We start from the raw sequence: 115,343 nt of genomic DNA on the forward strand, positions 1-115,343 counted from the left end.
TCAGGTTGCCGTCGCCATCAACAGGCACCTCACGACGCTCACCAGTGGTGGAGTCAACCAACTCAACCTTGTCAACAATCTCCGGATCAACCGAGCCAGACACCGAACCCGTATCACGCGTCGGATTGAGATTCTCCAGCTTGGTGTCGCGGTCCTTCTCCACCGTCACCTGCTGCTCAGCAGGCGCGGTGTAACCATCCTTCGGAGTGACGACAACCGTGTAGTCGCCCGTGGGAACCTCATCCAAATTCAGGTTGCCGTCGCCATCAACAGGCACCTCACGACGCTCACCAGTGGTGGAGTCAACCAACTCAACCTTGTCAACAATCTCCGGATCAACCGAGCCAGACACCGAACCCGTATCACGCGTGACCGTCACGTTGGCGATAGCTTCACCATCTTCAGGCACGTTAACCGAGGTGTTGCCTTCAACCGTGTAGCCGTCTGGGGCATTGACTTTCACCGTGTATTCGCCGATCGGGGCAGCGTCCAACGTAAACGAATTATTCCGCGAGCCAAAGGCGTATGTCACCCCGTCGTGAACCGCATTAATCTCAACCGGGGTATCCGTGCTGAGGTTCACCGTCAATTTGCCGCGCTTAGAAGAAATCTCGAAGTTCTTCGTCTCCGTGCCGTTATGTGTGACGGTTGCCGACTGACCACCGCTTACTGAGTACCCTTCAGGAACGGTTGTTGCGACTACTTCCACGACATAATTGCCGGTCGGCAGGTCCGAAATCGAGTAGGTGCCATCGACGACATCGACCACCTCGGAAACGCCTCGGGTCGCGTCATCGTTGCCGGTCGCTCGAACTTGGAGATTCGCCCCACTAGGAACATTTGACACCGAACCGTTAATGGCGCCGGTCTCGCGCTGCGGCGTGAGATCACCAAGCCGGGTGTCCTCACCAGCCTTCACCGTCACCGTACGATCCGCAGGCTTCACATACCCATCAGCCGGATCAATCACCAAGGTGTAATCCCCCTCCGGCAACTCACCAAATTTCACCACACCAGTGGTGGCATCGATCGACGCTGTGTAGCGCTTACCCTGCGCATCAACCAGTTCAACCTTGCCAACAGCCTCCGGATCAACCGAGCCAGACACCGAGCCCTTGGAGTAGGAGATAACTCCCGCATGACCAGCCGCATTATCAAGATCAGTCCAGTCAGGGTTCCCGTCACCATCGACTTTGACGGTTCCGTCTGCATTGAGCCTCACCGCGGAAATCAGGTTCGGATCCGCAGCAAACCGCACCGAGCCTTTAGACTTCATGTCTTCGATTGGCTCATCCAGCTTAAAAACGAAGCCGCGACCGTCGGCATCAGGCACACCGATTCCGGAAATGGATTGTTCGTATGTGCGGGATTTGCCTTCCCGGTCCGTATACCCGTAGCGATAAACGGCCTCAACAGGGAATGACTCGGTTACGGTGAACTTCTTGTTTTTGTACTGCTGAGGATCCAACCTCACATGGAAGGTATCGATTTTACCCGGCACTTCCCCAAGGTCTGAGAATACAGAGTAAAATTCGTCACCCTTGTCGTAATTTACTGAAGCTGTCACTGCCATTCCTGTGGCAGCATTAGCCGTTTGCACCCCGGCAAGCCCGGATCCTGCACCCCCAACAACACTCGGCACAGTCAAACCACTCAGCGCCAACGACACCGCGGTCATGCCGGCCATTGCGGTGCGCTTGCCGGAGAAGCCGCGGCGTGCGGTAGAGGATGCGTTGTAGCGCGCAGGGTTCGAAGGTCCCTGGGCAGCAGCGTCCGAGTTGAACTCGAACGGGGAGGAAGCGTTCTTCAAGATGGCTCCAATGGTTGGTTTTGTAAATGGGAGAAATTCGAGGAAGAAGTACATAGAACACACTTCTCCCGCGGAACTGCCGTAAAACCTACCAATTTGGACAGCTGCTTTCAAGCAAGTGGCAACCCTGAAAGGGCAGTTAATCAGGCCTTTTTCAGATTCAAACGGTTTTCTAAAGTTCCTAATAATGAACGCTTAGGCGCTACCGAAACCTGAGAGAAATGAAAACGCCCCGAGCGGGATGCTCGGGGCGTTCAAACAGACGGTGCGCCCGGAGGGATTCGAACCCCCAACCTTCTGATCCGTAGTCAGATGCTCTATCCGTTGAGCTACGGGCGCGTATTCAGTTCGTTGCCGTGTGGACAACGAAGAAGAACATTACACCCAGGTGAACTCACCACCAAAACAGCAGGTCAATCCGGCAAACAACATCCCACCTACAAGCCGAGTACCGCCTTGGCAATGGCGAAGTAGATCACCAGACCGGTCGCGTCGCAGAAGGTGGAGATGAACGGGTTGGAAAACACCGCCGGGTCCGCGCCGACGGTCTTCGCCACGATCGGCATGAGCCCGCCAACGGTCGCGGACATGGCGCAGACACAAAATAATGTGCTTCCTATCACTATTCCGATGTCTTGGCCGAAAACGGCCCACGCGATGGCCAATCCGAGCACGCCCAGCACTGCTCCGAGGGTGGCGCCGACGCGCAGTTCGCGCCACATGACTTTCAGAATGTCGCCTTTGGTGACGTCGTGAAGCGCGAGTGCCCTTGTCACCGTCGTGGCCGCCTGGTTGCCAGTGTTGCCGCCGGTGCCGGTGAGCAGCGGGATAAACAGAGACAGCACGGTCACCTGCGCGAGCGTGCCCTCAAACACGCCGAGGACCTGCACCGTCAGGATCGCGGAGAGTGCCAGCACCAGCAGCCACACAATGCGCGAGCGCACCAGCTTGAGAACCGGGGTGGAAAGGTACGGCTGCTTCAGCGACTCGGAACCGCCCTGGCGCGCAGTGTCCTCGCTGTCGGCGTGCTCCACAATGTCTTGGGCCTCGTCGAAGGTGAAGATGCCCATGAGACGGTTGCCGTCGTCGACCACCGGAAACGCGAGCTGGCCGGATGAAAGCAGGCGGCGGGCGGCGTCCTCGGCGTCGTCGCTGACCTGCACCGCCGGGCGCTCCCGCATCACATCGCCGACTCGGGCGTCCGGCGCCGCCTTGAACAGGTCGCGAAGCCACACCACGCCGCACAGCGTGCGCTCCGGATCCACCACGGCGATGGTGTAGACGGTCTCAAAGTCATCCGCCTGAGCCCTGAGCTTGTCGACGACGTCCCGCACCCCCTCACCCGGACCAACCGCCGCCACATTGGGGCTCATCGCACGGCCGACCGAGCCCTTCTCGTAGCCGAGAATGAGGTTGGTGTCCGCCCGCGCGTCCTCGTCCAGATCCCCCAGGAACCGCTCCGCGATCTCCGCGGGCATGTTGTCCAGCATGCGCACGCGGTCCTCGGCGCCCAGCGCGCTGAACAGGCCGGCGACATCTTCGCGCCCGAGCGCCTCCACGATCTCCGCCTGGTGGGCGGGATCAAGCGCGTCGAAGGCCGCCGCGGCACGCTCTGGCGGCAGCAGGCGGATGAGCACAGCGCCGCGTTTCGACGGCTGCCGCTCCACCACGTGCACCACATCGTGCAACGGGATTTCTGCCAGCTCCTCGTGGAGGCCGTCCAGGTCGCCGGAGTCCAGCCGGTGCCGGTTGAGCTGCTTTTCCAGGTGCGCGATCGCCGCCGCGTTGGCCGTAGTCACACGGTGAGGGTACCCACACGGACAGTTTTTGTCTCAGACGCGTTGCTTCTTGCCAGATGTATGCAAAAATCTACGCGTGATCTGCGAAACGCGTCACATGACGCTGATAATCCGCTGAACCCCTAAAGGAGCCACCATGGCAAAGTCCGTTCGTTCCCGCCGTACCGTCATCGCGGCGGGCGCCCTGTCCCTTGCCCTCGTGGCACCGCTTGTCTCCCCTGTCCAAGCCCAGGAGACAACCACGCCGACGAGTGATGCTGAACCGGCGCCGGCGGAGCAGCCGTCGACAAGCGAAGGCACCTCTGCCGCCACCTTCGAGCAGCGCTTTGACACCGCAAACTTCTGGAACGCCGATGAAGCTGTAGTCGAAGGGCTGCAGCTACAGCCCGGCGACACCGTCGCACCGCGCGCGAACACCATCTTCAACTGGGGCTTCAACAACAACGACGGCACGCTGACCCTAATCCGTCCGAAGTCCACCGCCGCCTTCAGCGCAGGTAAGAAGGACATCCCGGTGCGCGTGACCACCGCCGCTGGCGAGACCTTTGACACGACGCTGCGCGTCAACATCATCGACGAGCGCCCGGGCGCCGAATGGGAAAGCCAGCTGACCTCCCGCTACCCGATGGACTTTGAGAAGTCCACGTCAGCGCAGTCCGTCGAGGGAATCACACTGCCGGAGGGCGTCAGCGTGTCCAAGAACGGAGCCGCGCTGCCGACTGGCTGGTCCGTCTCCAACGACGGCACCACCGTCCGCGTCACCCCACCAACCACGTTCAAGGAGGGCGACTTCGACCTTCCAATTGAGGTGAACGACGGAACTGACAAGTTCGAGGCCACTCTAAAGATTGCGGCCAAGAACCCGTCAAAGACACCCGCAGAAACGGCTGGCACCGTCGCTAGCATCCTCGGGCCAATCCTGGGCAGCCTGATCGGTGCCGGCACCGGTGGCGCTCTGCTCGGCGGCCTGGGCGACATCATCGGTGGCCTCACTGGCGGTAACGAGGGCGGAACCGGCGGTAACGGGGGTGGAACCACCGGTGGCGAGGGTGGAACCAGCGGCGGCGGTGCTGGACGCTTGATCAACGTTGTGATCACCAACAACGCGAACCCGTCCAACATCGGCAACAACAACGGCAGCCCGAACGTGGTCATCACCGACAACGTCAACCCGCGGGACAACCTGTCCAACAACGGCAACCCGTCCGTGGTGATCACAAACAACGCCAACCCGACGGTTGAGATCAAGGACAACCTGTCCAACAACGCCAACCCGGTGATCACTGGCAATGCCAACCCGTCCGTAGTCATCACGGGCAACGTGAACGACAACCTGCGCGAGAACGGTTCCAACAACTCCGTTGTGGTGACTGACAACGCGAACCCTGTTGTCACGGGTAACGCCAATCCGGTCATCACGGGCAACGCGAACCCGGTCATTACCGGCAACGCGAACCCTGTCGTCACCGGTAACGCGAACGACAACGGGTCCAACAACTCCGCCGTCGTCACCAACAACGCCAACCCTGTCGTCACCGGTAACGCGAACGACAACGGGTCCAACAACTCCGCCGTGGTCACCAACAATGCGAACCCTGTCGTCACCGGTAACGCGAACGACAACGGCTCGAACAACAGCGCCGTCGTCACCGGCAATGCGAACGACAACGGTTCCAACAACTCCGCCGTGGTCACCAACAATGCGAACCCGACGGTTGTCGTCACGGGCAACGCGAACGACAACGGCTCGAACAACTCTGCTGTGGTGACCAACAACGCCAACCCGACGGTTGTCGTCACGGGCAACGCCAACGACAACGGCTCCAACAACAGCGCCGTGGTCACCAACAATGCCAACCCGACGGTAGTCATCACCGACAACGCCAACGACAACCTTCGCGACGCCGGCTCGAACAACTCCGCCGTAGTGACCAACAACGCCAACCCGGAAGTGCTCGTCACTGGCAACGCCAACGGCGGCTTGGTGGGCTTCGGCTCCTCCCGCAAGCGCCAGGACGAAAACGGCGATCACCTCATCGACGCGAACGTCGGCGTTGACGGCGGTTCCTCCGACCCGCGCTGCATCGCGTCCCTGGTGGGCCTGGGTCTCCCGCTGGTCGCGCTGATCCCGCTCGCGCTGGCTGGCCAGGTTAACGTCCCAGGCCTCAACGACGCTGCCAAGCGGGCTGAGCGCGCATTCAACGACGCTGCCCGTCAGTTCAACGTCGAGCCCGCTCAGCTCACCGCCGCTGGTGGCGCGGCCGTTGGCGTCGTCGCTGCCCTACTTGTCACCGCAGCCGTCCGCACGTGCATCCCGCGCGTCAACGGCGTCGATGTCACTGTCGGCGGCAGCAGCAGCGGCAACAACAAGCCGGCCGAGACCGTCGCCGCCCCGGTGGTGGAGACCCGCCAGAGCTAACGCGACCGAACCCTAGCCCCGCCCACCGGCGGGGCTTTTCGCTACGTACCCCGACACTTCGCGGCCGAATCTGTCAGAACGCCCCCATCGCCCCAGGTCACTACAAATGCCCGCCGTGATCTGTCAGGAACCACCGCGAACTAGCAGACCCACCAACCCCACCCAAACCCCACAAACGCCGAAAACCCCCGCCAAGCAGGGGTTTCCGCACGAAAAACAAGAGTGCGCCCGGAGGGATTCGAACCCCCAACCTTCTGATCCGTAGTCAGATGCTCTATCCGTTGAGCTACGGGCGCGGTGGCGGAGATGACAGGATTTGAACCTGCGGCCCCCGTCAAGGGGGCAACTCCTTAGCAGGGAGCCCCATTCGGCCACTCTGGCACATCTCCAGACCTTGCTCCACATTACTCTGTCGGCCCCGCGCGTCCAAATACACCCCGAAACGCCCTGGGCGAAATCCGTATACTCGGTCGCATGAAAATCCACACTTGGCTCACCTCCGGCCTCGCCGCCCGCGATACTTCAAATGACCCGTCTGATTACTTAGTTTGGTTCCCGGCCAACCTGGATTCGCTCACTGCTGGCCCGTTGGTGGGTGAGAGCGCGTCCGTGCCGTTCTATTTCACCCCGAAGACCTCCGCGCTAGCTAAGTCGGCGGACGGCATCGTCCTCCTCGGCGTCCCCCTCGGCGATCTCGAGGGTTCGTGGCGCGCGGACAATCTGGGCAGCTCCGTCGAGTCCGTCTCGGAGGTCGCCGGCCTGCTCGGCGACAACTTCGCGTACCGCAACGACGGTTCCGCGGTGGTGCAGCTGCGCGGCGAGTTCCCGATTGAGAAGGTGCAGGTCGTCGCCGGCCAGAATCGCCCGGATACGAAGCGAGCAAAGGATTTGCTTATCGACGTCCCTTCGGACTTCCCGGGCACCCGCCAATTCCACACCATGCCAGAGCTTTTCCCGGACGAGATCGTCTAACCGACGTCAGCAACAGAAAAACCGGCCAGGCGGGTAGCCTGGCCGGTTTTCGCTGTTACTTAGCGGTTATGCCGCGTCCTTGCTGGAGGACTGGCGGCCTTCCGCACCGGACTCCTTGGCGGAGGAGCCACCGATGGAGGTGAAAGCCTCACCCTTCTCGTTGGAGCACCAGTCGTAGAGCACGCCGCCCGCGGCGATCAGTCCGATGATGCCAGCGGCGACGGTGCCGAAGCGCTGGACGTTCGGGTCCTGGCCGAGCTCCGCGATACGACGGTTCGCCGCATCGATCTGGCCGCGCAGCTCAGCGAACTGGTCGTTGTCGCGACCACCACGGCCGCCCTGGCCCCAGTCCGGGGTGTTGCGGCGCATGGCCTCCTGGAACTGCGCGTTGATCTGGTTGACCTGCTCGTTGATCGCGCCCATGTACGGACGGGCAATCTCACCGCCGAAGGCACCCAGCAGCGCCACCGGCACCAAGTACAGCAGCGGCGAGCGCACCGCGTTGGCCACGCAGCGGTCGAGGGTCTCAGTCGACGAGCCCTTCTCCGGCTGTGGTGTCGGCTCATCAATCGGCGGGGTCGGCTCGCCCGGCTTCGGCTTCTGCACGCCAAGGTCGAGGTCCAGGTATTCCTTGCCCTCTTCCACAGTGACCTTCTGGGTCACGCGCTTCGGGTCGGTCGGCTTCCAGTCGCGCGGGCGGTACTCAATCTCGTAGTCGCCCGGCTCGACGTTGACCTTCCAGTTGCCCTCCTCGTCGGTGACAGTGCGGGTGACCTCGTTGCCGTCGGCATCGCGGACGATCACGGTCACGTCAGGCACGCCCTCAGTCTCGTTCGGGTCTTGCTTGCCGTTGCCGTTGAGGTCGATCCACACGCGGTCACCGATGGTGCCCGGCTTGATTGGCTCACAGTCACAATCCGGATCGACCTTCTTCAAACCGAGATCGTAGGAGTCGTTGTACTCGTTCGGCTTCACCGTCACCTTGGAGACCAGACCAGACTCATCAGAGCCCGGAACCTTACCGGTGACCTCCCAGCCTTCCGGCTTCACAAAGCGAATGTCGTACTCAGCGTCCGGGTTCAGACCCTCAATCTTCCAATCACCGTTCTCATCGGTGACTGCGGAACGGGTCGGCTCACCCTCACGGGACACCAACACCACGACGTTTTCAAGGCCCTTCTCGTTCTCGCCCTGCTTACCGTCACCGTCCTCGTCGTTCCACACACGGTCACCAACAGAACCAGACGGCAGAACACCGAGGTCAACGTCGTCACGCTTCTCACCCGGTTTGATCGTCACAGTGCGCTTGACCTGATCCGGCTGCGACGGGGTGTGACCACCCGGAACGTACTCAACAACGTAGTCACCCGGCTCGACGTCAACCTTCCAGTTGCCGTCCTCATCAGTCACCGTACGAGTGACCTCGTTGCCCTCCGGATCCTTCACAATCACAGTCACGTTCGGAACACCCGTCTTCTCATTCGGGTCTTCCTTGCCGTCACCGTTCTTATCAATCCAGACACGGTCGCCGATCGTGCCCGGCTCCATCGGCTCGCACTCGCGACACGTATCAATCTTCTTCAGACCAAGATCGTAAGTGTCGTTGTACTCACCCGGCTTCACCGTCACCTTCGAAGCCAGACCGGACTCATCCGAACCCGGAACCTTACCGGTGACCTCCCAGCCCTCAGGCTTCACAAACCGGATGTCGTACTCCACATTCGGGTTCAGACCCTCAATCTTCCAATCACCGTTTGCATCGGTGACTGCAGAACGCGTCGGCTCACCCTCACGGGACACCAGCACAACAACGTTTTCAAGGCCCTTCTCGTTCTCGCCCTGCTTACCGTCGCCGTCCTCATCAACCCAAACACGATCACCAACAGAACCAGACGGCAGGATGCCCAGGTCGATGTCATCGCGCTTCTCGCCAGGCTTGATCGTCACCGTGCGCTCGACCTGATCCGGCTGCGACGGAGTGTGACCGCCCGGAACGTACTCAACAACGTAGTCGCCCGGCTCGACGTCAACCTTCCAGTTACCGTCCTCATCAGTCACAGTACGAGTGACCTCGTTGCCCTCCGGATCCTTCACAATCACAGTCACATCCGGGACACCCGTCTTCTCATCCGGGTCCTCCTTACCGTCACCGTTGGTGTCCTCCCAGACCTTGTCTCCGATGGAGCTGCGCTTCGGCGCTTCCGCAGTCGTGGTGGTGTGAATTGTGGTTGGCACCGGCTCCGGGACCTTCTCGGTCTTAGTCGTAGTGGTTGGCACCGGCTCCATGACCGTGATGGTCTCGGTCTTCGTTTCAGTTACCGGTTTCGCAGTTTCCGTCTTGGTAACCGTTTCCGGCTCACAGTCGCACGGAGTCGATACGGTGGTCGTTTCCGTGGTCGTGGTCGGGACCTGCTGCGTGGTCGTGGTCGGGACCTGCTGCGTGGTCGTGGTCGGGACCTGCTGCGTGGTCGTGGTCGGGACCTGCTGCGTAGTTGTGGTGGGGACCTGCTGCGTGGTCGTGGTCGGGACCTGCTGCGTAGTTGTGGTCGGGACCTGCTGCGTGGTCGTGGTCGGGACCTGCTGCGTAGTTGTGGTGGGGACCTGCTGCGTGGTCGTGGTCGGGACCTGCTGCGTAGTTGTGGTGGGGACCTGCTGCGTGGTCGTGGTCGGGACCACCTTCGTCTTAGTCGGAGTCGTTGTCGCAGTTACCGTCTCTGTTTGCGTCGTAACTGCAGTACTAGACGGGGTTGTTGTCACCGTCGTTGTAACCGGATCCGGATACTCAGTCGTTGTCGTGACTTTAGTAACCGTAGTCGTCGGCACTTCAGGACCATTCAGGTCGAGCTCATCTACAGCGTAATCTTCAGCAATTCGGTCGGTGCTCCCGCTAGAAAGGAAAACGCTGTGCTGAAAGTTGTCCCAGCGATCGTATGTCGGTCGAGCCGGATCGCAGGCACGGTCAGTCACTTTCTGTGTGACCGAGACAGTTGTCCCATCAGGGATCCAAGACGTACCGGCGTAGTAAACAGGTTGCTCGCTGACGAAGGATGGGTTCTTGGTAGTTGAATCGAAAGGCCAGTTGAGCGTCATCTGCCAATTCACCGAAGGAAATTGTTCAGCAGGCGGATCTTGCAGAACGTTTCCGACGTGATCCAGAGGCTCTGCGCCCGAAAGAATCTGCTCGGTTATGTCTCTGCCACTCGCATCCCGGAAAGTCAGGTCCAGCTCACCAAGCTGAATGCTTTCTAGGTTCGACCCGAACCGAATTTCCCCAAGCCATTCCCCATAGCCTCCGCCATGAAAGGTGTGGGACTGAGTCGCCATCGCAGAACACGTACCGTCGATATGTTTCAGGTCATAATCGTCGTTGACCTGCCACCCCTTTTCTGGGTAAATACGCCCGTATACCAGTTCCTCAGCTTTTAATTTCTGAGCCCCCTCCTCAGGTGTGACCGGCAGAGTTACTGAAAATTTGCTGCCAGCGCCTGCGGTCGGCTGATCACCGTTTTTGAACTCGACGCGAAAATCGCCGTCTCCGTAGTCCAGAACGTTTACTTCCCGTCGGACACCATCTTCCCACTGAAAGTCATCTGCGGTCGGCTTGCGTGAAAGGGAACCACCCGTTACACCCAAGACCACAGAAGCGTAAACAAAGTCAGATTCGCCATATTGCTGGCCGTCGGAACCAACAGGCTGCGGAGCGGTTAGTACCCCCTCAAATGTAGCCTCATATCCATCGCCTACTTTCGAAATGGAAGCATCGGAAGCCTGCACTGTCGGCTCCGGACCATCCGGATCACCTGCGGCATTCCGAGTGCCTTCCGGAAATTCCAGTGTTGTCGGCGTGTAAGCCCCCGCAACCGGCGGCACCGCAACCCCGCCGATGCCCAGCGCCACTGTGCTGACTACCGCGGCGACGCTGCGCCACCAGCGGTTATTCCTCGTGTTTGGTCGTTTATTCTCGCTCATCCATGCCCTCCACATCAGCGAGTAATGCTTTTTGAAACTAGCTTTCCCGCTTCACGCCAGCGCAGAAAACGGGAGTGACAGAGACTTTACACCCGACCAGAAGTCCTCCCCTAGACTCTTCCCATAAATTCATTTACTTTTGACAAAGCGAGGGAAACCTGAAGGCGTCGTTAAGCAAAGGCCCCCGAAAAGTAGTTGGCGGAGACGGCGGGATTTGAACCCGCGGAGGGATAAACCTCGCCGGTTTTCAAGACCGGTGCATTCGGCCGCTCTGCCACGTCTCCAAGTCGCTGAAAAGCGACGGGTTCACTTTACAGCATGTAAAAACGGGCCCCACCATTCGGCGGAGGCCCGTCTTCGTAGCAGCGATTAGAAGTGGATGCCGTACTTCGCAGCTGCAACGCGAGCCGCATCCGGGATGGAGATACCCGGGCGCTGCTGGGTGACGGTGAACACCTCAAGGATGGACCAGATGAAGGCTGCGGAGGACATGAGGCTGAGGATGGTGTAGATCATGAGGATTCCTTTACATTAGGAAACGAGCGGAACACCCGTAGCTTAACCCGCATGTCAGCTGTGCGCAGTCTGTTTGCGTAATTAATTCATCACTGTAAATGACACCCTCCGACTGGCTACCCTGGGTCGCATGAAAGCAATCAATGAAGAGCTCATGCTTTACGACGCCCAAAGGCCCACCCCGCAAGACGGCGAAGTCCTAGTCAAGGTCGTTGCCGCCGGCGTGAACCGCGGCGACCTGATGCAAGCTGCCGGGAAGTACCCGCCGCCGAAGGGCGAGTCCGAGATTATGGGTCTGGAATGCGCGGGAATCATTACAGACCCGGGCACGACTGGTCGAAAGGAAGGCGAGGAGGTCGGCTGCCTGCTCGCTGGCGGCGGGTACGCCGAATACGTCACTGTCCCGGAAGGTCAGCTCACACCCATCCCAAAGGGCCTGACTGTCGAGGAGACCGCCGGCGTGGTCGAGGTGGCGTGCACGGTGTGGTCGAACCTGGGCATGATCGCCGGCATCAAGGAGGGCGACCGCGTGCTCATCCACGGCGGCGCGGGCGGCATTGGCTCCTTTGCCATCCAGATGTGCAAGGCGCTCGGCTGCGAGGTGGCCGTCACCGCCGGCAGCCGAGAAAAGCTCGAGTATTGCCGCGAGCTCGGCGCCGACATCCTGATCAACTACAAGGAGCAGGACTTCGCCGAGGAGCTGCCCGGCTGGGCCGACGCCATCCTCGACGTGGTTGGCGGGCCGTACCTGGAGCAGAACATCAAGACGCTGAACACGGACGGGCACCTCATCGTCATCGCGGTGCAGGGCGGGCCGAAGGGCACACTGTCGCTGGGGCGGATGATGCCGCGTCGCCTGTCCGTCACCGCCACCACCCTCCGCGCACGGCCGCGCCCGATGAAGGCGGCCATTGTCGCCTCCACGGTGGAAAACGTGTGGCCGCTCATCGAAGCCGGGAAGATCACCCCGAACATCTCCCAACGCTTCCCGCTTGAGGACGCCAAGCTGGCCCACGAGCACCTAGATTCCGGCGACAACACCGGGAAGATCCTGCTGGTGGTTTAAGCCAGAGACGCCACCGTCCGCACCAGCTGCTCAATGTCGTTCTGGGTGTTGAACGGCGACATGGCGATGGTCACTGCGCCGCCCATGTCGGCGACGCCCATGTCGTCGAGAAGCGGGGTGGCGCACGTTTGTGTGGCCACGATGCCGTTGGCAAGCAGCCGCTGCAGCACAGTTTTGCTGGGCACGCCCGTCACGCCGAACGCCAGGCGCGGGATGCGCTCCACGCGCGCGTCCGCGGCCGCCTCGCCGCTCACACCAACGATGTGCACGGCGGGCAGGGTGCCCAGGAACGTGTGCAGGTCATCCCGCAGGCCGTTGAGGTAAGCGCTGGTTGCGTCCAGGGAGTACTTCAGGCGGTTGCGGCGGGTCGCACGGCCAGAGAAACCCTCCACCAGCGAGGCGTAATGGTCCACCACCGCCGGCACTGCGCCCGCCAAGCCCTGAGAAACCTCTAGGTCCAGCGCGTCCATGTCCAGGCGCTTGAACATGGCGGTGTCGCGGAAGATCAGCGCGGCGATATCCGGCCCACCCAGCTGAGCGATGTCCACCGCGGCCACGTCCGCGCCCCAAGCCTCGAGGTCAACGGGCCGGTAAGGGGCGTACGCGGTGGCGTCCACAAGCACCCACGCCCTCGACTTCGCCCGCACCGCCTCCACAATGTCGGCGACGCGCACCACGTTGCCCAGCTCCGCGTGCGCCGCCGGCACGGACACCAGGCGGGTGGAGCCGTCCGCGATCTCGCTGTACTGCCACGCCGGCAGATCACCGGTGGCCAGGTCCGCCTGCGCCCACGCCTCATCCAGCCCGGCGCGCCGCAACCGCTTGGTCAAATGCGGGCGGTCCAGCGGGTTCAGCACGATAGAGGAGTTGCGGCGCAGCATCGGCTTCATCGCGTTGACCAGCGCCGAGTACAGCGCAGGCACGCTCGGGCCCAGCACCACCTGGTCCGCCGCCACACCGGTCAGGTCCGCGATGGCCACCCGCGCCATCTCCGGGTACTGCACGCCCTCCGGCTGGCCCAGGGCCTCCTTCGAGTGCGATCCCAGCACCGGCTCCGGCGGCGGCACCAGCGCCGCGCTGCGGAAGCTTCGCGAGACCGCCGTCGCCACCTTTTCCGGCACCTGCGGCTGCGTGTGGGCGTTCAGGTACGTCCAGCCGCTACCGAGCGATGTGTAGAGTCCACGCACTCCCCACACGTCATACGCCACGGCCGACCTCCCTTCAGGCAAGAATGCCCCAATTATGCACGCCCGTCCGACACGGCGCACACCGCCAGCTCGGGTGCGCAAATGCAGTGCACTAGGGTGATCTGCGTGCACAACGAAGATCAGCTGCGCCAAGACGTCGCCCGCATGACCAGCCCTCCGGGCGAAGACACGCCGCCGTCGAAGTCCAAGACCTTCCGGCGCGCGTTCGACGACCTCATCCGCGGTTGGGGCCAGCACGAACTCTGGCTGCAACTGGGGTGGCAAGACATCAAGCAGCGGTACAAGAGGTCCACCCTCGGCCCGCTCTGGATCACCATCGCCACCGGCGTGATGTCGCTGGCGCTGGGCCTTCTGTACTCCATGCTGTTCCAGATCGACGTCGCGGAGTTCCTCCCCCACGTCACCGTCGGCTTCATCGTCTGGGGCTTCATCTCCGGCTGCATCAAGGACGGCGCGAACGTCTTCATCGAAAACGAAGGCCTGATCAAACAGCTCCCGTCCGCCCTGTCGGTGCACGTCTACCGCCTGGTGTGGCGCCAACTGTTGTTTTTGGCGCACAACATGGTGATCTGGCTGCTACTGGTGCTGATCTTCCGCATCCCACTGACCCTGCACACGCTGCTGTTCATCCCCGGGCTGGCGCTGCTTGTGGTCAACGGCGTGTGGGTGGCCATGTTCTTCGGCATGGTGGCCACCCGCTTCCGCGACGTCGCCCCGCTTCTCGAGGCCCTGGTGCAGCTCCTCTTCTACGTCACCCCGATCGTCTGGACCACCCGCACCCTCAAGGACCAAGGCGGCGAGGTCGCGCAGCGCGCCATGCTCGCCGAGGTCAACCCCCTCTACCACTACCTCGAGATCGTGCGCGCCCCGCTTATCGACGAACCGTTGGCCGCCTACCACTGGGGCATCGTCCTCGCCTGCACCGTTGCCGGCGTCCTAATCACCCTGCTGGCCATGAAGCGCTGGCGCTTCCGCGTACCGTACTGGGTTTAGGAGGTTAGGAGTTTCACATGGTTTCCATTGACACCTACAACGCCTGCGTCGACTTCCCCATCTTCGACGCCAAGTCCCGCTCCCTGAAGAAGGCCATGATGTCCTCCGCGGGCGGCAAGATCGGCCAGAACGCCTCCAACACCGTGGTCGTGGAGGCGCTGCGCGACATCAACCTGCATTTGAGGGAAGGCGACCGCGTCGGCCTGGTCGGCCACAACGGCGCCGGCAAGTCCACCCTTCTGCGCCTGCTGTCCGGTATCTACGAGCCCACCCGCGGCGTCGCCGACGTGCGCGGCCGCGTCGCACCCGTCTTCGACCTGGGCGTGGGCATGGACCCGGAGATCTCCGGCTACGAAAACATCATCATCCGCGGGTTGTTCCTGGGCCAGACGCGCAAGCAGATGAAGGCGAAGATGGACGAAATCGCGGAGTTTTCCGAGCTCGGCGACTACCTCAACATGCCCCTTCGCACCTACTCCACCGGCATGCGCGTCCGCCTGGCGCTGGGCGTGGTCACCTCCATCGAACCTGAGATCTTGCTGTTGGACGAGGGCATCGGCGCCGTCGACGCCGCCTTCATGGCCAAAGCCCGCGTCCGGCTCGCCGAGATGGTGAAAAAGTCCGGCATCCTGGTCTTCGCCTCCCACTCCAACGACTTCTTGGCCCAGCTGTGCAACACCGCCCTGTGGGTGGACAAGGGCGAGATCCGCGAGGCCGGCCTGGTCGCCGACGTCGTGGGCGCGTACGAGGGCCCCGAGACCGGCGAGTACGTCGCGGAGCTGGTGGAGCGCTTCCACGGGGACGGGGATGACACTTCGCGGCCGAATCTGTCAGACGGCCGCTAAACCCCCAGGTCGCCGCAAACCGCCGGCGTAATCTGTCAGGACTGAATCGCGCAGATCAGCGCCTCGAGCTTCTCCAATAACTTGTGCAACGACGCCGAGGTGAAGCGCAGCACCCGCCACCCGCAAATGGTGAGATCGGTGTTGATCTCGGCGTCTTTGTGCCACTGCTTCGCCTCGCCGTGGTGGGCTCCGTCGTACATGATGCCGATCCCGAGTTCTGGGATGGCCAGGTCAAACGTGGTCACGATCTTACCGCCGTCCCGGACAACGACCTGTTCCTCCAGCCGCAATCCAAACTTGTCGCACACCATCTGGGTCAGCAGGCGCATCTCGGTCTCTTTCGGCGAGTCCGCTAGCTTGCTCGACTTCGCCAGCGCTCGAGTGAGCCACCGCTGGCACACGGTCCCTGAGCTCGCTTGCATGATGTCCGCTGGGTCGAGGTCCAGGTGGTGCCGCACGCAGTCGACGAGCGTGATCGCTTCCACCAGGTCCAGGCTGTGGCCTGCGAAGGTGCGGTCATTGCCTTGCGACGACCTCCGGATCTCCCTCAACACCTGCGCCGTCGCCGCCGCCGGGCTGGCCACCTTCAGCGCGTAGCCACAATGGCTAACCTGCCAAACGTGCTCGGGCTTGCACCCCCGGCGCACGATCGACGGCTTGTAGATGTTGCCGTGTGAGTTGCGTTCCGCGGATGGGTCCATGAGCACAGTGTCCTTGCCCTCCACCCGGTACCTGAGCCCATACAGGGCGAGCGCGCCATGGGCGAGGACCACGGTTGAAGGGTTCTCTATGCCGAAGGCGACGGCGCGGTACGCGGCGGGGACTTGGTAGATCACTCCCCGCGGGTGGTTTCGCGAGTCCGCCCTGGCTAACTCGTAGGGTCTCTGCTCCCGCGCGAGCATGTGGAATCGCGCGCTCACCTGCATCGTTTGCATCCCCTGGGGCAGGTTGCCGGCGGGGAGCAGACTGTTCTCTGGACCGACATTCATCCCGTTGTAAAGATTCGCCATGCCTACTTAGACGTGAAGAATGCGCGTTTGGATCCCTCGGGCACAATAAAAGGCATGACTGCGTTGAATCCGAACGGCACGACCGCCGCCGTGATTGTCACCCACCGCCGCGTTGACCTGCTGAAACACTCGTTGGAGCAGGTGGTCAACCAGACGCATCCGGTGGATTGGGTGATTGTGGTGGACAACGGGGCGCAACCAGAGGTGCGGGAGGTTCTCGACGACCTCGCGGCCGACCGCGCCGTCTACCTGCCCTCCCACACCAACCTGGGCGGCGCGGGCGGGTTCGCCTACGGATTCCTGCACGCCCTGGCCCTCGGCGCGGACGCGATCTGGTGCGCGGACGACGACGGGCGGCCGAAAGACGAGCACGTCCTCGAAGAGCTGTACCGGGTCGCCCAAAAGCACCAGCTGGCGGAGGTTTCCCCGGTGGTGGCCAACATCGACGACCCGGAAAAGCTGGCGTTCCCGCTACGCCAAGGCACCACCTGGCACCGCCGCGTGGACCAATTAAAGGGCGACTTCCTGCCCCAGTACGCGAGCCTGTTCAACGGCGCGCTGATCTCGGCAAAGGCGATGGAGCGCATCGGCGTGCCGGATTACCGTCTGTTTATCCGGGGCGATGAGGTGGAGTACCACCGTCGCCTGGCACAATCCGGCCTCCCCTACGGCACGGCGCTGACCACGTTCTATCTGCACCCGGACGGCTCGGGCGAGTTCCACCCGATCATGGGCGGCCGCGCGCACGCGCAGTTCCCCGACAACCCCACCAAGCGGTATTTCACGTACCGCAACCGCGGCTACATCATTAACCAGCGCGGCATGAAGAAGATGCAGCTGCAGGAGGTGGTCCGCTTCGGCTGGTTCTTCCTGCTGGAGAAGAAGGACCCGAAGGGCTTCTACCAGTGGCTGAAGCTGCTGCGCCGCGGCGCCAAAGAGGACTTTAGGCGGCCATAGTTTTCTTGGCTTCGCGGAAGATCAAGTGCCGCTGCAGCTCAAAGTTGACCACGGTGGCCACGCCCTGGGCGATGACAAAGGACACGACGTTCTTCCACGGGTTGACCAGGCCCAGCGACGTCAGCGGCGAGTCCGTCACACGCCACAGCACCATCTGCACCGCAAAGGTCACCGCGTAGAGCACGAACACCGCGCTGGCCTTCTTCGCGTTGATCTTGGATTGGAAGGAGAACTTGGAGTTGAGCACGTACGCGGCGAGGGTGCCGAAGACCCAGCCCACGGCCTTGGCAAAGTCGCGCTGCCACCCCAACGGCACGTCCAGGGTGTAGGTGATGCCGAAGTCGAGGACGGCGCAGCCGACGCCGACCAAGAGGAAGGGCACGAGCTGCTGTTTCAGGGTAGAACTTGAAGCCACGGGCGAATACCCTACCCGCGCATGAGCTGGCGGTAGATATCCAGCATCTCCGCTGGGGTCCTTTCGCCGCCAATTTCATCCAGCGAAGCGAGCGATTCGGCGCACAGCGCCCGGATCTCCCCGATACCCAGATCCTCATGCCCCAGCGAGGCGAAGATGCTCTCGGCGATGTGCGCGGTCTCCCCGCCCGCGCAGCAGGTCAGTGCGAACACCAGGGACCAGAAGGCGTCGCGGGCTAAGGCGTCGCCTTCCACCGGCAGCGCCGCAATCCGCTTCCCCGTCCCCACATCCAGCGCATGCATCAACGGGGCGAAGTCGTGCCCGCGGGCACGCGCCATGAACTCGCGCACCTCGGCGCGCAGCCCCGGCACCTCGACCTCTCCCATCAACCGGGCGTTGACTGTACGGATGTCGAAGGGCGCCGCGCCGAACGCCCCCGAGCCTGCCACGCACACGGACGGCGGCGTGGACTCGTCGCGCGGGTACACGTTGGCCAACTGCATTTCAAAGGACCACAAGCCGTGGGAAAAGTGGGTGGAATCACCGGGGGACTTTAGGACGTCGCAAAGCAAACGCCCCTGTGGCGCATCCGCACCCACACCCTCGACGCCGAAGACCTCCCCCACGATCTCGCAGCAATCCGCGATGGTCGCGTCCTCGTCGATGCCCACCCACCGGTACACAACGTCATCGGAGACCAGCCCAACGCGCACAAGCAGCGTCGCACCAGCCCGGCGCTCGGTGAGGCGGATCACCGGCGCGAGGTGGTCTGAGCGGTAGAGGGTGCTGGACATGGCGCCCAATATAGGCTTTCTTTCCATGAGGAAGCATTACAAAGGCGACGACCCGCACGCGATCCACGAGGCAGCACAGCGTATCGACGCTCCGTTGTCCGACTTCATGGTCCGCCTCATGGCGGAAGAACTGCCCTTCGTGGACTCCAAGGGACGCACCCGCATCTACGAGATCCTGCGCGAGCACAAGGCCGCCGGCAAACCTGTGATTTCCAGCCAAGAAGAGCTCCCCGCGGAGATTCGTAGCATCATGGATCTGTAGTCCGGCGGTAGTGTTGTGGGCATGGAACTGACAACCCAATCCCTCTACGGCTGGGGCCGTACCGCCCCCTCTACCGCACAGGTGTTGTCCACCGCCGACGTTGACACGATCGCCCAGGCGGTCAAGCAGGTGGCCGACGAAAACTCCGAGCTTCCGGAGCATAAGCGCCGCGGTGTCATCGCCCGCGGCATGGGCCGCTCCTACGGCGACCCCGCCCAAAACGGCGGCGGCCTCGTCGTGGACATGACGCCGCTGAACCGCATCCACTCCATCGACCCGGACTCCGGCATCGTCGACGTGGACGGCGGCGTGACCCTGGACCAGCTGATGAAGGCCGCGCTGCCCTACGGCCTGTGGGTCCCGGTGCTGCCCGGCACCCGCCAGGTCACCATCGGCGGCGCCATCGGCCCGGACATCCACGGCAAGAACCACCACTCCGCAGGCTCTTTCGGCAACCACGTGCTCTCCATGGAGCTGTTAGTCGCGGACGGGCGCGTGCTGCACCTCGAGCCGACGGGCGAGACAGCCGAGCTGTTCTGGGCCACCGTCGGCGGCATGGGCCTGACCGGCATCATCCTGCGCGCCCGCATCCAGATGACGTTCACCGAAACCGCCTACTTCATCGCGGACACCGACCGCACCGACACCCTGGATGAAACGATCGCGGCCCACTCCGACGGCTCCGAGGTGAACTACACCTACTCCTCGGCCTGGTTCGACGCCATCTCCGCGCCGCCGAAGACCGGCCGCTCCACCATCTCCCGTGGCTCCTTGGCCACCCTGGACCAGCTCAAGGAGTTCGCCCCGAAGCTGGCGAAGGACCCGCTGAAGTTCAAGGCCCCGCAGCTGATGACGGTGCCGGACATCTTCCCGTCCTGGACCATGAACAAGCTGTCGCTGATGGCCATCGGCGAGGCGTACTACCTGATGGGCAAGCCCGCCCGTAACCAGGTGCTGAACCTCACGCAGTTCTACCAGCCGCTGGATCTGATCGGCGAGTGGAACCGCGGCTACGGATCGAAGGGATTCCTGCAGTACCAGTTCGTCGTGCCCACCGACGCCGTGGAGCCGTTCAAGGACATCATCTACGACATCCAGGCGTCCGGCCACTACACCGCCCTGAACGTGTTCAAGCTGTTCGGCGAGGGCAACCAGGCGCCGCTGTCCTACCCGATGAAGGGCTGGAACGTGTGCGTGGACTTTCCAATCCGCCCGGGTCTCAACGAATTCCTGGACCGCCTGGACGACCAGGTCATGCAGTTCGGCGGCCGCCTCTACCTGGCTAAGGAGTCCCGCACCTCCGCCGAGAAGTTCCACAAGATGTACCCGGAACTGCCCGGCTGGCTGAAGACCCGCCGCGAAATCGACCCGACCGGCGTGTTCGCGTCCGACATGTCCCGCCGACTCGAGCTGAACTAAGGAGAACCGACCATGTTGAATGCAGTAGGCCAAGCCCAGCACATCCTGCTCCTCGGCGGCACCAGCGAGATCGGCCTGGCCATCGTCGCCGAGCTCGCCTCCCGCGGCGGCAACCCCACCGTCACCCTGTGTGCGCGCAAGGACTCCCCGCGTATCGACGGGGCTATCGCCGAAGTCCAGCGCGCCGGCGCGGGCCACGTGCGCCTCGTGGACTTCGACGCGCTCGATTTCGCCTCCCACCCGGCCGTCATCGACGCCGCGTTTGAAGACGGCGACGTCGATGTCGCCGTGGTCGCCTTCGGCACCCTCGGCGACCAGGAGCAACTCTGGCAGGACCAGGCGGCGGCAGTCGCGTCCGCGCAGACCAACTTCACCGCCCCGATGTCCGTCGGCGTCCTGCTGGGCCAGCACATGAAGCGCCAGGGCCACGGCACGATCATCGCCCTGTCCTCCGTGGCGGGCCAGCGCGTGCGCCGCTCCAACTTCGTCTACGGCGCCTCCAAGGCCGGCATCGACGGGTTCTACCTGCAGCTCGGCGAGGCCCTCAAAGACGACGGCGTGACCGTCACCGTGGTCCGCCCCGGCCAGGTGCGCACCAAGATGACCGACGGCTTGGATGAAGCCCCGCTCACCGTGAACAAGGAAGACGTCGCCGAGGCCGCCGTCGAAGCCGCTCTGGCCGGCAAGTCCTCCGTGTTCGTGCACAAGCTCTTCGGCCCCATCTCGCTGGTGCTGAAGGCCATCCCGGCGCCGATCATGAGCAAGCTGAACTTCTAGTACTGCCCGCATAATTCAGCCGCGATCCGTCCTCGCTGACGGATCGCGGCTGAATTTGTCAGACGGACCCTATATCCCCAGGACGCTGACTTTTTCTGCCTGAAAGTGTCAGGACCACTTAGTCGTTCGCCCGGCCCATCCCGAGCAGCACCTTCTCGCGCAACCGGCCGGTCCCCAGCACCGCCAGGACGCAACCGACCAGCGCCACCACAACGAGCGCGCCGAACAGCGCCAGTTTGTCCAGCACATCGACGTGGACCACGACCATGATGGTGCCCATCAGGCTGCCCATGCCGAACCCGAGCAGCGCCACCACCAGCATGGGCACCCCAACCTCGCGCACGGCCACCTTGGTGTGGAAGGCTGCGGGCGCGCCGATGAAGTAGAACGACTTGGTCAGCTGCTTCTGCTCCACCACGCTCAGCGCTTGGGTGAGCAGCGTGGACGACACCATCAGCACCGTCGCGAAGACCACGGTGATAGCCACACCGGAGGGGATATCACCCGCGATCATCTTCAGGGCAGGGGCTTCGTCAATTTCAGGTACCGCTGAGAACCAGCCGCCAATGCCGCCGATAAACGCCACGAAGTAGAGCGCAGTCACGCGTTTCCAAGTGGTTTTAGCGCCGCGGCCCACCCGGCGCGTGGCCACGTAGTTGGCAGCCCCGGGCACCCGGTAACTCAGCCGCGCGAGCAGCTGGATCACACCGACCGCGATCAGTGCGTTGACGGTGAGAATGCCGCCGGCTACGACCAGCACCACCACGAATTCCAACGCGTCTGCCTCCGGTGCGATGGTCAGCGAACTCAGGTAGCGGTACAGCACCACCGCGCCAGCCACTGACAACACCAGCGTGATCACGCTTTGGCCCTTCGGCGGGATTTTCTTGGTCACGCCGAGTGGGGTAACCGCGACTCGTCGCAACGCGAGCCACACGGAGCACGCGGCCAGGATCAACACCACGATCCACGCGGCGGGGATGGCCCACCAGGTGAACATCTCCCAGGCGCCGACCCGCTTTTCCTGGAACGTCAGCAACGACCATGCCGGGCACGCGACCACGTACAGCACCGACCCCAACACCAACCCGACAAACGCCTGGCGTAGCGATTCCAGGATCATCATCCCGCGCACCTCGCCGGCCGTCGCGCCGATGAGACGAAGCACCGCTAGGTGTTCCTCGCGCCCGCCGAGATTCGCCCTGGCGGCCTGGGTGAGCAGACCCAACAGGCTCGGCACGAGCAGCACACTGGCGAACAACGCGAGAAATACATAGGGCAACGAGATTGGTTGGCCAAGGTTCTGCTCCATCGCCACGAGCGCCTCGTGCGGGTGCATGTTGCGCGCCACGAACATCCAGGTGCCGCCCATGAGGGTGCACAGCATCCAGGTCGCCACCGTCACCGCAACCAGCGACAGCGCACGAACCCAGCGCTCGCCGATCTGCCGCTGCGAGCGCCCTTCGCTTGTCTGCGACACCGCCGACCGCATCAACGTCACCGAACTCATAGCGCCACCTCCGAGTGGATCAGGCCGTCGCGGATTTCAACGCGGCGGCTGCACCAGTCGGCGATCTTCGGGTCGTGCGTGACCACCACGAGTGCCACTCCGAATTTCTGGCACACGGCCACGATTTGCTGCATAACTTCGTGGCCGGTGGCCTGGTCCAACGCCGCCGTCGGCTCGTCAGCGAAGACCACAGACGGCGGCCCGGCCAAGGCACGCGCGATGGCTACGCGCTGTCCCTGCCCGCCGGAGAGCTGCCCCGGGTACCGGTCCACATAGGCACCCAAGCCCAGGCGTGTGAGCATGTCAATGGCTTCGTCGTGTGCTTGCGGCCGCGGCACTCCGCGCATGATCTGCGGCAGGGCGACGTTTTCGGTGGCGGTCAGCTCCGGCAGCAACTGGCCGTCTTGGAAGATGAAGCCGAAGTGCTCCAGGCGCAGGCGCGAGCGTTCAGCGTCGCTCATTGCGGCCACATCGCGGCCGTCGAAAAGCACCTCGCCCTGGTCGGGCACAAGCACGCCGGACATGCAGTGCAGCAGCGTCGATTTGCCGGAACCCGAGGGTCCCATGATGGCCACGGATTCGCCGTCGCTCACCGTCAGGCTGATGCCTTCGAGGACCCGCTGCTGGGGGAATGACTTTGTGATGTCTCTGAGTTCAAGCATGGTTTCTATTTCACAGGTGGTCGCGGCTAAGCACTATGGTCCTGACTCCCGAATATGGGTAGTGCTAGCTCTACCCCGCTACGCTTTCGGACATGCGGCGAAGAATAAACCACGAGCAGCGGGCAGCGGCAAAAATTCACCAGCTCACCGCATCGCGGCGCAAGATTGCGGAGGCGTACGAGGTGGAGCGCCTGCGCATCGAGCGCGACCTGCACGACGGCGCGCAGCAGCATTTCGTGGCCGCGGCGATGAAACTGGGCGAGGCCAGGCTCGACGTCGATTCGCCGCTTCTCGACGACGCCGCGCGCGACCTCCACAACGGCCTCGACGCACTCAGGAGAACCGTGCGCGGCATCCACCCTCGCGAGCTATCGGACCACGGACTCATCGCCGCGATCGAGACGGCCGCCGCGCAGTACGGCCCGCACGTCACGGTCCGCGCGCCGCACGCGCTGCCGCGTATCGACGACTCCGTCACCGCCGCCGCCTACTTCTTCACCGCCGAAGCACTCACCAACGCCGCGAAGCATGCACCACAGCAACCGGTCAGCGTGCTGGTGACCTGCGACCACACCCTGAACATCTCGGTCACCGACCAGGGCGGCGGCAACGCTCGCATCACCCCCGGCGGCGGGCTCGACGGGATGCAGGAGCGCATCGCGGCGTTCGGCGGCGAGCTGGAACTGCACTCGCCTGACGGTGGGCCGACCACCGTCGCCGCGCGTATTCCTTTGCTGTTGTTCCGGGGAGAAAGTGGGATTGTGCCATGAGGATTGCCATCGCGGACGACTCCGCACTGCTGCGGGAAGGTGTTGCCGGCCTGCTCACCCGGCGCGGCCACGAGGTTGTGGCGCAGGTGGGCAGCGCGGATCAGGTGCAGGGGGTCGTCGATACGCATGCGCCCGACCTGGTGATCACGGACGTGCGGATGCCGCCGAACATGCGTGACGACGGCCTCCAAGCCGCGCTGGCGCTACGCAAGCAGGGTCCGGTCAACGTGCTGGTGCTCTCGCAGTACGTCGCGCCCGCCTACGCGCGGGAGTTGTTCTCCGGCGGCGACGGCGGCACCGGCTACCTGCTCAAGGACCGCGTCGCCGAAGTGAAAGACTTCATCCAGGCGTGCGAAACCGTGGCGTCCGGCGGTGTGGTTATCGACCCGGACGTCGCCAGCGCACTCATGGCCGCGAGCTCGCGTTGGCTGACCACGCTCACCCCGCGCGAGATGGAGGTACTCGAACACATGGCGGAGGGCCTGTCCAACGCGCAGATCGCCGAGAAGCTCTACCTTTCTGGCGCAGCGGTGGCGAAGCACGTTTCCAGTATCTTCTCCAAGCTGGGTCTCACCCCGGACGAGGACAACCGTCGAGTACGGGCAATCCTGATGTACCTGGCAGAACGTGGAGTTGGGTAGCGTATGCGAAACTGTTACGCATGACTACCGCTTACCACCCTGACGAGCTGTCGGTCGGGCAAACCGCCGCCCGGGCTGTCGCGGCCGGGCTCACTGGCGGCGTGCTCGCGCTTGCTGCCTGGTTCGTGCTGCACCAGATCTCGCTGCCGGCGTTTAATACGTCGATGGTGACCAGGTCGTTGGCCACCGCCGCCTCCTTCGTGTGCATCGGCATTGGCGTCGTTTTGGCCGTGCTGTGGACCAAGGGCAAGAAACCCTGGATCTCCTCCGCCGTGATGTCGCTGGTGCCGGCGGGGCTGGTGGTGTCCTCCATCGGCATCCCGCTGGGCGCGACCCGGCTGTACCTGGACGGCATCCAGGTGGACCAGGGCTTCCGCACCCAGTTCCTGTCGCGCATGACGGAAAACTTGAGTCACGCGGACATGGCCTACAAGGACCTGCCCACCTTCTACCCCATGGGCTGGTTCTGGCTGGGCGGGCGCACCGCCAACGTGCTGGGCATGGAAGGCTGGGAGGTGTACCAGCCGTTCGCGATCGCGACGCTGGCGGCAGCCGCGGCGATGCTCACGCCGGTGTGGCGCAGGCTCACCGGCTCGCTGCCCACCGCCCTCGCCATCGCCACCGTGACCACGGCAGTCGTGCTCACGGAGGTGCCGGAGGAGCCGTACGCGGCGGTGGTGGCCATGTTCGTGCCGGCGGCGGCCGTGTTGTCGTACCGGGCGGTCAATGGCTCGTGGGCGTCCACCATTGCGCTGGCCGTCTACCTGGGCATTTCCGCCAGCTTCTACACGCTGTTCACCGCGATTGCGGCGCTGACCATGGTGGTGCTGGCCATCATCCACGCCTTTACCAAGCACTCGGTCAAGCCGCTGGTGCACCTGCTGGTCACGGGCCTGGGCTCGCTGGCTATCGCCGCGATCTCCTGGGGTCCGTACGTCTGGCGCGTGCTCACCGGCGACGAGCAGCTGGAGTCCACCGCGAACCACTTCCTGCCCATCGAGGGCACGTACTTCCCGCTGCCGTTTTTGTCGTTCTCGCTGGTCGGGCTTTTGTCCATGATCGGGTTGATCTACCTGATCTACAGGTTTAAGGAGCCGGAGTTGGCGGCCCTTGGGGCGTCGATAGGCGTGTGCTACCTGTGGGCGCTGGCCTCGATGGCGGTCACTCTGCTGGGCACCTCCCTGCTGGGCTTCCGCCTGGAGGTGCTGATTGTGGCGCTGTTTGCCACCCTCGGCGTGATTGCCATTTCTGAGTTCGGGCTGAACAAGTACACCACCGCCGTCGCCGCGGTCCTGGCAGTGGGCGCGCTGCAGATGGTGCAGAACATCCCGGTGGAAAACGAGGACTACATCGACCAGGCCTACGCCGACACCGACGGCAACGGCGAGCGCGCGGACCGCTTCCCGCCGGACGCGGGCCGCTACTACCAGGAGATGGCCGACTTCATCGAGGAGCACGGCCACATGAAGAACGACGCGGTGATCTACACCGACGAGATCAACTTCATGGCCTTCCACCCCTTCTACGCGTTTAACGCTTACACCAGCCACTACGCCAACCCGCTGGGTGAGTTCGAGCACCGCAACGACGAGCTGAAGCAGTGGGCGGAGATCTCCTACGACGACCCGGAGAAGTTCACCGAGGCGGTGGACAACTCGCAGTGGGAGCCGCCGGTGGCGTTCGTGTTCCGCGACAACGGCAAAGACGGGCTGAAGACGCACATCGCGCACGACATCTACCCGAGCCAGCCGAACGTGCGCTACGAGGGCCTGTTCTTCAACCCGGACGCATTTGAGCAGGACTGGGACGTCGAGCAGTTCGGCCCGTTTGCTGTGGCGGTGAGGAAGTAAGGTGTCCGCTGTGAAAAGAGTCCAGACCACCGCGACTGTCGCGGGTTTGATCGCATTTGTCCTGCTGTTGCTCGTGCCGTTTCTGCCGGTCAAGCAGACGGAATCTTCCGTGTCGTGGCCGCAGAATGGCTCGGTGGCGTCCGTCAACGCGCCGCTGATTTCGCTGGCGCCGCAGCAGCTCGATGTCACCGTGCCGCTTTCGGCTATCGACGAGCTCCGCGACGGCCAGTCGCTGCTGCTGGGCACCCTGCCCGAGGGCTCCCCGAAGGCCAGCGACCGCGGCTTCTTTGTCACCTCGCCCGACGGCGGCCTGGTGGTCAGCTCCCTCAATGAGGTGCTGCTGCAGCTCACCCCGGCGCAGGTGAACAAGCTGCCCGACGACGCGAAGCTCGAGGCCCACCTCTCGCACGACTCCACCACCGTGGAGGTCCCGGGAACCGAATACTCCGACGATGAGGATTACCGCCCACAGCTCACCGGCATCTACACCGAGCTCGAGGATGAGCAGCAGCTTATCGACGCAGGCCTGTCCGCCCACGTGGACATCAACTCCCGCTTCACCTCCCAGCCGACACTGATCAAGACGCTGGCGATGGTGCTCGGCCTGATCAGCGCCCTGATCTCCCTGGCCGCGCTGCGGAAGATGGACCGCCCCGCCCCGCGTCTGCGCCGCCAGGGGCTCAAGCCTCTCGACGGCCTGGTGGCCGCCGTCCTCGGCTTCTGGCACGTCTTCGGCGCGAACACCTCCGACGACGGCTACCTGCTCACCATGGCCCGCGTGGCCGCCAACACGGACTACATGGCCAACTACTACCGCTGGTACGGCGTGCCGGAGGCCCCGTTCGGCTCCCCGTTCTACGACCTGCTGGCGTTGCTGTCGCAGGTGAGCACGGCGTCGATGTGGATGCGCCTGCCGGCGCTGCTCGCGGGCCTGGGCACGTGGTGGCTGCTCTCCCGCGAGATCCTGCCGAAGCTCGGCCCCGCCATCGCTAACAGGCGGGTCGCCCACTGGACCGCCGCGCTGGTGTTCCTGGCGTTCTGGCTGCCGTACAACAACGGCACCCGCCCGGAGCCGATCATCGCGTTCGGCCTGATGGCCACGTGGGCGCTGTTCGAGCGCGCCATGGAAACCGACCGCCTGGTCCCCGCCGCGTGGGGCACCGTCGTGGCGGCGCTGACCCTGGCGTGCGGCCCGACCGGTTTGGCGGCAGTCGGCGTGTTCCTGATTTCTTTGCCCTGGGTGTTGGGGACCATTGGGCGTCGAGAGGCAAAGCTCGCTTCGATCGCGCCGTTCATGGGCGCCGGCATGGCTGTGATGGTGCCGGTGTTCAAGGACCAGACGCTGGCGACTGTGCTGGAGGCGACCGCGGTGCGCTCCGAGGTGGGCCCCGCGATGCACTGGTTCGAGGAGTGGAGCCGCTACTCCGTGCTGTTCGAGCAGACGGTGGACGGCTCGCTGGCGCGCCGCTTCCCCATGTTCGTGCTGCTGATGTGCATCGGCCTGACCCTGTGGTGGTTCGCCCGCGGCGGTGAAAGGACCAAGACCGCGCAGCGCATGATGCTGATCATCGGCTTGTCCACCTTCTTCCTCATGTTCACGCCGACGAAGTGGACGCACCACTTCGGCATCTACGCGGGCCTCGGCGCGGCGATCGCGGCGTACGGCTCGGTGGTGCTCTCGCGGATCGCGCTGCAGTCCAAGCGCAACCGCTCGTTTGCCACGGCCGCGGTGCTGTTCCTGCTGGCCCTGACGCTGGCGGGCTGGAACGGCTGGTGGTACGTGTCCTCCTACGCGGTGCCGTGGTGGGACCGCACCCCGCAGCTGAAGGCCGTGGAGTTCAACACCGTCGTCCTGGCCATCGCACTCGTGGTGTTTGTGGTGGGCGTGGTGCAGTCCATGCGCCCGCCGAAGCCTGTCGACGCCTCCCGCTGGGCCGGCGTCATGTCCGCCCCGATCGCCGTGGCGGCAGCGCTGATTGTGGCGCTGTCCTGCCTGACGTTTGTGAAGTCCTTCATCTCCCAGGCGCCGGACTACTCCGTGGGCATGGGCAACGTGCGCACCTTCGCGGGCGAGCGCTGCGCCCAGGGCGCGGACGTGCTGCTGGAGGAGGACACCAACGACGCATTCCTTTCGCCTATCGACGGCGTCCCGCTCGGCCGCTCCCTAGATTCGGGCGACAACTACGGCTTCCACCCCGACGGAGTGCCCGCCTTCATCGCCAGCGAAAACGCCGACACGTCGGACTCGAGCAACCAGCAGGTGCAGTCCGACGACACCGCCGACGTGGACCCGGGCTCCGACGAGGCGCAGTCCACCTCCCGCGTGAACACGCAGGGCAACCGCCCGCGCTCCATGCGCGGCGTGAACGGCTCGACGGTGCGCCTGCCGTTCGGCCTGGACTACACCCGTGTGCCGGTGCTGGGCACCTTCGAGGACGAGCCGACGCAGTCCGCCGAGCTGGAAACCTCCTGGTTCGACCTGCCTGAGGTTTCCGAGGAGCGTCCGCTGCTGGTGGCGTCCGTGGCCGGCCGCATCAAGCACCACGACATCAACGGCATCGAGCAGGAGGGCAGCGAGCTGGAGCTGCAGTACGGCCGCAAGACTTCTGGCGGCGTGCAGAAGCTCGGCGCGGTGGAGATGCTGGACCAGGGCCCGACCCCGCAGTGGCGCAACCTGCGCTACCCCATCGCTGACCTGCCCGAAGACGCAGACGTTGTGCGCCTGGTGGCCAAGGACACCTCCCTGGCGGAGAAGGACTGGGTGGCGGTGACCCCGCTGCGCAACCCGAAGCTGGTGGAGCTGAACACCATGTTCGACTCCGAAACCCCGGGGTTGTTGGACTGGACCGTGGCGTTCCAGTACCCCTGCCAGCGCCCCTTCTACCACCACGCGGGCGTGGACGAGATCCCGGAGTACCGCATCATGCCGGACGCCCCGGGCAAGGCGAAGCTGTCCGGCTTCATGGACTTCCTCGGCGGCGGCTCGCTCGCCCCGGTGGAGGCCGTGAACACCTCCTACGAGGTGCCGGGCTACCTCAAGGGCGACTGGCAGCGCGACTGGGGCTCCGTGGCCAAGTACCACCGCCGCACCAACTCCGCCGGCGAGGCGCCGGCGCTGGCGCAGGTGGACCTGGCCGAAACCACCAGGTGGGGCCTGTACACCCCCGGCCCGATGAAGGTGCGCGACCCGGAGGAATAGAAGGTACAATCCCCTCGCTATGAAACTGCCGAAAATCGCCGCCGCCGCTGCCCTGCTGTTGTCCCTGGTAGCCACCCCCGCCCAGGCCCAGGCACAGCAGAGCTGCGCCGCGCATTACCTGGTCGCGGTGCCGGGCGGCGCCAACACGGCAGAGGGCATCCCGGACTACGTGCCGCACGGCGGCAACGTGTTCATGACCGGCGTGCTCACCCGCCTGGGCACCGGCGGGGAGATCCACCCGCTGTGGGTGTCCTACCGGTCCACCCCGTTTGCCACCTCGGAGTACGAGAAGTCCAAGGCGGGCGGGCTCAAGCGAGCACGCGCCACCGTCAATAAGCTTGCGCGCGCCTGCCCGGACGCGAAGTTCAGCTTCACCGGCTACTCCCTCGGCGCGGACATCGCTGCCACCATCACCAGCGACATCGCCAACGGCCGCGGCCCGATCGAGCCGGAGCGCGTCTCCGGCGTGGCGCTGTTTGCCAACCCGCACCAGGGCGGCAACGGCGCGGTGCTCTCCGCCGGCACGTCCCCGCACTCGCGCGGCTCGCTGGGCTCGCTGCCGGGCGGCTACGGCGTGCTCGGCCCGCGCGTGCTGGAGATCTGCCGCGTCGACGACCTGGTGTGCTCCATGCAGGAATCCCACCGCGGCCTGGTCGCCCCCGCCATGCGCACCAACCTGGCGGCCGGCCGCGTGCCGCTCGCCGAGTTCAACGTGCTGTTCCGCGCGATGGGTTTGAAGTCGCTGGGCATTTTCTCCGACATCGGCTCCCACGGCGGCTACACCCTGGCGCAGCAGCGCGAGGCCTCCAACTGGATCATCGAGCAGTCCCAAGCCCCCATCCAAATTCCCGTTCCGGCGGTAGAGTTGGGGCATGAATGACCTCTTTGAGCTTGTAAACGGCACGTGGGCGAAGACCCACGACATCCCCGCTGACCGCGGTATCGACGGCGCGTTCTACATGCTGCGCGACAAATCCGAAGAAGATGTCCGGGCGATCTTGGAAGACGGCGCCGGTTTGGGCGGCGCCCTGTTTAGGTCCTTCATGGACAACCCCGGCGACATCAGCTCCCTCGACCCGGACCTGGCCAAGATCGAGGTCGCGGACGTCGACGAGTTCGTGCGCGGCCTGGGCGAGCTGGAGCGCGTCGGCGTCGGCGGGCCGGTGAGCTACTGGGTGGAGAAGGACTCGCAGGGCGAGAACTCCGTCGCCTACATCTTCCAATCCGGCCTGGGCCTTCCGGACGAGGCCTACTACCGCGACGAGGACCACGCGGAGACCCTCGCCGCCTACAAGACGCACGTGGCGAAGATGCTCGGCTTCCTCGAGCCGAAGTACCTGCAGGGCCTGACACCTGAGATCGCCGCCGAGCGCATCGTCAACCTGGAAACCCAGCTGGCCGCCAGCCACTGGGACGTGGTCAAGGCGCGCGACGCGGTGGCCACCTACAACCCCACCGACCTTGCAGAGATGCCGCCTTTGGTGCGCGCGCTTCTCGACGCCTCCGGTCTTACCGGCAAAGTCGTCAACATGATGCCGTCGTTCACTGAAGACCTGGACGGCATGCTGCGCCGAGAAACACTCGCGGACTGGCAGCTGTGGGCCGCGTGGAACATCCTGCGCTCCCGCGCCGGCGTGCTCTCGGAGGAGATCGGCAAGGCCAACTTCGAGTTTTATGGAAAGCATCTCTCCGGCGCCACCGAGCAGCGCGACCGCTGGAAGCGTGGGGTGGGGCTCGCGGAGAGCCTGGTTGGCGAGGATATTGGGCGGAGCTACGTCGAGAAGCATTTCCCGCCCTCATCCAAGGAGAAGATGCTGGAGCTGGTGGAGTACCTGATTGCCGCTTACCGCTCCCGCATCCAGCAGCTGGAGTGGATGAGCGAGCCGACGAAGGAGCGCGCGCTGGAGAAGCTCGCGCAGTTCAACGCCAAGATCGGCTACCCGGAGAAGTGGCGCAGCTACGACGGCCTAGAGTTCGGCGAGGACCTGGTGGAGAATGTCCGCCGCGGCGCCGCGTTCGAGCACGACTACCAGCTGTCCAAGATTGGCAAGGCCTCCGACCGGCAGGAATGGGTGTCTTCCCCGCAGACGGTGAACGCGTTTTACAACCCGGTGGTCAACGACATCACCTTCCCCGCCGCGATCCTGCAGCCGCCGTTCTTCGACCCGGACGCTGACGCCGCGGAGAACTTCGGCGCGATCGGCGCGGTGATCGGCCACGAGATCGGCCACGGCTTCGACGACCAGGGCTCGCGTTACGACGGGCTGGGCAACCTCAACTCCTGGTGGACCGACGAGGACCGCGCCAACTTTGAGGCCCTGACCGCCAAGCTGGTCGGCCAGTTCAACGGCCTGGTGCCGTCGGTGCTGGAGGGCACGAAGACGAAGGGCGTCAACGGCGAGTTCACCCTGGGCGAGAACATCGGCGACCTCGGCGGCCTGGGCATCGCCGTGGTGGCGTACAAGAAGTACCTGGATGACCACGGCATCGACGACCAAGAACCCCAGAAGTTCGGCGACCTTGAGGGCGAGTACACCGGCTTCCAACGCCTGTTTCTGGCGTGGGCGCGGGTGTGGCGTTCCAAGGCGCGCCCGGAGATGGCGGCACAGCTTTTGGCCATCGACCCGCACGCGCCGAACGAGTTCCGCTGCAACGTCATCGCCGCGAACATCGCCGAGTTCTACCAGGCGTTCGAGGTGGAAAAGGGCTCCACGATGTGGATCGACCCCGAGGACAGGGTGACGATTTGGTAGAGCACATCAACGAACAGGGCGACCCGGACTTCAACGTCGGCGGCATCAAACGCGACATGCCGCCGAAGCTGCAGCTGGAGCAGCTGGCGTCCTACATGCACGCCACCTACGAGGACGGGCCGAACTACCTGGCGCTGCTTCCGGACCGCATCACCCACGCCGCGATGCTCATGCTCGGCACCGCCGTCGACCACGCCCTGCCTGCCACAAAGTGGGCTGAAGGTGTGCAGGTAGAGCCTCACGCCCTCGGTGTGGTGTTCCGCCCGTCTGAGCCGAATGGCAGGTGGGCAGTCTCGCTTTGGGACGGCCCCGCAAACGCCAAGGAGATGCTCTGGCGCCCGGACGTCGCCGCCGCCGCGGAGCTGTCCGGCACCACGATCTTGGACGTGGACTCGGTGGCAGATGCTGCGAAGGCAGTTGAATTGGTCGGCGCCGAAGTGGTGTGGGCGCTTGGAGACGTAGCGTTGCCGCAGGCAGACCGCTACATCGTCACCTTCCCCACCACTCAGCCCTCAGTGGACGGGTTGATCCAGGTCAGGGCCAGCTCAAACCTCGAGGGCACCGAGTACCACGCCGACGGGTTCATCTCCACGCCGGCGGAGATCCGCCGCCGGGTCAAGGACGCCGCCGACGCCCTCTAGCCCAGCACGGAGTCGGCTTCGTCGACCTCGTCGAAGGTGGGGTCGTCAACCTCGGAGAGGAAGAACTGGGCGCCGTTGGCGTCGTGCACGCCGGCAGTCCCATTTTCAGGCCCGAACTCGACCCCGCCGCCGAGGTTTTCCACCTGTGTGCAGGCCGCGTCCACGTCGCGCACGCCGAAGTAGCTGAACCACTGGGCGTGCTCGCCGACGTACATGCCCAAAAACGGCGCGCCGTCCTCCACCGCGATGAAGTAGCCGTCTTCCTCGCGGATCTCCCAGTCGAAGAGTTCTCCGTAGAAGTCGATGGCGTCCATGCTCGGCGCGGAGTACTCGTACCACACCGGCACACCCGGCTCACCTGCGGCGAGGAAGCGCTCCTCCGGATCCTTCAGCCCGAACAGGCCGCCGGCCGGGTCCTGGCACAGGGTCACGGTCTCGTCCGAGCTGAGCACCTTGCCGCCCAGCTTCTCCACGTTCTCCGGGCTGCCGATGAACGACGTCACCCACATGTCCATCTGCGCCGGCACGATGCCGGCCACCGGCAGGCCCTCCTTGCGGGCAGTGCCGTCCACGATCTCCCAGCCCAGAAGCTGGGAGTAGAAGTGGGTGGACTTGAGCTGGTTCTGGGTGACCAGGTCCTGCCAGAACGGCATGCCTTCCCTGCCTTCGAATGCGGGCATTACAGGTTCCTCCACTTCTCGGGGTCGAAGTCGTCGTTGGCGGTGCGTTCGTCGAAGTAGTCGCCGTCGTCGCCGTCGACTACTACCGTGGCTGAATCTGCGCCAAGGCCGACGGTATCGCCGTCGATAAGCGAGTGCCCCCGCGAGGTGACCACCGCGTTGTTGACGGTGACCTCGCCGGAGCTGATGGCCTCCTTGGCGTGGCCGCCGGATTCGGCGAGGTTGGCCAGTTTGAGAAATTGTCCGAGTTTGATCGTGTCGCCGGAAATGGGCACGTCGATATGCATAGCGGTTAGTCTAAGGCATGCGAAGAATCTGGGCGTTTACCCTGCCCCTCCTGCTTGTTGGCTGTGTACAGGAAGTCGAGGTCGTTGAAGAAGAGTCCACCGTGACCATCCGCTCCATCGGCGACATCCTGGTCCACTCCGACGTGTACACCACCGCGCGCACGGACACCGGCTTCGACTTCTCGCGCATGTTCGAGCCGGTCAGCGAATACATGCAGGACGCGGACATCACCACCGCCAACATGGAGGTCCCGGTCGCCGGCGAGGAGTTCGGGCTGTCCGGGTATCCCCAATTCAACGCCCCGCCCGAGATCATCGATGCACTCGCCGGAGCAGGCGTGGACATCGTCAACAACGCCACGAACCACTCGATGGACAGGGGTGACGGGGGCGTGGTGGCGTCGACAGACAACATGCGCGAGCGCGGCATGCTGTATACCGGCAGTTACGCCTCTGAGCAGGACAAATCCGTCCCCCGCATCATCGAGGCCAACGGCATCACCGTCGGCTTCCTCGGCTTCACTTACGGCACCAACGGCCTGCCGGTTGAGCAGGAGCATTTTGCATCGCTTATCGACGACACCCTGGCCGCCCAAGTCGCCGCCCTCGATTCACAGGTCGACGTCGCGGTGGTGATGCTGCACATGGGCGACGAATATGCGCCCCTGCCCAATGAGTTCCAGGAGGAGACTGCCGCGACTGCTTTGGACGCCGGCGCTGACCTGGTGCTCGGCGGTCACCCGCACGTGGTGGAGCCGTTTGCCGGGCCCGTCTGGTACTCCCACGGCAACTTCCTGCACGGCCAGTGGGATGAGCCGACCAAGGTCGGCGGGATTGGCGAGTTCACGTTTAGCGGCGCCCGGTTCATGCCCACCTACACCGTCGGCCCGCCGATCAGGTACGAACACCACGTCATCCCGCTCGTGGAGGCCGCCGACTACCTGGATGTTCATAAATGGATGGCGGACCTGCGCGAACGCCTCAACGTCGAGGTCGTGGACTACCTCTAGCGTTCCGCCTGGTCCACCGGCATGATGCTCATCGTGTCGATGTTCACGTGCGCCGGCAGGCTTGCCACCCACCGCACCGCTTCGGCGATGTCGTCCGCGGTGAGGTTCTGTTTGCCCTCGTAGACCTTGCTCGCGCGCTCCTCGTCGCCTTTGAATCTGTTCAGTGAGAAGTCCGTCTTCACCCGGCCCGGGTCGATCTCGCACACGCGGATGTTGTTCTCTGCCTCCTCGCGCCGAAACGCCCTGGTCACGCCGCGGAGCCCGTGCTTTGCGGCGTTATAGCCGGAGCCGCCCTTGTACGCGTCCGTGCCAGCCACCGAACCAATGTTGACCACCAGGCCTTTCGACGCCTTGAGCTGCGGGTACAGCGCGCGGGTGACGCGCATCGTGCCCATCACGTTGGTCTGGAGCATCCACTCCCAGTCCGCGTCGTCCGCGTCGCGCAGAAAGTCCAGCTCCTTCGCGCCGCCGGCGTTGTTGACCAGCAGGTCCACGCGTTCAAGAGCTGCAAGCTTCTCGACGCTCTCCCGGTCGACCACGTCCAACTCCATCGCCACCCCACCGATTTCGTCCGCGATTTGCTGGCACTTCTCCAGGCGCCGCGCCGCCACCACGACCTTCCAGCCGTCCTTGGCCAGCGCCCTGCAGGTCGCTTCCCCGATGCCTGCCGATCCGCCAGTGACTACTGCTACCTTCTGCTCGCTCATGAGCCGAAGTGTAGGCCCTCCCACAGCATCCAGATGGCTAATGCGATGAAGATGCTGCCCGTGATGACGTCGATAAGCTTGCTGTACTTGGTGATCAGCTGCGACATTGCTTGGACTGCCAGCGCAAAGCCCACGAACCAGATGGTGCCGGTGACGACCATGACCGGTGCTGCGACCCACCCGAGGTGCGCGAACTGGGCGAAGATGGCGCCGAAGAAGAGGATCGCCTTCGGGTTGGACAGGTTGGTGAGCAGGCCCGTGAGCAGCGGCCTTGGCACCTGTTGCGTGGCGGGGATTTCCGGGTCGGAGGCGCGGATGGCGCCGATGCCCATCCACAGCAGGTAGGCGCCGCCCACGATCTGCAGCACTGACAGGACCTGCGGAAACGCCTGGATCAGCGCGCTTAACCCCGCCAGGGACGCCACAATCCAGATGGTGTTGCCGAGCATGATGCCTAGCGCGCACATCACGCCGGCTCTACGGTCCTTTGACCCCACGCGGATGATCTGCACGAGGTCCGGGCCGGGGCTCGCGATCGCCGCCAGCCACACGCCGAGTAGCGCAATCATGTCGCCTCCATTTGCCGCATGGTGATGTTCAGCCGGCCTTCGAGCAGGTCGGACGTGCCTCTTCTTGCGCCGAGCACGCCGTGTTTCGCCCTCCTGGCTGGACCGCCAAAGACTACCACGTCGCCGGACAGCAGCAGCGTATCGCGCCCTGCAATGCGGAAGATCGTGTCCTGGCCGAACGACAGGCTGACCACCGCGTTTTCGGACTCTTCCTCCGCGTCCACGTGCTGCCCCATGCCCTTGCCCGGCGGGTAGAAGTTCACCAGCGCTGTTTCGATTTTTGGGGTCGGGCCGACAAGCGGGTCTATTTCTCGCGCCCTGTCCATGACGTTGTCCGCGATGGTTTGGAAGTTCTCCGGGATCGGTGGCACCGGGTGGCCGTCGACCTCCCTGACCATGCGGTACGGGTTCGTCACCCAGAACCAGCCCAGCGAGAGCAGCCAGGCATCCATTTGGCCGTGGCCGACCTTTGGACGTCGCATAGCAACAGGCGTCCCTGCCGCCTTCCTGGCCAGCTCGCGCGCCTGATTGACCAGTTCCTCCTGCTCGGCCGGCGTGAAAAAGGCAGGCAAATGGACCGCACCAGGGATGATGCGGGCGGGCGGCCTCGGAATGACGAGCACGGGAATAATGTAGCGCATCCGGGCGACGCGTTCGAATGGGTGAGTGTTTTTTGTTTTCTTTTTCCTGGCACACCCCTTGACAGTCGTTCGTGTGTTCTATATTGTGGAGCGTACCACGACGAGAGGGGCGACAGTGAGAACCGCCACCACAGCACCGAAAAAATTCCGTAACCAGCGAGAACACGACCCGGATAGCGAATGCGCCCAGGCCATCCGGGACACGTATTGGACCATGTTTGGGCACTACTCGTACCCCGGTTTCGACGTCGATGATTTCGACGCCACGGTGACCCAACTGCAGCTCGCCACCGGCTGGAACAAGGGGTTTGTCAAGAACGCGATCCTCGGGCACGCCGCGCTGCAGGACCTCCCGCGCCTGCGCGAGCTACAGCAGGAAACGCGCGTAATGGATGTGGGGCACTTGACCGCGGTCTACACCGCGATCGAGGAGCTGGGTCCGGATGTGGACAAGGAAGCACTCTTGCATATCGACGCCATCCTGTTCGACACCTTCACCCCAACCCGCCACGACCAGGCAGTTCCCCAGCGCAAGACTGTCACGGACCGCATCCGTGCCGCGATCAAACGCATGGATAAGAGCCGTGCCTACGACAAGCGGAAGCGCGAAGATCGCGAACAGGACGACGCGGAGACGTTCGGCGTCCACGAGTACCGCGACCGGGCGATCGTGCAGCTGGACACCAACTCGCTGGACGGCCGGAGGATCCAGGCAAACGTCGCCGAAGTCGCGCGCGAGCTCGGCATCAGCACGGCCGACGCAGCAATCAAGCTGCTGTCCGGCGAGGCGATCGGCATCGAGGTGACTCCGGTGCTGAACGTCTACGCCCCGAAGAACCGCGCGATCAGCGGCCCAGTCTACCTCCCCGGCAGCGGTTGGACGACGCCGGAGGCCACCTCCGCGTTCGAAGACTGGTTGGCAAGAACGTTCCCCGTCACGCGCGATCTGGAGAAAGAGGGCGAGAAGGTGCTGCAGGGCTACGGCCCCGGCGAGGGCATGCGCCACGCCGTGTACGCCCGCAACCGCACCTGCATCTACCCGGAGTGCAACCGTCCCGCCGAGCAGTGCCAGCTGGACCACCGCATCCCCTACGAGGAGGGCGGCCGCACCGAGGTGGACAACCTGTTCCCCCTGTGCCAGCACCACCACAACATGAAGACCGACCGCCGGATTTTCTACATCCCCGACCCCTACTCCGGCGACATCATCTGGCTATTCGCCGACGGCACCTATGTCGTCACCGCCGAAGAAGGCCTGTTGCGCGACCAGATCACACCGTTTAACCCGCGGTGGCAGTCCAGCATGTCCGCCGTGCGCAAGAACCGGGCCAGAACCGCGGAGTTCTTCGCCAAAGGCCACAAAATCCTGGACACCTTCGACCAGGACTTGGACCTCGAACAGGCCACCGCCGCGATCGAGGACCTGGAGCAGGAATACGGCATGAAGTTCGGGTTCACCCCAGAGATGCCGTACGTGGAACCCTTGCCCGAAGAACCGGTTGACGCCCCATTCCCCGACCCGGAGGAGGACCACTAACGCAGGTAGAACTTGTCCACCACCTCGTACTTCGGGCCGCCACTTCGGCCCTTGCCCAGGTGCGACTCCAGCAGCAGCACTTCATCGGCCGCGAATTCGGGGCCGGTGTAGATGGCGAGGGCGTGGGCGTGGTCGTCGAGAAGCCATGGGTCCCTTGTGCGAGTGCCTGTCCGCGCGACGGTGAGGTGCGCGCGCTGGCGGCGACGCATGTCCGGGTCGAGCTGACAGTCCGCCATCAGGTCTTTCAGTGGTGCCTTGTCGCCGCCGACGCCGATCCACATGGTGCGCCGATCAAAACACCCGGCTCCTCGGAGGTGCAACCTCAGGGGCCGGGTGAAGGCGGTGGCTTGGGCCAGGTGGTCGGTGACCGCGGCGGCGTCGTTGGGCTGTGACCCGTAGAAGGCGACCGTGATGTGCCAGTTGTCGGGGTCGGCCCAGCGCACTTCTGTGCCCGAGAAGTCGCGGATGGGCCGCAGGGCGGTGATGAGGTGTTCGCGAACATCGGCCGGAGGGACGATCGCTGCGAAGAGGCGTCTCATGGCCCACACGCTACCCTTAATTGCCATGTTTGACCTCGCGAAAATCGGACGGGATTTGCCCGTGTCGCGCGTCATCGACCAGTTGCCGGACAAAGGCCCGCTGGTGGTGGAGGCGCCGCCTGGCACGGGCAAGACCACGCTGGTGCCGCCGGCGATCGCGAACAGGGTGGGAAAAACGCTGGTCACAGCTCCCCGGAGGGTGGCGGTGCGGTCGGCGGCGCAGCGGCTTTCGCAGCTCAGCGACAGCGCCAAGGTCGGCTACAGCATCCGCGGCGAGCACAAGGACGGCGAGCTGGTCGAATTTGTCACGCCGGGTGTGCTGCTGAACCGCTTGCTCAAGGACCCCGGCCTCGAGGGCGTCAACGCGGTGGTGATCGACGAGGTGCACGAGCGCCAGCTGGACACCGACCTGGTGTTGGCGATGTGCATGGAGGTCGCCCTGCTGCGCGATGACCTGTACCTCACCGCCATGTCTGCCACCCTCGACGCCAAGAAGTTCGCGGACCACATGGGCGCGCAGATCCTCTCCACGGAGGCGGTGACGCACCCGCTGGACATCCAGTACGCCCCGCACGCGGAAAGGATTCAGGGGACGAGGGAGTTTTATCGTCACGTCGCGGCGCAGACCACAAGCGAGCACCGGACGCTCGTGTTCGTGCCCGGGGTGCGCGAGGTGGATCTGGTGTGCGGGTTCCTGGATGACGCGAGACCGCTCCACGGCCGCCAGACCAGCAAGGAGCAGGACGAAGCCTTGAGGGGCGACAACCGGGTGGTGGTGGCGACGTCGGTGGCGGAGTCGTCGATAACTGTGCCGGGCGTGCGCAAGGTGGTGGACGCCGGGCTGTCCCGGGTGCCCAAGCGCGACAACCGCGGCATGACGGGCCTGGTCACGGTCTCAGAGGCGAAAACCAGCGCCGACCAGCGGGCGGGCCGCGCGGGCCGCGAGGGCCCCGGCGAGGTCGTGCGCGTCTTCACCCGCGACGAATACGCGAAAATGCAGCCAGACATCACCCCGGAAATCCTCACCGCGGACCTCACGGGCGCGCTGCTGACCATGAAGGCGTGGGGATCGCCGGACTTACCGCTTATAGACGAACCAAAGGACCTCACCGAAGCCGAAACCAACCTCGAACAGCTCGGGGCGACACGAAACGGCACAATCACGGACTTCGGCAAGAAGCTGGCGAGCCTGCCCCTGGACCCAAGACTCGGCGCGGCGCTTTTGGAGTGGGGAGCCCAAGCGGCGCCGACCGTGGCACGACTTGCGGGAGAGACGCACGCAAAAAAGCTGCGCAGGCTGGTGCCGGACAAGGGACCGGTAGACCCGGGCGAGGTGATCGCGAGTGCTTTCCCGCAGTGGATAGCCAAGAAGGTGGGCGAGGAATACCAGCTGGCGTCCGGCACAAGGGCGAAGTTCAACTCGAACGCCGAGTGGATCGCGGCCGCGGAGGTGCAAAGGACGAACAGTGGCGCGACTATTCGGGAGGCGGAGCCGATCGCGTTCCCGGAGCACCGCGTGGTGGAGGAAACAAGAGCCTACCTGGAGGACGGCAAGGTCAGGGGCCGGAAGGTGGCCAGGATCGGCGCGATCGAGCTCAGCTCCACGCCGGTGAAGCTCACGCCGGACGAGGCGGCGGAGGCGCTGACGGACGTGGATTTCGCCAGCTTCCCGCTGACCAAGGAGGAGCAGCACCTAAAAGAGCGGCTGGACTTCCTGCACGAGACTCTGGGTTGGCCGGATGTCAGCCAGGGCGATTATTCGCCGGAGGTGCGTGGGGTGGCCGAAGGTGCGTCGATAGGCAGTTGCGACATGAGGCAGGCGATGCTGCGCCAACTGGATTGGCAGCAGGTGGCGGAGCTGGATGCGGCGGCGCCGAAGGAGTACCAGTACGACAGTGGCAGGCCGGTGAAGCGCGTGAAGCTGCAGCACATGTTCGGCCAAAGGGGGCAGACGGTCTCGGGCGTGAAGGTGTTGTACCACCTGCTCTCCCCCGCCGGGCGCCCGCTCGCGGTGACGGACGACCTGGATAGCTTCTGGGAGGGGCCGTACCAGCAGGTGCGCAAAGAGATGCGGGGGCGCTACCCCAAGCACGCGTGGCCCGAGGACCCTACTGGCACTGGGAAATGATGGCGCCGGCGCCGGCGAGACCCGCGGCGGCGAGAATGGCGGCGATGCCCATGTCCACGTCCCTGGAGTTGAGGTCGCGGAGCTTCACGTCTAACTGGAACGGAATGCCGTCCACCTGCAGCTGCAGGTGGTTCTGGCGCGCCACGAACGGGATACTCATCTGGGACGCGAACCCGAGCGGCAGCAGCACCAGCAGCGGCAGGCCGACGCCGAGGGCGGTGGCGGAGCAGCGGTGGGAGACCTCCGGGGCGTACTGGACAAACGCGTCGATGACGGCACCTTCCTGGGACGCCTCATCCTCGGTCTCAGTTCCTACGGTGACGTGGACGGGGAAGACCTGGGTGGTCTCGTCCGAAAACGTCGCGGTCACCGGCCACTCGTACACACCGGGGGTGATGTTCTCCCCCGGTTCGAGGCGGATGGTGCCGTCTGGCGTGATCGTCGCCCAGCTCGGCATGGAGTTCGCTTCGTACCATGCTGCACCGAGTGGCAGCGGGGGTTCTACGGTGGCTGTAAGGCCCGGAACCACGTTGGTGGGGTCGTACCCATCTTCGGCATGAGCTGGGGAAACGGGCGCGCAGGCGAGCGCGAGCGCGCTCGTGAAGGCGATAAGTTTGTTGCGCATTTCTAAGGTTTCCTCAGTTGTAAATGTTTATACGGCTTTGAATATGGAATGATTGTAGTAGACAAGTCCTGATGTAGTCTTACTCGCCATGTCAAAGCGCACTGTTTCCGTGTGGACCTTGGTCTCACTCATTATCGGATCCACCATCGGGTCCGGCATTTTCGCGCTGCCCCAAAACATCGGTTCAGTAGCCAGCCCGGGCGCCATGCTCACCGGCTGGGCTATTGCGGGCGTGGGAATGCTTTCCATCGCCTTCGTCTTCCAAATCCTCGCGGTGAGGAAGCCGCACCTGGACTCCGGCGTCTACTCCTACGTGCGGGCGGGGTTGGGCGATTTCATCGGGTTTACCTCCGGCATGGGCTACTGGCTCGGCTCCGTGATGGCCCAGGTGGGTTACGCCACACTGTTCTTTAACACACTCGGTTACTACTTCCCGGCCTTCTCCAACCGCTGGGTGCTGGCCCTCTCAGTGAGTGCGTTGAGCTGGCTGATCTTCTACGGCCTCACACGCGGCTTGCGGCAGGCGGCAGTGATGAATGCGGTGACGACCGTGGCAAAGCTGCTGCCCATCCTCGCCTTCATTGTGCTGGTGGCGTTCCTCGGCTTCTCCTGGGACCGCTTCACCATGGATTTCTGGGGTTCGCACATCCCCTTCACGGACCAGCTCAAGGGCATCATGCTCTACACCGTCTGGGTGTTCATCGGCATCGAGGGCGCCTCGGTGTACTCGAAGCAGGCGCGCGTGCGTAGCGACGTGGGCAAGGCCACGATCATCGGCTTCCTCTCCGTTTTGGGCCTGCTGGTGGCGGTGTCCACCCTCTCCTACGGCGTGCTCAGCCAGGAGGAGCTGGCGGCGCTGCCGGACAACTCCATGGGCGCGGTGCTGGAGCAGGTTGTGGGTCCGTGGGGCGGCGTGCTGATCTCCGTCGGCCTGTGCCTGTCTGTTTTGGGCGCGTACGTCTCGTGGCAGATGCTGTGCGCCGAGCCGATCGTGCTGATGGCGCAGGACGGGCTGCTGCCGCACTCCATGGGCAGCCACAACGAAAACGGTTCCCCAGTGCGCGCGCAGCTTCTATCGACGCTGGCGATCCAGTTCTTCGTGGTGGTGTTCTTCCTCTCCTCCGCGTCCTACAACGCCATGGTGCAGCTGGCCACCATCATGTACCTGCTGCCCTACATCTTCTCCTCCATCTACCTGGTGCTGCTGGCAATCAGGGGCAAGGGCCTGACCCACCCGCACGCCGGCACGCGTTTCGACGACTCCGGGCCCAAAGTTTCCCGCCGCGACAACCGAAAGCACCTCTTCGTGAGCCTGATCGCCTCCGTGTACTCGCTGTGGCTGATCTACGCCGCGGACCCGGTGTACGTGCTGCTCGGCGCCCTTGCCGTGGTGCCGGGCCTGGTGCCCTACATCTGGACGCGCCGCAAGCACGGCGACAAGCTCTTCAACGCCTTCGAGTGGGTCGTGGTGACGGTGGTGCTGGTCGCGGCGGTGATTGCCATCTACGGCCTGGTCAACGGGTCGCTAACTTTGGAGTAACTCCCAGCCCAACTTCGCACATAGCGTGACGACGAGCCCAAGGAGTGCCACGCGCACCAGCGTCGACCCACCCTTGAGCACCGTCCGCGCACCCAACTGCGCACCCACGACGTTGGCGACTGCGAGCGCGAGCGCGAGCTTCCAGTTGATGAAGCCGCCGAGCCCGAACACGAACAGTGCGCCTAAATTCGTGGCGGTGTTGACCACCTTCGCCATCGCCGCCGAACGCACGAACCCCTGGGTGAACACGGCGGTGAACGCCATGATGAGGAACATGCCGGTGCCGGGGCCGAACACGCCGTCATAGCCGCCGATGACGGCGACAACAAGCGCGGCGAGGGCGAGGCGCTTGCCGGAAAACACCCCGGCGCCTTCCTGCCCAAACTTCGGGTTCAGCGCCACGAAGATGCCCACCCCGACGAGCAGGATGAGGATGATGGGGGTGGCCACGGAGTCGTCGATAAGCGAGACCGCCCTGGCGCCTAGCGCTGCCGCGACCCCCGCGATGAACGCGTAGACCCACGTGATGCGCGGCACCCCGACGCGGCGCACGAGGGTGGCGGCGGCGGACGCGGTGCCCGAAATCGCCGCGACCTTGTTCGTCGCCAGCACGGACGCCGCTGGCATCGCCGTGGCCGACATCAGCACCGGGATGAGCACGAGCCCGCCGCCGCCGATCACCGCGTCGATCCAGCCGGCGAACGCGGACGCGGCGAGGAGGAAAACGATCACGGGACTACTATGCCCCACATCAACCGTTGGCTTGTCGCTGCACCTCTCTCGGTGGCGCTCGGGCTGCTGTTTTCTTTTCTGGGGGTTCCGGCAGCGTGGATCCTGGCCGGGATTCTGGGGGCCGGGTCGGTGGCGCTGGTGACGGAGGAAGACCTGCCCGTCAATGAGCACCTGTTCACCTTCGCCCGCGGCACTGTCGGCGTGTTTGCGGCGCTGCCGCTGGTGGGGATGAACCCGCTGCCCTACCTGCTGCCGGGCGTGGTGGCGGGCGCGGTGGTGATCGGCATGGGGTTTGTTGGCGGCCTAATTCTGGCCAACCACGGCGTTTCACGGGAAACAGGCGTGCTGTCGCTGTTGCCCGGCGGGGCGTCGCTGATGCCGGCGATCGCGCGCGACGTGGGCGCGGACATCCGCTACGTCAGCCTCAGCCAGTACCTGAGGCTGCTCATCGTGTCCGTGTCGTTGCCGCTGGTGGCGTCGCAGTTTACTTCAGTGACCCGCACTGAGTTGGATCCCTACTGGTGGATGTGGCTGCTGGTCCCGGCGCTGATTGTCGCCGGGGTGTTCGCGGGCAAGCTGTTGAAGTTCCCCAACCCCTCAGTGTTTGGCCCGATGGCGTTGACGGTGCTGGTGGGCGTGCTGGTTGACGTGACCATCGTGCCGCCGCGGCTGCTGTCCATCGTGGGCTTTTTGGCTATCGGATGGATGTGCGGCGGCGGGCTGAACGTGCCCGCGCTGCGCCGGTTCTCCCGCCTGCTGCCCGCCACGCTGGCCTACATCGCCGGGCTGATGCTCGCGTGCGCCGGCATGGGGTGGCTCATGTCCAAGTGGCTGGGCTTGAGCTTCTACGAGGGCTACCTCGCCACCAGCCCCGGCGCGCTGGAGACCGTGCTGGTGCTGGCGACCAGCCCGGCCGTGGTGGCGCTGCAGGTGATCCGGCTGATCATGGTGATCCTGTTCGCCGGGTGGCTGCCCAGAATCCTCAAGCGCCTCTAGTGGTGCAGCACCTCGTTGGTGAGCATGTCCATAGGCATGGAGCCGAGCTTGAGCGCCTTGACGTGGAACTCGTGCTCGCTCATTCCCTGGGCGAGCGCCTGGCGGCGCAGGTCGACCCAGTCCTTGTAGCCCAGTGCGTACGACGGCGCCTGGCCCGGCCAGCCCATGTAGCGGTCCAGCTCGAAGGCGAGGTTCGCCTCCGGCATGGCGGTGTTGTCGCGCAGGAAGGCCTTTGCGTATTGGGCGTCCCAGGTGCCGGTGCCCTCCGGGGTGGTCTTGCCTAGGTGGACGCCAATGTCCACCATCACGCGGGCGAGGCGGAGACGTCGTGAGTCGAGCAGGCCCATGCGGTAGCCGGGGTCTTCGAAGAAGCCGTGGTCCTCCATGAGGTGCTCGGCGTAGAGCGCCCAGCCCTCGCCGTGGGCGGAGTTCCAGCACACAGACCGGCGCCACAGGTTCAGTTCGCTGCGGTTGAGCAGGGCGTAGCCGTGCTGCAGGTGGTGGCCCGGCACGCCTTCGTGGAAGACGGTGGACATCTCCTGCCAGGTGTGGAACGTCTCCTGGCCCTCCGGCACGGACCACCACATGGTGCCGGGGCGGATCATGTCGTCGCTGGGCGGGGTGTAGAAGATGCCGCCGGATCCGGCGCGGTCGATGTCGCACTCCACCGTGTGCAGGCCCTCCGGCACGTGGAAGGCGTCGGCGGCCTTGTCGTTGAGCTCGGACATCCACTCGATCAGCGCGTCCGTGCCGCGGAGGATGTAGCGCTCGTCCTGGTTCAGGTTGCGGTAGGCGCCCGCCACGGACACGTCGCCGTAGAGCTCGTGCGCGATGGCGCGCTGCTCCTCCACAGTCTTGGCCAGTTCCTCCTGTGCCCACTCGTAGCTGGCGTCCAAGTCCACCTCGCGGCCGTGGAAGAACTCGGCGAACAGCTGGTAGCGCTCGCGGCCCACGCCGTCGTTGTGGGAGGCCTGCGGCGACAGTTCGGTGGACAGCCAGTCCGCCATCTCCAAAAAGGCCTCCTTGGCGTGGCCCACCACGTGCGAATCGGGCGACAGGCCCAGGTGGTCCAGCTGGGATTCGGTGTCGCCCAACAGTTCGCACTGGTTGATCACCGCGTCGATCTGGCGGTGGGAGGCGACGTCGCCTGTCGACGCTGCTTCGCTCAGCGACTCGCGGTAGCCCGCCAACGCACTCGGAATGCGCGACATGCGCGATGCGATGTTGTCGAAGTCCTCCTCCGTCACCTTCGGCATCAGGGCGAAGGAATCGCGGATGGTCTGCACCGGCGAATCGATGTTGTTCAGCCGGCACAACAGCTCGCCGCGGTGGTGGAACTCCAGCTCCGCGCTCATGCGGTCGCGCAGGATCGCGGCGGTGAGGTTGTCCACGTCGTCGAAGTCGTCCTCGTCGTCGGAGGCGTCGGTGGAGTCGTTGAGCGCGTCCACGTCCGCGACAAGGTCGCGCATCCTGTCGGCCAGGCGCCCCCAGTAGTCCGGGGAAAAATCCTGCAGCTCCCCGTCGTGGCCGTCGATGCCGATCTGGGTGGCAAGGGTGGGGCTGATCTCGGCGAGGTCGTAGACGAAGTCCTCACAAGTGGCGTCCAATAAGGACGGCTCGCGCCAGCTTTCGTTGGTCATGCCGAGCGATTGTATCGGAGCTGGCCAAATGGACAATTACGTCAGGGTCCAGGTAAATATATTCATATGCCCTTCTCACGCCCGCGAACGCCCGCAGCTAAGTGTCTGCACCTTATCCGGCTGCACGAGACGACGTCGAGAAGCGATCTTGTGAAAGCAACCGGCCTGTCCCAGCCAACCGTCACACGCGCGATCTCCGCGCTGGTAGACGCAGGTTACGTCACCGAGCGCAACGACCTGACCCAGTCCAAGGGGCGCGGCCGCCCCACCATCCCACTGGAGCTGGCCGACACCCCCGGCGTGCACGCGGGCGTGTCGGTGGGCACGGAATCCACCTACGTGGCCCTGTTCGACTTGAAGGGCCGCACGCTGCTGTGCCGCGACATGGACATCACGGTGAAAAACGTCAGCGAGGACGACTTCATCCAGTCCATGATGGCGGAGCTGAACCAGATGACCACCAAGCTCGAGCGCCCCATCCGCACCGTGGGCGTGACCACCTCCGGCACGGTGCGCGAAGGCGGCAAGGTCTTCGCGCCGAACCTGGGCTGGGACGGCGTGGACATCGGCGACCAGCTGCGCGAGCAGTTCTCGGTGCCGGTGGAGGTTTCCTCCATCTCCAGCGCGATTGTCGGCTCGGAGATGCAGTCCACCGCCTCGCTGAACATCCCGTCGGTGATGGCGCTGTTCGCCGACGACTCGATTGCCTGCGCCATCTCCCACCCTGACGGCGTGGAGCCGATCGAGGTGGAGCAGGGCGAGCTGACCACCCGGGGCCTGATCGACGCCATCGGCGTGGAGGATATTCGCACGCTCAAAGACGCAGTGACCGACTCGCGCGAGGACACCCGCTACGCGCTGGACCGCCGCGCGCGGGGCCTGGGTTCGCTGGTGGCGGGGCTGTGCAGTAACTACTCCCCCGCGACGGTGGTGGTGGCGGGCAGCGCGTTCATCGACGATCCGCTGGCCTCCGCCCCGTTCGCCCGCACCGTGCGCTCGGAGGCGAACTGCAGCCCGGAGCTGCGCCTGATCCCCACCCACCGCGAGGTGGTGCGCGACATCGCCCGCGCCGTGGCCCTGGACCACGTGCTGCGCGAGCCTCTCCAGGTGGCGGGGTCGTAGATGAAGCGCGCCGCTTGGGCTTGTGTGCTGCTCCTGGCCGGTTGCGCCGCCCAGGAGGAGGCCGAGCCGTTGCACACCGAGGTGACCACCCAGCCCGCGCCCGACCCCTTCGAGGGTCTGGACGAGGCGGTGGCCGCGATTGAGAAGGAAACAGGCACTGAGGTGGGCGTCGCGCTTTTCGACGGCTCCGAGATGACGCAATCCGGCTCCCTCTACGCGCTGCCGGCCTGGTCCACCATCAAGATCCCCATCGCCCGCGCGGCGGTGGAGCACTGCGACTACGGCGCGGACTACGTCGAGGAGCTGACGCAGGCCTCCATCGAGTGGTCCGACAACGACTCCGCCCGCGCCCTGTGGGACTGCATGGGCAGCGACGAACAGGCCGGCGAAATGGCCCGCGAGGAGATTGCCAAGTCCGGCTCCCAGGTGAAGGTGGAAGGAGCCTTCGGCACCACGAGCTGGTCCTTCCCCGGGCAGGCGCGCTACGCCTACTACTTAAGCCAGCAGGACGAGGACGACCCGGTGATCATGGAGATGCACCACATCGCCGAAGACCAGTCCTACGGGCTGGGCACGCTGGAAACCGTGCCGTTCAAGGGCGGCTGGTCCGACGACGAGACCGACGGCTCCTGGCACACCCGCCAGTTCGGCTGGTTCGACGGCTACGGGGTGGCCATCGGCGCTCGCAGCGAGGACGGCAGCTACGACGACACCATGGACGCCTTAGACAAGGTCGCGGAGCTGCTGAAGCTGCGGCTCGACGAACTTGTACAGGGTCTGCAGCACTGACAGCACCGTCAGCACGGTGGCGATGATGCCGAGGATCTCCTTGGGCGAGGAGGACGAGCCTGCGCCGCCGAAGATGAGCTTCTTCGGGGTGGTGCTGGGCTTTTCCCTGCCGTTGGCCGGGCGGTGCAGGACGGTGTTCTGCGCGCCCGCAATGCCCTCGTTACCGGCGCCGATGCTGCAGGTGGAGGTCACGCTGGCCTCACCCTCAGCGGTGACCACGCTGGCGAACCCGTAGTAGCGCATGCGCGGGTCCAGCAGGTTGTGCAGGTGACCGTTGCTGTTGTTGAAGTGACCGTTCGCCCGGACGAGGTCGTTGACCTCGTCGTAGCCCCAGCCCTGCATCGCCTTGTCCATGCTGGCGGTGGAGTGCAGGTTCTCCCCCGGCGCGGCCTTGCCCTTGTACGTGGCGGTTTTGATGTCGCCGCAGTTGTTCGTGCAGGTGGAGTTGTACGGGCGCTCGTGGCGGAAGAACTTCGCCGCCTCGGCGCCGCGCTGCAGCGCGATGCGGGACAGGCCCGCGTCGTACTTGGCTGCGCCCACATAGGCGTCGCGGGTAGTCAGGCCGTGCTTGGCGGCGGCCTGGCGCAAGGTGGTGCCGTTGAACGGCACGTTGCGGTCCCACATGTCCGCGCGCAGCTTGCGCAGCTCGCGCATGGCGATCTCCTGGTCGGAGGTGAGGTTGAATTTCGCCTCCACGGCGATGACCTGGTCGGCGGGCTGGTTCAGCTCCACCCCGGTGACGGGTGCCGGGTCAGCGGCGGCGAACGGGGCGAGGGTCAGAGCTGTGGCGGCCGCGGTCGTCGCGGCGAGTAAACGGGTACGCATAACCTGAGCGTAGCGTGTACCAGAGCATAAAGCCGACTGGGACCAGGGTGAACAGCAGCTCCGGGACGTGGAACAAACTGAACGAGATGTTCACCGAGGCGAACGGCACCATAAACAGCGCGAGCACGATCGCGCCCCAGCGACTGTAGACGTAGGCCAGCATCGGCAGGACCCACACCCAGTGGTGGTACCAGGAAAACGGGCTGACCAGGCAGGCCGTCATGCCGATGAAGGAGGCGGCAAGCGGGGCGGGAGCTCGTCGAGAAGCTAAAAGCGCAAGGGCGGTGACCAGGGCGCAGAGGATAAGCCAGAGCCACAGCTCGTCGTGGCCGGCGCGGGCGAGGACCTGGCGGATGGACTGCGCGCCCGGGTTGTCGTCGGCGCCGATGCGGGTGGTGGTGAAAATGGCGTCGGTCCAAAAGCTTTTCGCGTCTGCGACCTCGGAAAAACCGGTGGCGACGGTGCACAGGAACGTGAACGCGGCGATAAACACCGCGCCCCAGCGGCGCTGCTGGATGAGCAGGAGGACGAAGAACGCCGGCGTGAGCTTGATGCCCGCGGCGAGCCCGACGCCGATGCCGGGGAGTTTGTGGCGCGGCAGGAAATCCAGGCACACCAGCCCCATGAGCAGCAGGTTGATCTGGCCGAAAAACAGGGTGCCCTGCACCGGCGAGAGGCACAGCACGAACACGGCGGTGAGCAGGAGGGCATCTTTGCTTGTGGACGCCCGCACCACGAGCAGGACAACCAACACGGATAATGCTTTCCACGCGATACCAAGCGCGGTGCTTTCCGTCAGCCACGAAAACACCACGCCCGCGAACGGCGGGTAGGTAAACGGCAGGCCGGGAAGCAGGTCGGTTGCGTAGAGCGGCTGGTGCCCGGTGACCTTCTCGCCGCCCAGGAGGTACACCTTGAGGTCGCTGGGGAACTCGGTGGTGAACGCGTTGGGCAGGCCCGAGTCGATGTAGCGCCAGATTGAAAACGCCAGCAGGACAAGAAGGCCGATCACAGGTCGAGCCCGTCCAGGATGTCGTCGAGCGCGTCGGCGATGTTGGTCCTCCACAGCGTGTCCACTTTCGCGTCGGCGCGGCCCGGCCCGCCATTGATCACGGCGGTGGGTTTGCCCTGCTTTTTCGCGTCGAGGATGAACTTGTAGCCGCTCATCACCGCCAACGAGGTGCCGATCGCGATCACGCCTGCGGATTCCTTTAGCCAAGCATCCGCAGCTAGTCTGCGCTTTTTCGGCACCCCCTCGCCGAAGTACACCACATGCGGCTTGAGCCTGTGGCTGCCACAGTTCGGGCAGGCGATCATGCAGAAGCGCTCGACGTCGGATTGCTTGAGCTCCACATCGCCGTCCGGGTTCAGCATGGAGCCCTCGACTTCCACGGAGTCGAAGTAGGTGGGGTTGGCGGCGGTAAGCAGGGCGTCGATAAGCGAACGCTCGTGCAGCGTTTTGCAGTCGAGGCAAACGACGTGCTCCATGTCCCCGTGCAGCGCGATGACGTTGTCGGAGCCGGCCTGAGTATGCAGCCCGTCGACGTTTTGGGTGATGATGCCGCGGATCAGCCCCGCCTTCTCCAGCTCAACGAGTGCGAAGTGCGCGCGGTTGGGGCGGGCGGCTCGCATGTAGCGCATACCCACGAACGCGCGGGCCCAGTAGCGGTGCACCTGCCTCGGCGAGTGCGCGAACTCCTGGAACGTCATCGGGCGGGACTTGGTCAGGCGCCCGTTTTTGCTGCGATAATCGGGAATTCCCGAATCGGTGGAGATGCCAGCGCCGGTGATGACCAAGGTTTTTGGGTTGCCTAGCTGGTCGAGGATCTTGGCTTTGGCGTTCGGGGTGGGCGCGGTGGTTTCGGTGACGACCCGCTCGATGGAGCGCACGGCGGAGCGGTGCGCCATGGCGATTGCGGGGTCGTCGAAGTGGGGTTCCATCGTCTGGGAAGTGTATCCCCTAGCGCCACAACAGACCGTGTTGTCTATATATACGGTTTGCGTTTTCAGGCCGAAGGAGTAGTTTATCCACGTCTTTACTACACAAGTGAACAATTCTGTCTAGAAGGAGCCGCTCATGCCTAAGTGGGCAACAAGCTTCGGCGCGCAGGTCATCTACGGCCTGATCATCGGCCTCATCCTCGGGTTTATCGCCGTGGACGTTCAACCCCTGGCCGACACCCTGGACTGGGTGGGATCCACCTACGTCAAACTGCTCAAACTGCTGATCCCGCCGCTGGTGTTCACCGCGGTGGTCACCTCCATCGCCAACCTGCGCCAGGTCACCAACGCCGCCCGATTGGCCGTGCAGACCCTGGTGTGGTTCGCCATCACCGCGTTCTTCTCGGTGGTCATTGGCATCCTCGTCGGCCTGGTGATCAAGCCCGGCGCGAACACCTCGGTGGATGCGGCGACGGCGGCGGAGCCTTCGTCGACAGGCTCGTGGATGGGCTTTTTGAACTCCGTGGTGCCCGCAAACATCCTCGGCCTGGGCGCGAAGGTGAGCGAGTCCGGCGCGTCCGTCAACTTCAACGTCCTGCAGATCCTGGTGATCTCGCTGCTGCTCGGCATCGCCGCGGTGCGCGTGGGCAAGGCCGCCGAGCCGTTCATCGAGTTCTCCGGCTCCCTGCTCAAGGTGGTCCAGGAGGTGCTGTGGTGGATCATCCGCCTCGCCCCGATCGGCACCGCCGCGCTGATCGGCAACGCGGTGGCGTCGTACGGCTGGGACGCGCTCGGCTCGCTGGGCAAGTTCGTGCTGGCCATCTACATCGGCCTCGCGCTGGTCATCTTCGCGCTCTACCCCATCATCCTGGCCGCGCACCGCATCCCGGTGCTGGAGTTCTTCCGCCGCGTGTGGCCGGTGACCACGCTGGGCTTCGCCACCCGCTCGTCCATGGGCGTGATGCCGGTGACCCAGCGCACCACCGAGGAGGCCATGGGCGTGCCCAGCGAGTACGCGTCCTTCGCCATCCCGCTCGGCGCCACCACCAAGATGGACGGCTGCGCCTCCATCTACCCCGCCATCGCCGCCCTGTTCGTGGCGCAGTTCTACGGCATCAACCTGTCCATCTCGGACTACGTGCTCATCGTCATCGTGTCCGTGCTGGGCTCCGCCGCCACCGCTGGCACCACCGGCGCGACCGTCATGCTCACCCTGACCCTGTCCACCCTGGGCCTGCCGCTCGCCGGCGTGGGCCTGCTGCTCGCGGTGGACCCGATCGTGGACATGGGCCGCACCGCCGTCAACGTCACCGGCCAGTCCGTGGTGGCCACGGTGGTGGCCAAGCGCGAGAAGATCCTCGACGAGTCCCGCTGGTAGGACTTACCTAAACGGCACCTCGCCGATCGCGCGGCGCAGCTTGCGCGTGCGCAGTCTTTCGGGGTGCCGCGCGAGCTTCTCCACGGCCCTCACGGCGCACATGACGTGGGCCTCCTTCGAATTGGAGTAGAACGCCTGGGCACCCGCGGGCAGTTTCGGCACCGCGTGCAGCGGCAGATCGGACACCGCCAGCAGGGTGCCGTAGGGCACGCGGTAGCGGTACCCGTTCGCGGCGATGGTGCAGGACTCCATGTCCACGGCCGCCGCCGTGGAGCCGCGCAGCCATTCCCACAGGTCGCGCGGGTCCTTCCACTCCCAGTTCCGGTCGCCGGTGGACAGCACGGTGCCGGTGCGCATGAGCGACGCGTCCGAGCCGTAGACCTTCGACACCGCCTTTTCCAGGGTGCGCTGGATCTCGGGCACGGCGGGGATGGGCAGTTCGCGGCGCAGGTAGTCATCCAAAACGTGGTCGTGGCGCTCGTAGGCGTTGCCCAAAATCAGGTCGCCGATGCGCATGCGGGCGTCCAGGCCGGCGCAGTGGCCGATCATGATCCACGCCTCCGGCCTTAATACCGCCAGCGAGTCGGTGATGGTCTTCGCGTTGGACGGCCCGACGCCGATGTTGATCATGGTGATGCCGTCGCCGTCCTCGGTGACCAGGTCGTAGCGCGGCATCTGGAACTTCGACTCCAGCTCCAGATCCTCCAGCGCCACCGTGTCGGACACGGTCTCCCCGCTCGGCAGCACCAGACGCGTGTAGCGCGAGTCAGGATCAGACAGCTCGCGCAGCCCGAACTTCACAAACTCGGTCACGTGCATGGCGTAGTTCGTGAACAGGATGAAGCGCTGCAGCGAGTCGGCCTCGATGCCGGTGTAGTGCTCCAGCCGTGCCAGCGCGAGGTCGAAGCGTTGCGGCCCGAAGTGGAACAGCGGTTTCTCGGCTCCGTTGAAGGCGTCCCAGTGGCCGTCGACAATCGCGTCGTGCACCTCATCCAGGGTGGGGCGGGGCAGGTTCGCGGTTTCGTCGATAGGCGGCATGCCCTTGATGTAGGCGGGCGGGATCGCCACATCGGAGTACCCGACCTCGACCTCGCACGGGTAGTTCGAGGTCAGCGCCTCAAGCTGCGCCGTGAGGTAGCCCTCCATGAGGTCCGGGCGCGAGATGACGGCGGAGTAGGTGCCGGCCTCGTCGACGTAGCCGAAGGGCTCGGAGCGGTCGATCGGCCGCCACTGCTCCACCTCCACCGTGAGTTTGGGGTAGCGCACCTCCCCGTACCGGTCGAACTCCCCCGAGCGCGCGATTTCGCACGACTGCTCGTAGAGGGCTTTTAGCTTTGCGACGACCTCCGGTACCTCACACATGCAGCCAGGCTACTCACGAATGAGCACACGGCGCACGGCTTCGGCGCGACGGCCGATTTCCTCCGCGGTGCAGCCTTCGCGGACGCACTGCTCAATGAGGCGTTGCATGCCAGCGACGTAGACGCGGGACATGTCGTCGATGAGCTCTGCGTCCGCGTCTCCCCACTCCTTCGAGCGCGGCAGCAGCTGCTCACGCATCGTGTCCCGCATGACCCGCTGCACCTCGTGGTCGAATACGGAGTGCACCGGGGAATCGATCAGGCGCACGGCGGCCTCGTTCTTGCCGTCGACGACGCTGGCCAGCTCGACGACGGATGCCTCGAAGTTTTTGTCGATCTTGAAACGGTCCGCGAAGTGCTCGTAGGCGTCCAGCACCCAGTCCATGGCGGCGGCGAGGATGAGCGCGTCGCGGTCGGCGAAGTGCTGGTAGAACACCTGGCGACTCACCCCAGCCTCTTTCACGATTTGCGACACGTTGAGGTCGGCCACTTCGTAGTCGTTGAGGAGGCGGAGCACTGCGTCGACAAGTGCCTTGCGGGTACGAAGGGCGCGCGGGTCCGTGCTGTCAGACCTGCGTCCCGGCAGATCGTGGTTCATCCTGGGTTCTCCAAAAACTTTGGACGTTAGGCTTTTGTGATATGAGCCTAACCGATGACACCCTCGCACTGCTGCAAAGCCTCATCCGGAATGGATGCGTCAACTATTTTTCGGCAGATTCTGGACAGGAGGTAACAAACGCCGACACGTTGGAGGCCTTCTTCGCAGGTACAGACGTATTAGTTGAGCGTTATGAGCCGCACCCTGGACGCGTGTCCATCAGCTTCACCGTGGAGGGCACCGACCCCTCCGCCGAACCCCTGACGCTCCTCGGCCACACCGACGTCGTGCCGGTGGACAAAGACAAGTGGACCACCGACCCATTCGGGGGCGAGCTTATCGACGGCCGCGTGTTCGGCCGCGGCGCCACCGACATGCTCTACATCACCGCGGCCATGGCGGCGTGTGTGCGCGACGTGGCCCGCGGGGAGAGGCCGCGCGGCACCCTGACCTTCGTGGGCTGCGCCGACGAGGAGGCCCGCGGCGGACTCGGCGCGAAGTGGCTGGCCGAACACGGGAAGTTCTCCTGGAAGAACTGCCTGTCCGAGGAGGGCGGCTCGCACATTCCCACTGTCGACGGCTCCGACGCGCTAGCAGTCGTCGTCGGCGAGAAGGGCGCCGGCCAGCGGCGTTTGACCGTCCACGGCGACGCCGGCCACGGCTCCGCGCCCTATGGCCGAGACCTGGCGGTGGCGAAGATCGCCGAGGTGGCCCGGCGCGTCGCCGCCATCGAACCCGAGGTGCGCGCCGACGAGATCTGGGAAGGCTACGTCCGCGCCTGGAAGTTCGACCCCGCAACCGAGGCGGCCCTGATGCGTGGAGAAGGCTACGAGGCGTTCGGCCAGCTGGAGAGCTACTCCCACGCCATGAGCCACCTGACCATCTCCCCGACCGTGCTGCGCGCAGGCAACGGCATCAACGTCCTGCCGTCCGAGGCGTGGCTGGAGCTGGACATCCGCCCCCTGCCCGGCCAGACGCAGGAGGAGATCGACTCGTTGTTGCGTTCTGCCTTGGGCGAGCTCGCCGACGAGGTGGAGATCACCCACCTCATCACGGAAAACGGGACGGTGTCGCCCACGTCCGGGCCACTTTACGACGCCATCTGCCAGACGTTCGACGAATTCTTCCCCGGCGTGCCAGTCGTGCCCACGATCGCGGCCGGTGGGTCGGACCTGCGCTTTGCCCGTCGTAAGGACGGCGTCGGATACGGGTTCGCCCTGCACGCCCGCGAGGAGACGCTGGGGTCCGTGCTGGGCCAGCTGCACAGCCACGACGAATCCGTCTCCGTGGAGGACGTGGACCTGACCGTACGGGCGTACCGCTCCCTGATCCGCCGCTTCGTGGGGGCTTAGGCGCGGCTGGGTTTTGGCTGTGTGATACTTGTGTGCATGAAGAAGACTCTCGTAGCTACCACCGCCGCCGTCGCGGTCGCCGCCGGGGCACTGACTGTGCCCACCGCTCACGCAGCGGAACCCACAACCACGACGACGGCGCCTGCCAAAGCGCAGTCCAAACCACAGGAAGATGATCCGTCTACCCTGAAAATCGTGGGTATAGTCGTCGGCTCCCTCGCCTTCGTTGCCGCAGCGGGCGGCGGAGCATGCTGGGCAATGCAGCAGGGCTTCATCCCGAACCCGGCACCGAATCTCATCCCGTGCCACCCGGTATCGAAGCCTGCACCGGCACCTGCTCCGCGTCCTGCCCCCGCACCGGCACCTGCTCCGCGTCCTGCCCCCGCACCCGCACCCGCACCTGCTCCGCGTCCTGCCCCGGCTCCAGCACCCGCACCGGCACCTGCTCCGCGTCCTGCCCCGGCCCCGGCACCTGCTCCCCGTCCTGCCCCGGCTGCCAAGACGTACCCCAACTGCCGCGCAGTGTGGAACGACTTGGGTGGCCCGATCCGCCGCGGCGACGCTGGCTACGGACCGCACTTAGACCGTGATGGCGACGGCGTCGGCTGCGAGAAGCGCCCGAAGTAGCCTCCAGCACTGGGGGTTCTCGGTCTCCCCCGCACCGAATCGTGAAAACCGCTGAGCAGAGCTCCGGCATATAGCGCCCTGTTTTCCTAAGGAAAGCAGGGCGCTAAGGCATGACACAGGGACGTAACATCTACCACATTTGCCCCATCCGTGACATACTGGCCTGCATGAAGATCCGCACCCTTGCAATGACCGCCACCCTCGCCGGCACCGTCGCGCTTGCGCCGACCGCCGGCGCCGACGCCATCGACGACACGCTGGCCAAGCTGCCGTCCGGCCCGATCTCCTGCGACCAGGCCTCCCGCTACTGGACCAACGACGCCGACTACCAGCAGAAAGTCCGCCAGGCCCGCGCGGTCGCCGCGTTCGACCGTCGCGGCCCGCAGATCCTCGACGCACTTTCGCGTGTCGACGAAGCCGCGAACCGCTGCGGCCTCAAGGGCACGCAGGGCGGCGCGAAGCCGGCCCAGAACACCCAGCCGAAGAACACCCAGCAGCAGGCCCAGCCGAAGCAGAACACCCAGAACACCCAGCCGGCCCCGAAGCAGACCCAGAACCCGCAGAACCTGAACGTCCGCCCGCAGATCCCGGAGCGGATCAACCTCGCGCCGGCTGGTGCGCCCAGCTTCGACGTGCCGGTGGCGAATATCACCACGCTGCAGCTGCCGGACATCATCAAGATGATCCAGCAGGCGCTGGCGCAGATCCTGGCTTACTTCAACATCCAGCTGTAGAGCTCGTCCCCGCCAGCGTGGATGCGCACGCCGGGGGTGGGCGAAAGCCACAAATCTGTCTGGAGGGAGTGCTCGCCGTCGAAACAACGGAACGAGATGGTCTCGTTGGTCTTGTCCAGCACCTCAACCGTCGCGCGGGTGAGCCACGCGTTGCGGCGGCGCACCCCGATCAGCCGCTGGTACTCGGTGAACAGCCAACTACCTAGAGGCGACAGCTCCGCCGGCGATGCGGGCAGAGCGGGGCGCACGGCGTCGTCGGCGGACCAGCTTTCGCCGCGCACGCCGGTAAACCCCTGCTCGTCGCCGTAGTAGATCGACGGCATGCCCGGCACCGTCATCAGCACCGCCGCGGCCAGGACGGCTTTCTCCGGCCCCACCTTGGAGGCGATGCGGTCCACGTCGTGGTTGCCCACAAACGTGTTGGGCAAAACATCAGCAGGATGCCGCTCCAGCGCGTGGGCGAGCTCCCAGAAGTTCACGTCCACCAGCGAGGACCAGGTCGCCTTCCACAGCTCATACTGGGTCACGGCGTCCAGGGAGCCTGCCTTGCCTATCGACGAGTAGTCCCCGTGGATGACCTCCCCCAAAAACATCGCGTCTGGAAACTCCGAACGCACGCGGGCGAGCACGTCGGCCCAGAAGTCGGCGGGCACGGCGTATGCGACATCGAGGCGCCAGCCCGCGATGCCGCGTCGCAGCCAGTGCAGCATAATCTCCACCACCGCGTCGCGGACAGCCGGATCCGCGTGGTGCAGGGTGGCCAGCTCGCCGTGGCCCTCCCAGTCCGTGTCGCCGGCAAGCCCCTGCTCAACCCACGGGTGCGTGCGGGCGACGTGGTTGAAGACCCCGTCCAACATGATGTGGATGCCGCGGGCACGGCATTCGTCGATAAGCCAAGCGAAGTCCTCCTCATCGCCGAGGCGGGGGTCGATGCGGAAGTGGTCGAGGGTGTCGTAGCCGTGGGTGGCGGAGGCGAAGATGGGGCCGAGGAGCAGGCCGTTGCAGCCGAGTTCGACCAGGTAGTCCAGCCACGGCTCGAGGGCGCGGAGGCGGTGGGCCGAATCGTGCTTATCGCGGATCGGCGCGCCGAGGGCGGCCAGGGGGTAGACGTGCCACCAGATTGTGCGGTCCAGCATGCGCCCGAGCCTACCTTCTAGCTGCGAAAACGTTCCCTATCGGTCGAATTTTCCGCGTACTACGCTACGAATTTTCCGCACGGTTGATCAAAGGCTGCAGGCCCTTGGCGATGCGGTCCTTCCAGGTCTTGGCGATCTCGTCGTAACCGCGGTCGTGCGGGCGGATGCCGCGGTGGGTGAAGTTGACCTTGGTTTCGCCGTCGTCGTCCTCGGAGATGTCGAAGATCAGCGAGGTGTCGTCCCATTCGTGGTCGTTGTCGTCGGTGGGTTCGACGTTCCAGACCACGCGCTTGCCGTCGTCGGCTTCGCGCACGGAGAAGTCGCGGTCCTCGACGTGGAACTCGCCGCCCTTCTCGCTGGCGTTGCCTTCCGCTTTCTGGTCCCACCAGCTGTTGGGTTTGGTGATCGCGCGGTAGACCTCCTCGCGGGTGGCGGGCACGGAGAAGGAGGCGGTGAAGTCGCGGATGGCCTGAGCGGTGGTGCCGTCGGCGAAGGTCCAGTCGGACAGGGTGTGGTCCGGGTCGTAGATGGCCACCTCTACGCCGTCGTCCTTGTACTTCATCAGCCCGTCCTTGATCAGGTCGCGGCCGGCTTTGTTGAAGCCGGTCACGCCGGAGACGTCGAAGATCAGCTTGTCGCCGTGCAGCCGGCGCTGCGCCAGCCCGCGCAGGATCTTCTCGGCGGCGGTGAAGTTGATCATGCCCTGCAGCTCCACCACGTCCGCGCCCTCGCGCCGCTGCACGGACTTGATGCCCGGCGCGATGTAGAAGTTGGAGGACAGCAGGTTCAGCCCCAGCGAGCTGGAAAGTTCGCGGAAGATTTTCACGCCGCGCACGGAGTTGCCTTGTTTGTTTAAGCGGGGGCTTAGCGACGCGATCCCGAGTTGCCCGGGCAGCGTTCCGATCAGTCCGCCGGCCACCCCGGACTTCGCGGGGATGCCCACGTTGACCATCCACTGGCCGGAGGCGTCGTACATGCCGGAGGAGACCATCACGGCCTGGGCGAGGCGGGCGGCTTCCGTGGAGAGCACCTTCTCGCCGGTGACGGGTTGGGTGCCGCCGTTGGCCAGGGTGGCGGCCATGGCGGCGAGGTCGCCGACGGTGACCAGCACTGCGCACTGGGCGATGTAGCTGGCCACGGCGTCGTGGGCGTCGTCGGTGATCATGCCGCCGTCGCGAAGCATGTGGGCGAGCGCCTTGTTGCGGTCGGCGCTGTCGAGTTCGGAATCGAGCACGCGCTGGTCCACGGCAAGGTCGCGGCCAGCGAGGCGGGAGAAGTAGTCGCGCAGTTTCTCGCTGCGCTGCTCCACCGGGATGTCGGGGCCGCCGATGAGTTGGTTCACCGTGATGGCGCCGGCGTTGATCAGGGGGTTGGCGGGGCGGCCGTCGTCGTCAAGCGAAAGCTCATTGAATGCCTCGCCGGAAGGCTCCACGCCCACGTGTTTGTGCACCTCGTCGGGGCCGTACATGTCCAGTGCGAGCGCGTAGACGAAGGGCTTGGAGATGGATTGGATGGAAAACTCGTAGTCTGCGTCGCCGACGGTGTAGAGGTGGCCGTCGGTGGTGCACATGGCCAGGGCGAGTTTGTCCGGGTCGGCGTTTTTGAGCACGTCGATGTAGTCGGCGAGTTCGCCGCTGTCTTGGTCGCGGACGTCGTCCACGATGGCTTGGAGGTGTTCGGTCACTGACGAGAGCATGGTGCCAGTGTAGAGGTGTGCGCTGCGAAGCCATTTACACCGGATATAATCGGATTTATGTACAACGACACGCTCCCCGATTCCAAGAACACCCACCTCTCCGACGCCCACGCCGAGACCGTCAAGGCGACGCTCGGGCCGGTGGGCGAGAACATCCAGACCATCGCGAACACCTTTTACTCCAAGATGTTCGCCGCCCACCCCGAGCTCATCTCCGACCTGTTCAACCGCGGCAACCAGAAGCAGCAGGCGCAGCAGAAGGCGCTTGCGGCCTCGGTGGTGAAGTTCGCGTCGCATCTTGTGGACGACTCCGCGCCCGACCCGGTGATCATGCTCAACCGCATCGCGCACAAGCACGTCTCCCTCGGCGTGACCGAGGCGCAGTACAAGATCGTGTACGAGAACTTGATGGCCGCGATCGCAGAGGTGCTCGGCGACGCCGTCACGCCCGAGGTGGCCGAGGCCTGGAGCGCGGTGTACTGGCTCATGGCGGACGTGCTGATCAAGGCCGAGAAGGACCTCTACGCCTCCGACGGCGTGACGGACGGCGACGTGTTCCGCCGCGGCAAGGTCGTGGAGAAGACGGAGCTTTCCAGCGCGGTGACCGCCTTCACCGTGGAGGGCGAATTCACGCAGCCGAGGCCGGGGCAGTACACGTCCATAGGCGTCAAGCTCGACGACGGCGCACGGCAGCTGCGCCAGTACTCCATCATCGAAGGCGACGCGTCGCGCTACCGCATCGCGGTGCAGAAAGACGGCGAGGTCTCCTCCTTCTTGCAGGAGCGTATCGACGTCGGCGACACCGTGGACGTCACCTTGGCCGCGGGTGACCTGGTGCTGCAGCCGGGCGAGCGCCCCGTCGTGCTGATCTCCTCCGGCATCGGCTCTACTCCCCTGACCGGCATTCTCCGCCACCTGGCGCAGAACAATGATCCCCGCCGCGTGACGTACGTCCACGCCGACGCCACCGAGGACTCCTGGGCGCAGGCGCAGGAAACCCGCGAGCTGGTGGAAAAGCTGGGCGACGGGGCGCTGAAGACCTACTTCCGCGGCGATGACCAGCGCGTCAACGTCGGCGAGCTCGACGTCGCCGGCGCGGATGTGTACCTCTGCGGCGGCACCGGCTTTCTCCAGTCCCTGCGCGACGACCTCGCGCAGCTGCCCGCCGACAAGGCCCCGGCCAACGTGTACTACGAGCTGTTCAGCCCGAACGACTGGCTGGTTGCCTAACCCTCCTGCTTGGTCAGGCGCGCCCCGCACTGGCCGGGGCGGTCGTGCGGGATGAGCTGCACCTTCACGTCGCCGGCGCCCTGGTCCAAAAAGCCGCCGTGCAGCGCGCACACCACTGGGGCGGGGCGGGTGCCCACTTCGGCGATGAAGGGGCAGGCGTTGAGCCCCACCTCGCGCACCTTGGCGGTGGCGGCGTCTGGGCGCGGCGCCGGGTCGAAGCCCATCTCGCGCAGGGTCTGGCATGTGTGGCGCTCCGCGGTGTCTAAGTCCACGCGCAGGTTGTCGTGGCGGCGGGTGTTCACCCGCTCCGCCCACTGGCGGCCGAGGCGCTTGGCGCTGTCGGTGTCCTTTTCGGCCAGGGTGCTGGCCAGCACCTCCACCAGGGCGATCATGGAGTGGGAGGCCAGGTTCGTGCGCGCCACGCGGGCGGTGTAAATGTGGGAGGGGCGGCCGCGGCCGGTGCCGGCGGAGACGCTGCGGGAGACCACGCCCGCGGCCAGGAGCTCCTCCAGGTGGCCGCGCACGGTGTTCGGGTGCATGCCCAGCGCTTTGCCGATCTCGGCGACCTGGATGCCGTCCGGGTTTTCCTGGATCACGTGAAACACCTCGAGCTGCTTTAGGCTGAGGTGTCCGACCGCGTTGAGCAATTCACCGGCGGGACGGGGCGCGTGATTCCGTTCCATGCGCGTTCTCCTGGAGGCGTTTTGGTGGTACATCAGGAGTATACTCCAACCTTAAATGTTGGACAACTTGGTTTTTGGAGGTGTTGACCACATGCCACGTGCTATCGACGTTGCAGCGTGGGCGGTTGTCGCCGCGGGTGTGGCGGCCGTCGCCACCACGGCGGCGGTCACGCAGTCGCGCGAGGGCGAGCTGCCCACCGGCGACGACGTGGTCACCGCGGACGTGCGCATCGAGCGCATGCGCTACGTCCCCGACCGGATTGAGGTCCCGCGCGGCACCAAACTGGTGGTCAACCTGGTCAACGACGGCGAGAAAGAGCACGACCTGAAGATCGGGGAAGCCAGCTCCGGCCGGCTCTCCCCCGGCGAGGCGAACACGACCTACTTCGGGGAGTTCAACAAGGACGCGCGCGGCTGGTGCACCATCGCCGGGCACAAGACGATGGGCATGACCTTTAAGGTCGACGTGATTTAATCACCGCCACCTGCGCCTTCACTGCGCGCGCCATCAGCGGCAGAAACGCCACCAGCACGCCGAACGCGATGAAGGACAGCACGATGCGTGCGTAGGAGTTGCCCACCACCAGCCAGGCCAAAAGCGCCGCGTTGAACAGGCCGGCGCGCAGGTAGGCGGCCCGGTTGAGCTCACGCAGTCCCGCCTTGACCGCCGCCGGGCCGCCGCCCATGGTGGTGGGCATGAGGTAGCTCATGGTGCCGATGAGCAGCTGGCCCGCAAACCCGAGCAGCAGCGGCAGGGTGGGGATCTCACCGGCCCCGCCGAACATCCGCACCGCGTACCAGGTCAGCCCTCCGATGAGCCAGGTCACCGCGAACAGCACGGACAGCGCCGGGTAGGTCACGCGCCCGCGGGGATCGTTGAGCACCGTCAGCGCGCTGGCCAAAAATCCCTGGTACAGCCACACCCAGCCCGCCAGGATGACCACAGTGCCCGCGCCCACGACCACGGGCAGGCGCATGAGCGACCCCGCCACCGCCACGACAACACCAGTGCCGGCCAGCGCGAGCGCCACGCCGACGCGGTCCTGCCCGCGGGTGCGCCACATCGCCGGGAACAGCACGCTCAGCGCGCCCATCGCCGCGAATCCGACGAACCCGCCCACGTTGGTGAACATGTGGGCCTGGCGCACCGCGCCATGCCACTGCCCCGGCAGGCCTGCAGACAGCGCCGCGCCGAACAGCGCGCCCACCGGCAGGCAGCACGCGGAGGCGAAAAAGCCGATTACCCCGGCATGACGGCGCGGCGCCGAGCGCACCTGTTTAAAGAGCACCGCCGCGTGCCACGCCAGCGCCACCGCGACCACCAGCGCGCCCGCCCACGTCAGCCAGTACCACCGCGCGACCTGGCCCACCAGCACGGCGACGGTGCCGGCGTTGAGGAGGTAGGTGCGGGAAAGTTGGGCGGGCCGGGAGGCGTCGTCAAGCTTGTGCCCCAAGAAGCGCTCGGTGAGGTTTTGGGACCACAACATGATCGAGTTGGTCAAAATCCCCAGCGTGAAAATGTGGATGAGCAGCCAGGACCCGTCCGGGATGAACGGGTGCGCAAGGCCGGCGAGGATAAACACCGCCATCCAGATGCTCACCGGGCGCGAGGCTTTGCGGTGCCACGCGCGGGGGTTCATGTCAGGCATTGACTCCTCCAGACTTCGGGTTGTCGCGGAAACACCACCAGGTAGCCGCAGCAAAGCACGCCGCACCCGCGGCCAGCACGCCGATGACACCGTTGTAGGCGCCCGTGTAGTCCACCCCGCGGTCCAGCCCCGCCTGCAGCAGCGACCCCGTCAGCGCCACAGTAACCAGCGTGCCCAGCTCATAGGACACCTCCTCCACACCCGCGGCCATCCCGGAGCGGTGCATCGGCGCCGAGCCGATGATCGCGATCGAGGAGACACTCATCACCGAACCCGCGGACAGGCCCAGAAGCACCATGCCTATCGACGTCCATCCGGCCGCCAACGCCACCGCCCCCACTACCGCGCCGAGGAACCCGCCGGCGATCAACGGCAGGAAGCCGACCTTGTGCAGATATGCCCCGCCGAGCGTGGAGGCCGGGATCGCACACAGGGCCATCACGGCGACGGTGGCGCCGGCGTGAAGGGGCGTGAGCTCGTCGACAAGCTGCAGCTTCTGCGTGGTCATGAGTTCGGCGCCGGCGAGGACGAACATGCCGCCGGCCGCCGCGAGGACGCCGCCGGTGAACAGGCGGGAGCGGAAAATGTCGAAGGTGAGCAGCGGGTCGTCCAGGCGGTTCTGGCGGCGCACGAACAGCCAGGAACCGACGGCGGTGGCGACAAGCGCTGCGAGGGTGATGGCGGGGCTGTGGGCCGCTTGCTTGATGGCCATGGTCAGGCCAGACAGCGCGACCAGGGCGTAGAGCGAGGAGACGACGTCCCACTGTTTGTCCAGGTTAGGCAGGTTCTCCGGCGCGAGCGTGATGGTGAGCACGAGGGCGACGATGACGATGGGCACGTTGATGAGGAAGACGGAGCCGACCCAGAAGTGCTGGATCAGCGCGCCGCCGACCACAGGACCCAGCGCGCCGCCCGCAACCGCCACCGAGCCCCAGATGCCGATGGCGGTGTTGCGCTCGCGCTCGTCCGGAAACGTCAAGCGGATCAGCGCGAGCGTGGCCGGCATCATCACCGCAGCACCCATACCGAGCATGCCGCGCGCCAGGATCAGCTCTAAGGGGCCGGGCGCGAACGCCGCGCCCAGCGACGCCAAGCCGAAGATGGCCAGCCCCACGATGAACATCAGGCGGTGGCCCACCCTGTCGCCCAGCGCGCCGGTGCCCAAAAGCAGTCCGGCGAGCACCAGCGGGTAGGCGTTGATGATCCACAGGCCCTGCTCCGGGGAGGCGTCAAGGGAATGCTCCAGCGCCGGCAGCGCGGTGTACAGGATGGAGTTGTCCAGGCCGATCATGAGCAGCCCGAGCGAGACCACCGCGAAAAATCCCCAGCGCTGCGCCTTAGTCATGGGCAGATGGTACCGCGCGCAAAAAAGTGCGCCCAGGTTGCGGGACGCACTGTGTTTAGTTGGCGGGCTTAGCGCATTGCGAGGAATGCTGCGCCGATGCCGAGGACTGCCAGGGCCGCGACGACGCCGCCGATGATGGCTGCGATGTTGATCTGGTTGTTGGCGTGCTTCGGGGCGTCGGCCTTGGCGGGCTTGACCTCTTCCTTGGCGTCTTCGACCTTCGCTTCCTCGACCTTGGCTTCTGCCTTGGGCTGCTCGGCGGGGACTTCACCTGGCTGGGCTTCGGCGTCTGCGGCTTCGATTTCCTCGGCCGGCACCAGTGCGACCATGGGGTGCTCTTCGGCGACCTCGACAGCTTCGGGCTGTTCGATCTCGACGATCTCTTCCGGCTGCTCGATCTCCTCGACCTCAGCCTTTGCGCGGGCGCCGATGGATTCGGCGTAGGCACCGATGCGCGGGTTGTCGAGTACCAGGGAGTCCCAGTCGGCGGGGATGAACACCTTGCCGGCTGGGGTGTCGGCGAAGTAGGGCTTTTCGGAGTAGTTGAAGTAGTTGAACTGGTGGTTGTAGTTCATCACCGAGTGGTAGCCGTCCTGCATCGGGGAGCCTTCAGCGATGTCCTCGACGTATTTGGCGGCGCCCCAGTGGCGCAGACCCAGGGTGTGGCCGAACTCGTGGAGGATGGAGTTTCGCACCTGTTCCTCGTTGGCACGCCCGCCGGGGTTGGCGACGTAGAAGGAGTTATCGCCCACCAGCGACAGGCCCGTGGCGTTGGAACCTGCACGCATCCGGTCGCCCAGCACACCGGGGCGGAAGATGTTTGCGCGGTCACCAAGGTTGTTGATGGTGTCGATGAGCTGGAACGCTTCGTGGCGGTTCGCGTCGAAGTACACGTCGCGGTAGTCGATCGTCTCGCCGCCGAAGTGCTCGGTGTAGTTGGGGATGTTGGTGTAGTGCTCGCCGGCGTCGATGTGCAGGGCAATGCCGTGGTCGGCAAACAGGTCCACTAAATCGTCCAGGCTCTGCGTCGACGGGGCGTAGGAGGTGCGGTTGGCGTTGGCGCACTCGCGGGCGGCAGAAGTGTCGCAGCCGAGGGTGTCGTATTCGGAGGCCATCCAGTTCAGCTGGAGGAAGACATCCGGGCGGTTGGGGTCTGCTCCCCAGTCCGGCAGGGGGATTTCTGTGCCGTCTGCTAAAACGACGCCTTGTTCTTCCCAGATGTCGGGCAGGCCGTCGCCGTCGGAGTCAACGAGGGTGGCGGTGTTGGTCAGCACCGGTGCGAGCTCGATCTCTTGGGCGGCGTGTGCGACGTCGGCGCCGGAGATGGCGATGGCTGCGGCAACCGCTGCGGCGATGGTGTTTCGGAATGCTGCTCGCATCTCGGTGACTCCTTGGGGTGTGTTTGTTTTTCTCTTTGTGACAACCCTGAGTTTATGCACCGAGTATGCGCAGGTAAAACGCTTTGGCCCAGGCTGAAAAATACCCTAAATCGTTGAACATTCCGTCCGGATTGTTCAACGTTTCCACCCGTTTTGGCCTGCGGATTGTTCATCAATCCGGGGGCGCGGTCCGGGGTTTCGTCAGTATTGTTCAACGATCAATCCGGCAACGCTCGCGGATGGTTGAACAATCCACTATCACCGCATTTTATGCACCTTAAGGTGTTTTCCAGCATGGATTTCGGCAATTCCGCATCTACCTGCATGTTCCGGTTAACCATACAATTCATACACTCTCAGATTCGGTGGTTTTCCCTCAGGAACCCCCGAAACCCCCTGGATTGTTCAAAGATCCACAGATTGTTCAGCAATCCGGAAACCCCCACTACCCCCGTTTTTTACCCCCGCTGCGGTGCAAGGGGCCGTCGCAAAGCAAAAAGCCCCCTCTAACCCGAGTTCCTGCGCATCTTCGCGCGACGCATATCAATGGCCAACGCGATGCCGATCACCGCCGCGTGCTGGCGTTCGTCCAGGCCGGGCTCGATGCGCACGCGGTAGCTGGACTTGCCCATCAGCATCCGCCCCATGCCGGAATACTCCGCGTCCACGGTCGCGAGTGGGCGGCCCTGGCTGGTCAGCGTGTAATTCAGCTGGAACGCCTGGCCCTGGATCTGCACGTCCGGAAAGCCCGCGACCTGCACGTCGAACTTCGCGCCGATCCAGGCGAAGCGCTGCGTCAGCCGCGCGAGCTCCAGCGGCGGGTTGACCTGGTGCACGACGTACTTGTCGCGGATGAAGTTCACCGGGTCCTCGATGCTCAGCACATGCGCGCCGGCCGCGTCGAACACCTCCACCCCGCGCGACGCCTTGACCAGGTCGCTCATCTTCAGCGTCTGCCTGGCCGTGCCCAGCAGCTCCCCGTCCGAGCCCTCGATCGCGAACGTGTCGCGGCCCAGGGCCTTCGTTTGCCTTACGACGATCTCACGTTCCCTAAACACACCACCACCCTAACGGGGCGTGGCTGGTTGTGGGGGGTGGTTTTGGGCGGCTGGTGTTGCCTGCCCTGCCCCCCTCTCCACAAACCCCTAGTAAGCCCTCCCTAGTATGGCCATTTTTGGGCCTTAGTAGGGGTTTGTTGCTCGGGGTATGTCCCGATGCCCGCCAGTCGAGTCGCTAAAAGGTGAGACGCTCCCGCACGATGCTTCAGCCCTAGGGCTGGTATTCGCGACGACAGCGTCTCGGCAACGGGGCGAACTTCGGAAGAAGGTTACCCGCTCGTCGATGATTCTACCGTGCGCAGCGGAAAACCCCGGCGGCTGGTGCTATCCAGCCTGCCGGGGTTTTACGCGCCTAGCTCAGAGGGGTGCTAGTTCGAGCTGCCCCACGCGTCGCCTTGACAAGGTCCCCCAGCTTCCGCGTCTGTCGCGCCGAGCCCAGCAGTTCGCCCGTCGCACTCTCGATGGCGAACACATCGCGCCCCATCGCCTTCGTTTGCTTGATGACGACCTCCGGCTCCGAACATGCCCCAGAGTGAACAGCGATGCCCGGGAGTCTGTAACGAAAGTTTGTTACGCGTAACGGAAATTGCATTGCATTTGCGTTACGCGTAACGGAAATGCATTACAGTTCGGTTCATGTCCGAACTTGACCTCGCGGCTTTGATCGACCTGCTGCTCAGCATCGGCACCGATACCTGGAATATCGAGGCCAAGGATGCCTCCGGTGGGCTGCCGACCTCACTTGATGAAACCCTCAGTGCGTTCGCGAACATGCCCGATGGCGGTGCCATCGTCCTCGGCCTCGCCGAAGAAGACGGGCAGATGCGCGTCCGCGGGGTTGCAAATGCGAAGGACCTGGCAGCCGGGCTTGGCACCAAGGCGCGTGAGCGCATTCACCCTCCAGTGCAGCTTGGGGCCGTGCAAATCGCCACCATCGACGGGAAGCAAGTTGTAGGTTGCGTAATTCCTCCGCAGCCACCCGAGCGCCGACCATTTCGGGTCGGGGCCAATGGTCCCGCCTTCACACGATCGAGCGATGGCGATCACGAATTGAGCCGAGAGGAGGAGCTGTACCTCACCTCCCAGCGCAGCCAGCCGGTCCACGACCGGCAACCGGTCGAAGGAGCGGACGTGGACCGCGACCTGGTGCCGGAGCTGCTGGAACAGTACCTGAGCGCAGAGCAGCGAAGTTCTCGCCGCCTCCAGGGGATGGGCCGTGACGAACTGCTCGTGCGGACGAACGTCGTTGACCACGAGACCGGTCTACCGACGGTTGCTGCGGTGTACGCGATGGGGCTCCACCCGCAGCAGTTCCTCCCGCACACGGCCGTGAAGGCGCACGCGAGAAGTGACGGGCAGAACACCGGCCTGCGTCTCACCGACCACGATGAGTTCACCGGCCCTATTCCTGATCTCCTCGAATCAGCCGAGTCTTGGGCCCGCAAGCACCTGATGCGCGGGGTCGCGTTTCGCGATGGCCACGGGTTCGACGCTCCCGAAATCCCGGCCGTCGCGCTGCGAGAAGTTATCGCTAACGCGCTCGTTCACCGCGACCTTTCCGTTGCCAGCTTCGGCAGCTACCCGATGCTGATCAAACTGCCGATGAAGTTCATCGTTGAAAATCCCGGTGGGTTGTGGGGGCTGACAGAACGCGAGCTTGGCAAGACAAGCCCGCGGGCGAAGAACGCGGTGCTGTACCGCATGTGTTCCGCAATCAGGACCGAGGACGGCAAGCGAGTCATTGAAGGACACGCAACCGGAATTCCCGAAGTGCGGCGAAGCCTCCGCGACGCTTTCCTTCCGGCACCCTATTTCAAAGACGAAGTAATCAAGTTCAAGGTGCTGCTGACCTCGTCGAGCATGTTGTCAGAGGACGATAGGAACTGGCTTTCCCAGCAGCCTGGGGCAAACGTGATGTCTGTCGCGCAGAAACACGCGCTCGTAGCAATGCGGCACGGTGCGGAACTGACGAACTCCGCCTACCGCAATGATTTCCCGATGGATTCGGTTCAGGCCCGAGACGAACTCCAGGAGCTGGTCCGCTTTGGGCTAGCCGAGCAGGTTGGAACCGGAAGAGGGACCGCGTACCGCCAGAGTGGGAGCGGCCAAGCGGAACTGCCGGTCCGGACTGTCGGCGAAACCGCGACGAACGAACAGCGAGTCCTTGACTCGTTACAACAGACTGGCCGCCCTATGAGCAGGCGCGAGCTGGCTTTATCTACCGGGCTTAGCGAAAGCCAGGTGTACCGAGCACTGAAAAGCATCGACGTCCTCCAGCAGGGCCCGGCACCCCATGACGGCAGAGTGGTCGTCTATTGGGTGTGATCTGGGGGTTAAACGACAAACCCCGGCGGCTGGTGCTATCCAGCCTGCCGGGGTTTTACGCGCCTAGCTCAGAGGGGTGCTAGTTCGAGCTGCCCTCCGAGGAGCCAGCGGAGGAACCTTCAGAGGAACCGCCCTCGGAGCCAGCCTCGCCAGCGTCCTCGCCGGTTTCGTCGCGGCCGGGGGTGTTGGTGACGGGCGGGACGACCGTCGTCACGCGGTCGCCCCCGAGGGAGGAACCGCCCACGCGCACCTCATCGATGGAGGTCGACTTCTTCGGACCGATGGCGGTGAACGCCTCGCCGGCCTCGTTGGAGCACCAGTCGTAGAGGACGGAGCCCGCGACAACCACGCCGGCGGCGATGGCTGCCCACTGGCCGTACTGCTGCACGTCCGGGCGCATTGCCAGCTCCTGCAGCATGCGGTTGGCGGCCTCGGCCTTCGCGCGCAGCTCGGCGACCTGCTCGTTCTCCTGGCCGCGGCGGCCGTAACCGAAGTTCGGCGTCTTGCGGCGGATCTCGTCCTGGATCTCCGCGGACAGACGGTTGAACTGCTCGTTCACCGCGTTGACGTACGGGCCAGCGACCTCACCCAGCACCTGGCCCGCCAGCAGCAGCGGCACCATGTAAATGATCGGCGAGCGCACCGCGTTGGCGACACAGCGGCCGAGGATGTCGTTGCCTTCATCCACGGTGGCCTTGGTGGTGACCAGGGTGGTCGGCACTTCGGTGACCGTGATCTGCGGCAGCGTCTCCGTGACCACCGGCGGCAGCGTGTACGTTGCCGTCGCGGTCACCGGCGGGGTGTAGCCATCCACCGGGGTCGGTGCGACCTCGGTGACGGTCTTGCCGGAGTCGTCCACAACCACAACCACCTGGCCCGGAACATCCGGCGTGGTGGTCACTTCCGGACCCTCAACGGTGGTGACCACCGTCTGCGGCTCCGGCGTCACCGTCTGCACGGTGGTCACCGGCGTGGTGCGAGTGACCGTGATCGGATCCTGCGTCTGCACCACAGTGGTGACGATCGGGTCCGGAGTCTCGGTGGTGGTCACCTCGGAGGTGACCGGCTCCGGAGTCTCCGTGATGGTGACCTCGGAGGTGACCGGATCCGGCGTGACTGTGGTGACCTCGCCGGACACGGTGGTGGTCACCGGCGCCGGGATGATCGTGGTGGTCTTGACCTCGCAGTCGCACGGCTTCGCACCCGTGGTCGGGGTGGACTGCGCCTTGTTCGTCGGCGTGTTCGGGGTGCGCTCCACCACCGTGGTCTCGGTGGTGACGGTGCCCGGAACCGTCGTTGTCTCGTTGGTCGTGCCCGGCACGGAGGACACCACAGTCTCGGTGGCGGTGACCGGCGGTGCGGTCGCGATCGCCTCGTTGACGTGGTAGCCCGCCGGCGCGGAGACCTCGATCACGATCTCCACAGACTCGCCCGGCTCCAGGGACAGGCCGCGGCCTGCAGACTCCAGCGCCTTGTTGATCTCGGCGGTGAACTCGTCGGCGTCGCCGCCGTCCAGGCGGGTGACGTTGTCCACGATGTCCACGCCGTCCAGCTTCACGGAACCGGTGTTGGTCACCGTGTAGCGCAGCTCCATCGTCTCGCCCTCGCCGATCGGCAGAGCGTCGGCCTCGGTCTCGGCGTCGCGCCAAGCGTCGTCGCCCTCGTCCGCGCGCTTGATCTCCTTGAGGATCTCCAGCTGCGGGGAGTCGGAGGAGGCGTCGTCCGGCGGCGCGGTCACGGTCACGACTGTCGACGGAACCACGGTCTCCGGCACAGTCGTGTGCGGGTTCGTGGTGCCCGGGATCGTGGTGGCCGGGATGGTCACCGGCGGAACCTCGACGTTGACCTCGTTGTCGTGGCGGCCGGCCGGGGCCTTCACCGTCACGGTCACGTCCATGGACTCGCCCGGCTCGAGCGCGAACGGAGCGACCTTGCCCAGCTGGGCGTCGATGGCCTGCTGCAGCTCGGCGTTGTCTTCCTTCACCTCGTCGGTGAGGCGGATGCCGTCGATAGGCAGAGTGCCCTTGTTGGTCACCCGGTAGGTGATGTCCATGTCCTCGCCGGCGTTGACTAGGGCGTGCTCGTCGCGGCCGTTGATGAACTTCTTCACCTCAAGCAGCGGCGAGTTCGCGCGCGCGGTGGTGGACACCGTCGTGCCCGGCACGGGGCGGCCCGGCAGGGTCGTGCCCGGGATGATCACCGGCGGCACCGTCGTGGACGGGCCGGTCGTGCCCGGGATCGTGGTGCCCGGACGGGTGGTGCCCGGAACCGTGGTCTCCGGCACCTCGGCGCGAGCTTCGTTGACGTGCTCGCCCTTAGGCGCGGTGACCTCGATGCGGATGTCCTGGAAGGCGCCCGGCGCGAGGTTGAACGGCTCAGCCTTCTTGGCCAGCTCCGCGTTGATCTCGTCCTGCAGCTCCTGGTTGTCCTCGCGGATCTGGTCCGCGACCGCGATGTCGGTCAGTTCCACGTTGCCGGTGTTGCGGACGCGGTACCAGATCTCCATCTTCTGGCCCGGAGTGACGGAGGCGTCCTCGCGGCCGTTGATGCGCTTTTCAATGTTCAGGCGGCGCAGCTCAACCGGCGTGCAGACAACGTTGTTGCCCGGGCCGTCGGTGTCGCCGTCCATGTTGACCACGTTGACCAGGCCGGAATCCGCACCCGGGTTCGCGCCCTCGGCGGTGCACTGGCCGACAGCCTCCGGCAGGTTGTTCGCCGCGGCCTCAGCCAGGGTGCCGGTGACGGTGACCTTGTAGTCCTTGTACTTGCCCGGCTTCAGCTCAGCAGCGTCGGCGACCTTGTAGCGGCCGTTCTTCACGTCCACAGCCTTCTCATCGACGGTCACTTCGTTGACCGTGAAGCCGGCGCCGCGCAGCGGCACGTCCCAGATGGTGGCGTGCTCGCCGGCGACCAGACCGGAGTTGCGAACGCGGATGACGTACTCGTTGGAGTAGTTGTAGCTGCCCTCGTCGTTGCGGGTCAGCTCGACGTTGCCCGCACGAGCAGCAAGCTTCTCGACGGCAAACTGCGGCCGCTCAGGCGCCGGCGCAGTCGTCGTCTCCGTGACCGGCGGCGGCGGAGTGGTTGCCGAGGTGGTCGGCGTCGCCTGTGCGGTGTTCGTCGGCACGTTCGGGGTCTTCTCGGTGGTGACCACGGTGGTGGTCAGCGAGCCCGGCACCGTCGTCGTGGCGTCGGTAGTACCTGGCACCGAGGAGACCTGCGTCTGGGTGGTGGGCACCGCCGGGGCCGTCGCGATGGCCTCGTTGACGTGGTAGCCCTTCGGCGCGTCGACAGTAATCTCGACGACCTTCTTCTCGCCCGGCTTCAGGGTGAAGCCACGGCCCTCAGCCTCGAGCGCGCCGTTGAGCGCATCGGTGAGCGCCTGCTGGTCGCCCTCGTCAAGGCGAGTGACGTTATCGATAATGTCGATGCCGCTGAGCGTGACGGAGCCGGTGTTGGTCACCGTGTAGCGCACGCGCATCTTGCCGTTCGCGTCCACAACCGCCGCGTCGTCCTCGGTGTCGGCGGCGTGCCACTCGTTGTCCTCGAGGCTGAAGATGTCCTTGAGGATCTCCAGCTTCAGCGAATCGGAGCGGGCGTCGTCGGACGGGGTGGTCGTCTGCGTGACCACGCGCTCCGGGACCGTGGTCTCCGGAATCGTGGTGCGCGGGTTCGTCGTGCCCGGAATCGTGGTGGCAGGCACCGTCACCGGCGGGACCACCGGACGTGCCACGTTGACGTGACCGCCCTCCGGTGCCTTGACCGTGATCTCCACGTCGTGGTAGCCGCCGGCCGGGATGTCGATCGGCTCGACCTTGGCCAGCTCGGCCTCGATCTGCTTGGTCAGGTCCGCCTTGGTTGCCTTGGAGCCCTCAGTGACCTCGTCAGCGATGGTGACACCCTTGGCGTCGGCGTTGCCGTTGTTGAACACACGGTAGGTGATCACCATGTCCTGGCCGGGCTCCACAATGTCGCCGTCGTCCAGGTTGTTGATGTACTTCTTGATGTCCAGCAGCGGCGAATCCGAGCGTGCATCGTCCGACGGGGTGGTCACAGTGACCACCGTCGACGGCACGGTGGAGGCCGGGATCGTGGTGTTCGGGTTCGTCGTGCCCGGGATCGTGGTGCCCGGCACGGTCACCGGGGGCACGATCGGCTTAGCGACGTTCACGTGACCGCCAGCCGGCGCCGGCACCGTAATGCGCACCTCGCGCACCTCACCCGGCTCCAGCGCGAACGGCGCCTCGTTCTTCAGCGCGGCGTTGATGTCGCGCTGCAGCGCCTTGGACACCTGCTCGTCGGCGGCCTCGGTGACCTCGTCGTCGAGGCGGATGCCGTCGATACGCACGGAGCCCGTGTTGGACACGCGGTAGAGGATCTCCATGTCCTCGCCCGGCGCAACCTGCGTGCCCTCGTCGTAGCCGTTGATGAACTTCTTGATCTCCAGCTTCGGCGAGTTCGCGTGCGCGGTGGCGGTGACCGTGGTCGGCGGGACCGAACGACCCGGCACGGTGGTGCCCGGGATGGTCGTCGCCGGGACGGTCGAGCCCGGGATGGTGGTGCCCGGCACCGTGGTCTCCGGGTTGGTGGTGCCCGGGACGGTCACCGGCGGGACGGTGGTCTCCGGGATGGTCGTCTCCGGACGGGTCGTGCCCGGCACGGTGGTCTCCGGCACCTGGGCCTCGACCTCATTGGTGTGCTCGCCCTCGTGCGCGGTGACCTCGAACGTCACATCCTTGACTTCGCCCGGCTCGAGGTCGAACGCCTCGATCTTGGCGATCGCGGCGTCGATCTCCGCCTGGAGCTCCTTGTTGTCTTCCTTGATCTGGTCTGCCAGCGTAATGCCGGAGAGGGTGACGTTGCCCGTGTTGCGGACGCGGTACCAGATCTCCATCTCATCGCCCGGGGTGACCGGGGCATTCTCACGGCCGTCGATGCGCTTTTCAATGTTCAGACGGCGCAGCTCAACCGGCTCGCAAACGATGTTGTTGTCCGGGCCATCGGAATCGCCAGCCATCTCCACCGTGTTGACCAGACCAGAGCCAGCACCCGGGTTACCCGGGGTCACAGCCTCGCACTGACCGACAGCGGCCGGCAGCGCGTCTGCAGCCTTCTCGGCGAGGGTGCCGTTGACCACCACTTGGTAGTCCTTGTACTCGCCAACTGCGAGCTCAGCTTCCTCACTGATGAGGTAACGGCTGTTTTCCGGCTTGACCTCGGTGCCGTCGACGGTGACGGAGTTGATGTCGAAGCCGACACCGCGCACCGGCACATCAGAGATCTTCGCGTGCTTGCCAGCGATGGAGCCGGTGTTGCGCACGCGGATGGTGTACTCGGCGGAGTAGTCGTACTGGCCGTTCTCGTTGCGCTTCAGCTCGATGCCGGACTGGTTGCCGAGCTTCTCCACCGCAAACTGCGGGTCCGGAACAACCGGAGTCGTGGAGGAGGTCGGCGTCGCGTGCGCGGTGTTGGACGGGGTGACCGGTGCAGTCTCAACGACCGTGGTCTCCGTCTTAAATGACGGCGGGATGGTCGTTCCTGGAACGGTTGTGCCGTTTTCCTCTGACGGCGGGACAGTGCTGCCCGGCACCGGGTTGACTACCGTACGGGTGGTTGTCAGCGCGGGGACCTCCGGGCGCGCCACGTTGACGTGGCGACCCGTCGGCGAGTTGACCTCAATCTCGATGTACTGGGCCTTGTCTTCGCCCGGCTCCAGGACGATGCCATCGGGGAGCGCCGCGAAGTGGGCCTCGATCTGCTCCTTGATCTCTTCGGTAAGCGCCGTGGTATCTCCGCCCTCGTACTCAGTGACCTCATCCAAGATGTTCGTGACTGTCAGGTTCACGGAACCGGTGTTGGTCAGCTTGTAGCGGATCTGCATCTTCTCGCCCGCCACTACTGCAGCGTCAGCCGGATCCTCCGGCTTATCAGCCGGGACATAATCACCCGTTGCAGCGCTGAAGATGTCCTTCTCAATCGCGATGCCCAGCTCGTCGGAGCGTGCGTCATCGGACGGGGTGGTGGTCGGAGTGATCACACGGCTCGGACGGGTGCTCGACGGCACGGTCGTGCCCGGAATCGTGGTCACGGCGTTGGTCGTGCCGGGGATCGTGGTCTCCGGAATGGTCACCGGCGGAACCGTTACCGGCGGCACAACCGGGCGTGCCACGTTGACGTGGTAGCCGTCGGGCGCGGTCAGCTTGATCTCAACCTCTTTGACCTCACCTGCAGCCAGATCGAGGGCCTCGACGTTTTTCAGCTGATCCTGGATCGCCTTATCCCATTCGTTGACGTCCTTCGCCTTGGTAACCTCATCGGCGATGGTCACGCCCTTGACCGGGGTGGTGCCGGTGTTGGCGACGATGTAGGTGATGGTCACCTCGTCGCCCGGCTTAACAACGTCACCGTCGTCGTAGCCGTTGATGACCTTCTTGATGTCCAGCTTCGGCGAGTTCGACCGTGCATCATCCGGCGGAGCGGTCACGGTAACCACCTTGGACGGGACGCTGGTACCCGGGACGGTGGTGTACGGGTTCGTGGTACCCGGGATCTCGGAACCCGGGATCGTTGACGGCGGCACCGTCACATTTGCAACGTTGCGGTGGCCACCGGCAGGGGCTTTCACCGTGATAGTGATGTCACGGTAGGTACCCGGCTCAAGCGCGAATGCCTCGATCTTATTGAGCTCGTCGTTGATCTGCTTCTGCAGCTCATCCTTCTCGGCGCCCTCGGTGACCTCATCGACGATCTTGATGTCGTCCACGCGCATCTGGCCGGTGTTGCTGACACGGTAGAGGATCTCCATGTCTTCACCCGGCACCACATCAGCGGCGTCATCAAAGCCGTTGATGTACTTCTTGATCTCCAGCTTGGGGCTGTTCGCCTTCGCGGTGGTGGACACCGTGGTGCCCGGGATCTCGCGCTCCGGAATCGTGGTCTCCGGGCCAGTGGTACCCGGAAGCGTCGTCGCTGGGACAATCGCCTGCGCCTCGTTCTCGTGCGCACCCTTCGGAGTGTCTACCTTGATCCTGACATCGTGGACGGCACCCGGAGCCAGATCGAAGACCACGTCCGCAAGCTTGCCGTTGATCTCATCCTGGAGCTCCTGATCGTCTTCCTTAATTTGGTCAGCGATCTTGATGCCGGTCAGCGTGGTGTTACCGGTGTTGCGGACGCGGTACCACAGCTCCATTTTTTCGCCAGGCTTAACGACGGCCTCTTCACGGCCATCAATGCGCTTCTCAATGTTGAGACGACGCAGCTCTACCGGCGTGCAGACGACGTTGTTCTCCGCACCATCCGAGTCGCCTTCCATCGTTACTTCGTTGACCAGGCCCGTGTTCTGTGCCGGATCCTGACCATCAGCGTCGCACTGGCCAACGGCCTCCGGCAGGTTGTTCGCAGCGTCACCTTCAACGGTGCCGGAAACGGTGACGCGGTAGTCCTTCACCGCGCCCGCGGCGAGCTCTTCGCCGTCGGAGATGGGGTACTTACCGTTTTCGTCAGCCTCAACGTTGGTCCCATCAACGGCTACAGAATCAACGGTGAAACCGTCGCCTACAACCGGAACATCGCTAACCTCTGGGAACGCGCCATCCACTTCAGAGGTGTTGCGAACGCGGATGATGTACTCAGTGCTGAACGCATAGTCTCCATCACCCTTCGGCGCCAGGTTGATGGCGCCGGCCTCAACACGGAACTTCTCAACGGCGAACTCTGGGTCCACCACTACCGGCGGCTCCTCACATTGCCGCTGCCCCACGACGTAAGCATTGGTAGTCGCGTCGTTGTTATACCCGGTGGGGAAACCGGTTTCAGTCCCCACCCTGCTGATTCGGACCCGCTTCTTATCGTCATCGTTTGCGATTTCGATATCCGGATTCTCAACGTGAATCCGGTATGCAGTACCAGCTGCATTCTTGCTGAAGCCTAGGTCGCCATTTCCATATGTCCATGCATTACCGTAAACACCGTTTCCCATTCCGAGGTCGGTGACGTCCCAGCTGACGGTTTGACCGGTGGTTACATCTGTGCGGAGTAGCGTCTGTTCAGATTCACCACTCGTGTTTGAGCTCAGCGACCAGATGTATTTGCTTGGCTCTAGACCGACAAAGGCCCAGTCGTTCGAATTCTTCTCTCCGGTATTGGGAATTCCCGCCGAAACAGCGGTGACAACACTGCCATCATTGGTCGGTATCCATAGACCATTCTGGACATCTTGGGTATTAATCCGGTACACGGTACCGGATCCCATTGGAGAATTATTGGAGAAAATGTAATTGCCCTGAGCATCAAACGCACCATTCGTAATTCCGGCGTGCAGATCCAAATCAAAGAGGTGGTTGTACTCGTTTTCTAGCCGAATGTGACCGATTGGTTCGACGTTGCCAGTTACCGGGCTGATGCGAAGTAGAACACCGTAGTACCTGTCCCTATCGATGTTGTAACTTCCGTAAGACGCATCCCCCGTTAGCGGTCGGTCCTGAGAGATAGCGTATAGATAGCCATCGGCAGGGTTGTAGGCAAGAGCGTTGTACACCCAGTCCGTGTCGCTGCCCTCTACCGTCGAGAATGCGGATTCGCCGACCTCCCGGCGCTGAAGGTAGGTACGGTCACGCTCCCGTGTGTTGGTGTTATTTTGCTGGTCCTTGTAACTCATGGAGATCCATGTTGTTACCTCCGTACTCGGTGCAACGCAGTTCTCTGCTGGAGCTTTAAGCGGATCCGGATTTTGTGGATCGGCATACACATCAAGCTCCGGCCCGTTCGCCGCGGGAGCGGGAAATACGTAGCCCACGGAAATCGCCCCAGGTAGCGTCGACGCATCATCACCCTCGTAGCTCACCTGGATGACCTGGTTGCCGCCACTCAGTGTAACCAGCTCAGGGAAGTAGAGAAGGACGGATTTTCCGTCATTTAAAAGTCGGGAAAAAGGGATCCTATAGGTTTCCCCCATCACTGAAACGGTGTAGGTTCCGCTATTGGAAAAATGACCACTTGCATCCGGGCCAGCGTGCAGTTTGATGGCGTTGAGAGATTGCACTCCACCGTACTGGCCAACCGTGATATTAACGTCCCACGTATTCGACCCGTATGACGGAGTGCCGGGAGCCGTGCCCACCGCAGGCTGCGCAGATGCCAGTGGAACACCTAGACCGCCGCCTTCGACAACTATCGGACCAAGACCGAGCGAAATCGTTGATACGACCGCTAGAAGTTGCCGTCTCGCGCTCTTTTTTCTGGTTACGTTTGGATCCGGCACTTTCGTCTCCTATAAATCTGGTGCGGACTAAAACCATGGTTATAGTAACGTTTTCGCAGTACTAATGCACTAATTCCGAAGGAAGATGACGCGAAGGGATCATTGAGCGCACAACCTTCATTGATTCACTAACGTCCGGTCCACCCGACCTTAGAAAGATCGTGCCCCATCGCACACGTACATTCACCGCTCACACGCCGTGAAACAACCAGTAGGCGATCTGTATGTGGCATGGGATCGTTCTGGTTCTTCCCGTGAGGATCTGACCAACGCGGGGCAACACCGAGAACGAAACGATCTCGAGACACCGCAAGAACGATGTTTCAAGACAACACACTGTGACATCGTGCATGTCTCATGAGATCGTTCCGGTTCATGCTGCACAGATGTCTCACCACATCGTTCTGGTGGACACACCCGTGCGAGAAGTGCCCCGCCAGCGCGAATAGCCATCTCTCGAGACATCGTTCCGCCATGCGTTACGCGAAAGCCGAGAGCGGCAACGGAACGCTCGTCGATCGGCAATAGCCTCTACCTCCGCATCTCTGGGCACCGAACGCAGCGATCCCTAGGCTGCTTCCGCATCACCCCACCTAGGAGCCAGACCCACCACGCCCCGGGGCAATCTGTCCTCCGTTTCAGCAGACCCAGATCTGGCGCTCAATAGCCCTCAAAACCCCACAAATCACCCCACCCCGGGGCAACTCAGAAAGCAAAAATCTCGAGACACCGTAGGAACGATGTCTCGAGACTTGTTTGTGCCCGGGGGGGGACTTGAACCCCCACGTTCTTGCGAACACTGGCACCTGAAGCCAGCGCGTCTGCCAATTCCGCCACCCGGGCGGGCGACTTGATTAATATAGAACGCAGCTCACAAAAACTACAAATCGCCAGCGCACACCGCCTTTTACCCCGCGTCTATAACGGGGCCGACACGCTGCGCGGATAGGTGGTGTCGGGTCCGGCACCTATACTGTCCGGGTTACTTAAATTCTGATGTGAAGAAAGGAGGTGCGCAGGAAATGGCAGTGATGGACAGGCTGGCAAAGCTGGACAGTTCTCTGCAGCGCGGCTTGGACAATTCCATGGCGGCGCTGTTCGGCGGCAAGGTTGTGCCTGAAGAAATTGAGGAGCTGGTCAAGCAGGAAGCCCAGGACTCGCTGGTGGTCACGGATAAGGACGAGTATGTCGCCCCGAACGTGTACGCGGTGGGTGTGTCTTCGAAGGACTTGGAGAACCTGTCGCAGAACCGCGATCTTCCTGTGGACCTCGCCGATCAACTCATGCGCTACGTGCGCAACAAACAATGGTTTTTGGATGGCCCTGTTGTTGTGCGTATCGCGGAGGAGTCGGGTCTGCGCACTGGCCAGCTCCGGGTGTCTAGCTACATCGACACCATGCCGGATGTGGTCAGCGGCTTCGACGCCATCGTGGCGGAGCCGAAGAAGCGCAAGGCCTCGCGCTCGCAATTGAAGGAGGATGCAATGTCCGAACCTAACGCCAACCAGCCGCAGGACCCGCAGGCTGCCGCCAACCCTGAGGCAACCACGGTGAGCCTGCTGCTTCAGGACGGCTCGTCGCGCACGTACCTGGTCCACGAGGGCTCCAACATCCTGGGCCGCTCCAACGATTCGGACTTCCGCCTGCCGGACACCGGTGTCTCGCGCCAGCACGCGGAGATCACCTGGGACGGCCAGGTGGCGGTGTTGGTGGATCTGCAGTCCACCAACGGCACCACGGTCAACGACGAGCCGGTGGAGAACTGGATGCTGGCGGACGGCGACGTGATCACGCTGGGGCACTCCAATATTGAGGTGCGCATCGTCGGCAGTCAGGACCAGCCGCAGGCCGGTGCGAACGAGCCGCAGTTCACGGACTCGGTGGCGCACCCCAGCACCGAATACTTCCGCCCGTAAGAAGGGTTTGCCATGGACTCGACCATGATCCTCAGCGCCCGCTTCGGCCTTCTGGCCTTGCTCTGGGTGTTCATTTTCCTGGTGATGTGGACGCAGAGGAAGGATGTGGTGTCGGCGGGTGGCGCGGTGCGTCGTCAAGCAAGTGCCTCCGCCCCCGCCCCCAGGGAGAAAGCCCGCACCCTTGCGGTAGTTGAGGGGCCGCTGCAAGGCTCCCACATGGAAATTGCCAGCTTAGAAGACTTGACTGTTGGCAGAGCGGGAGACAACGATTTCCAGCTGGGCGATGATTTCGCCTCCTCGCGCCACGCGCGCCTGTTCCGCAGGGGCAGCGACTGGTTCGTGGAGGACCTGGATTCGCGCAACGGCACCTTCGTCAACGGGGTGCGCATTGATCAGCCTGAGCGGGTGACCGTGGGCACGGACATGAAGATGGGACGCACGATTGTGAGGCTGATGCCGTGAAGCTCGCGCTAGATTTCGTGGCCGTGTCCGACCGGGGCCTGGTCCGCGCCAACAACGAGGACTCCGCGTACGCAGGCCCCAACCTGCTGGTGCTCGCGGACGGCATGGGCGGCCACGCCGCCGGCGAGGTGGCCAGCCAGCTCATGGTCGAGCACCTCGAGCACCTGGACCGCGACCCCGAGGACGCGGACATGCTCGCGCTTCTGGGCGCGGCGGCGGAGGACGGCAACGCCGCGATCGAGGCGTCTGTGGCCGAGCACCCCGAGCAGGCCGGCATGGGCACCACGCTCACCGCGACGATGTTCAACGGCCGCGAGCTCGGCCTGATCCACGTGGGCGATTCCCGGGGCTATTTGCTTCGCGACGGCGAACTGCGGCAGCTCACCGTCGACGACACCTTCGTCCAGTCGCTGGTGGACGGCGGCAAACTCGCGCCCGAGGACGTCTCGTCGCACCCGCAGAAGTCCCTGATTTTGAAGGCGTATACTGGCCGGGACGTGGAGCCGCACCTGGAGCTGATCCAGGTCCAACCGGGCGACCGCGTGCTGTTGTGCTCCGACGGGTTGAGCGACCCGGTGACCCAGCAGACCATTCAGCTCGCGCTCGGCGACGGCACCCCGGAGATGGCGGCGAACCGCCTGATCGAGCTGGCGCTGCGCTCCGGCGGGCCGGACAACGTCACCGTGGTGGTTGCGGAAGTCGTTGAGGCCACCGAGAACAACGCCCGCGAGAACCGCGCCGTGGTCAGGGCCGGCGCGCTGGCCCCGGGCTACGAGTCCTCCCACCCGGACTCGGCCGCCTCCCGCGCCGCAGCGCTGTTGCGCAAGTCTGAGACCATCACCCCGGACCACAACCGGGCCAAGCTCCAAGACGCGGATGCTTCCGACGACGAGGAGGGCCACCCTAGCGCCGGCGGGAAGAAGCAGCCGTCGTCGGTGTGGCCTTGGGTCGTCGCAACGCTGGTGCTTCTGCTGGTGCTCGCGGTGGCAGGTGTGATGTGGTCGCAGTCCCGCGCCACCGACGAGTACGCGCTGAAGGTGCAGGACTCCGGCGAGTTTGTGGTGCAGCACACCACCCGCGACAACCTGTTCGCGGACGCGAAAACCGAAGACATCCAGCGCGCCTGCCTGAACACCAAGGGCGACCTGCGCGTGATTTCCAAGGACAGCAAGCCGGGCGACTGCAGTATCTTTGCCACCTCCGATTTGCCCAAGGACAAGCGCGAGGTCGAGGACGTCACCGGCTCCTACGACGACGTATTAGCCAAGCTGAATGAGTTGGCGGATCAGGCGCTGCCGGCCTGCACGGACAAGAAGAGCGCCGAGGAAGACACCTGCCGGGAGGTGCGATGAGCCGCCTAGTATCCCGCAGCCGCGAGCTGCTCCTCCTGTTGTTCGCCACAGGGCTTCTTGCGCTCATGCTCTTCGGCTTAGAGACGAGCCAAGGGCGCACCCTGTCCACCGAAATGCTCTACATCATCGGCGGATTCATGGGCGTCTACGCCATCGCGCACGTGGCCATCGCTTTTCTGGCGCCGTACGCGGACCAGGTGATGTTGCCCGTGGTGGCGCTGCTCAACGCCGTGGGCCTGGTGGTGATCTACCGCCTTGACCTGGCAGAACGCCCCGGCTACGGGCCGCTGGCGGAGCGCCAGATGCTGTGGTCCTTAGTTGGCGTGGGGCTGATGGTGCTGACCCTGGTGGTCATCCGCGACCACAAATCCCTGTCGCGCTACCCCTACCTGCTGGGCCTGGTGGGCCTGATCCTGTTGGCCCTGCCGCTGGTGTGGCCGCAACCCCCGGGGTATGAGGAAGCGCGCATCTGGCTGTGGTTAGGGCCGTTTTCCATCCAGCCCGGCGAGTTTTCCAAGATCCTGCTGTTGATCTTCTTCGCCCAGCTGCTGGCGCAGAAGCGCGCCCTGTTCACCGTGGCAGGCAAGCGCTTTTTGGGCATGACCTTCCCCCGTCTGCGCGACCTCGCGCCCATCCTCATGGTGTGGGCGATCGCGATTTTGATCATGGGCATCTCCAACGACTTCGGCCCGGCGCTGCTGCTCTTCGCCACCGTGCTGGGCATGGTCTACTTTGCCACCGGGCGCGCGTCCTGGCTGTTCATCGGCGTGGGCCTGGTGGCCGTGGGCGGCTACGCCGTCTACCAGGTCAGCTCCAAAATCCAGGAGCGCGTGGCCAACTTCATCGACCCGTTCGCGGACTTCGACGGCATTGGCAACCAGCCCGCCAACGCGCTGATCGGCCTGAGCTGGGGCGGCATCACCGGCACCGGCTTGGGCTACGGCCACCCGGAGCTGGTGCCCGTGGCGCACTCCGACTACATCCTCGCCGCCATCGGCGAGGAGCTGGGGTTTGTGGGCATCGCGGCGGTGCTGTGCCTGTTCGCGGTGTTTATCACCCGCGGGTTCCGCACCGCCATGCAGGCGCGCGACTCCTACGGCAAGCTGCTCGCATCCGGGTTGGCGCTGACGATCGTGATCCAGATCTTCGTGGTCGCCGGTGGCGTGTCCGCGATGATGCCCATGACGGGCCTGACCACGCCGTTCATGTCCGCCGGCGGCTCGTCCGTGATGGCCAACTACATCCTGCTCGGCCTGCTGCTGCGCATCTCCAACAGCGCGAACCGCCCCGCGGACTACGACGCCGTCGCCGCGGGCACCGCGCGCCCTGAGATGGTGGGTGCACGATGAACAAGTCCATCCGCTACGGCGCCGTGGTCGCGCTGCTGATGATCGCGGCGCTGTTGGTCAACTTCACCGTGGTGCAGGGAATGCGCGAAGACGAGTACGCGCAGAACCAGCACAACTCGCGCATCCTCATGGACCTCAAGCGCACCAATCGCGGCGACATCGTCACGGGCGGGACCGTGCTGGCGCAGAGCCACCGCGACGAAGAGACCGGCTTCTACCAGCGCACCTACCCCAACATGCCGTGGTCGTTCGCGCCGATCGTGGGGTTTGTCTCCGACCAGTTCGGCACCTCCCAGCTGGAGGCCACCCACAACGGCGACCTCACCGGCGACTCCGGCACCGCCTCGCGCTTCCTGCGCACCGGGCTCGAGGACGGCAAGAAGGGCGACACCGTCGACCTGACGCTGGACCCGAACCTACAGGCCTTCTCGTACGACCAGCTGGCCAAGCCGGGTTTTGATGGTGCGGTGGTGGCCGTGAGGGCGTCGACAGGCGAGGTGCTCTCCATGGCCTCGACCCCCAGCTTTGACCCCAACGGCATCGCCAACCCAGCGACCGCCGAGGGCGCCTGGGCCGAGGCCACCGGCAACCCGGCGAACCCGCTGCTGAACCACGCGGCGCAGGAGCAGCTGCCGCCGGGCTCGATCTTCAAGATCATCACCACCGCCGCGGGTCTGCGAAACGGCTTCACGCCGGAGTCGCCGCTGACCGGCGAGGCGCAGACGATCCTGCCGGGCACGGACAACATCCCGCTGACCAACGACGGCGGCCAGCCCTGCGCCGGCGGCGGGCAGGTGCCGCTGCGCACCGCGTTCGCCCTGTCCTGCAACACCGCGTTCGTGCAGATGGGCCTCGCCATGGGCCCGGATGCGCTGCGCGACGCCGCCGCCCGCTTCGGCGTGGGCGAGCGCTACAACCTGGGCCTGCCGAATGCCGCCGGCTCGCTGGGCGATCTGCCCGGCGGCGCCGAGCTGGCGCAGTCCACCATCGGTCAGCGCGACGTGACCATGACCGCGCTGCAGGCGGCGATGATGTCTGCGACCATCGCAAATAAGGGCAAGCGCATGGAACCGCACGTGGTGCGGCAAGTGCGCAACGCCGACGGCAAGGTCCTGCACGAAACCGAGCCGGTGGAACTCAACGAGGCCGTAACGGAAGAGGAAGCCGCGACGATCACGGACTTGATGTTCGCGTCCGAGCGGTGGACCTTCGGCTACGACGGCAACGGATTCGCCTCCAAGACCGGCACGGCCGAGCACGCCGAAGGCGCCGCCCCGCACGTGTGGTACGTCGCCTTCGACCCGGCCAAGGACGTCGCCGTTGCCGTGGTGGTGAAAAACGGTGGCAACATGGGCGAGGCAGCCTACGGCGGCCAAGTCGCCGGACCAATCGGACGCGCCGTATTGCGCGCAGCACCCGCCGCCCCCGCACCCGTGGAAGGAGCACAGTAGATGAACACCGAAAACCGCGAGGACCTGCAACAGCTCGTCGGCGACGGCTACCAGCTGCAGTGGATCATCGGCCACGGCGGCATGTCCACCGTGTGGCTGGCAGACGACTTGGCCAACGAACGCGAGGTGGCCATCAAGGTGCTGCGGCCCGAGTTCAGCTCCAACGCGGAGTTCCTCGCCCGCTTCCGCAACGAGGCGTTGAGCGCCCAGGGCATCAACTCCGACAACGTGGTGGCCACCTACGACTACCGCGAGGCAGACACCGACGCGGGCTTCACCGTCTGCTACATCATCATGGAGTACATCCGCGGCGAGTCGCTGGCGGACCTCATCGCCCGCGAGGGCCAGCTGGATGAGGCGCTGGCGCTCGACGTCCTGGAGCAGGCCGCCCACGGCCTGGCCGTGATCCACCGCATGGGGCTGGTGCACCGCGACATCAAGCCGGGCAATCTCATGCTCACCCAGCACGGGCAGGTGAAAATCACGGACTTCGGCATCGCCAAGGCCGCCGCGGCCGTGCCCCTGACCCGCACGGGCATGGTGGTGGGCACCGCCCAGTACGTCTCCCCCGAGCAGGCCCAGGGTATGAAGGTCACCGCGGCGTCCGACGTCTACTCGCTCGGCGTGGTGGGCTACGAGCTGCTCTCCGGCAAGCGCCCCTTCACCGGCGACTCGTCGGTGTCCGTGGCGCTCGCGCATGTGTCCGCCGAGCCGCCCGCGCTGCCCATTAGCGTCTCGGCCCCGGCGCGCGAGCTCATCGAGATCGCCCTGCGCAAGGACCCCGGCCAGCGCTTCCGCGACGGCAACGAGTTCCAGCTGGCCGTCTCCCAGGTCCGCCAGGGCCTGCGTCCCGCCCAGCCCGGCGGCCACACCCAGGTCGTGGCCACCGAGCCGTCCGCGACCGCGTCCACCCAGATGCTGGCCAGCGTCGCCGAGGAGCGCACCTCCCGCCCCGAGGGCGCCTACCCGCCGTCCGCAGCCAGAGCCGTTGCTTCTCGACGTCCTCCGGCTCCCCCCGCCCCCTCTCGCGTCGCGACACCAGCGCCGCGCGAACACGCGCCAGAGAAGAAGTCCTCCAAGGCAGGGCCAGTAATCTCGGCGATCCTGCTGCTCGCGCTGTTGGCCGGCGGCGCCGCCTGGGCGTACACCGAGGGCGTGTTCGACCGCTTCACCGGCGGCGGCACCCCCACCACACCGCGGCCCACCATGAGCGCGACCACCCCGACGCCGGAGGAAGAGGAAGACACGGAAGAGCCGGTCACCGAAACCACCACGGAGCGCGAGCGCACCACGGTCACGGAGCCGCGCAACCCGGGCACCCTGCGCTTCGAGGAGTCCGAGGCCGACAACGCCCCGGCCCCGGCGGAGCCGTCCGCCGAGCCGCCCGCCCCCGGAACTTCCGCGCCGGAGCAGCCGTCCGCGGCGACTCCGACGCAGCAGGGTGGGGCGCCGGCAGGTGAGCCGTCGATAGGCAATCAGCCCGAGGTCACGAACTCACCGGCCCCTGCGGTAGAATTGCCCAACCTTGATAGCTTGCTCGGAGGTGGCAGGTAGATGCTGATCGCGGACCGGTACGAACTCGGCGACATCATCGGCACCGGCGGCATGTCGGACGTGTATGCCGCCACCGACGTGTCCCTTGGGCGCGAAGTTGCCGTGAAGATGTTGAAGATCGACATGGCGCGCGACGAAAACTTCCGCGAACGCTTCCGCCGCGAAGCGCAAAACTCCGCGCGCCTGAACCACCCCAACATCGTCTCGGTCTACGACACCGGCTCCGTGAAAACCTCCGGCGTGGACGTGCCCTACATTGTCATGGAGCTCGTCCACGGCATGAACCTGCGCGACATCGTGCGCAACGAAGGGCCCCTGTCCCCCGAACGCGCCGCGAAGCTGCTGCTGCCGGTCACCCGCGCGCTGCAGGCCAGCCACGACGCCGGCATCATCCACCGCGACATCAAACCCGCCAACATCATGGTCACCAACACCGGTGCCGTGAAGGTGATGGACTTCGGCATCGCGCGCGCGTTGGATGATTCCACCTCCGCCATGACGCAAACCTCCGCCGTCATCGGCACCGCCCAGTACCTCTCCCCCGAGCAGGCCCGCGGCAAACCGGCCGACGCGCGCAGCGACATCTACGCGCTCGGCTGCGTGATGTACGAATCCGTCACCGGGGTCCCGCCGTTCGAGGGCGAATCCCCCTTCGCCGTGGCCTACCAGCACGTCCAGGAAGACCCGGTGCCGCCGTCCGAGCGGATCTCCGCGCCGCTTTCCGACAACGAAGCCGTCAACGTCGACTCCGTCATCCTCACCGCGATGGCGAAACACCCCGCCGACCGGTACCAGACCGCCGACGAAATGGGCGCCGACCTCGCGCTTCTCGAGCGCGGCAACGTCACCACCGCCGCCCGCAACCACCTCGCCGCTGCGGAACAGGACGCAGGCGCGCACGCCGTGGACTCGCCGGCCCAGGACCACACCGTTGTGGTTGGGGATGTGGTGCGTGAACCTGTGGTGCGCAGGGAAGCATCTGCTTCCTCCTCCGGGCACACGCGCTACGCCGACCACCGCGCCGCCAACGAGAAGACCTCCTCCAACTGGCTGAAGTGGCTCTCCGCGCTGCTCGGCCTGCTGCTCGCAGTGGCCGTGAGCTGGTTCGTCTACGACTACTTCTCCGCGAACAAGGACACCGCCGAGGTGGTCAAAGAGGAAATGGTGCCGGTGCCCGAACTCGCGGACATGCCGCGCAACGACGCCGTCCGTGAACTCGAGCACCTCGGCTTCGCCGTCTCCGTGATGGAAGAACCGAGCCCCGAAATCAAGCGCGGCAACGTCATTTCCACCAACCCCGCCGCCGGCTCCGAGCTCAAGCGCGGCACGCAGATCACGCTGACCGTCTCCTCCGGCAAGGAAATGACGGACGTGCCGGACGTGACCAACCTGACCGCCGAAGAAGCCATCGAAGAGCTGAAGAAGGCCGGGCTGGAGCTCAACCCCAACGTGCGCCGCGAATCCAGCGACAACATCGAAGAAGGCGTGATCCTGTCGCAGCAGCCCGCCGGAGGCACTCAGATTGCCAAGGGCTCGCGCATCGCCATCACCGTCTCCTCCGGGCCGGAGATGGTGCAGGTGCCGTCCCTGGTGGGGCTGAACGTGGAGCAGGCCACCGCGACCCTGTCTTCCCTGCAGCTGCGCTCCACGGTCACCAGCGTGGACTCGATCAAGCCGGAGGGGCAGGTGCTCGCCGTCGCCGGCGAAAACACCGACGTGGAATCCGGCACCACCATCGAGCTGCGCGTGTCCAACGGCATGCTCATGAACATGCCGGAGATCACCCGCAAGAGCCCCGACGAGGCCGAAAAGCTACTCCGCGACGCCGGCTGGAACGGCCGCCTCGTGCCCGGCCCGACGGTGCCCACCGGCGCGCTTGTCGACGACGGCCTGATCGGCCACCAGGAAGTCGCCTCCGGGGAGACCATCCGCAAGGACCAGGCCATCGGCTACAACCTGTGGAAGTTCGACGCCGGCAAACTCATCCCGCAGAATAACGCGGCCGCAGGGCAGGCTGATACAGTTCAACCCCAGAACGCGAACACCGCGCTGCGGAACATGCAACGCGAGCTAGGGCTTTAGGCGTCGACGACGCTATGGCCCGGACACACCAAGGGAGCGCACATGCCTAAAGCAAAAGTAACTAAAGACCCTATCCGCCCAGCTAGCAGCACCTCCGCCGGCACCACCCGCACCCCGGTGAAGGTCAACACCGGCGGCACCCCGATGTGGTACAAGGTGATCATGTTCGGGCTGATGCTCCTCGGGCTGGCCTGGCTCATCCTCTACTACCTCGCCGGCGACCAGCTGGCGTGGCTCGGGCAGCTCGGGCCGTGGAACTACGCCATCGGCTTCGCCGGCATGATCCTCGGCCTGCTGATGACCATGGGGTGGCGATAGCCCTTCTTTGCGGGGGATGTTGTGAAACCGGATTGTGGCAAATAATTGCCACAATCCGGTTTTCGCTATGCGGGTGGGTTTTGGGGGCACGTGTTCGCCGGTGGGGCCTTCGAGGCTGAGCATATTCCTAGAGCGACCTGAGAGACGCGGTAGATAGCGGCCTGGAGTCCGGATTGCTGTATTTAAATAGCGCGATAGATTGCGCTGCGGTTTTTCACACAATTAACGGTGTTAATACTGGTGAGCAGGCTTTCTCGACATGTCAATTACTTTAGTTTGACCCCGGATTAGGTGGATTGTTCAACAATATTATGACGCTTCCTTGTCAATTGACTAGGTGTTATATGAGAGCTCCTCGCTGAGAGGTTGAGAAGCCCGTCCCTTGAAAAATCCACAATTGTTTCCCGAAAGGAACGCCAAATGCGCGCATCCCGCATCGCTGGTGCCGCCAAGGCCGCGATCGCAGCCGTCGCCGCTGTCGCAATCGCAGGCTCCGGCATCACCGCCACCGCCCAGACCTTCGAAGAGTCCTACCCGGAGACCCCGGCAACCAACTCCGCGCTGCCGATCATCCACACCTACCGTGGCTCCGACCACCTGAAGGCCAACATCCTTAACCCGCGCCCGGTGTGCAACTCCACCGAGGACTACCGCACCATCGTGTACAAGGTGAAGGACAACTTCCTGCCGGTGGGCACCATCTCCACCACCAACCTGTCCGACTCCTCCATCCCGCTGTCCCAGGACCTGTCCCGCACCCAGACCATCTCCGCCTCCGTCAACGGCTCCAAGACCGAGACGCTGACGCTCGGCGGCTCCGGCTCCAAGGACGGCCTGCAGGGCAACATCGGCTACTCCCTGGCCAAGTCCCTGGGCTGGGACGTCTCCGGCTCCCTGTCCTGGTCCGTCGGCCAGAAGATCGGCCCGTACGACGTGCCGGCCGGCAACACCGGCGAGGCCACCTACGGCTTCCGCACCGTCACCATGACCGGCACCCAGCAGCGCTGCCGCCCGAACGGCACCTGGGCCACCCCGACCGCCTGGATCGCCAACATGCCGATCAAGAACGAGGTCCGCGTCAAGAACTACTCCACCCCGGCCGGCTCCTGGGCACCGAACAAGGGCGCGCAGGTCACCGACACCGTGGAGAACCCGAACCCGGCGTACAACGAGGACGTCGAGAAGATCGAGACGGGCGCAAACCTTGACGACGTCACCGTGGTCGACAACGACGAGGCCACCGACGTGACCAACAACGACATCGCGAACGAGGGTGCCGAGGTCATCGACGAGGTCGAGGAGAATGCTGCTGACGAGGTCAACGAAGTCGTCGATAAGCAGGCAGATGCCCAGCGCGACCTGGACCTCCAGCCGTACTTCACCGCCTCCTCCTGGAAGGTGCCGGGCGCCGCTGGCTCCGTCGCACTGCGCGTGAAGAACACCGGCGCGAAGCGCTACTGGGGCGAGTTCCCGGCGCTGACCTTCCGCGTCGAGGTCGGCACCGAGGCAGGCCCGGAGGGCGTTGACCGCCTGATCACCACCACCCAGTACAACGGCACCCACATCCGCGACCTGGGCTACGACTTCGACCGCGGCATCCGCACCTTCGAGGTCACCCTGTCCAACCCGATCCTCGCGGGCGACACGATGCTGCTCGGCGCATTCTCCTTCGGCGACGGCAAGACCAAGGAAGGCCGCCTGTACAACTACATGAAGGTCACCCAGACCGGCCGCCTCGCAGGCGACACCTCGTTCTACAACGACCAGGACGTGGACTCCCGCGACGTGACCGTCTCCGACTTCGGCAAGAAGATCCGCGGCGTGTTCTAAAGCACTGCTGAATAGCGCGAAAGCCCGTCGAGTCTGTTGCGGACTCAACGGGCTTTTTTATGTGCGGGGACTAGTTCTCCTGCTCAGCGCGCTTCTTGGCGAAGGACTCGCGGACCTTCTTCTCCAGGTCGGCGTCGACCTTGCCCCAGTACTCGTAGACGCGCTCCTCGACGTCCTTGTGCTTAATCGCCATCATCTTGTTGGTGATGTTGTGGACGAAGCGCTCCTTCTCCGCGTCGTCGAACACGTCGCGGTAGAGCGTGCCAGCCTGGCCGAAGTCGTCGTCCTCGGCGTGCTTGACGTACGCCTCGCGCACCAGGTCAGTGCCCTCCGGATCCGGGTTGACGTAGAGGTTCTCCGCCTGGCCGTAGTCGGTGAAGTTGGAGGAGGAATCCTCGTTGTTGTCCAGGTAGCCGGCGCCCTTCTCGGTGCGGTTGGGCACGTAGTTCGGCTCGTTCTCCTCGTTGAAGAAGTAGGCCATGTTGCCACGCTCGGAGTAGGTGTTCACGTCGTTGAGCGGGCGGTTGACCGGCAGGTCCTTGTAGTTCGCACCGATGCGGTGGCGCTGCTGGTCCGAGTACGCGAACACGCGGGCCTGCAGCATGCGGTCCGGCGACAGGCCCACGCCCGGCACCAGGTTGGCCGGATCGAGCGCGAGCTGCTCAATCTGCGCGTGGTAGTTCTTCGGGTTGCGGTTGAGCACGAAGTAGCCCACCGGGATCAGCGGGTAGTCCTTCTGCGACCACGTCTTGGTCAGGTCGAACGGGTTGAAGCGGTAATCTTTCGCCTCCTCGAACGGCATGATCTGCACCTTGACGTCCCAAATCGGGTAGTCGCCGTCCGCGATGGCGTTGAACAGATCCGCACGCTGGAAGTCCGGGTCGGTGCCGGCCTTCTCGGTGGCCTCCTCATCGGTGAAGCACTCCCAGCCCTGGCGGGTCTTGAAGTGGTACTTCACCCACACCGGAGTGCCCTCCTCGTTGATCCACTGGAAAGTGTGGGAGCCGAAACCGTCCTGGTGGCGCGACGTCTTCGGGGTGCCACGGTCGCCCATCAGGTAGGTCACCTGGTGCGCGGACTCCGGCGTGCGGGTCCAGAAATCCCACTGCATCTCGTCATCGCGCAGGCCCGAGTTGGGCTGGCGCTTCTGGGAGTGGATGAAGTCCGGGAACTTAATGCCGTCGCGCAGGAAGAACGTCGGGGTGTTGTTACCCACGATGTCGTAGTTGCCGTCCTCCGTGTAAAAACGCAGCGCGAAACCGTGCACGTCGCGCCACGTATCCGGGGAACCAGCCTCGCCCGCCACGGTGGAAAAACGCGCCGCCATCGGGGTGACGGTGCCCGGCTGGAACAGCTTCGCCTTCGTGTACTTGGACACGTCCTCCGTGATGTGCAGCTCGCCGAAGGCGCCGTGGCCCTTCGCGTGCGGGATGCGCTCAGGCACGTTCTCCCTGTTGAAGTGCGCCAGTTTTTCCATCATGTGGACGTCGTTAAGCACATTGGCTCCCTGGCGCCCCTGAGTGACCGAAATGTGCTCCGAGGCGACCGGCTGCCCGCCCAGCTCGGTGGTGCGGCCCTTGCCTGCGGGGCGCTCGCCCCTGGAGACGATCTCTTCCGCCTTGCTCTGATCAGCCATTGCTCACTCCTTGGATCTTTGCTGATGGTTCGCTTCCCACAGTAGAGATTTCCGCGGGCGCGCGAGTTTCCAGGATCTATCCACACCTACCGCTCCCCAAGAAGTGACTCCACCCTGCGCAATTCGTCGTAAACGTCCCGCTGGTCATAGGTGAAACCACCGGACCAGGCCAGCTCTTTCAACGCATCATCAGTTGGCTCCTCCATTCCCAAGGATTCCGCCAACTGTGCACGCAAGCTGCGTCGACGCTCTCGCAGCTCCGTATTGGTAAAGCGGCGCACCTGAAGCTTCATCAGACTCACCTTCCTTTCACTCACTCGACCCTAGCCAACGGCTCAGACACCAACTCGCCGTTGTTCGAACGATATCTATCCACACCTGTGGATAACTCTGTGCACAACTCCACAGGGCAGTGGAATGTGCTGGTTTGCTTTCGAAAACGCCACGTTCCTTCGGCGTGTCATTTTCGCTGTTCGACGTGTCGTTCGACGAGTTACACGCGTGTAGTTATCCACACTGTGGACAACCGCTGTGGATAACTTGAAAGGTCTGGTTAAAGGTCAAAAAGTGTGTCTGGAATCGGCGATTTCTGGGGCTTGACCTCGGCGTTTCAGGAAAATATATGGTTCGGGAATTTCCGCCTTCCTTTCGGACTGTAAATTCTCGGTTTGCGGCGGCGATCTGGTAGAGCTTGATCACTCAGCCCGCGTGTAAACCCAAAAAGAAGACCCTAGCCGGGCTTTCGCTGGCTAGGGTCTCAATCAATCGTCCGAGAGGGAGGCTAGACGCCCACGATCCTCCGCGGCTCTGCGAGAGAAAGACTACCCCGCACCGTCTGGCAGATCTAGCCCTCCCCTTTGAGCGCCGTCCCTAGTACACCGGCACCGTCGACGGAATCGTCAGCGCCCAGATGGCCACGCACGCCGCCGCGGCCGCGACCCCCGCTGTGATCCAGCGGGTGCGCACGTTTTCCGAGGTCAACGGCCACGCCATCACCGCCCCCGCCGCCAGGCCGCCGAGGTGCCCCCACAGCGACACACCCGGGCTGAGCAGCGTGTACGCCACGTTCACAGCCACCAGGGCGAGTGGCGCGCGCAGGTCCGTGGAACGTCGAAAAGCAATGGCGATCAGAAGCGCCATCAGCATGTAGAGGGCGCCGGAAGCGCCGGCGGTGGGCGTCGTGAAGCTAAATGCGAGCACACTTGCCGACGCCCAAAGGACCCCCGCGACCCACGCCACCACAAACGGGCCAGAGCCAAGGAAGCGCTCCACCTCCGCACCCACCAGGACCAGCATGAACATGTTGAGGAAGAGGTGCGTGATGTCCAAGTGCATGAAGCCGGCCGTGAGCGCGCGGAGGTAGCCCGCGCCGTAGACCTCGGGGCCGTACAGGATGGTGTGAGTGCCCACCGCGGAATCCCACACCACGTCCGTGAGCGAACGGGCCTGGAGCGCGGCGACGAGGAAGACGAGCGTGCAGATCGCCGTAATCGCCGTGGTGGCGGGGGCGGTGCGGGGCAGGTTGCGGAGAGTGGGCATGGGATCAGGGTACGAAAAAGCCCCCGCACGGTGGCGGGGGCGCGGCGCGTGTGTGGCGCTTTGTGGCTTACGCGATGTCGATGGACTCGATCACGACGTCCTCGACCGGGCGGTCCATGCGGCCGGTCTGCACGTTCGCGATCTCGTCGACGACCTTCTTCGACGCCTCGTCGGTGACCTCGCCGAAGATGGTGTGGCGGTTGTTCAGCCACGGGGTCGCGTCGACGGTGATGAAGAACTGGGAACCGTTCGTGCCCGGGCCAGCGTTAGCCATGGCCAGCAGGTACGGGCGGTCGAACTGCAGCTCCGGATGGAACTCGTCGGCGAACTGGAAACCCGGGCCGCCAGTGCCGGTGCCGGTCGGGTCGCCGCCCTGGATCATGAACCCCGGGATGATGCGGTGGAAAATCGCGCCGTCGTAGAACGGGCCCTCGTTGGTGCCCTGGGCGTTCTTGGTGGAGTAATCGGTGGTGCCCTGCGCCAGGCCCGTAATCGTCTCGACCGTCTTCGGCGCGTGGTTGCCGAACAGGTCGATCACAATGTCGCCGTGATTGGTGTGCAGAGTCATCGTCTGAGTCTTCTGAGTCATGCGCTCTAGGGTACGCGGGTTCCGGCGTGCGGGGTGCGGGCGGGTGCGGGGTTGGTCTCATGGCCCTAAAGGTCGAGTCCGGGAGGTCGAGTACGCCCGGATTCGGTGCCGTACTCGACCTCCAGTACTCGACTTCCGGCGGCGTGTAGCGCCCCTACCTCCGCCAGTGCTCCCCATGCACCGGCCTGAACACCGTGGCCGGCACTTTCGGCTCGCCGAGGAGACCGGAGCGGGCCTTGAGCTCCAGGATCTCCCGGACGCAGGCCTCCTCGTCCCGGAGAATCTCCAACGGCTCGAAGCGGGCGACCTCGTAGACCTGCTTCCGTAACCAGTTTTCGCGCAGGAGCTGGTCGCGCGACACCTTCTTCGCCGCCTCCTCGTCTTTCTTCGCCGTCTTGACCAGCCCGTCGATCTCGATCGCCACCTGCCCCCACAGCAGGTCGGGGCGCACGTAACGGCCAATCCACATCTGTTCGCGGACGACGATGTCGCGTTCGCGCAGGATCACGCGCAGGAGGGACTCGTACGGCGACTCGGACTTGGTGGACGACCAGCGCAACGCCTGCCGTGCCCGCCCGATCCCCTTCTTACCTGCCAGCCGCTTGATCGTCGCATGGAGTTCGGCCTGGATGCGTTCCTGCTCCAGCGGTGGCTTGCCCACAAATAGGGAATCCATCGCGACGACTCCTGCCCTCACCCCGTGCAGGCGCGCGACGTCGACGGCTGTGCGGACGGGGCTGGTTAACCGGAGGACGTCGCCAGGCGTCGCGCACTCGATGGCCAGCACATCTTCCTCGGGGATGCGTAGGCTGCGGTACTCGACTCCGTCCGGCCAGCTTGCCCTGGAGGGCGGTTTTTGTCCTGGGATGGCCAGCAGGACGGGCGCGTTTGGGGCGGGCAGCGTCCACAGGCCGTGCACGACTGCGGCGGAGCGCCCCACCAGCACCGCTTTCCGGCTCGCGGCGCCGACGGCATAGCAGCTGAGAAACTCCCGCTCGTGGTGTTTCAGCCGCGACCATTCTGCCTGGGCGATGAATTTGTTCGCGGATAACTTGATGCACGTTTGACGGTCCGACTCCCCCGGCCTGACCAGCAGCTGCGCTAGCTTTCTCCTGTCCATGATCCCCCCGATGTTTGTTTGTTTCGCTCAGAGTACCCGGCTACTGGCGAGAACGAAAGAGCCCCGCCAAAAGTCGAGCGGCGGAGGTCGAGTCCGGCCCAAATAGAGGGGGCGTACTCGACCTCCCGTACTCGACTTTCGCGGGGCAAAGGCAGGGCGGGGCCGGGGGCTAACGCTTTTCGACGTCAGCTCCGCCCCGCCAGCCGGACCTAGAGCCCTTCGACGACCTCGTCGCGCGCGGCGACCAGGTTGCGCAGGGAGGGTTCGACCTCCTTGTAGCCGCGGGTCTTCAGGCCGCAGTCCGGGTTGACCCAGAGGCGCTCGGTGGGCACGTGGTTCAGAGCGGCGCGCAGCAGGCCGGCGATCTCCTCGGCCGAAGGCACGCGCGGGGAGTGGATGTCCCACACGCCGGGGCCGATCTCGGAGTGGAAGGTCTCGTCGATGTCCTCGAGCAGCTCCATCTTGGAACGGGCTGCCTCGATGGAGGTGACGTCGGCGTCGAGGCCGGCGACGGCGTCGATGATCTGGCCGAACTCGGAGTAGCACAGGTGCGTGTGGATCTGGGTCGAAGGCTGCGCCTCCAGGGAGACCAGGCGGAACGCGCGCTGGGCCCACTCCAGGTAGGCGGCGCGGTTGTCCTCGCGCAGCGGGAGCAGCTCGCGCAGGGCCGGCTCGTCGATCTGGATGACCTTGATGCCGGCCTTCTCCAGGTCCGCGACCTCGTCGGCGAGGGCGACGCCGATCTGGTCGGCGGAGACCGAAAGCGGCACGTCGTCGCGCTTGAACGACCAGGCCAGGATGGTCACCGGGCCGGTGAGCATGCCCTTGACCGGCTTGTCGGACAGCGACTGGGCGTAGGCCGACCACTCCACGGACATGGCCTCCGGGCGGGAGACGTCGCCGACCACGATCGGCGGGCGGGTGCAGCGGGAGCCGTACGACTGGACCCAGCCGTTTTCGGTGACCACGAAGCCGTCGAGAAGCTCGGCGAAGTACTGCACCATGTCGTTGCGCTCCGCCTCGCCGTGGACGAGGACGTCCAGGCCGATCTCCTCCTGCAGGTCGATGACGTGCTTGATCTCGGCCTTCAGCGCCTCGGTGTACTCGGCGTCGGAGAGGTTGCCCTCGCGGTGGTCCGCGCGGGCCTTGCGGATCTCGGTGGTCTGCGGGAAGGAGCCGATTGTGGTGATCGGCAGCGTCGGCAGGCCGAGCTCCTCGCGCTGGACCTTGTTGCGCTCCTTGAACGCCGGCTCGCGCTTGACGGCGCCCTCCGGCAGGGCCGCCACACGGTCCACGACGGCCTTGTTGTGGATGGTGGTGGACTCGGCGCGGGTGCGCACGGCGCGGTCAGACTGCGCGAACGCCTCCTTGGCGCCCTCCTCACCTGCGACAAGCGCCTGGATCTCGGCGAGCTTCTCGTCGGCGAACGCCAGCCACGGGGCGACCTCGACCGGGATGTTGCGCTCGGCCTTCAGGGTGTGCGGCACGTGCTGCAGGGAGGTGGAGGTGGACACGGACACGGCGTCGGCGCCGCGGCCGAGGGAGTTGAGCACGTCGGTGCGCTCGCGCAGGTTGGCGGTCCAGACGTTGCGGCCGTCGATAAGTCCTGCCACCAGGTGGGTGGAGTCAGGCACGGCGGCGCGCACGCGCTCTGGGTAGCCGGCGTCGGCCTCGAGGGTCCACGGGGACAGGTCCACGTGCAGCGCCTCCACGCCCAGCTCGCCCAGGACCGGCAGGGCCTCGCGGGCGGAGCCGTACGGGGTGGTCAGGTACACGTTCGGGCGGGTCTCGCGGCCCAGCAAAGCAGACCAAGCGGAACGCAGGTGCTGCGCGATCTCCGCGTCCGGGGTGGACAGGTCGGCCACCACGGCGGGCTCGGCGATCTGGACCCACTCCACGCCGGCTTCCTTCAGCGCGGCGAAGACCTCGGCGTACGCCTCAACCAGCGACGGCAGCAGCGACCACTCCGCCGGCTTGGACAGCGCGATCAGCGTGACCGGGCCGACCAGGAACGGGCGGACCTTGTGGCCGGCCTCGGCGGCCTCCTCCACGATGCGCAGGATGCGCTCCGGCACCGCCTTGATCTCCTGGCCAGCCTCGATCTCCGGCACGAGGTAGTGGTAGTTGGTGTCGAACCACTTGGTCATCTCCAGCGGCACGCGGGTGTCGTTGCCGCGGGCGAGCGCGAACTCCTCGTCCAGGTCAACGCCGCCCGGCACGAGGCCCACGGTCAGAGCGGTGTCGAGCACCTGGTCGTAGAGCGCGACGTCCGCCGGGATGGCGTAATCCTCGGTCAGGCCGAGGTCGCGCAGGTGGTTGTAGTTGTTCACGCGCAGGGCGCGTGCGGTGGAGCGGAACGTCTCAGCGTCGATGCGGCCCGCCCAGTAGCTCTCCAGCGCGCGCTTGAGCTCGCGGTTCGCGCCGATGCGGGGGTAGCCCTCGATGGTGGCCTTGGGGAAGGTGGTCATTGTTGTCCTTTATCTATTCCGATGCGGTCCAGAAAGTCCCGCGTGACGTCCAGGTTGTTGTGCGTGTACACGTGGAGCCCGCCCGCGCCGGCATCCAAAATCTCGCGCGCCAGGTTGGCGGTGAGCTGCATGCCGGCCTCGTACTCGTCGTCAGCCTCGAGCAATTGCCTCTCGACGCCTACCGGCACCTCCAGCCCCGACAACTCCCCCATGCGTCGGACCCGTTTCAGCGAGGTCATCGGCATGATGCCGGGGATGAGCGGGATACGCACACCCGCCAGCCGCGCCACCTCGACGAACTCCAGGAAATCCTGGGCCTCGAAGAACAGCTGGGTGATGGCGAAATCCGCGCCCAGGCGCTGCTTGGCTAGCAGCACGTCCAGGTCGTGGTCGAAGTTGCGCGACTCCTGGTGGCCCTTGGGGTAGCAGGCCACCGAAAGCGCGAGCTTGCCGGCGGCGAGGCGGAACGCCTCTTCCTCCTGCACGTCCTGGATCAGGTTGAGCAGATCCGTGGCGTACTGGAGGTGCTCCGCAGGCAGGCCGGCTTCCGGCAGGTCCCCGCGCAGGGCGAGGAACCCGCGGACGCCGGCGTCGATAAGCACCCGCACCCACTCCGCCATCTCATCGCGCGTGCCCGCGGTGCAGGCGAGATGCGCGATGGTGCGCAGGTCAGTGGTCTCCGCGATGCGGGAGATCACGGCGGCGGTGCCCTCCAGCCACTCGCTGCGGCGCGAGCTGGTCACGGAGACGTAGTCCGGCTTGTACTCGGCCAGGCCCGCGATGAGCCGGTCGATCTTCTCCGCGTCGTCCGTGGGGCGAGGCGGGATGATCTCGAAGCTTAAGGCGGTGCGCTGGCGTTTCGGGCGGGGGCGGCGGATCAGCGGCGCGCCCTCGCGGTCCAGCGGTGCCGAGGCGGAAAGCCTGGTCGAAGGAGAGGCTTCGAACATGGCAGGACCTTTCTCGGCTGGGTTGATGTGTTTCGTTGCACCGTGGTTAAACGGTGCCTTGAAACTTATTGACGCCACGTAACCGCCACAATGCGTTGTCGGTTTTGCGCAATGTTTGCGCTGCGCACGCGGTTATTTGGCGTGAATGTTAATCGCGCAAAATGGACCAAGCTGTTCACTTTTGCGTAACGCTTGGTACGCGTGTGGGTGGCACGGCGGTGGAAACGGCGAGCCCCGCGGATTTCGCTACCCTGGGCCGCGTAACCACCCGAAATCTACAAACGCAACACAAGGAGCAACCCATGAACCTCAAGAACATCGGCTTCGCCGCCGCTTTTGCCAACCAGGCGTGGAAGTACCTGCGCGACCAGAACGACAAGCGCGAGCGCGACATCTACCAGTCCCTGCTGGACAACCTGAAGGAAGGCAAGCTGGACGATATCCACGAGAAGTTCGACATCGACGAGCTGGAGGAGCTGTACGGCGCCGCCCGCGCGCAGGCTGGCGAGATCACTCGCGACGCGCACGACCGGCTGGACCGCCGCCGCAAGCAGTTCGAGGCCGCCGCCCCGAGCCGCAAGGAGCGCCAGGAGTTCCTGGAGAAGCACGCGAAGAACGCAAAGAAGAGCGCGAAGAAAAAGAAGAAGGGCGGCGTTGGCAAGGTCATCGGCACCACCCTGGCCACCGCGGCGCTCGCGGGCGGCGCGTGGGCGGCCTGGGAGTTCTTCCTCAAGGACAAGCTCGCGGGCGAGGATGAGCCGGCGAAGACGTACCGCCCGGCGCCGACCCGCACGGAGACGGATACGCGCGGTTCCTCCACCATCGTGTACTCGACGCGCACGGAGGACGACCGGGATCGCACCCGTCGTGAGGAGGGCGTTGAGGGCGGCGTGTTCCCGAATGAGCCGAGTGAGGAGCAGCTGCTTACCGACGCCACCAGCTCCCAGGACCTCGGCGGGGAGGGCCTGACCACCCTGGACACCCTGGCGGACGACCAGCGCAAGGCCACCGACCCCCAGCACTCCGCGGAGGACGACATCGACGGTGGCCGCCACGAGCTGCGCGAGGACTAAATCACGCCGTGGTGCGCCAGCCCGCCATGAGGTGGCGCACCAGGCGGTCGCGCACGTCCGGGAGAATGTCGGCGAGCGGCCGCGTCGCCACGACGAGCTCGGTTGCCAGCTGCATGGGTGACTGGCCGGGGGCGATGATGCCGTGGGGGGCGGCGGCGTCGATAAGCAATTGCACCTTGCCCATGAAGACGTCGCGGCGAGGATGCCCACGCCCGATTCGACGAGCGCCCAGACGAAGGATTCGAAGTGCTCGACGGGGTTGTCCTCGAAGCCGTCGAGAGTGTCGTCGAGGAGTGCTTCGATGCGTTCGAGGAAGACGATCGCGCAGGCGTCGTAGAGCGCGGCGCGGGTGGGAAAGTGACGGTAGAGGGTGGCGATGCCCACTACTCGGTGGATTTGGTGCGCTACGCACTGTTTGGCACACAGTCGTACGACCCGCGCATGTGGACCGCCGTGACCGTGCTGCTGTTCGTCGGCGCGATGTCCGTGGCCATCGCCTGCGCGGCGCTGTACGTCCGCCGTGTTTGGAGGATGAAAGATCTCCACCCCGAGCTGACGGTTTAGCCCCTACCATGGGCGGGGCACAACTTTTCCCCCGATAGATCGAAGGACCCCACCCATGTTTCTGAAGAAGTCCAACAAGGACAAGATCAACCTGCGTCTCCCGTCCGCCGCGCTGCGCATCCCCACCGGCGCCCTGATCCTAAACTCCGGCCTGGGCAAGTTCCAGGTGGACAAGGAGGGCGCGGAGGGCCTGCGCGATATGGCTACCGACGGCATCCCGCAGCTCGGCCAGGTCGACGCCGAGACGTTCGCCACCGGCCTCGCCTCCGCCGAAACCGCCCTGGGTGCGGCGCTTCTGTGCCCGCTGATCCCGAACCGCCTCGCCGGCCTGGGCTTGACCGCGTTCGGCGCTGGCCTGCTCACCATGTACTTCGGCGGCGACCAGTACACCGAGGACGACGGCATCCGCCCGTCCAGCGCAGGCCTTGCCATTGCGAAGGACTCCTGGCTCGTGGGCATCGGCCTCGCGCTGGCTGCCCTGCCGCGTAAGTAGCCGTGAAGCGCGCCCTCGCCCTCACGCTCGCCGCCGCGCTGATCCCGGCGGCGGTGGCCGCGCCGAAGGCGGAGGCGGTGAGGCTGCGCTGCCACCCCGTGCACGTCATCCAGGCGGCTGGCACGGGGTTTTCGCATTCTTGGGATCCGTCCGCGCGCGAGACGCTTTTCGACGACGCGTCCTCCCCCGCCGACGACCTCCAGCGCCGCTTCGGCGCCCGCACCGTGTCCACCTACACCGTGAAGTATCCGGCCTCGCTGGGCAGGTTCAGCGCGCTGGGCAGCGCCGGCAACGGCCTGGAGGGCACGGAGGCCGCCACCTACGGCGAGTCCGTGCGCTACGGCCGCGACGTGGCCACCCTGGAGATGGAGACGGTGGCCCGGCACTGCCCCGGCACCCGCTTCATCCTCATCGGCTACTCGCAGGGCGCGCACCTGATCGGCGACGCCGCCGCGGAGGCCGCTGCCGGGCGCGTGCGCGGGGTGGGCGCTGACGACATCGCCGCGGTGCTGCTGTTCGCCGACCCCGCCCGCGCCCCCGTGCGCGAACCCGCCGAGTCCGCGCGCACGTCGCGCCTCTACGCTGCCGCGCCGAAGGGCGTGCGGGGCGCAAACTTTGAGACGGTCCAGACCGGCGGCACCACCCTGGACCCCACCCGCGTCGGCCTGGCCGGCGCCCGCCGCACCAGCTTCAACGGGCTTCAGGGCAAGGTGCTCTCCCTGTGCAACGGCGCCGACATGGCGTGCGCGACGGACCCGGATTCCGTGCTGCGCGCGGTCGCGGACGTGGCCGCGCGCGACGTGTTGCTCGGCCCCTTCAACGCCTTCACCGGCATGCACGTGGCGCGCTTCCAGCAGCTGCGGGCTAGCGGCATGCCCCCGCGCGAGGCAGTCGAAGCATCGGGGCTTTCGCTTCTCGACGCCACCGTGGCCCCCAAATCCTCTACGAACTCCACCTGATCCTCTCCGCCGCCAGCCGCCACGCGGATGCCGCGAGCCCCACGCCTGTGGAGCAGCAGGCCGCCATCGCGCTGGCTGCCGCGGCACCGGAGCTGGCGAAGGAGGGCGTGAACTGGACCTGGATGCTGCAGGGGCTCAACGGCCTGCGCGGCGCGATGGGCGACTCGCCGGCCGCCGCGTGGTTCGATGCCATGCTCGAGGTGTTCCGCGCGATCCAGGCTGCGGAGCAGATGTACTGGTGGTTGGAGCGCTTCGGCGTGGTTCCCCGCACGCCCACGGGTACGGAGGGGAGGCAGGTGGTGGTGCGGGAGCTCGTCGCAAAGCTGAGTGCTCAGGCTATCGACGCCGCCGGTTTGCGCGCCGCCTACGACCACCCCGCCAACGCAAACCTGGTGGAATCCGCGAAGTTGGCGGGCGATTTCGGGCCGCGGCACATGTCGTACTACAAGCTGGGCTACACCGACATACCCGGCGGGTACAAGGTGGATGGGCGCACCGGCTACGACTACGCGATGGACTGGTTGGGCCAGGTCGTCGAGGGAGTCGCCGGGAAGTAGGCAAGAGAAATGCCCACCAGGGTGGACCTGGTGGGCACTAGCTCTTCGGGGGCTTACTTCTCCTCGTTGGAGGAGCCTTCAGCCTCGCCCTCAGCCTTGTCGGTGGACTTGTTGTCCGACTTGCCGGAGGAGCCGTTCATCAGCGTCTCGCTGCCGGTGGCCTTGCCGATCATGTAGGAGGAGGTGTACTCCTCCGCACCGCAGGCGCGCATGACGCCGTCGACTGCCAGCAGACCCAGGGAGATAGCGCCCAGGGCGCCAGCTGCCATGCCGAGCTGCTCCGGATTCTCGATGGAGAACGCGCCCTGGATGCCAGCTGCGCGCTGCGCACGATCGTCGTTGTAGATGCCCAGGCCCTGCTGGATACGGGTGTTCGCATCCTGGATAGCGCCGTTGATCTGCGCGGACACACCCTCCAGGCCCGGAATCTGGACCTGGGAGAGGATACCCAGCGGGATAGCCAGCAGCAGCGGAGCGGTCAGGCCCACGATGCCGGCGATGCACTTGCCGTCGAGCTCAGCGGAGGAGCCCTTCTGCTCGGTGCGGGTGTTGTTCTCAACGTTGACGTTGATCTCGATCTCGCGCTCGCCGTAGGACTGTCCATCCGGGCCGACCAGGAGGTAGGTCGCCTTGTAGGTGCCCGGCTTCAGATCCTTGCGCGGGACCAGGGTGACGCCCTCGTCGGTCTTCTTGACCTCTTCGAAGTACTCCTTGCCCTTGGTAAAGATGATGTCGTTCACGTTGTCCGGGAAGGTCACGTTGACCGGGGAGTGGTTGTTGATGCTGGTGTCGATCACGACCGGCAGATCGTGGTTCTCGCTGATCACATTGCCCTCGGCGGTGCGGGTGCCCTCCGGGTAGATGCCGTAGGCGATGACGCGGACCAGGTCGCCGTTGGAGTTGCGCTCCTCGACGCGGACCACCTTGTTGGCGGAGCCCTTCTTCGCGGTCAGCTCGACGGAGCCGCCGTTGTCCTTGAGGTCAACCAGGTCGTTGCCGCTGACGACGACAACCTTGTTGCCCTCGTCCAGCTTCTTCAGCTCCTTAGCGTCGCCCTCGATGAGGAAGTCAGTCTGCTGACGTGCGCCGGTGGTCTTGGGCTCGACGATCTCCAGCTTGTAGCGGTTGATCTCCTGGCCGTTCTTGTTGAACTCGGCGACAATGCCGGTCTCGCCAACCTTGTCAGCCTTCGGACGCAGGACCCACTGGCCGTTCCTCTCCTCCGGAGCCTCGAACGCGTCAGCGCCCTTGACCACACGGAAGCTGTTCTCCTCGTTGACCAGGGTCGCCTGGAACTCAGTGGAGGTGGAGATCTTGTAGGTGTACAGACCGCTGCGCTTCGGCTCGACCAGGGTGATCTCGTACTGCGCGTACGCGCCACGCTTGTCGCTGACCTGGATCAGAGCCTTGCCAGCCTTCTCCTTGCCGGTGACGATGAGCTTGTCGCCGTCACGCTTGACGTCCACGAACTCCTCGCCCTCGAGAACCTCAACCTTTTCGCCATCCTGGGACGCGATGGTTGCCTCGGCGTTCCAGCCCATGGTGGTGTTCTCCGGGGTCACCTCAGCGCTGCGGCCCGGAGTGATCTCGAAGGTGTAGCGCTCGAAGACGTAGCCGTCCTCGGACACGTTCTCAATAACCAGGGTGCCCTTGGCGTCGCGCTTCGGGGTGACCTTGATCTCGGAAGCGTCCTTCGCCGGCTGCTCAGCCAGCAGTTCCTTGCCCTTGGCAACCTGGAACTTGGTGCCGTAGAGCTTCAGCTCGTTGTCCGCGGTGATGGTGTATTCCATCTCGCGGACCGGGGACGGCTCGACCGTGTAGGTGTAAGTCTTGATCGGCAGATCGCCTTCGACCTGCGGCAGCTTGTTGCCATTTTCGTCCAAGAGCGGGTTGCCATCGGCATCAGTCTGGTCGACCTTGCCCTTGACGTACTCCACAACCTTGACGGTGCGGGTCTCGCCTTCCGGAACCGGCTTGAACTTCAGCTTGAGATTATCCTTGTCGCCGAGCTTCGAGCCGTCAGTACCCTCGGTGAGGTACTCGTCGCCCTCTTCGACGACCAGCCAGTTGAACTCCTTGGAGCCACGGGTGATCTCAACCGTCGCACGGTCCCTGACCGTGCGCTCGATCTCCTGGTTCTCCAGTTCCTCGACCTCACGCTTAGAAACGTCGATGATCCAGACAGCTGCAAGACGGCCGTTCTCGTCCTTGACGTGGACGGTGACCTGGCCGCCCTTTTCATTGGTCGGGGTGACGACCCACTTGCCGTCCTTCTTCTCGAGCTTCGCCACGTCATCACCCGCGACGATTTCAGCGGTGTAGTCCTTGACGTACTCAATCTCAAGGGTTTCCGGCTTCTCGGACTTGTACTCCAGCTCGCGGTTGTAAATAGTCGGGCCAGCGTTCTTGTCCTCGATCAGCTTCAGGGTGTACTTGTACTCGAAGCCGTTCTCGTCGGTGAAGACGATCTCGACGTCACCAGTTGCGCCCTCCTTCGGGGTGACAACCCAGACGTCGCCGTCGCGCTCGATGGTGACCTTCTTGTCGCCGTCGCCCAGGATCTTGTAGTCGCCACCGCGGTACTCGATCTTCGCGGTGGAGGTGTTCAGGATCTCGCGGGTGACGTCGAACTTGGAGGTCTTGTTCTCCACGGTGACGATGTTCTCGCGAACCTCGCCACTGTCCTCGGTGATACGCACGATGACGGGGCCGGTGTAGTCCTCGCCAGCCTTGACGGTGAGGGTGCCCTTCTCCTCGTCCTTGAGAACATCAAACTCGCCGTGCTCCGGCTTGATGAGCTTGCCGTCCTTGTCGTAGCCGTAGCCCCAGTCGATCTCCTCGCCCGGCTTCCACGGGATGGTGGTGATGCGGTCTTCGCTACCAGCGTTCAAGGTGTAGAAGTAGTTGTTCACCTTGACGTTGAGGGAATCCTTCACAGCAACGGTGTCGGTGACCTTGACGCGGTAGATGTGCTGGTTGCCCTTGTCGTCGGTGATGAGGATCTCAACCTCACCCTCGCCCTCGAAGTCCTCGCGCGGGGTGATGACGAGTTTGCCGTCCTCAGAGCGCTCGACGACCACGATGTCGGAGCCCTTGATGATCTCGAAGGACCACTTGTTGCCGATCTTCTCCGGCAGCTCAATGACCTTGGACTTCTCACCGTAGGTGAAACCTGCGAAGTAGTAGTACTCCGAAACTTCCTTCACACGCTCGTAGTACTTCTCAACGTAGTACTTCTCCACGTCGGTGACCGTGGTGGTCACGGTGGTCTCCGGCTGCTTCACGGTGCTGGTAACCGTCTCGGTCTTTGCCGTGTTGGTGGAGGTGACGGTGGTGACCGGCTGCGTGGTGACGGTCTCGGTGACAACCTCGCCCGGCTTGGTGGTGACAACCGGGGTGTCGGTGACAGTTTCGGTGACAACCTCAGAATTGCCCGGCTCAGTCACGGTGGTGACGTGCGGCTCCGGGGTTACAGTCTTGGTGACAAACTTCGGCGGGTTGGAGTCGGTCTCGTTGACGGTGGTGACGTGCGGCTCCGGGGTGACGGTCGTAGTGACAACCTTGCCTGGTACCTCACGGGTGCTCACGGTGGTGTACGCCGTCGGCAGCGTGGAGCGCTCGGTCACGGTAGTGGCCGGTTTGGTCCGCGTCGTGGTGTAGGTCGTGTTCGGCAGAGTCTTCGTGGTGGTGATCTCCTGCGGGCGGGTCACCGTGGTGGTCACCTCGGGCGTGGTGGGGATCGTCTCCACGATGCTCGGCGGGGTCTTCGGCGGGTTCGGATCCAGACCCGGCTGCGGGACCGGAATCAGACGCTGGAAGGACTTACGCGGCACGATGTTGTAGTCGTACTCGAGCGGCACCAGGACGGTGACGTACTCGCCCGGCTTCACAGTCTTTGCAATCTCGTCGTGGCGGGGGAGCTTGGACAGGTAGTAGCTCGGCTGACCCTTCGGTGCCTGGTGGTGCAAAATGCGGAAACCGGTCAGGTTCTCAAACGCGGACTGGCTCACCTTGCCGTTGACGACATCCTCGCGAGCCTGGTTCAGGTAACCCAGCTGGTTGGACAGCAGCGCGCGCAGAATGCCGTTCTTGGTCAAAATGGCGCCAGCCTTGGACTGATCGCCGTTTGCGTAGGCCTTGTAGTCCTTCTGCAGTTCCTTCACCACGTTGATGGCCGCGATACGGACATCCTCGCTAATGGCATCGCCGTTGCCGACACGACCGGAAGCACCGGTGAGCTTGCGGACCTGGTAGTTGCCGGTATCCCACGGGTTACCGAGACCCCAGTCGATGCACCAGCCCGGGCCAGCGCTGGACGGCAGCAGGTCGATGGACTGGTCGTCCTTCGGGGCCTGCTTCAGCATCTGGTCGTAGCGGGCCAGATCCGCGCCGCTGAGCTTCTCGTAAGCACCAACGATCTGCTGGCTGGAAGTGTTCTCGTTTGCGGCTTCTGCGAGCGGAGCGGATACGACCGCGCCCGTAGCCATAACACCAGTGACCATTGCGGTCATGATGCGCTTTTTCAGGTTTGCGTTATGCAACGTCATAGTCCTTCAACGTCTAGGGAGATATTCGAAGCAGCCTGGAGAGTTCCTGAACACGGACCCCAAAACTGACAGACCCCTATTCAATCGCAATGAACCGACGAAAAGAAGTCCTTAACCCCGCTGAAAGCCATAAAAGTCCAGATATTAAGACAAAACTCATAACTCCACCCCGCTGACCTCGACCTTTGTCCAACTTTTCCACACAAAAAAATCGAGTGATCTTCACCACAAAACCCGCAATTGTTCAACAAACCGGCATTGAAACGCCGAAAACCCGGTGCCGTACTGGCACCGGGTTTCACAGGTTAAAGGCGGTTCTTACTTGGAAGAATCCTGCTTCTCAGAGGAGGAAGAGGAAGAGCTTTCGCCCTCGCCCTTATCAGCCTCAGCCTGGGACGGCTTGCCAGAGGAGCCGTACATCAGGAACTCGCTGTCAGTTGCCTTACCAAGCTGGTAGGAGGAGGTCACTTCCTCCTTGCCGCAGGCACGCATGACCTGATCAACGATGAGCAGACCGACGGTGATCGCTCCGAGTGCGCCGGCAGCCATGCCGAGCTGCTCGGTGTTCACGCCCTGGAACGCACCCTGGAGGTCAGCGGCGCGCTGTGCACGATCCTCGTTGTAGATGCCCAGGCCCTGCTGGATGCGGTTGTTCGCATCCTGGATAGCGCCGTTGATCTGCGCGGAGACACCCTCCAGGCCCGGGATCTGGACCTGAGACAGGATGCCGACCGGGATAGCCAGCAGCAGCGGAGCGGACAGGCCAACCAGGGAAGCAATGCACTTGCCGTCAAGCTCGCTGGAGGAGCCCTTCTCCTGGACCGTCGTGTTCTGCTGGGTGATGTTGATGATCACCTTTTCCTTGTCGTTGAGCTTGCCGTTCTCAACCGGAACCACCATGAGCTTGACGCCGCCGTCCAGGTGAGCACCCGGCAGGACATGCAGCTTGCCACCCTCGGAGACCTCAATCTCCTTGCCCGGCTCGAGGCGCTTCTTCTTGGAGCAATCGTCGTTGTAGCAGACGTAGACCTCGACCGAGTTCTCGCCACCCTTGACGTTGATGTCAAAGCCCTTGTCGCGGGAACCATTAGCGTTGACGTCCGGCGGGGTAAGACCCTCAGCCGTACCCGGGATCTCCATCTCGACGAGGCGGACCGGGTTGCCCTCGGAATCACGCTCCTCGACAAGGATGGAACCAGACTTGTTCTCAGTCGGCTGGATGAACAGCTGACCCTTGGAGTCCGGCGCCGCGTTGGTGATCAGGTCCTTGCCACGAACCACGTGCAGAGTGTTGCCCTTGCCCGGAATGATCTTGTCGTTGAAATCGCGCTTGTAGACAACGCGCTCCTCGACGAACTTCAGCGGGGTCGGCTGCTCCACGATCTCGATCGTGTGGCGCTTGACCACCTTGTCGTTCTTGTCCACCTCGACGACGGTGACGGTCTTGCCGATGGAGTCCTTGCCCTTCGGAGTCAGGATCCACTTACCGGTCTTCTCGTCGATCTTGACGTTGACGTACTCCTTGCCCTCATCGACGCGAATCTCGTTCTTGTTGATTCGGGTGATGGTGAAGCTGCCGTCCTCGGTGAGCTTGAAGTTCTGCTCGCGGGACTCGGAGCTGCCGCCCTTGCCGTTTTCGCCCGGGACGACGTCGATGTTGTAGATGACGTAAACGTCGTCGCCCTTCTTGATCTTGACCTGGGTCTTGCGCTCAGCGCCGTCCTTCGGGGTGACGATGATGGTGTTGCCGTCCTTGGTGACGTCAACCAGGGACTCGTCGGTGACCTCGTAGTCGGAGCCCTCCGGGATCGTCAGAGTCAGCTTCGAGGTCGGGTTGAGGGTGATGTTCTCCTCGCGCGGCTCGGACGGCGTGACGTTGAACTGCCAGGTCTGGAACGGCAGATCACGGGAGTTCAGGTTGTGAATGATCACAGTGCCCTTAGCGCCCGGCTTAAAGTTGACCTTGCCGTTCTCGATGCTCTCGACGAGCTCCTCGCCCTCGACGACCTTGAGGTTAAGCTTCTGGGTCTCGCCAGCAATCCGAACATCGTCGCCAACCTTGACGTCGATCACGCGGTCCTGGACCTTGCTCTTGGTGACGTTGAGGGTCCACTCAGCAACGGTCTTGCCGTTCGGGGACTTCTCAGCGACGACGATCTGGCCCTCGAAACCAACCTTCGGCAGCACGCGGAACTTGCCGTCCTCGGTCTTTACCAGGGTCGCGTTGTCCTTGCCCTGAATGATTTCGAAGGTGTTGCTCTCGTTGCCCGGCTTGAACTCGGCGGTGTTGCGGTCCTTCAGATCCTGGGTGAACTTCGGGATCTCGTACTGAGCGTCCTCTTCCTTCGGCTTCGCCGAGATGGTGTAGACGCCAACCAGCACGCGCTCACCGTTGCCATCCTTCGCGTACAGGTTGAAGATGCCGGTGCCGTTGTTTTCGTTGTGGATCTTAAAGCCGTTATCGGTCGGCTTGATGTCCCAGTTGTCTTCGTTGCCGCCGGTCTGGATCAAATCCCAATCGTCGCCGGAGGTCTTGACGTCGACATCCGTGCCCTCTTCGATGAGGTGGGTCTCAACGTCGACCAGCACGTTGGCGCCCGGGCGGATGTCCAGGGTGTAGGTGTGGGTCTTGCCCTCGGCGTCCACAGCCTTGAGCACAACTTTCCCCTCGGCGTTCGGCTTCGGGGTGATGATCCAGAAGCCGTCACGCTTCTCAATGGACTCGATGAGGTCCTCGCCGGAGACAATCTCCGGCTTGTTCGCAACGTTTTCAATCTCCAGTTTGTAGGAGTTGGCGTTACCGATCACGCGGGTCTGCGTGTACTTGTCGGAGGTGGCGTCGATGTTGAACTCGTAGACGTTCTTGTTGCCCGTCTTCTCGCCCTTGTCGTTCTTCTCAAACACCTCGATCTTGACGTTGCCCTTGAGCACGCCGTCGTTGATCTTGACGTTGAGCTTGCCGTCCTTCTCCTCGGTGGTGACCAGGCCCTTGCCCTCGACGATCTCGTAGTCCCAGCCTGCCGGGATGTCGATGTTCTGGTTCACACCGGAAACGCCCACGTTGAAGTAGTGGTTGTTCACGGTGACCTCGCCGGTGGTCTCCACGGTGGTGGAATCGTTGACCACGTCGATGACGTACTCGTGGCGGTTGCCCTCGTTGTCCACGACAACGATGCGGACCTTGCCGCGGCCTTCCTTCTTCGGGGTGATCTTGAGGATGGCGGTGCCGTCCTCGCGGACCTCCTTGGTCACCTCGACCAGACCGTTGGAATCGTCGACGAAGTCGATGTCCCAGGAGCCGAGGTTCTTGACCTCGATCTCCTCGGTCTTCTCGCCGGTGCGGAAGTCGAAGGCGTAGTCGTAGTGGCGGAAGTAGCGCTCGACCTCCTTGGTGGTGGTCTTCTCTTCGCGCTGGGTGCTGGTGACAGTGGTAGCCACGTACTTCGTCTCCGGCGCAGCGGTGACGGTAGCGGTGGAGGTCACGGCCGGCTTGGTCTCCGTAACCGTCTCAACCTTCGGCTCGAGGGTGCGGGTGGCGTACTCGGTCTGCTTCGCGCCGGTGACGGTGGTCGTCGGGGTGACGGTCTTGGTCTCGGTGACGTACTCCGGCTCGCCCACGACGGTCTGGGTCACGGTCCGGGCCGGGGCGGTCTTGGTGATGGTGACGTCCGGTGCGGACTCCTTCTTGGTCTCAGTGACGGTGGAGACCTCCGGGCGGCGGGTGGTGGTGACCGTCTTCTCCGCCTGGGTGACGGTGGCGATCTCTTCCTGCACCGGCTGGACGTACTGCGTCTTGGTCACCGTCGGCTGGACGGTTTCTTCCTTGATGTAGTCCGGGGAGCCGACCTCAACCGTCTTGGTCACGGTCGGGCGCTCGGTGACAGTCTTGGTCGTGGCCGGTGCGGTCACCCACTCGGTCTTGACCGTCTGGCCTTCCTTGACGCCCGGCTCGAAGCCCTCGAGGCCCGGCTGCGCAATGGTGATGATGCGCTGGTTGGTCGGCTCCTTGGACAGGTCCTCGTACACGTTGTAGGAACGCGGCAGCAGGATGGTGACGTACTCGCCATCCTTGACGTTCAGGCGGGAAGAAGCAGCGTCGTTCAGTGCGAGGTAGTAGTTGGCCTGGCCGCTCTGCTCGAAGTAGCTCTTGCGCACCTCAAAACCGGTCCACTGCAGGAACTGCTGTGCGGAGATCGGCTTCACGCCCGGAACCTGGACGTTGCGGGAGCCAGCAACCCAGCCGCGCAGGAGGTTCAGGGTCTCCTTGTTGTTGGACAGCAGCGCCTGCAGTGCCACGTTCTTGGACATTGCATCGGCGTTCTTGCCCTGCTTCACGTCCGTAAGCATGAGCTTGGTCAGGTTAATAGCGGCGCGCTCAATATCCTCGTCGATCTTGAGGTTGCCGCCCATGTCGCCGTTAAAGCCGTAGAAGCCGGAGGTGCCGTCGAGCTTGCGCACCTCATATGCAGTGTTAGTGCGCGGGACATCGAGGTGGCGGTCGATGCACCAGCCCGGGCCGAGCGGGGTCCAGTACTGGCCCGAGTCCCGGTTCCACTCCTGCTTCAAGTTGTAGTCGACAGCGACCTGCTCAACGGAGGAGTCGAGGGCGGAGTACTGGCTAGTAATACGCGAGTCTGCGTCTGCGGCGGGAGCGACAACGGCTGCACCACCGAATGCAACTGCACCGGAGACCAGGGTGGCCATGATGCGCTTTTTCAGGTTTGCGTTATGCAACGTCATAGTCCTTCAACGTCTAGGGAGATATTCGAAGCAGCCTGGAGAGTTCCTGAACACGGACCCCAAAACTGACAGACCCCTATTCAATCGCAATGAACCGACGAAAAGAAGTCCTTAACCCCGCTGAAAGCCATAAAAGTCCAGATATTAAGACAAAACTCATAACTCCACCCCGCTGACCTCGACCTTTGTCCAACTTTTCCACACAAAAAAATCGAGTGATCTTCACCACAAAACCCGCAATTGTTCAACAAACCGACGGTCAGCGGTCCAGCGGGCCCGAACTTCTGTCGCCGCGGACCCGCTTGAGCACATTCTCAGCGGAAATCAAACACATGGGCACGCCCACCCCCGGCGTCGTGGTCGCTCCAGCGTACATCAGCGACTCCACCTTCCGGCTTGTGTTGGAGCCGCGCAAGAACGCGGACTGTCGCAGCGTGTGCGCGGGCCCGATGGACCCGCCGGACCAGGCGTGGTAGCGCTCGGCAAAGTCCGCAGGCCCGAGCGTTTGCTTTACGACGATCCTCCGGCCCAGCCCCGCAACCCCACACCGTGACGCAATCTGCTCGATCGCCGCGTCCGCGATCCGCTGCACCTGCTCCGAGGCTTCGCCGCGGTACATGTCGCCGTGGCCCACCGACGGATCCGCGGGCACCGGCACCAGCACGAACAGGTTCTCGTGGCCGGCAGGCGCCACAGACGGATCCGTCGCCGACGGCTTGGACACGTAGATGGACTGCGACGCGCCCAGTGGGCGGCTAGCAACCGGTCCATTAAATACAGCATCGAAGTCGTTGGACCAGTCGTCGCTGAACAGGAAGTTGTGGTGGGTAAGTTCCGGGATTTCGCCTTCGACGCCCAGCATGACCAGCACGGTGCCCAGGCCCGGGTCGCGCGGGGCGAACCAGGACTCGTCGTAGGTGCGCTGCTTCTTCGGCAGCAGGCGGGTTTCGGTGTGGTGGAGGTCCGCGGCGGAGATGGTGAGGTCGGCGGGGAGCCTTTGGCCGTCGATAAGCATTACGCCCCTGTCCTCGATGGCCGCGACCTCGGAGTTGAAGCGGAACCGCGCGCCGTGCTCGACGGCGAGCTCAAACAGCGCGTCCATGACTGCCGCGAAACCGCCCTGCGGATACAGCACGCGTTGGGTGAGGTCGGTGTGGCTGAGCAGGTGATACATGCTCGGCGTGCGGCTGGGGTGCGAGGAGAGGAACACCGACGGGTACGTGAGCATCTGGCGCAGGCGCGTGTCCGTGAAGCGCTTGGCCACGAACCTGTCCAAGGGTTCGGTGAGGTAGCGCGCGAGGCGGGTGTACTGGCCACGGATGCGCTTCAGCGGCTCGAGGGAGCGGAAGTTGGTGTACAGGAAGTTCTGGATGGCCAGGTCGTAGGTCTCCTCGGCGCTATCCAGGTATTCCAGGAGCTTGGCGCCCGCGCCCGGTTCGAGCTGCTCGAAGAGCTTGGCGGCGTTGTCGCGGCCGGAGTGGACGTCGATGGGCTCGCCTGTCTCCGGGAAGAGGCGGTAGGCGGGGGCGAGGGGCTGGAGATTGAGGAGGTCCTCGGTGCGTTTGCCGAAAAGCCCGAAGAAGTGGTCGAACGCGTCCGGCATGAGGTACCAGCTCGGGCCGGTGTCGAAACGGAAACCGTCGACGGTCTCGTTGCCGGCGCGGCCGCCGTAGGTAGGCAGCTTTTCCACCACGGTGGTGTCGATGCCCTCACGGGCCAACAACGCCGCGGTGGCCATGCCGGCCACGCCGGCGCCGATCACGATGGCTGACTTCGGTTGCGGTTTCATTGCTTCCTTGCGTTTGCGAGCGCTTTTGCCGTCAGCGCGAGCTTGATGTGGTTGGGCACACTAACGCGGGTGGATTGCAGCTCGGCTGCCGGGGTGGCGGCGATGCGGGCGTTGAGCTCCCTGAACAGCGCCCCGGCGGCGGCCACTCCCCCGCGGGCCGCCGGCGGCAGCAGCGGGATGGCCGTGTGGGCGCGGTCGAGTTCGTCGGTGATTTGGCTGGTGAGGGTGGACTTTAGGGCGTCGTCAAGCGGGGCGTCGAAGTACGCGCGGCCGAGCGCGCGGCTGTCCTCCCCGAGGTCGCGCAGGAAGTTCACCTTCTGAAACGCGCTGCCGAGCGCGCGGGCGCCGTCCTCCAGCTCGCGGCGGTGCGGGGTGTCGCGGCCGCGCAGGAAAATGTCCAGGCACATCAAGCCGATGACCTCAGCGCTGCCATATATATAGGTATCCAGCTCTTCCGGCGTGAAAGCGGTCTGCGTCAGATCCGCGCGCATGGAGGCGAAAAAGGCGCGCACGTGGTCCTCGTTGAGGCGGCACTCGCGGAACGTGCGCGCCCACGCGTGCAGCACCGGATCCGTGTGGAAGCGGTGGGCCGGCGCGTGCAGGACTTGCTCTTCGTACAGGTCAAGGGCC

Annotated in this window: 88 protein-coding genes, 5 tRNA genes and 1 pseudogene (1 of these 94 running past the window's edge); 44 read left to right on the forward strand and 50 right to left on the reverse strand. The window is 64.6% G+C overall.

The window, feature by feature from the left end:
• From MHX64_RS06170 to mgtE, 3 genes are all read right to left on the reverse strand, one after another.
• Positions 1-1,864: collagen binding domain-containing protein (locus tag MHX64_RS06170; protein WP_239356369.1), on the reverse strand; the 1,864-nt coding region annotated here is incomplete at its 3' end.
• A 212-nt stretch (positions 1,865-2,076) separates the two neighbouring features.
• A tRNA-Arg gene (locus tag MHX64_RS06175) sits at positions 2,077-2,149 on the reverse strand.
• 98 nt (positions 2,150-2,247) lie between these two features.
• Positions 2,248-3,609 (reverse strand): magnesium transporter, encoded by a 1,362-nt coding sequence (mgtE, locus tag MHX64_RS06180; protein ID WP_370642086.1) that lies wholly within the window; start codon positions 3,607-3,609, stop codon positions 2,248-2,250.
• A gap of 136 nt (positions 3,610-3,745) precedes the next feature.
• Between mgtE and MHX64_RS06185 the strand changes: the two genes are divergently transcribed.
• Entirely contained in the window at positions 3,746-6,028 is a 2,283-nt protein-coding gene (locus MHX64_RS06185; RefSeq protein ID WP_239356368.1) for a hypothetical protein, read from the forward strand.
• 223 nt (positions 6,029-6,251) lie between these two features.
• Here the strand turns inward: MHX64_RS06185 and MHX64_RS06190 are convergent.
• Positions 6,252-6,324: transfer RNA gene (locus MHX64_RS06190), tRNA-Arg, on the reverse strand.
• Positions 6,325-6,326: 2 nt separating this feature from the next.
• Positions 6,327-6,417 (reverse strand) — tRNA-Ser (locus MHX64_RS06195).
• Positions 6,418-6,502: 85 nt separating this feature from the next.
• Here MHX64_RS06195 and MHX64_RS06200 point away from each other — a divergent pair.
• Positions 6,503-7,000 (forward strand): hypothetical protein, encoded by a 498-nt coding sequence (locus MHX64_RS06200; RefSeq protein WP_239356367.1) that lies wholly within the window; start codon positions 6,503-6,505, stop codon positions 6,998-7,000.
• A 66-nt stretch (positions 7,001-7,066) separates the two neighbouring features.
• Here MHX64_RS06200 and MHX64_RS06205 read toward each other — a convergent pair whose 3' ends face one another.
• From MHX64_RS06205 to MHX64_RS06215, 3 genes are all read right to left on the reverse strand, one after another.
• Positions 7,067-9,676 (reverse strand): SdrD B-like domain-containing protein, encoded by a 2,610-nt coding sequence (locus MHX64_RS06205; protein WP_239356366.1) that lies wholly within the window; start codon positions 9,674-9,676, stop codon positions 7,067-7,069.
• Positions 9,677-11,165: 1,489 nt separating this feature from the next.
• A tRNA-Ser gene (locus MHX64_RS06210) sits at positions 11,166-11,253 on the reverse strand.
• An 85-nt stretch (positions 11,254-11,338) separates the two neighbouring features.
• Positions 11,339-11,485 carry a hypothetical protein gene (locus MHX64_RS06215; RefSeq protein WP_194560012.1) on the reverse strand — a complete coding sequence of 49 codons (147 nt, stop codon included), beginning with the start codon at positions 11,483-11,485 and terminating at the stop codon, positions 11,339-11,341.
• Positions 11,486-11,615: 130 nt separating this feature from the next.
• Between MHX64_RS06215 and MHX64_RS06220 the strand changes: the two genes are divergently transcribed.
• Positions 11,616-12,551, forward strand: coding sequence for an NAD(P)H-quinone oxidoreductase (locus tag MHX64_RS06220; RefSeq protein ID WP_239356365.1), 936 nt, complete (start codon positions 11,616-11,618; stop codon positions 12,549-12,551).
• Here MHX64_RS06220 and MHX64_RS06225 read toward each other — a convergent pair.
• The gene (locus MHX64_RS06225) at positions 12,548-13,759 is read right to left on the reverse strand and encodes an aminotransferase class V-fold PLP-dependent enzyme (protein WP_239356364.1); all 1,212 of its coding nucleotides are present in this window, start codon (positions 13,757-13,759) and stop codon (positions 12,548-12,550) included. The genes MHX64_RS06220 and MHX64_RS06225 overlap by 4 nt on opposite strands.
• An 81-nt stretch (positions 13,760-13,840) precedes the next feature.
• On the opposite strand from MHX64_RS06225, the gene MHX64_RS06230 reads away from it, so the two are divergent.
• Both MHX64_RS06230 and MHX64_RS06235 read left to right on the forward strand, forming a co-directional pair.
• Entirely contained in the window at positions 13,841-14,752 is a 912-nt protein-coding gene (locus tag MHX64_RS06230; RefSeq protein ID WP_370642085.1) for an ABC transporter permease, read from the forward strand.
• A gap of 17 nt (positions 14,753-14,769) precedes the next feature.
• Positions 14,770-15,597, forward strand: coding sequence for an ABC transporter ATP-binding protein (locus MHX64_RS06235; protein WP_239356362.1), 828 nt, complete (start codon positions 14,770-14,772; stop codon positions 15,595-15,597).
• A gap of 35 nt (positions 15,598-15,632) precedes the next feature.
• Here the strand turns inward: MHX64_RS06235 and MHX64_RS06240 are convergent, their stop codons facing one another.
• Positions 15,633-16,517, reverse strand: coding sequence for an endonuclease domain-containing protein (locus MHX64_RS06240; RefSeq protein WP_239406323.1), 885 nt, complete (start codon positions 16,515-16,517; stop codon positions 15,633-15,635).
• Between the two features lie 144 nt (positions 16,518-16,661).
• On the opposite strand from MHX64_RS06240, the gene MHX64_RS06245 reads away from it, so the two are divergent.
• Positions 16,662-17,564, forward strand: a complete 903-nt coding sequence (locus MHX64_RS06245; RefSeq protein WP_239356360.1) for a glycosyltransferase family 2 protein — start codon at positions 16,662-16,664, stop codon at positions 17,562-17,564.
• Here MHX64_RS06245 and MHX64_RS06250 read toward each other — a convergent pair.
• Complete coding sequence (locus tag MHX64_RS06250) at positions 17,551-17,979, reverse strand: GtrA family protein (RefSeq protein WP_239356359.1); 429 nt, start codon at positions 17,977-17,979, stop codon at positions 17,551-17,553. The two genes, MHX64_RS06245 and MHX64_RS06250, sit on opposite strands and share 14 nt — an antisense overlap.
• A gap of 11 nt (positions 17,980-17,990) precedes the next feature.
• Positions 17,991-18,773, reverse strand: a complete 783-nt coding sequence (locus tag MHX64_RS06255) for a hypothetical protein (RefSeq protein ID WP_239356358.1) — start codon at positions 18,771-18,773, stop codon at positions 17,991-17,993.
• A 25-nt stretch (positions 18,774-18,798) separates the two neighbouring features.
• Between MHX64_RS06255 and MHX64_RS06260 the strand changes: the two genes are divergently transcribed.
• From MHX64_RS06260 to MHX64_RS06270, 3 genes are read left to right on the forward strand one after another with little or no spacing between them, the layout of a single operon-like run.
• Complete coding sequence (locus MHX64_RS06260) at positions 18,799-19,035, forward strand: hypothetical protein (RefSeq protein ID WP_194560004.1); 237 nt, start codon at positions 18,799-18,801, stop codon at positions 19,033-19,035.
• 21 nt (positions 19,036-19,056) lie between these two features.
• A complete protein-coding gene (locus MHX64_RS06265) occupies positions 19,057-20,454 on the forward strand; it encodes an FAD-binding oxidoreductase (RefSeq protein ID WP_239356357.1) in 1,398 nt (465 codons plus the stop codon).
• A 12-nt stretch (positions 20,455-20,466) separates the two neighbouring features.
• On the forward strand, positions 20,467-21,231 hold the full coding sequence (locus tag MHX64_RS06270; RefSeq protein ID WP_239356356.1) for a decaprenylphospho-beta-D-erythro-pentofuranosid-2-ulose 2-reductase: 765 nt from the start codon (positions 20,467-20,469) through the stop codon (positions 21,229-21,231).
• Between the two features lie 118 nt (positions 21,232-21,349).
• Here the strand turns inward: MHX64_RS06270 and MHX64_RS06275 are convergent, their stop codons facing one another.
• Positions 21,350-22,741, reverse strand: coding sequence for an FtsX-like permease family protein (locus MHX64_RS06275; protein ID WP_239356355.1), 1,392 nt, complete (start codon positions 22,739-22,741; stop codon positions 21,350-21,352).
• Complete coding sequence (locus MHX64_RS06280) at positions 22,738-23,403, reverse strand: ABC transporter ATP-binding protein (RefSeq protein ID WP_239356354.1); 666 nt, start codon at positions 23,401-23,403, stop codon at positions 22,738-22,740. Before MHX64_RS06280 ends, MHX64_RS06275 begins: the two co-directional genes overlap by 4 nt.
• Positions 23,404-23,495: 92 nt before the next feature.
• On the opposite strand from MHX64_RS06280, the gene MHX64_RS06285 reads away from it, so the two are divergent.
• From MHX64_RS06285 to MHX64_RS06315, 7 genes are read left to right on the forward strand one after another with little or no spacing between them, the layout of a single operon-like run.
• On the forward strand, positions 23,496-24,173 hold the full coding sequence (locus MHX64_RS06285; RefSeq protein WP_239356352.1) for a sensor histidine kinase: 678 nt from the start codon (positions 23,496-23,498) through the stop codon (positions 24,171-24,173).
• Positions 24,170-24,814 carry a response regulator transcription factor gene (locus tag MHX64_RS06290; RefSeq protein WP_239356350.1) on the forward strand — a complete coding sequence of 215 codons (645 nt, stop codon included), beginning with the start codon at positions 24,170-24,172 and terminating at the stop codon, positions 24,812-24,814. Before MHX64_RS06285 ends, MHX64_RS06290 begins: the two co-directional genes overlap by 4 nt.
• Positions 24,815-24,834: 20 nt before the next feature.
• Positions 24,835-26,664, forward strand: coding sequence for an arabinofuranosyltransferase (locus MHX64_RS06295; RefSeq protein WP_239356349.1), 1,830 nt, complete (start codon positions 24,835-24,837; stop codon positions 26,662-26,664).
• 10 nt (positions 26,665-26,674) lie between these two features.
• Positions 26,675-29,863, forward strand: coding sequence for an arabinosyltransferase domain-containing protein (locus MHX64_RS06300; RefSeq protein ID WP_239356348.1), 3,189 nt, complete (start codon positions 26,675-26,677; stop codon positions 29,861-29,863).
• Between the two features lie 19 nt (positions 29,864-29,882).
• Positions 29,883-30,743: a cutinase family protein gene (locus MHX64_RS06305; protein ID WP_239356347.1), complete on the forward strand. Its 861-nt coding sequence runs from the start codon at positions 29,883-29,885 to the stop codon at positions 30,741-30,743.
• On the forward strand, positions 30,736-32,616 hold the full coding sequence (locus tag MHX64_RS06310; protein WP_239356346.1) for a M13 family metallopeptidase: 1,881 nt from the start codon (positions 30,736-30,738) through the stop codon (positions 32,614-32,616). Before MHX64_RS06305 ends, MHX64_RS06310 begins: the two co-directional genes overlap by 8 nt.
• Complete coding sequence (locus MHX64_RS06315; RefSeq protein WP_239356345.1) at positions 32,610-33,257, forward strand: hypothetical protein; 648 nt, start codon at positions 32,610-32,612, stop codon at positions 33,255-33,257. The genes MHX64_RS06310 and MHX64_RS06315 overlap by 7 nt, the downstream gene beginning before the upstream one ends.
• Here the strand turns inward: MHX64_RS06315 and MHX64_RS06320 are convergent.
• The gene (locus MHX64_RS06320; protein WP_239306474.1) at positions 33,254-33,937 is read right to left on the reverse strand and encodes a VOC family protein; all 684 of its coding nucleotides are present in this window, start codon (positions 33,935-33,937) and stop codon (positions 33,254-33,256) included. The genes MHX64_RS06315 and MHX64_RS06320 overlap by 4 nt on opposite strands.
• Positions 33,937-34,224 (reverse strand): RNA-binding S4 domain-containing protein, encoded by a 288-nt coding sequence (locus tag MHX64_RS06325; RefSeq protein WP_202032108.1) that lies wholly within the window; start codon positions 34,222-34,224, stop codon positions 33,937-33,939. Before MHX64_RS06325 ends, MHX64_RS06320 begins: the two co-directional genes overlap by 1 nt.
• Before the next feature lie 17 nt (positions 34,225-34,241).
• Between MHX64_RS06325 and MHX64_RS06330 the strand changes: the two genes are divergently transcribed.
• The gene (locus tag MHX64_RS06330) at positions 34,242-35,234 is read left to right on the forward strand and encodes a CapA family protein (RefSeq protein WP_239356344.1); all 993 of its coding nucleotides are present in this window, start codon (positions 34,242-34,244) and stop codon (positions 35,232-35,234) included.
• Here the strand turns inward: MHX64_RS06330 and MHX64_RS06335 are convergent.
• The 3 genes from MHX64_RS06335 to MHX64_RS06345 are packed head-to-tail and all read right to left on the reverse strand — an operon-like array spanning position 35,231 to position 37,133.
• A complete protein-coding gene (locus tag MHX64_RS06335; protein WP_239356343.1) occupies positions 35,231-35,941 on the reverse strand; it encodes an SDR family oxidoreductase in 711 nt (236 codons plus the stop codon). The two genes, MHX64_RS06330 and MHX64_RS06335, sit on opposite strands and share 4 nt — an antisense overlap.
• On the reverse strand, positions 35,938-36,510 hold the full coding sequence (locus MHX64_RS06340) for a LysE family translocator (protein ID WP_239356342.1): 573 nt from the start codon (positions 36,508-36,510) through the stop codon (positions 35,938-35,940). Before MHX64_RS06340 ends, MHX64_RS06335 begins: the two co-directional genes overlap by 4 nt.
• Positions 36,507-37,133 (reverse strand): alpha-ketoglutarate-dependent dioxygenase AlkB, encoded by a 627-nt coding sequence (locus MHX64_RS06345; protein ID WP_239306478.1) that lies wholly within the window; start codon positions 37,131-37,133, stop codon positions 36,507-36,509. Before MHX64_RS06345 ends, MHX64_RS06340 begins: the two co-directional genes overlap by 4 nt.
• A 232-nt stretch (positions 37,134-37,365) precedes the next feature.
• Here MHX64_RS06345 and MHX64_RS06350 point away from each other — a divergent pair, with 232 nt between their 5' ends.
• Positions 37,366-38,688, forward strand: coding sequence for an HNH endonuclease signature motif containing protein (locus MHX64_RS06350; protein ID WP_239356340.1), 1,323 nt, complete (start codon positions 37,366-37,368; stop codon positions 38,686-38,688).
• On the opposite strand, the gene thpR is transcribed toward MHX64_RS06350, so the two are convergent.
• On the reverse strand, positions 38,685-39,227 hold the full coding sequence (gene thpR, locus MHX64_RS06355; RefSeq protein WP_239306480.1) for an RNA 2',3'-cyclic phosphodiesterase: 543 nt from the start codon (positions 39,225-39,227) through the stop codon (positions 38,685-38,687). The two genes, MHX64_RS06350 and thpR, sit on opposite strands and share 4 nt — an antisense overlap.
• 25 nt (positions 39,228-39,252) lie before the next feature.
• Between thpR and MHX64_RS06360 the strand changes: the two genes are divergently transcribed.
• On the forward strand, positions 39,253-41,355 hold the full coding sequence (locus MHX64_RS06360; protein WP_239356339.1) for an ATP-dependent RNA helicase: 2,103 nt from the start codon (positions 39,253-39,255) through the stop codon (positions 41,353-41,355).
• Here the strand turns inward: MHX64_RS06360 and MHX64_RS06365 are convergent.
• On the reverse strand, positions 41,336-41,980 hold the full coding sequence (locus MHX64_RS06365) for a Rib/alpha-like domain-containing protein (RefSeq protein WP_239356338.1): 645 nt from the start codon (positions 41,978-41,980) through the stop codon (positions 41,336-41,338). The two genes, MHX64_RS06360 and MHX64_RS06365, sit on opposite strands and share 20 nt — an antisense overlap.
• Before the next feature lie 88 nt (positions 41,981-42,068).
• On the opposite strand from MHX64_RS06365, the gene MHX64_RS06370 reads away from it, so the two are divergent.
• The gene (locus MHX64_RS06370; RefSeq protein WP_239356337.1) at positions 42,069-43,520 is read left to right on the forward strand and encodes an amino acid permease; all 1,452 of its coding nucleotides are present in this window, start codon (positions 42,069-42,071) and stop codon (positions 43,518-43,520) included.
• Here the strand turns inward: MHX64_RS06370 and MHX64_RS06375 are convergent.
• On the reverse strand, positions 43,506-44,252 hold the full coding sequence (locus tag MHX64_RS06375) for a TSUP family transporter (RefSeq protein ID WP_239306484.1): 747 nt from the start codon (positions 44,250-44,252) through the stop codon (positions 43,506-43,508). The two genes, MHX64_RS06370 and MHX64_RS06375, sit on opposite strands and share 15 nt — an antisense overlap.
• A gap of 9 nt (positions 44,253-44,261) precedes the next feature.
• Between MHX64_RS06375 and MHX64_RS06380 the strand changes: the two genes are divergently transcribed.
• A complete protein-coding gene (locus MHX64_RS06380; protein ID WP_239356336.1) occupies positions 44,262-45,248 on the forward strand; it encodes an AbrB family transcriptional regulator in 987 nt (328 codons plus the stop codon).
• On the opposite strand, the gene MHX64_RS06385 is transcribed toward MHX64_RS06380, so the two are convergent.
• Positions 45,245-46,888: a DUF885 domain-containing protein gene (locus MHX64_RS06385; RefSeq protein WP_239356335.1), complete on the reverse strand. Its 1,644-nt coding sequence runs from the start codon at positions 46,886-46,888 to the stop codon at positions 45,245-45,247. The two genes, MHX64_RS06380 and MHX64_RS06385, sit on opposite strands and share 4 nt — an antisense overlap.
• Before the next feature lie 66 nt (positions 46,889-46,954).
• On the opposite strand from MHX64_RS06385, the gene MHX64_RS06390 reads away from it, so the two are divergent.
• Together MHX64_RS06390 and MHX64_RS06395 are read left to right on the forward strand one after the other, a co-directional pair.
• Positions 46,955-48,010: an ROK family transcriptional regulator gene (locus MHX64_RS06390; RefSeq protein WP_255711147.1), complete on the forward strand. Its 1,056-nt coding sequence runs from the start codon at positions 46,955-46,957 to the stop codon at positions 48,008-48,010.
• The gene (locus MHX64_RS06395) at positions 48,011-48,799 is read left to right on the forward strand and encodes a hypothetical protein (protein ID WP_239356333.1); all 789 of its coding nucleotides are present in this window, start codon (positions 48,011-48,013) and stop codon (positions 48,797-48,799) included.
• Here the strand turns inward: MHX64_RS06395 and MHX64_RS06400 are convergent.
• Genes MHX64_RS06400 through MHX64_RS06410 form a run of 3 tightly spaced genes read right to left on the reverse strand, consistent with a single transcriptional unit; the run spans position 48,734 to position 51,565 of the window.
• Positions 48,734-49,624, reverse strand: coding sequence for a CAP domain-containing protein (locus MHX64_RS06400; protein ID WP_239356332.1), 891 nt, complete (start codon positions 49,622-49,624; stop codon positions 48,734-48,736). The two genes, MHX64_RS06395 and MHX64_RS06400, sit on opposite strands and share 66 nt — an antisense overlap.
• On the reverse strand, positions 49,551-50,636 hold the full coding sequence (locus MHX64_RS06405; protein WP_239356331.1) for a glycosyltransferase 87 family protein: 1,086 nt from the start codon (positions 50,634-50,636) through the stop codon (positions 49,551-49,553). The genes MHX64_RS06400 and MHX64_RS06405 overlap by 74 nt, the downstream gene beginning before the upstream one ends.
• Positions 50,633-51,565, reverse strand: coding sequence for a Sir2 family NAD-dependent protein deacetylase (locus MHX64_RS06410; protein ID WP_239356329.1), 933 nt, complete (start codon positions 51,563-51,565; stop codon positions 50,633-50,635). Before MHX64_RS06410 ends, MHX64_RS06405 begins: the two co-directional genes overlap by 4 nt.
• 136 nt (positions 51,566-51,701) lie before the next feature.
• On the opposite strand from MHX64_RS06410, the gene MHX64_RS06415 reads away from it, so the two are divergent.
• Entirely contained in the window at positions 51,702-52,943 is a 1,242-nt protein-coding gene (locus MHX64_RS06415; protein ID WP_239356328.1) for a dicarboxylate/amino acid:cation symporter, read from the forward strand.
• 3 nt (positions 52,944-52,946) lie between these two features.
• Here MHX64_RS06415 and amn read toward each other — a convergent pair whose 3' ends face one another.
• Together amn and MHX64_RS06425 are read right to left on the reverse strand one after the other, a co-directional pair.
• The gene (gene amn, locus MHX64_RS06420; RefSeq protein ID WP_239306494.1) at positions 52,947-54,305 is read right to left on the reverse strand and encodes an AMP nucleosidase; all 1,359 of its coding nucleotides are present in this window, start codon (positions 54,303-54,305) and stop codon (positions 52,947-52,949) included.
• A gap of 9 nt (positions 54,306-54,314) precedes the next feature.
• Complete coding sequence (locus MHX64_RS06425) at positions 54,315-54,902, reverse strand: TetR/AcrR family transcriptional regulator (protein ID WP_070843778.1); 588 nt, start codon at positions 54,900-54,902, stop codon at positions 54,315-54,317.
• A 41-nt stretch (positions 54,903-54,943) separates the two neighbouring features.
• Here MHX64_RS06425 and MHX64_RS06430 point away from each other — a divergent pair, with 41 nt between their 5' ends.
• Positions 54,944-56,254, forward strand: coding sequence for a M20/M25/M40 family metallo-hydrolase (locus MHX64_RS06430; protein ID WP_239356327.1), 1,311 nt, complete (start codon positions 54,944-54,946; stop codon positions 56,252-56,254).
• 295 nt (positions 56,255-56,549) lie between these two features.
• Here MHX64_RS06430 and MHX64_RS12075 read toward each other — a convergent pair whose 3' ends face one another.
• Positions 56,550-56,726: a hypothetical protein gene (locus MHX64_RS12075; RefSeq protein WP_370642087.1), complete on the reverse strand. Its 177-nt coding sequence runs from the start codon at positions 56,724-56,726 to the stop codon at positions 56,550-56,552.
• A 44-nt stretch (positions 56,727-56,770) separates the two neighbouring features.
• Here MHX64_RS12075 and MHX64_RS12080 point away from each other — a divergent pair.
• Both MHX64_RS12080 and MHX64_RS06440 read left to right on the forward strand, forming a co-directional pair.
• Positions 56,771-56,881, forward strand: a pseudogene (locus tag MHX64_RS12080) (excalibur calcium-binding domain-containing protein); the annotation flags it as partial.
• Positions 56,882-57,048: 167 nt separating this feature from the next.
• On the forward strand, positions 57,049-57,615 hold the full coding sequence (locus MHX64_RS06440; RefSeq protein ID WP_239356325.1) for a hypothetical protein: 567 nt from the start codon (positions 57,049-57,051) through the stop codon (positions 57,613-57,615).
• Here the strand turns inward: MHX64_RS06440 and MHX64_RS06445 are convergent.
• Together MHX64_RS06445 and MHX64_RS06450 are read right to left on the reverse strand one after the other, a co-directional pair.
• On the reverse strand, positions 57,594-58,751 hold the full coding sequence (locus MHX64_RS06445; RefSeq protein WP_239356324.1) for an alpha-amylase family protein: 1,158 nt from the start codon (positions 58,749-58,751) through the stop codon (positions 57,594-57,596). The two genes, MHX64_RS06440 and MHX64_RS06445, sit on opposite strands and share 22 nt — an antisense overlap.
• A 64-nt stretch (positions 58,752-58,815) precedes the next feature.
• A complete protein-coding gene (locus MHX64_RS06450; protein WP_181889467.1) occupies positions 58,816-60,447 on the reverse strand; it encodes a glutaminase in 1,632 nt (543 codons plus the stop codon).
• Positions 60,448-60,504: 57 nt separating this feature from the next.
• On the opposite strand from MHX64_RS06450, the gene MHX64_RS06455 reads away from it, so the two are divergent.
• Positions 60,505-61,677: a globin domain-containing protein gene (locus MHX64_RS06455; RefSeq protein ID WP_181889466.1), complete on the forward strand. Its 1,173-nt coding sequence runs from the start codon at positions 60,505-60,507 to the stop codon at positions 61,675-61,677.
• Here MHX64_RS06455 and MHX64_RS06460 read toward each other — a convergent pair.
• Complete coding sequence (locus tag MHX64_RS06460) at positions 61,674-62,360, reverse strand: metalloregulator ArsR/SmtB family transcription factor (protein WP_239356323.1); 687 nt, start codon at positions 62,358-62,360, stop codon at positions 61,674-61,676. The two genes, MHX64_RS06455 and MHX64_RS06460, sit on opposite strands and share 4 nt — an antisense overlap.
• 91 nt (positions 62,361-62,451) lie before the next feature.
• On the opposite strand from MHX64_RS06460, the gene MHX64_RS06465 reads away from it, so the two are divergent.
• Positions 62,452-62,835 (forward strand): cupredoxin domain-containing protein, encoded by a 384-nt coding sequence (locus MHX64_RS06465; RefSeq protein ID WP_239356322.1) that lies wholly within the window; start codon positions 62,452-62,454, stop codon positions 62,833-62,835.
• Here MHX64_RS06465 and MHX64_RS06470 read toward each other — a convergent pair.
• The 4 genes from MHX64_RS06470 to MHX64_RS06485 all read right to left on the reverse strand — a co-directional run bounded on the left by MHX64_RS06470 (position 62,816) and on the right by MHX64_RS06485 (position 67,791).
• The gene (locus MHX64_RS06470) at positions 62,816-64,009 is read right to left on the reverse strand and encodes a copper oxidase (RefSeq protein ID WP_239356321.1); all 1,194 of its coding nucleotides are present in this window, start codon (positions 64,007-64,009) and stop codon (positions 62,816-62,818) included. The two genes, MHX64_RS06465 and MHX64_RS06470, sit on opposite strands and share 20 nt — an antisense overlap.
• On the reverse strand, positions 64,002-65,354 hold the full coding sequence (locus MHX64_RS06475) for an MFS transporter (RefSeq protein ID WP_239356319.1): 1,353 nt from the start codon (positions 65,352-65,354) through the stop codon (positions 64,002-64,004). Before MHX64_RS06475 ends, MHX64_RS06470 begins: the two co-directional genes overlap by 8 nt.
• A gap of 68 nt (positions 65,355-65,422) precedes the next feature.
• Positions 65,423-66,733, reverse strand: a complete 1,311-nt coding sequence (locus MHX64_RS06480) for a hypothetical protein (protein ID WP_239356318.1) — start codon at positions 66,731-66,733, stop codon at positions 65,423-65,425.
• 506 nt (positions 66,734-67,239) lie between these two features.
• Positions 67,240-67,791 carry a phospholipid scramblase-related protein gene (locus MHX64_RS06485; RefSeq protein WP_239356317.1) on the reverse strand — a complete coding sequence of 184 codons (552 nt, stop codon included), beginning with the start codon at positions 67,789-67,791 and terminating at the stop codon, positions 67,240-67,242.
• Positions 67,792-68,427: 636 nt separating this feature from the next.
• Here MHX64_RS06485 and MHX64_RS06490 point away from each other — a divergent pair.
• On the forward strand, positions 68,428-70,116 hold the full coding sequence (locus MHX64_RS06490) for an ATP-binding protein (RefSeq protein ID WP_239356316.1): 1,689 nt from the start codon (positions 68,428-68,430) through the stop codon (positions 70,114-70,116).
• 79 nt (positions 70,117-70,195) lie between these two features.
• Here MHX64_RS06490 and MHX64_RS06495 read toward each other — a convergent pair whose 3' ends face one another.
• The gene (locus MHX64_RS06495; protein ID WP_239356315.1) at positions 70,196-77,845 is read right to left on the reverse strand and encodes a hypothetical protein; all 7,650 of its coding nucleotides are present in this window, start codon (positions 77,843-77,845) and stop codon (positions 70,196-70,198) included.
• A 2,292-nt stretch (positions 77,846-80,137) separates the two neighbouring features.
• Positions 80,138-80,221 (reverse strand) — tRNA-Leu (locus tag MHX64_RS06500).
• Between the two features lie 179 nt (positions 80,222-80,400).
• On the opposite strand from MHX64_RS06500, the gene MHX64_RS06505 reads away from it, so the two are divergent.
• The 9 genes from MHX64_RS06505 (at position 80,401) to MHX64_RS06545 (ending at position 91,692) form a co-directional block, all read left to right on the forward strand.
• Positions 80,401-81,294: a DUF3662 and FHA domain-containing protein gene (locus MHX64_RS06505; RefSeq protein WP_239356314.1), complete on the forward strand. Its 894-nt coding sequence runs from the start codon at positions 80,401-80,403 to the stop codon at positions 81,292-81,294.
• A gap of 12 nt (positions 81,295-81,306) precedes the next feature.
• Entirely contained in the window at positions 81,307-81,756 is a 450-nt protein-coding gene (locus tag MHX64_RS06510; protein WP_181889442.1) for an FHA domain-containing protein, read from the forward strand.
• Entirely contained in the window at positions 81,753-83,108 is a 1,356-nt protein-coding gene (locus MHX64_RS06515; protein WP_239356313.1) for a protein phosphatase 2C domain-containing protein, read from the forward strand. Before MHX64_RS06510 ends, MHX64_RS06515 begins: the two co-directional genes overlap by 4 nt.
• On the forward strand, positions 83,105-84,457 hold the full coding sequence (locus tag MHX64_RS06520; protein WP_239356312.1) for an FtsW/RodA/SpoVE family cell cycle protein: 1,353 nt from the start codon (positions 83,105-83,107) through the stop codon (positions 84,455-84,457). Before MHX64_RS06515 ends, MHX64_RS06520 begins: the two co-directional genes overlap by 4 nt.
• Positions 84,454-85,908: a penicillin-binding transpeptidase domain-containing protein gene (locus MHX64_RS06525; protein WP_239356311.1), complete on the forward strand. Its 1,455-nt coding sequence runs from the start codon at positions 84,454-84,456 to the stop codon at positions 85,906-85,908. Before MHX64_RS06520 ends, MHX64_RS06525 begins: the two co-directional genes overlap by 4 nt.
• Positions 85,909-87,462, forward strand: a complete 1,554-nt coding sequence (locus MHX64_RS06530; RefSeq protein ID WP_239356310.1) for a serine/threonine-protein kinase — start codon at positions 85,909-85,911, stop codon at positions 87,460-87,462. It abuts the gene before it with no gap.
• Positions 87,463-89,544 carry a Stk1 family PASTA domain-containing Ser/Thr kinase gene (pknB, locus tag MHX64_RS06535; protein WP_239356309.1) on the forward strand — a complete coding sequence of 694 codons (2,082 nt, stop codon included), beginning with the start codon at positions 87,463-87,465 and terminating at the stop codon, positions 89,542-89,544. It begins immediately after the preceding gene.
• A 42-nt stretch (positions 89,545-89,586) separates the two neighbouring features.
• Complete coding sequence (gene crgA / locus MHX64_RS06540) at positions 89,587-89,862, forward strand: cell division protein CrgA (protein ID WP_239356307.1); 276 nt, start codon at positions 89,587-89,589, stop codon at positions 89,860-89,862.
• A gap of 420 nt (positions 89,863-90,282) precedes the next feature.
• Positions 90,283-91,692 (forward strand): hypothetical protein, encoded by a 1,410-nt coding sequence (locus tag MHX64_RS06545; protein WP_239356306.1) that lies wholly within the window; start codon positions 90,283-90,285, stop codon positions 91,690-91,692.
• A gap of 70 nt (positions 91,693-91,762) precedes the next feature.
• On the opposite strand, the gene MHX64_RS06550 is transcribed toward MHX64_RS06545, so the two are convergent.
• The 7 genes from MHX64_RS06550 to MHX64_RS06580 all read right to left on the reverse strand — a co-directional run bounded on the left by MHX64_RS06550 (position 91,763) and on the right by MHX64_RS06580 (position 99,991).
• Complete coding sequence (locus MHX64_RS06550) at positions 91,763-93,328, reverse strand: catalase (protein ID WP_239356305.1); 1,566 nt, start codon at positions 93,326-93,328, stop codon at positions 91,763-91,765.
• A gap of 86 nt (positions 93,329-93,414) precedes the next feature.
• On the reverse strand, positions 93,415-93,621 hold the full coding sequence (locus MHX64_RS06555) for a hypothetical protein (RefSeq protein ID WP_181889433.1): 207 nt from the start codon (positions 93,619-93,621) through the stop codon (positions 93,415-93,417).
• 577 nt (positions 93,622-94,198) lie between these two features.
• Complete coding sequence (locus tag MHX64_RS06560; protein WP_239356304.1) at positions 94,199-94,867, reverse strand: rhomboid family intramembrane serine protease; 669 nt, start codon at positions 94,865-94,867, stop codon at positions 94,199-94,201.
• 67 nt (positions 94,868-94,934) lie between these two features.
• Positions 94,935-95,456, reverse strand: coding sequence for a peptidylprolyl isomerase (locus MHX64_RS06565; protein WP_239356302.1), 522 nt, complete (start codon positions 95,454-95,456; stop codon positions 94,935-94,937).
• 154 nt (positions 95,457-95,610) lie between these two features.
• A complete protein-coding gene (locus tag MHX64_RS06570) occupies positions 95,611-96,132 on the reverse strand; it encodes a DUF559 domain-containing protein (RefSeq protein WP_239356301.1) in 522 nt (173 codons plus the stop codon).
• A 653-nt stretch (positions 96,133-96,785) separates the two neighbouring features.
• Positions 96,786-99,044, reverse strand: coding sequence for a 5-methyltetrahydropteroyltriglutamate--homocysteine S-methyltransferase (gene metE, locus MHX64_RS06575; protein WP_239356300.1), 2,259 nt, complete (start codon positions 99,042-99,044; stop codon positions 96,786-96,788).
• Entirely contained in the window at positions 99,041-99,991 is a 951-nt protein-coding gene (locus MHX64_RS06580) for a methylenetetrahydrofolate reductase (RefSeq protein ID WP_239356299.1), read from the reverse strand. Before MHX64_RS06580 ends, metE begins: the two co-directional genes overlap by 4 nt.
• 302 nt (positions 99,992-100,293) lie before the next feature.
• Between MHX64_RS06580 and MHX64_RS06585 the strand changes: the two genes are divergently transcribed.
• Positions 100,294-101,064: a hypothetical protein gene (locus tag MHX64_RS06585; protein WP_239356298.1), complete on the forward strand. Its 771-nt coding sequence runs from the start codon at positions 100,294-100,296 to the stop codon at positions 101,062-101,064.
• A gap of 1 nt (position 101,065) precedes the next feature.
• Here MHX64_RS06585 and MHX64_RS06590 read toward each other — a convergent pair whose 3' ends face one another.
• Positions 101,066-101,248, reverse strand: a complete 183-nt coding sequence (locus tag MHX64_RS06590) for a hypothetical protein (RefSeq protein ID WP_181889426.1) — start codon at positions 101,246-101,248, stop codon at positions 101,066-101,068.
• 62 nt (positions 101,249-101,310) lie between these two features.
• On the opposite strand from MHX64_RS06590, the gene MHX64_RS06595 reads away from it, so the two are divergent.
• Genes MHX64_RS06595 through MHX64_RS06610 form a run of 4 tightly spaced genes read left to right on the forward strand, consistent with a single transcriptional unit; the run spans position 101,311 to position 103,637 of the window.
• Positions 101,311-101,628: a hypothetical protein gene (locus MHX64_RS06595; RefSeq protein WP_239356297.1), complete on the forward strand. Its 318-nt coding sequence runs from the start codon at positions 101,311-101,313 to the stop codon at positions 101,626-101,628.
• 55 nt (positions 101,629-101,683) lie between these two features.
• On the forward strand, positions 101,684-102,121 hold the full coding sequence (locus tag MHX64_RS06600; RefSeq protein WP_239356296.1) for a hypothetical protein: 438 nt from the start codon (positions 101,684-101,686) through the stop codon (positions 102,119-102,121).
• A 2-nt stretch (positions 102,122-102,123) separates the two neighbouring features.
• Positions 102,124-103,080: a cutinase family protein gene (locus tag MHX64_RS06605; protein WP_239356295.1), complete on the forward strand. Its 957-nt coding sequence runs from the start codon at positions 102,124-102,126 to the stop codon at positions 103,078-103,080.
• A 47-nt stretch (positions 103,081-103,127) separates the two neighbouring features.
• Positions 103,128-103,637: a hypothetical protein gene (locus tag MHX64_RS06610; protein ID WP_239356294.1), complete on the forward strand. Its 510-nt coding sequence runs from the start codon at positions 103,128-103,130 to the stop codon at positions 103,635-103,637.
• A 53-nt stretch (positions 103,638-103,690) separates the two neighbouring features.
• Here the strand turns inward: MHX64_RS06610 and MHX64_RS06615 are convergent, their stop codons facing one another.
• The 4 genes from MHX64_RS06615 to MHX64_RS06630 all read right to left on the reverse strand — a co-directional run.
• A complete protein-coding gene (locus MHX64_RS06615; RefSeq protein ID WP_239356292.1) occupies positions 103,691-108,184 on the reverse strand; it encodes a hypothetical protein in 4,494 nt (1,497 codons plus the stop codon).
• Positions 108,185-108,502: 318 nt separating this feature from the next.
• Positions 108,503-112,924 carry a hypothetical protein gene (locus tag MHX64_RS06620; RefSeq protein WP_239356290.1) on the reverse strand — a complete coding sequence of 1,474 codons (4,422 nt, stop codon included), beginning with the start codon at positions 112,922-112,924 and terminating at the stop codon, positions 108,503-108,505.
• Between the two features lie 259 nt (positions 112,925-113,183).
• The gene (crtI, locus tag MHX64_RS06625; RefSeq protein ID WP_239356289.1) at positions 113,184-114,713 is read right to left on the reverse strand and encodes a phytoene desaturase family protein; all 1,530 of its coding nucleotides are present in this window, start codon (positions 114,711-114,713) and stop codon (positions 113,184-113,186) included.
• Positions 114,710-115,343: the 3' portion of a phytoene/squalene synthase family protein gene (locus MHX64_RS06630; RefSeq protein WP_239356370.1), read on the reverse strand. Its footprint extends 176 nt past the window's final position; only the last 634 of its 810 coding nucleotides appear in the window; its start codon lies beyond the right edge, outside the window; the stop codon is at positions 114,710-114,712. Before MHX64_RS06630 ends, crtI begins: the two co-directional genes overlap by 4 nt.

This window comes from Corynebacterium sp. ACRPZ, assembly GCF_022346205.1.
In the GTDB taxonomy this organism is placed as follows: domain Bacteria; phylum Actinomycetota; class Actinomycetes; order Mycobacteriales; family Mycobacteriaceae; genus Corynebacterium; species Corynebacterium lehmanniae.

Coding starts and splice junctions, on each gene's coding strand:
- MHX64_RS06185 (WP_239356368.1), top strand. CDS start 3,746: ATGGCAAAGTCCGTTCGTTCCCGCCGTACCGTCATCGCGGCGGGCGCC.
- MHX64_RS06200 (WP_239356367.1), top strand. CDS start 6,503: ATGAAAATCCACACTTGGCTCACCTCCGGCCTCGCCGCCCGCGATACT.
- MHX64_RS06215 (WP_194560012.1), bottom strand. CDS start 11,485: ATGATCTACACCATCCTCAGCCTCATGTCCTCCGCAGCCTTCATCTGG.
- MHX64_RS06220 (WP_239356365.1), top strand. CDS start 11,616: ATGAAAGCAATCAATGAAGAGCTCATGCTTTACGACGCCCAAAGGCCC.
- MHX64_RS06230 (WP_370642085.1), top strand. CDS start 13,841: ATGCAGTGCACTAGGGTGATCTGCGTGCACAACGAAGATCAGCTGCGC.
- MHX64_RS06235 (WP_239356362.1), top strand. CDS start 14,770: ATGGTTTCCATTGACACCTACAACGCCTGCGTCGACTTCCCCATCTTC.
- MHX64_RS06245 (WP_239356360.1), top strand. CDS start 16,662: ATGACTGCGTTGAATCCGAACGGCACGACCGCCGCCGTGATTGTCACC.
- MHX64_RS06255 (WP_239356358.1), bottom strand. CDS start 18,773: ATGTCCAGCACCCTCTACCGCTCAGACCACCTCGCGCCGGTGATCCGC.
- MHX64_RS06260 (WP_194560004.1), top strand. CDS start 18,799: ATGAGGAAGCATTACAAAGGCGACGACCCGCACGCGATCCACGAGGCA.
- MHX64_RS06265 (WP_239356357.1), top strand. CDS start 19,057: ATGGAACTGACAACCCAATCCCTCTACGGCTGGGGCCGTACCGCCCCC.
- MHX64_RS06270 (WP_239356356.1), top strand. CDS start 20,467: ATGTTGAATGCAGTAGGCCAAGCCCAGCACATCCTGCTCCTCGGCGGC.
- MHX64_RS06275 (WP_239356355.1), bottom strand. CDS start 22,741: ATGAGTTCGGTGACGTTGATGCGGTCGGCGGTGTCGCAGACAAGCGAA.
- MHX64_RS06280 (WP_239356354.1), bottom strand. CDS start 23,403: ATGCTTGAACTCAGAGACATCACAAAGTCATTCCCCCAGCAGCGGGTC.
- MHX64_RS06285 (WP_239356352.1), top strand. CDS start 23,496: ATGCGGCGAAGAATAAACCACGAGCAGCGGGCAGCGGCAAAAATTCAC.
- MHX64_RS06290 (WP_239356350.1), top strand. CDS start 24,170: ATGAGGATTGCCATCGCGGACGACTCCGCACTGCTGCGGGAAGGTGTT.
- MHX64_RS06295 (WP_239356349.1), top strand. CDS start 24,835: ATGACTACCGCTTACCACCCTGACGAGCTGTCGGTCGGGCAAACCGCC.
- MHX64_RS06305 (WP_239356347.1), top strand. CDS start 29,883: ATGAAACTGCCGAAAATCGCCGCCGCCGCTGCCCTGCTGTTGTCCCTG.
- MHX64_RS06310 (WP_239356346.1), top strand. CDS start 30,736: ATGAATGACCTCTTTGAGCTTGTAAACGGCACGTGGGCGAAGACCCAC.
- MHX64_RS06320 (WP_239306474.1), bottom strand. CDS start 33,937: ATGCCCGCATTCGAAGGCAGGGAAGGCATGCCGTTCTGGCAGGACCTG.
- MHX64_RS06325 (WP_202032108.1), bottom strand. CDS start 34,224: ATGCATATCGACGTGCCCATTTCCGGCGACACGATCAAACTCGGACAA.
- MHX64_RS06330 (WP_239356344.1), top strand. CDS start 34,242: ATGCGAAGAATCTGGGCGTTTACCCTGCCCCTCCTGCTTGTTGGCTGT.
- MHX64_RS06335 (WP_239356343.1), bottom strand. CDS start 35,941: ATGAGCGAGCAGAAGGTAGCAGTAGTCACTGGCGGATCGGCAGGCATC.
- MHX64_RS06340 (WP_239356342.1), bottom strand. CDS start 36,510: ATGATTGCGCTACTCGGCGTGTGGCTGGCGGCGATCGCGAGCCCCGGC.
- MHX64_RS06350 (WP_239356340.1), top strand. CDS start 37,366: ATGTTTGGGCACTACTCGTACCCCGGTTTCGACGTCGATGATTTCGAC.
- thpR (WP_239306480.1), bottom strand. CDS start 39,227: ATGAGACGCCTCTTCGCAGCGATCGTCCCTCCGGCCGATGTTCGCGAA.
- MHX64_RS06360 (WP_239356339.1), top strand. CDS start 39,253: ATGTTTGACCTCGCGAAAATCGGACGGGATTTGCCCGTGTCGCGCGTC.
- MHX64_RS06365 (WP_239356338.1), bottom strand. CDS start 41,980: ATGCGCAACAAACTTATCGCCTTCACGAGCGCGCTCGCGCTCGCCTGC.
- MHX64_RS06370 (WP_239356337.1), top strand. CDS start 42,069: ATGTCAAAGCGCACTGTTTCCGTGTGGACCTTGGTCTCACTCATTATC.
- MHX64_RS06380 (WP_239356336.1), top strand. CDS start 44,262: ATGCCCCACATCAACCGTTGGCTTGTCGCTGCACCTCTCTCGGTGGCG.
- MHX64_RS06385 (WP_239356335.1), bottom strand. CDS start 46,888: ATGACCAACGAAAGCTGGCGCGAGCCGTCCTTATTGGACGCCACTTGT.
- MHX64_RS06390 (WP_255711147.1), top strand. CDS start 46,955: ATGCCCTTCTCACGCCCGCGAACGCCCGCAGCTAAGTGTCTGCACCTT.
- MHX64_RS06395 (WP_239356333.1), top strand. CDS start 48,011: ATGAAGCGCGCCGCTTGGGCTTGTGTGCTGCTCCTGGCCGGTTGCGCC.
- MHX64_RS06400 (WP_239356332.1), bottom strand. CDS start 49,624: ATGCGTACCCGTTTACTCGCCGCGACGACCGCGGCCGCCACAGCTCTG.
- MHX64_RS06410 (WP_239356329.1), bottom strand. CDS start 51,565: ATGGAACCCCACTTCGACGACCCCGCAATCGCCATGGCGCACCGCTCC.
- MHX64_RS06415 (WP_239356328.1), top strand. CDS start 51,702: ATGCCTAAGTGGGCAACAAGCTTCGGCGCGCAGGTCATCTACGGCCTG.
- amn (WP_239306494.1), bottom strand. CDS start 54,305: ATGTGTGAGGTACCGGAGGTCGTCGCAAAGCTAAAAGCCCTCTACGAG.
- MHX64_RS06425 (WP_070843778.1), bottom strand. CDS start 54,902: ATGAACCACGATCTGCCGGGACGCAGGTCTGACAGCACGGACCCGCGC.
- MHX64_RS06430 (WP_239356327.1), top strand. CDS start 54,944: ATGAGCCTAACCGATGACACCCTCGCACTGCTGCAAAGCCTCATCCGG.
- MHX64_RS06440 (WP_239356325.1), top strand. CDS start 57,049: ATGAAGATCCGCACCCTTGCAATGACCGCCACCCTCGCCGGCACCGTC.
- MHX64_RS06445 (WP_239356324.1), bottom strand. CDS start 58,751: ATGCTGGACCGCACAATCTGGTGGCACGTCTACCCCCTGGCCGCCCTC.
- MHX64_RS06450 (WP_181889467.1), bottom strand. CDS start 60,447: ATGCTCTCGTCAGTGACCGAACACCTCCAAGCCATCGTGGACGACGTC.
- MHX64_RS06455 (WP_181889466.1), top strand. CDS start 60,505: ATGTACAACGACACGCTCCCCGATTCCAAGAACACCCACCTCTCCGAC.
- MHX64_RS06460 (WP_239356323.1), bottom strand. CDS start 62,360: ATGGAACGGAATCACGCGCCCCGTCCCGCCGGTGAATTGCTCAACGCG.
- MHX64_RS06465 (WP_239356322.1), top strand. CDS start 62,452: ATGCCACGTGCTATCGACGTTGCAGCGTGGGCGGTTGTCGCCGCGGGT.
- MHX64_RS06470 (WP_239356321.1), bottom strand. CDS start 64,009: ATGCCTGACATGAACCCCCGCGCGTGGCACCGCAAAGCCTCGCGCCCG.
- MHX64_RS06475 (WP_239356319.1), bottom strand. CDS start 65,354: ATGACTAAGGCGCAGCGCTGGGGATTTTTCGCGGTGGTCTCGCTCGGG.
- MHX64_RS06480 (WP_239356318.1), bottom strand. CDS start 66,733: ATGCGAGCAGCATTCCGAAACACCATCGCCGCAGCGGTTGCCGCAGCC.
- MHX64_RS06490 (WP_239356316.1), top strand. CDS start 68,428: ATGTCCGAACTTGACCTCGCGGCTTTGATCGACCTGCTGCTCAGCATC.
- MHX64_RS06505 (WP_239356314.1), top strand. CDS start 80,401: ATGGCAGTGATGGACAGGCTGGCAAAGCTGGACAGTTCTCTGCAGCGC.
- MHX64_RS06510 (WP_181889442.1), top strand. CDS start 81,307: ATGGACTCGACCATGATCCTCAGCGCCCGCTTCGGCCTTCTGGCCTTG.
- MHX64_RS06520 (WP_239356312.1), top strand. CDS start 83,105: ATGAGCCGCCTAGTATCCCGCAGCCGCGAGCTGCTCCTCCTGTTGTTC.
- MHX64_RS06525 (WP_239356311.1), top strand. CDS start 84,454: ATGAACAAGTCCATCCGCTACGGCGCCGTGGTCGCGCTGCTGATGATC.
- MHX64_RS06530 (WP_239356310.1), top strand. CDS start 85,909: ATGAACACCGAAAACCGCGAGGACCTGCAACAGCTCGTCGGCGACGGC.
- pknB (WP_239356309.1), top strand. CDS start 87,463: ATGCTGATCGCGGACCGGTACGAACTCGGCGACATCATCGGCACCGGC.
- crgA (WP_239356307.1), top strand. CDS start 89,587: ATGCCTAAAGCAAAAGTAACTAAAGACCCTATCCGCCCAGCTAGCAGC.
- MHX64_RS06545 (WP_239356306.1), top strand. CDS start 90,283: ATGCGCGCATCCCGCATCGCTGGTGCCGCCAAGGCCGCGATCGCAGCC.
- MHX64_RS06550 (WP_239356305.1), bottom strand. CDS start 93,328: ATGGCTGATCAGAGCAAGGCGGAAGAGATCGTCTCCAGGGGCGAGCGC.
- MHX64_RS06555 (WP_181889433.1), bottom strand. CDS start 93,621: ATGAAGCTTCAGGTGCGCCGCTTTACCAATACGGAGCTGCGAGAGCGT.
- MHX64_RS06560 (WP_239356304.1), bottom strand. CDS start 94,867: ATGCCCACTCTCCGCAACCTGCCCCGCACCGCCCCCGCCACCACGGCG.
- MHX64_RS06565 (WP_239356302.1), bottom strand. CDS start 95,456: ATGACTCAGAAGACTCAGACGATGACTCTGCACACCAATCACGGCGAC.
- MHX64_RS06570 (WP_239356301.1), bottom strand. CDS start 96,132: ATGGATTCCCTATTTGTGGGCAAGCCACCGCTGGAGCAGGAACGCATC.
- metE (WP_239356300.1), bottom strand. CDS start 99,044: ATGACCACCTTCCCCAAGGCCACCATCGAGGGCTACCCCCGCATCGGC.
- MHX64_RS06580 (WP_239356299.1), bottom strand. CDS start 99,991: ATGTTCGAAGCCTCTCCTTCGACCAGGCTTTCCGCCTCGGCACCGCTG.
- MHX64_RS06585 (WP_239356298.1), top strand. CDS start 100,294: ATGAACCTCAAGAACATCGGCTTCGCCGCCGCTTTTGCCAACCAGGCG.
- MHX64_RS06590 (WP_181889426.1), bottom strand. CDS start 101,248: ATGGGCAAGGTGCAATTGCTTATCGACGCCGCCGCCCCCCACGGCATC.
- MHX64_RS06600 (WP_239356296.1), top strand. CDS start 101,684: ATGTTTCTGAAGAAGTCCAACAAGGACAAGATCAACCTGCGTCTCCCG.
- MHX64_RS06615 (WP_239356292.1), bottom strand. CDS start 108,184: ATGACGTTGCATAACGCAAACCTGAAAAAGCGCATCATGACCGCAATG.
- MHX64_RS06620 (WP_239356290.1), bottom strand. CDS start 112,924: ATGACGTTGCATAACGCAAACCTGAAAAAGCGCATCATGGCCACCCTG.
- crtI (WP_239356289.1), bottom strand. CDS start 114,713: ATGAAACCGCAACCGAAGTCAGCCATCGTGATCGGCGCCGGCGTGGCC.